Raw genomic sequence first — 101,336 nt, forward strand, 5'->3', positions numbered from 1 at the left:
ACTCTCTTGTTGGTGTCAATATAAGTGCTTGAGGTTTGTTTTCTAACCAATCTACTTTTTCACAGAGAGGAATGGAAAAAGCAGCAGTCTTTCCACTACCAGTTTTGGATTGAACAATTAAATCATTGTCTTTTAAAAAAAGAGGAATAACTTCTTGTTGAACATCCGTAGGGGTTGAATATTCTAGTTTATCTAATGCATCTAAGATGTTAGCGTCTAATTGAAATGCACCAAAATCTCTTCGCATACCATCACTCCATTTCTAGTCGTTAAGAGAGAAAGCTCTTCCCTTATCACACTGACAATTTAAAAAATGGGACATGGTATCTAACCCTTGTCCCATTTTATTTTATACGATTTGAAAACTAACCCATGTTTCTAATGAGTCTTTTGGTTCTACCATAAGTAACTCATCTTTACGACACATTTCTCCATTCTTAGCTGTCCATGGTTCAATACAAATAAAATCTTTTTCTTCTTCTGTCCAAATAACTGTATAACGAAAATCAGTCGCACTTTCAATACGTAAATCAACATCTCCATCATATTGTGCTTCTAATTTTTCATGATCTGTTTCTAATACAATTGCTTCTTTTAATCCTTCCATATCGACCTTGCCATCAAAAGGCTTCTCTTGATTATCATTATAGTCGAAGTAGGTTGTTGCATCTGTATTTAAAGAAACTACTTTAGACTCGGTTTTGAAGTATGGATGTAAACCAGGATAAATTGGCATTTGTTTCGTATCTAAATTTCGATAAGATTGATGAACAAACATTTGATTTTGCTTTAATGTGTAAGTGAATACAACTTCAAAATCAAACGGAAAAATTCCTTTTGTTCCAATGCTACTTTCAAATAAAATAGATATAGAAGCTTTTTCTTCATCACACGATGTATCAATTACTTCCCAAGGGTGAATACGAGCAAGACCGTGATTAGGTATTTGATAAGTTTCTCCATTCCAATCGTATTGCTTGTCTTTTAACTGACCTGATATTGGGAATAGAATTGGAATACCACCTCGAATATTCTGTTTACGATCATAGAGTGTTTCTTCATTTAAGTATAAGTATTCTTTTCCATTTACGCCATAGCCGATAATAATACCGCCACGCTCCGGACAAACTTTGATCCAAGATGAATCATCTTCATTGCTCAAATGATACATAACAAACGACTGCTCTTCATATGTTTCAATTTTGTACATAAATAGATAGCCCCTTACTAAATATAATGATTGACAATCTCTCTATAAAAAACAATACATTTTACATTATACAAGAAAATTCGCCACAATCCTATGAGAAATGTTACATTATTAAAATAATCTTGACATGAAATAAGCTTAATAATCTTCAAAGACCTTGTCTACCATAGGATTAAGCTTAATAGAACCGGCAAGAAACAAATAAAAAAGAATCCATTTCTGTTAGAATTAAATTATGACAAAATAATCTACAGAAAGGATTCTTATAATGGATACTAACAGTGAATTTCAACTATCGCATTAAAGGATAAGTTCCCTTTTATCTATTACAGGTAAATTGTTTTTTTAGAGCATTTGATAAAGACATCCAAACCTATGAGGCCATATTTCCACTATTTATTAGCCCTACTCCTAAAGGATGTAACCATGGCTCTAATTTTCAAAATATATTAAGATATAACTGGTTTATATTTGTTAATCGATCGTGTCGAATAAATCATTTCATATGAGCTGTCTTTCCATTTAAATCACAATATGTCTGACCAAAATTTCTCCCATTGATAAACAGTATTTATGGTTCAATATTGACCATAATTTCATCAATGTTTGGACTTTTCTCTATTAAACTGTTTTCTTCAAGCCATTTAGCCGTTTCTTCCCATGATGACCTTTCTTGTGTTGCAAAGCCTGCTTCACTTCTCATTTTTGGCAGTAAAATATTCATGCTTTCTGTTTCAACAGCTTTATTTAGCGGGAAGTTCGCTTCATCTTGTTGATCGAGCAAAATCTGTAACGCCTCTTTACTATTTTGCTCCATAAAATCAAATCCCTTTCGAGCAGCACGCCAAAATGCTTCAATTTCCTCTTTTTCTTCTTTCCATGTATCATCACTTGTTACAGCAACTAATTCATAATAATTTGGCACACCATGATCCACCGGGTTAATATAATCTACATCGTGTCCTTCACTTTTCAACTGTGGCACTTCATGATTAACATACGCGCCACTAACTGCATCTACTTGTTTAGTAACTAAAGAAGAGCCTAATTCAAACTCAACATTTACCATGTCTACTTTCTCATAATTTCCACCATTATTTTCAACAATTGTTTTAACGATCGTTTCATTTAATGGAATTCCAGGATAGCCAACTTTTTTTCCTTCCAATTCTTTTGGGTTATTGATCGGATCGTCTGAACGAAATACAATATGATTTAATGGTGAACGAACGACTGCTGCAACAGATTTTACCGGAATTCCTTCATTTGCGACTGCTTGAATAACATCAGGTTGATAGTACATCCCCATCGTTACCTTTCCGGCAGCAGCAAGTGTTAAAGGATCTGTTGGGTTTGCTGGAAATTGAAATGTTACATCTAAACCTTCTTCTTCAAAATACCCTTTTTCTTTTGCAACGTATAAATACGTATGTACAGCATTCGGATACCAATCTAACATCATTGTCATTTTATGCAATTTCTCTTCTTCTTTTACATCACGTTCATTATTACAAGCTACTAGTACAACTATTAGCAACAAACTTACAAGCAGACGTAAAGTTTTTTTCATTATTATATATTCCTCCATTTCAAAAAAAATTTTTCAATTATTAATACAATCATAAATAGTGCAATGCCAATAAGTGATAATAATACAATAGGTGCAAAGACTCCAGCTCCATCAAATTGTGTCATCATTCGTCTACTAAAATAGCCGAGCCCAGATTGCGCACCAAGCCATTCACCAATAGCTGCTCCAATGACGCTCATCGGAACAGCAACTTTCAATCCCGAAAAAAATGATGGTAGCGCCGAAGGTACTTCTAATTTAAGAAAAATTTGGTGGTTTGTTAAACCAAAAGTTTGAAATAATTCTTTAAAATCTTTATCTGTTGAACGTAAACCATCGAATGTGCCAATTGCGATCGGGAAAAAAGTGATAAGAATGGTAACGACAACTTTACTCCAAATCGTATACCCAAACCACAGTACAAAAATTGGTGCTAAAGCAATGATCGGAATCGTTTGTGAAGTAATCAATAAAGGATATATCGCTTGCTCAATCAGCTTTGAACCATGCATCATCATCGCAACCGCAATTCCTAATAGCAATGATATTGTTAAACCAATACCAATCACTGTTAACGTAACTGGTAAATGTTCTTTTAATAATGGACCTTTTAAAACAAATAATTTTTCGATAATTTGAATTGGTGATGGGAGAATAAACGATACAGCGACAATGCGTGCGACAACTTCCCATACAACCAACATAAGGCAAATAAGCATCGTAGAATAAAAATATTTCTTCATCGTATTACCTGCATATTAAATAGATTCATAAGCTCATTTTTTAATTCAATTAATTGAGGAGTATCTAATTGTTGTCGCTGACGTGGTCGCTTCAATGGAACTTCAATTTCTTCTACCATTTGAATTGGTGCTTCTCGAATCACAAATATTTTATCAGATAAAAACAATGCTTCTGCAATATCATGTGTGATAAAAACAATCGATGTTTCTGTTTGATTCCATTGAGTTAATAACCACTCCTGCATATGCAATTTCGTCATCGCATCAAGAGCTGAAAATGGCTCATCCAATAATAATAAATCTGATGCAGCCTGTGATGCACGCAAAAATGATACACGTTGTCGCATACCACCTGACAATTCATTCGGGTATTTATCATGAACACGCCCTAAACCAACTGCTTCTAATTGTTGTAAAACAGCACCTTTATCATATTTTCTATTTTCCGTTTCAAGTGGTAATGCAACATTTTCTAACACATTTCTCCAAGGTAAGAGTAGGTCTTTTTGTGGCATATAGCCCAATTTGCCTAAACGATTTGTTTCTTCTACACCATTTAAATAAATCGAGCCTTTTGTAGGTTGTTCAAGCCCAACAATTAATCTAAAGATCGTTGATTTACCTGTACCGCTAGCTCCGATAATACTGACAAACTCACCAGGTTTTATTCGGAAAGCCAATTTATCTAAAATATGTTGCGATTGAGGATAACTGAACGATACATTGTTGAACTCTAATACAGCATCATTGATTTTCATCGTTAGCTATCCTTTCTTCTTTTTTTGTATTCGTCCACGCATGAATAAAATAAATCATCGTTTTCGTAAATTGAACTAGCTGTTTAATTGAACAAGATTCGTTGACAGCATGTGCATTTTGGAAATCTCCCGGACCATAAATAGCAGCAGGGATGCCTACTTGCCCAAACCAGCCGCCATCTGTAACAGATGGCGATACATCAATCGTAGCTTTTTGATGATGAATTGCTTCATGACTCTTAGATAATAATTGTACAGCTGGATTGTCTGCTTTCACTTCTAAAGCAGGGAAAATCTCTCCTTTATCTTCAATCATTGAACGTCCACCCCATTCAAATGTTGGAGGATGATGTTTTAACCATGGATCTGATTTTGCAACTGCGCATAGATGGTCTTCAATTTCTTGGCATACTTCCTCGTATGTTTCATTCGGATAATAGTGGACAGTTATCCATAATTTGCATTCATCAGCAATAAATGCAGGATGTCTTCCCCCTTCAATAAAAGCAGGGTTTATCGTGTTTGTACCAGGTAAAAAACCTTCATACTGTTTTGTAATTGCCCAATGTTGCTCTAATGCTTGCAATCCTTCAATTAGGATCATCATTTTTTCAATGGCACTTGCACCGAACAATCGTCCACCCGCATGAATCATATTTCTCCTCATTGCATCATGGTAGGTGGCTGGACTTTTTACAGTAATCCAACCAGTAATGACACCACCTTGCCCTTGAATATGTAAATCACTTGTATCTACAACAAGTGCAAAGTCAGAAGAATATCCTCGTTCATAACATTGAAGTGTTCCTGCTTCCCCCACTTCTTCTCCAATAACAGATTGAAAAATGAGATCTCCTTTGAGTTCTACACCCGCTTCGTGCATTAGTTTTAACGCAAATAATACGCCAGAAAGCCCGCCTTTCATATCGGCAGCTCCCCTTCCGATAATCTTTTCATCTGAAACAATCGGATCAAACGGGTTCGTCAGCCAATTTTCATCTTCTCGAATTTCAGCAACATCAACATGCCCGTTTACAATCAAACTATTATATAGGTTCGATTCTTTTCCTTTTTTTACACCAACTACATTTGGATCATTTGGATAAACATCCCACATATCAATATTGAAATCGAGATTTTTTAAATACTTTGCGATAAATCGTTGGTTGTCCACAGTATTTCTTGCTGGAGGAGCAGGCGTTTCAAACTTGATAAGTGTCATCGCTAACTCGATTAACTCTTGTTGACGTTCGTCTACTTGAAGCGCTAGTTTTGCTAACGTATCTTTCAACATATCCATCCTCTCACAATAAAAAACCACTTAGTCAGAAAGAAATGGTTAGCAAAATAGATACAAAACAACTACATATCTTTTAAACTACCTCTTCTTTCAAATCGTATCTACTAGATTAAATGAAAGAGCGAAGGATAACACCTTTCTCAACTTTACATATGAATGAAGCAAATACAGCCCTAATGGTTAATTTCTATTTATTTTTTCTACCTTATACAATTGCTAATTCTTTTACTGGCCACATGGATTTGTTTTCAGCCATATCCCAAAACATATATTCAAAATAATTTGTTTTAATAAATATATCTTCAAGTTTTTTCAATTCATGCTCAGGCTTATTTTTTGCAATTTCGTTGATTAGGCTAATACAGTCTTCAGCAATTTTAGTAAATTCATCTGACGCATACGTTTCCACCCAATTTCCATACAACTCATGCTCCAATGCGCCCGGCCAAGTTGCTAGCTGTTTTCCAATCCAATTATAGCTCCAAGCGCATGCTAAAACTGCTGCTGCTGCATTTTCTACGCCACCTAGTTGCGCTTGACTAAGCATATAACTCGTGTAAGCTGTCATCGTCGCTGATGGCTCTGTATTTTCTAAATCTTCATTTGAAATGCCAAATTTCGCTGCATATTCACGATGTAAGTCCATTTCAAAATTCATTGTGCCATACAATAAATTCGCAAAGAGTGTCATCGTTTTCAAATCATTTGCCTTTGCACTACCAATTGCAAAAACGCGTGAATACTCAACTAAATAGATATAATCTTGTTTCATATAGTGGATAAATTTCTCTTTATCGAGAGTTCCTTCTCCGATACCCTTTACGAAAGGGTGTTCCAAATAACTGTCCCACACCGGTTTAACTTTTTCTAACAAACGATCAGAAAACAACATCTTATCTACCCCTTTTCAATTTTTGAATACAAAAAAACCACTCCACTAATATAGGGAATGGTTAAATATAAACACATATAAATGTAGGCTATTTCACCATCACTTCCCTACGCTAGTATGACCTAGATCAGGTTCAAAGGGTCAAGACATGTCTCTCTCAGCTAACTACTGCTCCCCTAGTGATTTTCATATTCAATTGTGTATAGCTAATCATATTTACAATTTATTGTCAAGGTAGTGTCACCGCTTAACAAAAGAAACAGCTTTTTAACCCCTACAATGAGATAGCCTATCATTTATTTTTCGTTAATCGTTACATATACTTTCTCGATGCGTTTATCAGATACTTCTTCCACTTTAAATGTAACATTTTTATAAATAATGGCTGGATTTTCTTCGGCATTTGGAATATAGCCAATTTTACCAACTAAAAATCCATTTAATGTTTCATAGTCATCAACAGGTAAATCTAAACTCAATTGATATTCAATGTCATATAAATGCGTATTCCCTGCAATGCGATATTCATATGGAGATATTTTAATGATTTCATTATTCTCATCGTCCAATTCACCATGCTCGCTTGATATTTCACCAACAATCTCTTCAATTAGGTCTTCAATTGTGATTAAGCCATCTGTACCACCATACTCATCAACAATAATGGCAATATGCACATTATTCTTTTGCATTTCTTTAAAGATGGCATCGATTCGCTGTGTTTCCATCACGAAATACGGCTTTCTTAAATAATCTCTTAAAACAAATGACTTATCTTCTTTTTGAATGAAGGGAATGAGATCTTTTGTGTGCAAGACACCGATAATATGGTCTACATCATCCTCATATATTGGAAATCTTGTATATCTTTTTTCATTTACGACTTTCACTACTTCAGACAATGGTTTGTTAATTTCTATCGCACACATATCTGTTCGGTGTGTCATGATATCCGATACTTCTTTATCATTAAATTCAAAAATATTATTAATCATTAATTTTTCATCTGTATGGATGGTTCCTTTTTCCCCACCAATATCAACCATCATACGAATTTCTTCCTCAGTTGCTTCTTCGTTTTCGGCATGTGGATCAACACCAAATAATCGTACCAGCGTATTGGTAGACAAATTCAAAAATGACACCACTGGCAAACTTATTTTGAATAATATGGTTAAAGGTTTCACGGCAATGTTAGCAATTTTTTCAGCCTTTTGTAGTGCTAATTGCTTTGGAACAAGTTCCCCGACTACTAATGTAAAATATGATAATAAAATCGTAATCAAAATGACTGACATAGTGTTTAGGATGCCTAGAGAAATCGGTATGCCCATAGCATATAGAGCTTCAGCTATAGGTGTTGCAAAGGTATCAGCTGCGAATGCACTCGCAAGAAAACCAGCCAACGTAATTCCAATTTGAATGGTTGCTAAGAAACGTCCCGGTTCCTTAAGCAGTTTATCGAGCATAATTGCCTTTTTATCTCCACGTTCAGCTTCTCGTTTCACTTTGTTATCATTTAATGATACTAAAGCAATTTCTGATGCTGCAAAAAAAGCATTTAACAAAATCAAAACAATTAAAATAAGAATAGACATCGTCACACAGAACAACTCCTGTTTAAATAATATATAAAGTCTATACCCTATTATCATACCGTTTTAATCCTTCATACTCAATTATTTCAAAATTTTTCTGAACTTTTTTTATACATCTAAAGTTTTACGTCATAAAAAAGAGCGAAACAAATAAAATCATCGCCTCGCTATCTTCGTGTGTTTCATTTATTCTATATTTGTTTTACTACCTCTTCAATAAAATTCACTTTACTATTTACAACCGATTGAAACATTGTTTTAAATCATATATAAGATCTGCTATGTCCTCAATTCCTACCGAAAAACGTAGCAGCCTTTCATCTATTCCTCGAGAAATGCGTTCATTCTCTGGGATATCGGCATGTGTCTGTGTCATCGGATAAGTAACAAAACTTTCCACCCCACCTAAACTTTCGGCGAATGTAATAAGCTTAAGATTTTTAAGAAAGTCTTTCACCCACTCCCTTTTCTTTAATCGAAATGCAAGCATGCCACCTTTCCCTGGATAAAGCACCTGTTCAATATGAGTATCTTTCATTAAAAACCGGGCTATTTCTTGCGCATTTTTCTGTTGCTGCTTTACTCTTAAAGATAATGTTTTTAATCCCCGTATTAACAGCCAGGAATCTATCGGTGACAGAACAGCTCCTGAGGCATTATGGAACGTCGCAATTTTTTCACTCAGTTGTTCGCCTTTTGTAACGACCAATCCTGCTAGTACATCGTTATGCCCTCCAATATATTTGGTGGCACTATGAATAACGATATCGGCTCCTAATGTAATTGGTTGCTGTAGAATTGGTGTTAAAAATGTACTGTCGACAATAAATAACAATTGATGTTTTTTCGCCAACGCCACATACGTTGCAATATCTATTTCTTGCATTAATGGGTTGGTTGGTGTCTCAATAAAAATTGCTTTCGTATGTGACGAAATACATCGTTCCACCTCCTCTACACTATTAAAACCACAGTATTTTATTCTAAGTGAATAGGCTTCTTGGTAGTGCTTAAATAATCGATAAGTACCTCCATAAACATCTTCTGGTGCAATGATTTCATCACCGCTTGAAAACAAAGAAAGAACTAGTTGTATTGCTGCCATACCTGAACTACAAGCAAATCCGTAGTCACCTTGCTCTAAATCAGCGATACCTTTTTCTAAAATCGTTCGCGTTGGATTTTTCGTTCTCGTATAATCATATCCAGTAGAGTTTCCTAATGCTGTATGTTGGTATGCAGTAGACATATAAATCGGCGGATTAACAGCACCCGTTTTCAAATCACTATGGTTTCCTAACTGTGCTAACTTTGTATTTAGATAATATTGCAATTCCTTCTCCCTCCTTTCATAAAAAACAAAAAGACCTCCTAAGAAGAAGGTCTTTAATAATAAAAGTCATTCTTCTTATCTACTAAACACAGCATGATGTGTTTATTGGAATTAGCACCGTGCCTAATCATTAGGCTGGTTGCTGAGACATCTTCGGGCCAGTCCCTCCGTCTCTCTGGATAAGAAATATAAGTATAAAATTTTTAGATTTTTTCAATTTGTTAACAGTCTAATATATCATGTAACATTGTGCAACACTTTTTTGAATGTTTTTAAAAAATGTAAGCTATCGAAACATTTTTTTAATTAGCTTAAATAAATCAAAGCTAGTTTTATTATAAACTTTGTTATAAGTAGCCCTCTTCGGGTTACGTATCCATCCTTTTCCATTCGGCATTTTTAGTCCAGAACGATGAATAAGTTGTCTTTTTAGACTTGTTTTAGCAGAGATTCTTTTTTTAATACTTGGCTTTCTAATACCAAACTTCATTTAGCGAACCTCCTATTTCAAAACAGAACAGCATTACTAATCCTTGACCTACTAAATTGCTTTTTCAGCAGCTAGTAGTAAGCTTCCTTTGATGCCTGCATTATCGACAAGTGCTGGTGGGACAATGTAGGAATCCAAATCTGGTATTGTAAGATAGTTATTTAGTAATACGTTGAAATGTGAACGGATTAGCTGGAATAAATGCTCCTGTTTCATCACACCACCACCTAAAATAATCACTTCGGGACGTAATATCATTGTGTAGTTCACTAAAGCTTGCGCAATATAGTAAGCTTCCTTATCCCAATACGGATCATCTTTAGCAACCTCTATTCCCTTTTTGTTTAGGCGTTTTTCAATTGCTGGGCCTGCTGCAATGCCTTCTAAACAATCACCGTGATATGGACATATTCCTTCGAAGGAGTCTTCTGGATGTTTTCTAACTGATATATGTCCCATCTCCGGATGCCCAAAACCTTCCATCACAGCGCCATTTAAAACGGCGCCACCACCAATCCCGGTACCAAAGGTTAAATAAATACATGATTTCGCCTGTTGTGCACCGCCTAACCGATACTCACCATAAGCAGCTGCGTTCACATCTGTTGTCCAGGCAACTGGGATGCCATACTTCTCCTTAATAGCTCCAACAAAATTATAATTGTTCCATCCTTTTTTTGGCGTAGAAGTCACATATCCATATGTAGGAGAGTCGATATTAACATCAATTGGACCAAATGAACCAATGCCTATTGCTTTTAATTTATATTGATCAAAGAATTCAAACACATGTTTCAACGTTTCGTCTGGTACGGTAGTCGGTATACTAATACGTTCGATGATTTCAAATTTTTCATCGCTAACAGCACAAACAAATTTCGTTCCGCCAGCTTCTATCCCTCCAAAATACACGTCAATTCCTCCTCCATTTGCCTTTTCATAAAATATCATGCTTTCACTTCTACTTTACCATTTTTCATTTAGGATTTGAAAGCAATTTCAATCGAAGTGACTAGTGCTATTAATCCTAAACAAAAACTTTTATCACAAAAAAACGGATCATTTAGTGATATTGACCTTGGATAACAGATAAATGATTAGTCGTTTATTTGAACATAGTTGCAACTGTATCCTTTATTCTCCAGTTTCAACAAATTTTTTGATTCTTGCACCAATTTCATCTCTTACACGCTGAAAGACTTTCCACTTCTCTTCATCTGTTCCTTCCGCTTTTGCAGGATCGTCAAATCCCCAATGTTCCCTTTTTACTTGTGGAGGTGTGAGCGGACATTTATCTGCAGCATCTCCACATAAGGTTACCGCTAGTGTCGACTGATTTAAAAAATCATTGTCAATGATCTCAGATTGTTGGTTGGATATATCTATACCGATATCTCTCATTGCTTTTACAGCATTTGGATTTAAACCATGTGCTTCAATTCCTGCACTACGAACTTCCCATTCCTTACTAAGATATGCTTTTGCCCATCCTTCCGCCATTTGACTTCGACATGAATTACCCGTACATAAGAAATAGATTGTTTTTTTCGTCATTGTATTGCACCCCTTTATAGTAATAATAATGTTAAGTATAAGCCTATCAATGTGATCACTAGGATTGGAATCGTTAAAACAATCCCTGTTTTAAAATAAGTTCCCCATGATATTTTAATCCCTTTTTGATTTAACACATGCAACCATAATAATGTAGCTAATGAACCGATTGGTGTGATTTTTGGCCCTAAGTCAGAACCAATTACATTCGCATAAATTAATGCTTCGCGAATGATACCAGTAGTACTTGTTTCTGCAATGGCTAATGCATCAATCATCACCGTAGGCATATTGTTCATCACAGATGAAAGAAATGCTGCAATAAAACCCATTGCAATTGTCGCAATAAATAGTCCCTGTTCTGCGCTTTGTTGAATTAATTGAGCTAGTAAATCCGTTAACCCTGCATTACGCAACCCATATACGACAACATACATACCTACTGAAAAAAATACAATATCCCATGGCGCGCCTTTGATTACGGTAGATGTACTAACCGCTTCACTTCTTCTCGCCAACAGTAAAAATACAATCGCAATCGTACCAGCAATCAAGGAAATTGGTATAGCAATAAACTCACTTACAAAATACCCAATTAATAAAATAGTTAACACATACCAAGATAAACGAAATAATTTATGATCTTTAATAACTGCTTTTGGCTCCTTTAGATGCGCTAAATCATAGGTTCTCGGAATATTTTTTTTGAAATATAAATATAATACCGTAATTGTAGCTACTAAAGAAAACAGATTAGGAATAAACATTCGAGATGCATATTCGATAAATCCGATGGAAAAGAAGTCTGCCGAAACAATGTTGACTAAATTGCTTACAACTAATGGCAAAGAAGTCGTGTCAGCAATAAAACCACTTGCTATAATAAATGGAAAGATAATTTTTTCACTGAATTTCAAATTACGTACCATTGCTAATACAATCGGCGTTAAGATTAATGCTGCACCATCATTCGCGAAGAATGCCGCAACGATCGCACCTAGGATACTAACATAAACAAACATTTTGACTCCATTACCTTTTGCAGCTTTTGCCATATGTAAAGAAGCCCATTCAAAAAAGCCAATTTCATCTAAAATAAGTGAAATTAAAATAATAGCAACAAATGCTAACGTGGCATTCCAAACGATTTGTGTCACTTCGATCACATCACCAAAGTCAACTACCCCTAGAATTAAAGCTAAGATTGCGCCACCACAAGCAGAGTACCCGATTGACAGTCCCTTTGGTTGCCAAATGACAAATACAAGGGTAAGAATAAAAATTAAAATGGCTAAAACAACTGATAAAGACACAATACTAATCCTCCCACTACTAACAACAATTAATTTTCTTTCCACTTCTTTCTAATTCAATTAACTTTTCCTTTTGATTCGGAATTTGAGATAATACTTGTTTGATAAAAGGAAAGTTATTATTTTCAGTACAAATGGAGTAAAAGATCCACTGTCCTCGTCTTTCTTCTTTAACAATTCCTGCATCGCGTAATTTACGTAAATGCTGACTAATTGACGGTTGGCTCACTTGAAAAATTTCAACCAGTTCACATACACAGCAATCCTGATGTTCCAATAACTTCACAATGGTTAACCTTGTTTTATCTGATAACAATTTCAATAACGAAGCTGCTTGTTCAATTGATATTTGCTGTTGACTCAAAAAACACACCTCCTCCCCCCGCTTCCGTATTATCATATAATAATATACTTATATATTCAATGATATTTTTGATTGAGCGCCGATCATCTGCATAACCCAAAGATGATCGCTTATTGTTAACAATAAGTAAAAGGATTGCTATTCTGCTTTATTCGATTCATAATATTTAATATATACTAATCTTGAAAGGATTATTCGATATGGCTGATACACATCGCTTCTCAAAAGGTGAGGAAATTGCCAATTCAATTACACATGGAATTGGGGCACTAATTAGTATTGCAGCATTAGTATTATTAGTTGTTTTCTCATCATTACATGGAAATACTTGGCACATCGTCAGTTTCACGTTATTCGGAACGACAATGGTACTACTTTATACTTCATCCACACTTCTACATAGTTTACCAGAAGGAAAGGCGAAAGATATATTTGAGATTTTAGATCACTCATCTATTTACTTTTTTATTGCGGGAACATATACACCATTTCTTTTTGTAGTGGTACAAGGCGCTGCTGGTTGGACTTTATTTGGAATTGTATGGGGATTAGCAATCGGTGGTACAATTTTTAAAATTTTCTTTGTGAAAAAATTCATCTTTGTTTCTACCTTTCTTTACATTGTAATGGGATGGCTGATCATTTTCACTTGGGGATCACTATCAGAAAAACTACCGACCGCAGGAATAGCCCTTCTTGTGACTGGAGGAATTTTGTATACAATTGGTGCAATTTTTTATATGTGGCGTTGGTTTAAATTTCACCATGCGCTTTGGCATCTATTCGTACTTGCAGGAACGATTTTACATTTTTTCTGTGTGCTCCTCTATGTGCTACCGATTAAATAGACGAAAAAATCCAACTAAATACCGACGATATAGTTTGCTCCCTTATCTAGTAAAAAAGAATTTTTATTCATTCTTCATTCACTATAGCAGGGAGCAGTTCAATCAACGACGCTTAGTTGGATCTTTTTTTATCAGCTTTCCTTTTCGTAACATAGTTTCTACCAAGTTGATTTCCAATTTCTTTGCTGTCTGATTTAACTGACGAACTTCTGAATTAGTCACCAATGATAAGACAATACCACCGTCTGACCCAACTCGCCCTGTTCTTCCAGCTCTATGAAGATAATGATTCGGATCTCTTGGTACATCAACTTGAACCACATATGCCAAATCTTTCACATCTAACCCTCTGGCTGCCACATCAGTAGCTAATAATAACTGTGTTTCACCTTTGACGAATTGACGAATTGCTTTTTCCCTTTTTTGTTTAGATAACTCCCCATGTAAAGCCTCAACCGCAATACCTTGATATGCTAATTTATCTGCAATGACTGCTAAATTACCACTATCTCTAAAAAACACAAGTAGTTGCTCATCTAAATGACGTGCCAAACTTCGCAGAATATCAATTTTTTCACGTTCTTCACTCACAATATATTGATAAGAAACCTTCGGGGTGCCGGCTTCTTCATTATTCACACGGATAACCTCAGGTGTTACCATATATCTGTTCGCTTCTTCTGCTAACCCTTCTGAAATTGTAGCTGAAAACAGTAATAATTGGCGTTCTTTTGGCGCTGATTTTATAATACCAAACAAGTTATTTCGATGCTCTGGAACCAATAATTGATCTGCTTCATCTAAAACGATCGATTTTAACACATGTACTTTTAATTTTTTTTGTTTGATTAGTTCAAGTACCCGACCTGGCGTGCCAACAATGATTTGTGGCTTTTTCTTTAACTTCTCAATTTGTCGTTTGATATTTGCTCCGCCAATCACCATCATACTTGACATCTCTGCGTATGTCGTCCATTCCTGAATTAACCGATGGATTTGAGCTACCAATTCATGCGACGAGGCAAGAATTAATACTTGCGCCTGTTTTTGTTCAACATCTATTTTTTCTAATAATGGTAGTAGATAAGCGAGCGTTTTCCCACTCCCAGTCGGAGAAATCCCAATAACGTCCTTGCCGTCTTTTATCATTGTATAGGTTCTTTCTTGAATAGGTAAAGGGGTGGAAAATCCTGATTTTTTCCAAGCTTGTTGTAAAAATGGTTGTAATGTATCGACGAACATAATGATCTCCTTCAGTAAGAACTGTATTTTTAATAGTTTATCCAACTATATCACAAAAACGAAAGAGAAATAAGTGCACTATAATATTGAAAAATAAGTCAAGCATATAAAGTAGCAATAATGAGAAGAAATGCATCGCAAAGCTGTAAATAGATAATTGAAATAGAGCAAGGGGGGATAACGCTAATATCTCTTTTTTGTCTGAATATATACACATTTCTTTATTTTTGCCGAAGATAGTATAAAGAAGCGTTTTATTTCCTTCTATAAAGAGAAAGGGTGAACAAACATAATATAGAAATAAGTTTAAAAATAAATTTTTCCAAGGAAACGAAGGGGGTTGCTTATGAACATTTTATCAAAACTAAAATTCAAATTACCACTTATCGTGCTTTTATTATTAATTATACCTTTAACAGTTGTCGGAATTATTTCCTTTAACAAAACAGCAATATTAGAGAAAGCCATTATTGAAAAAGAAAATATCGAAGCCTTCTCATCCAAATATGAAGACATTTTTCAAGAATACGAAGCAAAATTAAAACAAATGGTGGAAATGGAAGAATTTCAAGTCAATCAAATTAATCCACCTGAATCAGAAGAAGAATATACAAATATGCCTCGAGCGAACAATCCTGCGCTGACTAGTTATTATGAATCTTTTTTATCCGAACTAGCTATCAAGGATAACTTCATAATGAATCTATATGTCGGTACACCAGAAGGCGCATTGTATTTGCACCAAGTTGATGATTCTGCTAATTTATCAGGTTATGATTCAACAACAACAGATTGGTACCAGCTTGCTGTCAATGCTCAAGATGAAGTAGCTTGGACAGATCCGTACATCGATACTGGCAGCGGAAAGTCTACCATTACACTCGCTAAAACCGTAAAAAATGAGGATGGCGACATTGTTGCAGTAACTGCAATCGATTTTGAAATGTCACGACTGGCAACGATGATTCGTAAAGATATTCTGATAACAACTTTTATCACATTGGGGGTTTCAGTCGTTATTGCCATGGTTATCTTCATTTTCCTTATACGCTCGTTATTGTTCAACATTTCAACTCTTAAGTCCGAAATGAACCGATTAGCTGAGGGCGATTTAACAGGAGAAAAGGTAGTTACGAAATCTAAAGACGAATTTGTAGATTTAGCTGAATCAGTCAATACAATGAAAGACAACTTATATGAAATGATTAACCATTTAAGTAATGTGACAACAAATGTACACAAACAAAGTGATCATTTATCTCACTCATCAAATCAAGTAAGAGAAAGTAGTGAACAAGTCGCAGCAACAATGGAAGAACTTTCATCAGGTGCAGAGTCGCAGTCTAATCATGCGGTTGATTTAGCAACAGCAATGCAACAATACAATCAAACCGTCACACAGGCCACGAAAAATAGCACTAGTGTGGCAAAAAACTCGGATCAAGTGATTCAATTAAGTGATGAAGGAGCTAAACAATTAGATCTATCAGTTGAACAAATGAAAGAAATCTATCAATTAGTTCAAGACTCATTTAATAAAGTTAAAGGATTAGATCAACAATCTATTGAAATAGAAAAAATTGTTTCTGTTATTCAAGATATTGCAGAACAGACGAATCTATTAGCACTTAATGCTGCAATTGAAGCCGCTCGAGCAGGTGAAGAAGGTAAGGGATTCGCAGTAGTCGCTGATGAAGTTCGGAAGTTAGCAGAGCAAGTTAGCAAATCTATTACTGACATTACAACCATTGTTCAATCGATTCAGATAGAGTCGAATCAAGTTGCACATTCCTTAGAAGCGGGGTATTCTGCCGTTGAAAAAGGATCGAATCAAATCCAAAAAACTGGACAAGCATTCCAAGGAATTAACCAATCCATTACTGACATGGTTGGAAAAGTACACACTATCGCCAATGATTTACAAACAATCGCTTCAAATAGTCAAAAAATGTATACGTCAGTGGATGAAATTGCTGCTATCTCCCAAGAATCTGCAGCAGGTATTGAGGAAACAGCAGCATCTACGGAAGAGACCAATACTTCTATGGAAGAAGTAGCTAAAAGTGCTGACGAATTAGCCCAACTAGCTAAAAGTTTACAAACACAAGTCGACCAATTTAAATTATAAAAAACAAATGCTCAAACATTCGCTTAGTGATATACGGACTAAACCGAAACGTAGGAGATAACGAAAACACAGCGACACAACAATCGATTTTAACTTACCGTACGTAGGTTTAGCTAGACATAGATAATCTTAATATCTATCAAGAAACAGCATGTTTTATCATTTACTAATGAACGAAACATACTGGGACAAGGGGCTTACCTCATGTCCCAGTTTTTCTTTTACTGTTAACGAATCGTTTCGCTTTGTCCCATTTATCTCCTGCCTTAATATCATTCGCTTCACTTCTATAATATGATACATAATCGATGAAACGTTCACTATTTTTTGATGTATAAGGAGAGTCTAACTGTATGATTCCGAATAACAATAAGCGAACCATCAAACAATTCAAGTTATTCACCTGTTTCTTGGTACATTCTCTTGTGATATACCGTAATAAAATAGGTGTGTCATTTCAACCCTATCTGCCACCTTCAATTAATCACTAGTTTTCAAGAAGATAACAGAGATAAAATGAGCTAACAATCATTCTAATAGATGTTTTCCTTATCTATTTATATCAATCGTCCAAATAAATAACCCGAACGTTGATTCATTAGTAATTACAACTACACACACTCCCTTACTGGAAAAAATAATGCGCTCATTTTGTTTTATCCCCTATTCGCATGCATACCTATATCATGAAATTCAACAAATACTACTCAATCAATTGAACATTGCCATACTTAGCGCTATGCAATTAAGGTATTGGGTTGCTTAGTTAATATTAAAAAAATTCAGAATAACTTGACAATATTAATGAATACCGATATGATTAGTAGAAATTTAATTATTCTTATCCCGAGTGGTGAAGGAAACTGGTCCTATGATCCCACAGCAACCATTTGTCTCGAGCAAATAAGGTGCTAAATCCAGCAGCTAATCAGCTGAAAGATAAGAAGGAATTTTTCCTGTTTGGAAATAACCAAAAAGAAAACCTTCTTCTTAAGCATTAGCTAAGAAAGAAGGTTTTTTCGTTTGTAAATAGTCTGCTTATAAAATAAAGGAGTGATTATGTGACAGAATATGGTGCTTGGATGATTGGTTTTGCTCTAATTTATACTTTGCTTTTAATTATTGCTGGTAATGTAGCTCGAGTAAAAGCATCCAGTGGAAGTAATTTTTTTGTTGGCGGTCGAAATTTTCGATGGTGGACAGTTGCATTTTGTATTACTGGCTTATTCTCAGGGTCAACTTATATTTCGATTGTGGAATTATCTTATCTTACAGGTATTTCTGCTATTTGGTATGGCATTGCTGAAACGGTTCAAGTTTTAATTATTGCATTGTTAATGATTAAGTCATTTCGCAAACGTATGATGGTTACCGTATCTGGATTAATTGGTGATCAATTTGGTCGAGCTGCCAAAGGAATTGCTGGATTAATTACTGCTTTTGCTTTTCCAATGTGGTCGGTTGCAACTGCTATCGCCTTTGCTTCTGCACTAAATGTGTTTACAAATATTTCTCTTAGTGTCTCGATTGCATTTACAGCTATTTTATTGTTTATCTATTTACAAGCTGGGGGAATGTGGTCGGTTGCTTTCACACAAACAATGAACAGTACTGTATTTTTGAGCATGTTTATTATTGGCACGATCGCTTTTTTTATTAACCCAGGTATAGAGGGTTTAGTGCAACTTGCTCAAACTAATCCATCCATGTTTCATTTCGATGCAGTAGGGATTCAAGTAATTGTTGCATGGTTTGGCACTTTTTTAGTAAATGTCATTTTAGCACAAGCTGCATTTCAAATGGCTTTATCCTGCAGAACACCTGAAGAGGGGCAAAAAGGGGTAATCGGAGCTGTTTTTCTAGGTATTCCTTTTATTATATGTGGTATTCTATTTGGTTTAGCAGCGGCAATCGTTATTCCAGGAGAAACACTTGGATTAGTTGCCTTACCAAAATATTTAATGGAAGTTTTACCTGCCCCCTTAGTTGGATTGTTTTTCTTGGGAATTTGGGCTTGTGCATTGAGTTGGGGAGCACCATGTCAATTTTCTGGTGCTACTAGTTTGGGAAAAGACGTAGGGAGTGCCATTTTCCCAAATACAACAAGTATACAGTTAGTTCACTATACAAAGCTTTCTCTGCTGTTACTTACAGGGTTAATGATAATATTTGGGTTGCTACGAACAGAACAATCTGCTTGGTGGAATGTACTTGCATGGACAACAAGAAATGCTGCTACATTTGCTCCAGTAGTTGCAGCATTATTTTGGCCTGTTGTTACAAAACATGCGGTCGTTAGTTCTTTACTCACAGGTTTTGTTACTGGACTACTATGGTATCATTTAGGGGGATGGCAACCTACTGTTTTCTTTTTAGATATTCATCCTGTATGGATCGGTATGTCTACCAATGTTTTAACAATTATTAGCGTCACCCTTTTAACGAATTATCGGAATATACAGGTATCTTTAAAAAATCATTCAATAAAAGATTATCTTGCTGTCTACTTTAGTGTAGTGCTGGCTATTTCTACTGTTGTTTTTTTCAAACTATTGCATGAGCTAGGTTTACTAGGCTTATTAGGTTTTTCAACGATCGTCACCTTATTCCTAACGATCATTTTATTTGTGCGTGAAAAGAGAGAAGTGCAATATTATTCCCAAACAGCAAATGTGCCTATTGATCAAATGCAATAAACCAAAGCATAAATATTCGGTTAGCGATGGATGGACTGAATCGATAAATGTTAATTTATCGTATAAAAAGGTGATAGAAATCTTAATAATAATTGGATGTAGCTAACTTTAGCATTTGTCGACGTACAACGTCATTGGTAATTTACGCTAAGCAACTAAAAAGAGATTAAACCTAGTTAACTAGATTTAATCTCTTTTTTTATATTCGATCTCTTATAATTAATCTTGGTGATGTGCTGATTAGCAAAACAAGTAAAATAGAACAAAAAACAAATGCACCTAACATCGTAACACCATTTGTTAAAAATGAGAATAGTACAACATTCATATCTTCTGGCGCATATTCTCCCCAAAAGATAAACCCAGCAACAAAGTGCCAGAAATAGCGAGCCAAGCTTCCAACAAACGTAGCTACAATAATCCAAACTGCTGTTTTCGTTTTATTAGATGAGCGAAGACTTTTCTGAATAACTGGATAAAATAAACCTGCAAATCCTATAAATGCAAATGCAATAAAATATTCAATAAATGCCTGAACAGGAGTTAATATATATGCATCGCCTAACACAATTTGCAATAGCCCCCACAGAAATCCCGCCAGTAAACTTACTTTTATTCCCCAACGAAATGCTAGAATAAATATTGGAATCATAGCAAACGAAATGGAGATAGACGAAGACAACTTTATAGATGGGATAAGATCAAACAGAAAAGCTAATGCCCCAAAAATAGATATTTCAATTAAAGCTAGTAATCCTAATTTTTTCATAAAAAATCCCCCTTGTTATACAAATCGAAAACCTCAAGGGAGAACTAATATATACACACATCGTATTGCATATATGCCATTCCACATTCCTGCGCTAGTACTAACTAACAGGTTCAAAGGGTCAGAACAATGTTCAATCTCAGCTTTTAGCTCCCCTTGTGGTTTCTTAATATAGTTTGGTACCAATTGTATCACATTGAAGAAAATAGTAAAGTGAAACACCTATTATTTTAACTTACTGCTCAAGAAATTGACTTAGCCGTTCGATTGGCAAAGGTTTTGAAAAAAAGTACCCTTGCCCATAATCACATTTTAAATTAGCTAATGTTCGTGCTTGATAAGCGGTCTCTATTCCTTCTGCTATCACTTCCATGTTAAGATTTAACCCTATATCAATAATTGTTTTTATTACAGATATATTTTCCTTCTCCTCTAACTGCGATACAAAAGATTGGTCAATTTTAATTGTATCAAACGGTAATGATTGTAATATATGAAGAGAGGAATAACCTATACCAAAATTATCGATTGCGATACGTACACCAATCGCATGAAGTTCATTTAATGTGTCAATTGTTTGCCCTATATTACCCATTTCACTTTCTGTTATTTCCAATTCTAAATATTTTGGTTCTATCCCTGTTTGTTCTAAAATCTTTTTAATTTTTTTACCAAAATATGTTTGTTCTAGTTGTTTTGCAGAAACATTTACAGATACAGTCAAATTATCACGTCCTGCATCCAATTGCTGTTTGAACTGCTCACAAGCACGTAAAAGAACCCATTCATCAATTGCAAAAATGTATCCAGTCTCTTCTGCTATCGGGATAAATTCACGTGGGGAAACCAATCCTAATCTTGGATGATCCCAGCGTATAAATGCTTCAAACCCTATTACACTTTCATTTGTAAGATTAATTTTAGGCTGAAAATATAATGAAAATTGCTCGAATTCAATTGCTTGTTTTAACTCTACTTCTATATTTCGTTTTCTTAAAATAGTTTGATAAAGTTGTTGATTAAAATAACAATATTGTGCTTTTCCTTTTTGTTTTGATAAATACATCGCTGCATCAGTATGATGAAGCAAAGTATCCTGTTCTTGTCCATCATCTGGATAAACACTAATACCAATACTAGGTGAAATAGTAATCGTATGATTTTTTATTATAAAAGGACTGGAAAATAAATGTAATATTGTTTTAGCATATAGCGTGCCAAATACTCTTCTTACATTTGGCACAATAATTACAAATTCATCTCCACCGATACGATAAACGGTGCCGACGGGCTCAAAAGCATGCTTTAAACGCTTTGCCGCTTCGGATAAGAGCCTATCACCTACATTATGACCCATTGTATCATTTATACTTTTAAATTGGTCTAAATCCATCAAAAACATTAAAAAAGGCTGTGATGTTCTCTCGGATTCTTCCATGATAGTTTCTAAATCTTTCGTAAATTTCGTTCGATTTTTTAACTCTGTTAACGTGTCGTGAAATGCTAGATAGCTATATTCTTGCATTAACTCTTTGTTCCGTTGCATGACATACCACTGCCTACCGATAATCATTAGCAGCATAATAATCATACCAATCATCAATACATTTATTTTCCAATGGTAGCTTTCCATTAGCATAATCAATAAAATGAGAATAATAATATACGGTAATATAGACTCTTTACTTTCTACATATTTCACCATCTTCCATTCCGAAACTTCCGTATACTCTTTTACTAATTTTGCTGAAAGGAGAAAAAATAATAAACCTAGTGTCCAAAGAGAGTAGGCAATGACAACACTCATATTATTAACGGAAAAGTAAAAATATAGAATAACCCCTATCATATGAAAGAACATGCCTGATACAAGAAATAAAATCGAGTCTTTTTCCATACTTTTTCGAGATATATAAAACAAGAAAACATTCGCAAACAGGATACTCAGTGTACATATTTGAAAAACTAAAATAAAAAATGTCATGCCTTTAGAATAATCCACAAGTGACATAATCGGTTGAACAAAGTAGTAAATATGAACTACAATAATAAATGTCACAAATACACTAATAGTAAAGAAAAAAGATTGTACTGATTCCTTCATTTCAATTGTCTTTATTTTATAAAGCAGTGCAACTAAAAAAGAAACATATGCGATGACTAGTACTGGTAGAGAAGCGATCGGGAATGTTGTTGCTTGAAAAAAAACTAACATATATAACCAAATAAAATTAGCAACGCAAAAAAAGAACAAACCTATTGCAATAATTAGCCAAAAACGACGTCTTCTTTCTTTTGTTATCAAGCTAGCTTGACACACCCATTTAAATCCAACTAGACTAACCACAATAGATACACAAATATTTACAAACGTATGTATCCCTTCCATATCTTGAATAAATAATAGAAAGACAAAATATAAAACAGTTAGAATTAATATTGACGTAATTATTTTTGGTTTTGAAAATAACATAAGCATCCCGACCTTTAATATAAATACTATAACTAGCAAAAAGGTTATTTCTTATAGAAATAACCTTTTTGCTAGTTATCTCATTGGTAGCTCAGCCGCCATTTTTATTTAGGCCTGTAACTTTGCGTCCTTATCTTTCAATAAGTTTGCCTTTGTTCAGTAAGATAGTATTGTTCTCCTTTATCATTATAGTTCTATTTCATCACAAAATCCAACAATATATGTTACTTTTTCACTATTTTATTTAAAAATGGGACAGAGGCTCTGAAAGATCCCCTGTCCCATTTCTCCTATTTGTTCTTTTCTGTTTCAGCTATAATAACGGCACATGCTGCATCGCCGGTTATATTAACTGCTGTTCTCGTCATATCTAATATACGGTCAATTCCAATTATTAATGCAATACCTTCCACTGGCAACGATACTTGATTCAATACCATTGCTAACATAACTAGTCCAACACCAGGGACTCCTGCTGTACCAATACTAGCAAGGACAGCGGTTAAAACAACCATAGCTAATTGAGCAAAAGACAAGTCTGTTTGATAAACTTGAGCAATAAATATCGTTGCTACCCCTTGCATAATCGCAGTCCCATCCATATTAATTGTTGCACCTAAAGGTTGAACAAAACTACTAATTGATTTTGGAACATTTAATTCTTCTTGTGCAACCTTCATAGAAATTGGTAATGTTGAACTACTGCTTGATGTACTAAACCCAACTGTCATAGCTGGAATGAATGCTTTAAAGAAATGGATCGGGTTACGTTTAGCAATCAGAGCTACAGCCGATCCGTACGTGAACACAGCGTGAATGATTAATACTGAAAAAACTGTAATCATATATAATAACATTGCTTTTGCACCACTTAATCCTAAAGATCCCATCGCTGAAGCCAATAATCCAAACGCCCCATATGGTGCAAATGTCATGACAACATTAACTAGAAACATCATAATTTCGTTACCTTGTTCTAGTAGTCGGTAGATAGCTTCTGTTTTTTTTCCTAACATAGCTAATGCAAAACCAACAAAAATCGCAAAAGTGATAATTTGCAACATATTTCCTTCTACCATTGCTTGAATCGGATTGGTAGGAATAATACTAGTAAATGTTTCTATAACTGTTGGTGCTTCTTTTGTTTCATACGAAGCCTGAGCTGTCTCAATCCCAACACTGCCTGGCTGAAGTATCATAGCCATTCCCATCGCAATCGTAATCGCAATCGTTGTTGTTACGAGGAAAAACAATAGTGCTTTTCCCCCAATACGTCCTAACTTTTTTGGGTCTCCGATAGAAGCGGTTCCTAAAGTGATCGAAAGAAAAACAATAGGTACAACTAGCATTTTAATTAAATTTAGAAATATCGTTCCTAATGGACTAAAAAAATAGGAATCTAGTGGATCAAATATAGCTGGCGCATAAAAATGCAATGCTAAACCTACCACCGCACCTAAAATGAGCCCTATAACTATTTTTAATGTTAGTTTCATTTTCGTTCCTCCCTACATCGCATACACTGATGCCTATAACTGTTAAATTGTTGCGTCATTGTTGAAAATTTTAAAAAGGAAAGAGTATATTATAGAGTAGAATGGAATATTTGAGAAAAACAGAAGCAAAATTAATAGCAATGCATTATTAATTAAAATACAAAAGCCACACTTTTGTCAATCAATAAATCATATAAGGAGCTTTCCTTGTCACTATGAGCGTTCTATTCAAGGCGTAGCCGAGAGGACCAAGTAGAGAAAAAGAAAGCGGGACAGAGGGCGGTTCAAACCCTTGTCCCGTCTATTGATATAAATAGTGGTATACTGCACCGATTAAGTTGGCGTCTGAAGAGAATTGACACCTGTCTACTTCAGGAGTAACAGTTGCTATCTTTATCTGTTTTACAACTTTAGCTAACTTTTCATCTATCCCTTTTAAAATATCTTCTCTATTACTTATGCCACCACCAATTAAGATCAACTCTGGGTCATAAGCATATTGAATATTATACAAACCAATTGCAAGCATGTGATAAAATTCATCTATTGCTCGAATACATGCTTCATCTCCCGCTTCTGCAAGCTGAAATACCTTTTCACCTGTTAATGTCGATCGATCAACATTTTTATAGGCTGCTGCCCGTCGAATAATGGACGATGTGGAGGCCAACTCACTAAACGTATTCTGACCTGATCCTAAATTAGCAGGATTTAAAATCATATAGCCAAATTCACCAGCATGTAAGTGAATGCCTTTATGAATAGAACCATCTTTAATCAACGCTCCACCTACTCCAGTTCCAATTACAACAACCGCAACATTCTTCTTACCTTCTGCTTCACCTTTCCAAAGTTCCGCAAGAGCAGAACAATTCGCATCATTCTCTATTTGAACAGGTAAACTTATTTCTTTTTCAAAATGTTCTTTGATATTCGGTCCATGTATATAAGGAATTGCGCTTGCTCCTAGAATAACACCAGCTTCAGTCACAGCACCTGGTGAACTAATTGCAATTCCCTCTATTTCATATGCTGCATAGCGCCTAACCTTTTCACGTATATAACTTGTCAAGTCCTCTAAACTATCCGGTGTTTTCGTTTTATCTTTCTCGTACAACTGACATTGCTTATCGATAATCGCAGATTTAACATGTGTTCCACCTAAATCAACAGCAAAAATAACAGCCATTATGATCACGACCTTTTTCTAAAAATTCGGGTGTGAAAATGGGACAAGGGGGCTGATCCCCTGTCCCATTTTATAAACCATTTCTTTCAACAACTTCTTTAAACCAATAACCACTTTTTTTCAAATATCGTTTTTGATTATTGATATCAACACGATAAAAACCGTATCTATTTTTGTAAGCATTTAACCAAGACCAGTTGTCCATAAATGTCCATACATGATAACCAAAACAATTTGATCCTTCTTCTATTCCTTTATGGAGCCATTTCAAATGCTCTTGATAAAACTCAATCCGATAATCATCTTGTATCATATTAGAATCGTCCATGAAACGTTCCTCATCAGATACACCCATGCCATTTTCAGCTACATACCATGGAATATTGTTATAGTTATCTCTAATATTTATCGCAATATCATATACACCTTTTTCATAAATTTCCCAACCTCGATGTGGATTCATTCTTCGCTCAGGCCAAATATACGAGTCAAAGAAATGCGTTGGTAGTATGCCATGACTATCATCCACTGGGGTTTCTTTCTTTTTGACTCTTCTTGGTTGATAATAATTAACTCCTAGAAAGTCAACAATATTTTCTTTAATAAGCGCATGATCACCATCGAACGTTTGTGGCAACAGATCATGTTCCTTCAATAATTGTATTAATTCAACAGGATATTCACCTAAAACAGATGGGTCTAGGAAGCTTCGATTAAAAAACAAATCAGCAATTTCTGCCGCCTTTAAATCTGCTTCGTCTTGACTGCGCGGATACGAAGGCGTGAGATTTAAAATAATTCCTATCTCTCCATCTTGATTCATGTTACGATATTCACCAATTGCCATTGCACTAGCTAACATGGTATGGTACGCAACAGTTACTGCACGCTTCATATCAACGACACAGGGATAATGGAAATCATTCAAATAACCCATTTCCACAGGGACAATCGGTTCATTAAACGTTGTCCAACGTTTAACTCTGTCACCGAACAAATGAAAAGCAGTTTTTGCATAATAAGCAAATGATTCAACTACTTCTCTGTTCTCCCATCCTTCTATCTCCTGTAAATGAAAAGGCATATCAAAGTGATATAAATTAATAATTGGTGTCACGTCATTTTTTAAAAGCTCATCAATGACTTGATTGTAAAAATCAACAGCTTCTTGATTTATATTTACTCCATCTGGTAACAAACGAGACCAAGAAATGGATGTTCGGAAGGAATTCATATTGATATCCTTCATTCGCTTAATATCTTCCTTGTAATGGTGATAAAAATCAGATGTTTCGGATGGACCGACATCTTGATAAAAACGATCAGGTTCTATTTCATACCAATGATCCCATATATTTTTTCCTTTACCACCTTCATTAGCAGCACCTTCTGTCTGTGTAGCAGAGGCTGCAGCTCCCCATAAAAAACCTTCAGGAAAAACGTATTTTTGCAATCATGACACCTTCCTTTTCTATTTTAGCGGGACAGAGGGCTAGAACCCTTCGCCCCATTTCTATGAACGAGGGTACTGACCCTCTGTCCCATTTTTTGGCTTTCGATGTAAAAAGGCATATTCTGTGCCTATCCATTTATTTATGTTTTCACGGTACATATTAATATATTGGGAATAAATGAGGTCAATAATAACAAGTAAAGGAATCTGACCAGATAATTGTCCAATATTTCCTGCATTTTTCAAATCTGAAGTCAATAAACGATAATCAGCCAATGCTGCTATTTCTTCTGATTGGTTGGAAGTCACAACAACAACCTTTGTTCCCTTTTCTTTTACCTTTTTAATGACAGGAATAATGTTTTTGTTTTCTCCTCGTAATGTTAAATAAAATAATAAGTTATTTTTATTCATCAGAGAAGAAACCATTTCTATTGAATCATAATCACGAACGATTTCAACATATTTTCCCAAACGGGTAAAACGAAATTTTAAATCTTCTCCGGCTATTGCGCTTAAACCTAATCCATATACATGAATGATTTTATGATCATAAATATATTCACATACACTTTTAATACTATCATTATCGACTTTCTCATTAATTTTCTTAATTAATTCAAGATATTGAAATTGAAGGTTGTTTGTCACGTTGCTTTTATTATCTGTATACTCTTCAAGCGCTTGCTTGTACTGATAAATAAACTCTTTGTAATTTTCAAAACCAACCTTTTTACAAAACCTTGTGATTGATGCAGTAGATACATTAATTTGCTTCGCTAAGACTGACTGTTTTAATGGTGGATTTTTCTCAAGAAAAAAATTAGAAATTCGCTCATCCACGTGTGTAAACGCTATCTTTGATGTTTCTATTAAAAAAAACAAATTACTTTTCATTATCATCCCCCCCTCAAAATAGATAGTAAAGATACTATTTATTATAACTGATTGAGGGGAGAACTTAAACTTACTAAAATTGAATATGAACCGTCTTTATTTCTTTAGGTTTAAAAGCACCTAATGTAATAGCATTACTGTTTAATTCCACTTGCTGTATTTCTTTTTCTGCCATAGAAACCAATTTACATGCTTTTACTTCATCATGGAATGTCACTTTACCACTATCCTTTATAGCTGAGCTATTTGGATTGAAAAAACGAATAATATAACCGTTACCATCCATCGCTTTCTTAAAACTACTAAACACAACATGTAAATCACTAGCATCAAACCAAGACAATGCATTTGGTACATCAAAAGGTAAAGGATGTGTGACAAAATATTTTAATGTCGTTGTAAATTGATTAAGTGATTGTTGCTGATAATATGGTAAAGATATAGCATGTCTTTGCCACCTACTAAATGTATCAACTGGATCGAATGTACGTTCAAGTATAAACGAACATTTAAATGTTAATTTTTTCTGCAATTGACTATTTGGTGTTTCAATGTAACGAAATTGATTTCCAGATGCTACACCCGGTCGTCTCAATAAGTCTGGTTTTCCAAGATATCCAACGGATCGAAACAATGTTAATGCAATACTATTATGATTTAAAATTTGGTATTCCTTTACCCCTTTAGAGAAAGCAGTAAGGCTACTATTGTCATCATGAATATTAACAAAGTTAAGCATTGGATAGATCGTTGTCGGTTCTTCCTTCCAGCCTTTTTCTCTCCATTTATCCATATTTGGATCTACTGTTTTTCTTGCAATCGTACCGAATGGTGTATCTGCAACACTCTCTGATGTGTGTATACTACTATTAAGAATCAATCGCATCCGATGCTCCATCGTTTGATTATCAATGGTTAAATGCATATCTATCATTTGATTATCTTTATTTAATGATAGTCGACAAACATATGGAATATATTTGCTTCTTTCTCCTAATTCTCTCTCTTTTAAATTAGCTGCTGCTTTCCATTCACCTGTCAATTCAATGGAGCTAGTATACGTCCCTTGAATAGTAGTAAGCTTTGCATCAGAGAAGTCATATGTGACTACATCATCTTTCATTGGTGGTGAATAATCATAGTTATCCCCATCATCACCTGCATCTTCAATCATTAAGAAATTCTCATGATAGGTATCTTTCTTTTTATCATATACATTGATTTTTCCAGATTGATATGCGACTTTATAAAACACATTCTCTATTACATGCTCTGTTGTAATAGGATCATTTGCTTTGTTCGCTAGGCTATCAATTTCATGCTCTTTACCTTCCACAACCGTTATCACTTCATAGCCCATTGCTTTCATTTCTATAGGTAAAGCAATCGTTGTTTCAAAGTAATATGCTTCAGGATTTGGGTCTTTTACTTTTCTAATCGGATCGTTTGTTTTCTTTTCAACATGAATGATTTGATAAGCTATTTTCACACCATCATGGTAGATTACAAAATCTTGCTCGGCTGTTGTCACATTTAATTTCATTATCTGCTTCCGTTTCATCGGTAGCGTATTAAAAATTGTGATCTGATTATCTTTCAACTCTGCTCTCGACTCACTTATCTTACGTGTTAAATAATCTACAATAGAGTAAGAAAGTTCATCTGCTTCAATGAAACGATTTAAAATGGAACGGTTTGTTTTATCACTATTACAACCACCAGCACTATCATGCGCATGATTTCGTAATGTTAACTTCCATACTTTATCGAGTAATTCTTGTTTGTAGGAAATACCAATCTTATTTGCCAAGGCCATTAATGGCTCAACCTGATAGATCAATCTTCTTTCTATTTTGTCATTCAGATACTTGTGATCATATCTAGAAGAATATATCGAACGATGAATTTTAGAAACTTCACCAGCTAGTAATTCTCCTTGTACAGTGGGCAATGGAAGCCCTTCTTGTTTTATTTGATCAAATAACTGATCATAATTACTAACTACAAGGCTTTCATTATCTAATTGTTTATTATATTTTTCGATTCGATCTTTTAAGTTATAATCGACATACCGTTGGTCGCCACCTACAGGTAGTGCAATATGTGACGATACAGTATCTTTGCTAATTTGTTCCACTAAAGATTGTGCATCGTCGGATTCAATTAACTGCACTCCAACAAAATAGCCATCTTTAATATTATAAGCAATGACTTGACTTTGATCTTCTGATTTCCAATAAAATTCACGTTGATCTAACACATCACTGGAAAGTCCACGCCAAAAAACAGCCTTGTCTATACCCATTTCAGAAAAGATTTTCGGCATATCAATCGATTGACCAAAAGCATCTGGGATATAGCCGAGCATATCTGCTCCACCAAGCGAATGACCTAACTTGATTCCCAACTCAAGGTTACGAACGATGGATTCACCTCGGATTATAAGCTGATCAGTTTGTGTATACCACGGCCCTATCTTAAGCTTTCCATCTTCCACCAATTTCACTAATCGCTCTTTTTTATCTGGATTTGCTTCTAAATAATCTTCTACAATACTTAATTGTCCATCTAACATATAGCAATCGACAATCCCTTTTTCAAGAGCTTCTATTACTTCATCAACATGGTAACAGAGTTGAATGAACGACTCATTACTAGTGAAATACCATTCGTAGTCCCAATGTGTATGGGCAATAACATGAATTTTCTTCTCCATTTCGCAACCCTACCTAACACTGTTTGTTAATTGTCTTCCGTCATTAATTTATCTTTGATCAGCTTATACATTTCTTCTTTATCAGTCGTCTTTAAAATTGCCCTCGTGAACACATCATCAATCAATGCTCTAGAAATATTGCTTAACACTTTCAAATGTTGTTGATTCTCACCTTCTGGAATAGCTAATGAAAAAGCTAAGCTAACAGATTTGTCATCCATTGATTCCCATTCAATCGGATGATTAAACTTTATAACCATGATTGAAGGTTTGATAACCGTCTTATTTTTACAATGAGGTATAGCAATACCGTCCTTAAATCCAGTTGTTACTTCTTTTTCTCGCTTTTTCAATCCTTTATAAAAAGCTTTCTCCGATTTAACAATATTTTGTTCATGAGCAAATGTACCAATAAACTTTAATGCCTCGTCTTTCGTTGTCGCATTCGAATCGAACGTAATATTATCTAGACTAAACATATCATCCATCATTTTAATCCACCCTTTTTTTTGTAAACCCGATAATTAAAGCGGTTACTAAGACACCTGTCATTACACTAAATATCCAAGTGACAAATGGAATCGGTTGTTCAATATACCCGATAAATGTACCAAGTGGAGAACCAATACCACCGTAAAACTTAGCACCTAAACCGGTAGCTAAACCACCCGCAACCGCTGATCCTACAACAAAAGCTGGAATCATACGAACCGGATCTTGTGCGGCAAATGGTATTGCACCTTCTGTCACACCAACAATCCCCATACCAAAAGCACTATTGGCAGATACTTTTTCTGTCGTTGAGAATTTCTTTTTAAACAAAATCGAAGCTAGCCAAATACCAAGTGGTGCTACTGAAATAGCTGCTTGTGTCGCTGTTTGTGGAACAAAGTTTGCTCCTTCAATACCATATTTAGCAACGGTGTCTGTAAACACAGCTGTACCAAACACTAGTGCTGTCTTATTAACTGGCCCACCTAGGTCAAAACCAACCATTGCACCAATCACTACACCAATAATCACTGGTGCTGCTGCGTAATTTTCACTTAAAACAGTTAGCCCCTCATATAGTGAACTCATTAAACCTGCAATTGGATTTCCTAACACATACATAACAACAATAGCAATAACTAATGTACTAACAAATGGAATCAACATAATTGGAACAATTGGTTGAATCAATTTTGGATAAGGAATTTTTTTCAATAATTTAACAAGATAACCTGTTAGAAAGGCAACTAAGATAGCAGCTAAAAAGCCACCACCAGCTTCTGCTCCAAGCATTTCAGCATTGTTTGCAATATACGCACCAATCATCGCAGCTGCTATAGCCGGTTTACCAGCGATCGAGTTTGCTACAAAACCAGCAAACAGCGGAATCATTAGCATAAAACCGACTTGTCCAACACTAAATAAGTTTGACATTAATTCACCGAATATAGTTGATTGGTCAAATCCCCAATTTACAATTCTTCCTGCCTCGTCACGTTGGAAAGCAGCAACGTTTGCAATAGCTAAAATAAGTCCAGAAGCAATAACCATCGGAATCATATACGAGATACCAGCCATAATATGTTGGAAGAAACCGCCTTCTTCCGTTTTACCCATTTTAACTCCGCCAGCTTTTGTTCCTTTTTCACCATATGGTTCAGCTTTTTCTAAAGCTGTTTCAATCACTCCATGGGCATTTTTCATTGCTTCGCCTGCCCTAACTCGCAATACTCTTTTCCCAAAAAAGCGGGACATATCAATATTAATTTCTACTGCTAAGATAACTACATCTGCTTGTTCAATTTCTTCTTGTGTTAATGCGTTCTCAACACCTATTGAACCTTGTGTTTCAATTTTTATTTCATACCCTTTTTCTTTGCCAGCTTTTTCTAACGATTCAGCAGCCATATACGTATGTGCAATACCAGCTGAACACGCTGTCACACCGACTATTTTCTTCTTTGTCATTGTCTGTATCCTCCTTGGTGATCCATTTATTAAAACGCATACAAGAGAGCGCTCAAAACTTATATACGAGATTTAATACGTTCATTATAAAAGCAGTCTATTTAGTTTGTATATACTTTCATTAAAAAGTGTTAAAAGTATCAAACTCTATATTTTTATTGAAAATACTTTCATGAATCGAAGAATCATGCCCACCTCTTTTTTACAATCCACTAATCCCTTTATTCGCCAGGTCAGTAATCATTTGCGCCATTGCTTTTGGCGTTTTGTCCATTCCATTTTTCAACCATGTCTCTATAACTTGCATACTGCCGCTTACATAGAATAAGCTAATATATTCAGTTAGTTCCTTATCGACTTGATTTTCTTGAACTAGATTATGAACAGTATGCTCTAGCGCATGTTTTATTATTCGTTTTTTAAATGTAACATCTCCATGCGCACTAAGTAATGTTTCACACATTTCTTTATTTTCAACGACATATTCCAACAGTTTTGTTGTCATCTCAAGCCCTTCATCTTCTTTACTATAATTATAACTAGCTAACGTTTCATTCATATCTTTAATAATTTCTTCTTCAATCTGATGAAGTAAGTCATATTGACTAGCGTAATGTGTATAAAATGTAGAACGATTAATATCTGCCTTTTCACAAATTTCTTTAATTGTAATGGAATTGATTGGTTTTTGTTTCAATATCTCCATTAAACTTTGCCTTAAAACCATGCGTGTATATTTTTTTCGTCTATCCAACTTATGACTCATTTTCTATTCCCCTCTTTTTTTCCCAACATTTTATAGATTTGATGTTGGGAAATGTACGTTTTTAATTAAACTGTTTGTTGATTATCCAACACAGCGTTATTATAATAGTACAGTAATAACGTTGCAAGAGAGGGATGATTAAAATAAATTTTTCCACACTGCTAATTAAATATAAAAAACCGATTGTGATTCTATTTTTCACGATTGCACTTATCAGCGCTTTTATGCAATCTTTTGTAACTGTCAATTACGATATGGTGGATTATTTACCCGAAAATGCACCGTCTGTTGAGGCAATGAACGTGTTGGAGGATGAATTTTCTGAATCGGTAACAAACGCTCGTGTAATGGTGAAAGATGTTACCATACAAGAGGCACTTCAATACAAGCAAGATTTAACTACAATAAACGGTGTATCGAATGTCATGTGGTTAGATGATGCGATTGATATAAAAATGCCGATTGAAATAGCAGATAAAGACACGGTTAATAATTATTATAAAGACCAATCCGCCTTATTCTCTTTAACCATTGCTGAAGGTGATGAAGTTGAAGTAACTAATTCGATTTATGAATTAATAGGAGAGGAAAATGCCATGTCTGGTGAAGCAGTCGATATGGCGTTTGCACAAAAAATGACTGGCGCTGAATCACTTAATGCTACGCTATTACTTGTGCCAATTGTAATCATTATCTTAGTATTATCTACTAGTTCTTGGTTAGAGCCAATATTTTTCTTAACTGCAATTGGTATCTCTATTTTAATTAATTTAGGTACAAATCTTTTTCTTGGTGAAGTATCATTTGTTACACAATCTGTAAGTCCAATTCTTCAACTTGCTGTTTCACTTGATTATGCGATTTTCTTATTACACAGCTTTCAATATCATAGACAACAGACAATAGATATTGAAGAAGCAATGCGCAAAGCAATGAAACAATCTTTTCCAGCTATTGTGGCAAGTGCAGCTACAACCTTCTTTGGTTTTACAGCATTGACATTAATGGATTTTGAAATTGGTGCAGATTTAGGGCTTAACTTAGTAAAAGGTATCTTACTTAGCTTTATTAGTGTTGTCGTTTTCCTACCTGCATTGACATTATGGTTCTATAAATGGATTGACCGCACACAACACAAAAATCTATTGCCGCCAATTAAGCGCATTGGTCATGTCGTCATGAAATTCCGTATCCCAAGCCTTATCCTTGTTTTCATCATTCTAGTTCCTGGATTTCTCGCACAAAGTCAAACAAACTTTATCTATGGAACAGGGGAACTTCCCGATGATACAAGGTCTGGTAGAGATACGATTACCATTGAAGAATCGTTTGGAAAATCAACACCAATGGTCGTCCTTGTACCAAAAGGTGATGTTGGTAAAGAAACAGCACTTAGTAACCAATTAAAAGAGCTGGAGCATATCACAAGTATTATTTCTTATCCAAATACTGTAGGATCTGTCATTCCATCAGATTATTTATCTGACGATGTCACCGATCAATTTTACTCTAACAATTACGCTCGAATGATTTTGTATACAAATACAGATAAAGAAGGAGACGCTACCTTCTCCCTAATTGATTCCATTCATGAGACAATCGATCATTACTATAATGGAGAAACACATGTATTAGGAGAAAGTGTTACCTTATATGATATAAAAAATATTGTTACGAAAGATAATAAAATTGTAAATATTATGACAATAGTAGCTATTGCAATTGTACTACTGATCACATTTCGATCAATCACATTACCAATTATTTTACTAGTAACGATTCAGACTGCGGTTTGGGTAAACTTATCGATTCCTTATTTCACTGAAACGCCACTCGTTTACGTTGGCTATTTAATCGTAAGTACGGTCCAACTTGCTGCAACAGTAGACTATGCTATTTTACTCTCTGAAAATTACACAGAGAACCGAAAAGAAATGCCTGCATTCGAAGCAATAAAGCACACAATTAACCAGAAAATATTTTCTATATCTATTTCTGCTTCTATTTTATCTACTGTTGGCTTTATTTTAGCATGGACCTCTTCTAATCCAATTGTATCTTCTATTGGATTATTACTTGGCAGAGGAGCATTATTAGCATTTATTCTAGTTGTGTTTTTCTTGCCAGCTATGTTATATACGTTTGACAAAGTGATTCAAAAAACAACTTGGAAAGCAAACTTTTTAAAGGAGAAATAATAATGAGAAGAAGAAAACTATTTGTGTTAACGATGATCCTAATATTAGTCTTTCCTACCACATTGATCCATGCCAAAAACGATGATGGCGAAGTAAAATCTAAGGAAGAAGTGGTCTATGCTACACTCGGAGCAGAGGGGCTATTACAAGATATTTATGTTGTCAATATTTTAGATATAACAAAGCCAGGTCAGATAACCGATCATGGTAATTATACAAGTGTTAAAAATTTAACAACTGTCACACCAATTGACCAAAACAAACAGACAATAGCCATAAAAGCGTCCGAAGAAGGTGAATTTTATTACCAAGGAAATATGAAGGATCAAGCACTTCCTTGGCATGTTCAAATCGACTATCGGTTAGATGGTCAAAAAATAAACCCCAATCAATTAGCTGGTAAATCTGGTCATTTAAAAGTAAAAATTAAAACAAGCAAAAACGAAGCAATAAACAAGACTTTTTTTGAAAACTATTTATTACAAATTTCAATGACTGCAGGATCAGAAGTATTTAAACACGTGCAAGCAACAGAAGGGACAATTGCGAATGCTGGTGAAGATTTAGTAATAAATTGGACAGTTATGCCTGAAAAAAATAGTGATCTTACGCTTGAAGCAGATGTAACGAATTTTGAAATGAAAGGATTTGAGATTGCGGCATTACCTTCGTCAATGCCAATTGAAGCACCAGATACAAAAGCACTAACAAGCGATTTTCAAAGTTTGCATGATGCGATTAAAGAAATAAACAGTGGGGTAAGCGAATTAAGTAACGGTATTTCTGATTTAAGTAACGGTGCAAGTGACTTAAACAGTGGCTCTACTTCATTTCAACGTGCGGCTACTAAAGCAGCTAATTCATCTGAATCCTTAATCCAAGCATCGAATACGATTAGTCAATCATTGAATAAAATGAATCAATCAGTTGAAGATGGTGTAGCAACCCCTGATTTCAGCCAATTAGGAACATTACAGCAAGGATTAAACGAAATGGCTAATGGATTAGAAAATGCTGCCAACCAATTGACAGAGTTGAGTAACGGATATACTGAAGTAACTCAAGGGCTAGATCAAGTAATGCAATCTTTACCAAGTACTCCCGAGTCTGAAGAAGAACTGCAAAAAAAGATAGCGGAAATGCAAGCTGTAGTTAATTCTTTTTCTGATGATGATCTGAATAAAAAAGTTGCAAAAGAAATGATGACGACTTATCAAGCAGCGATTCAAGTAAAAGGAGCCTACATGCAAGATTTGAAGCCTAGCTTTGAACAAATCGGCTCAAGTTTAGAGCAAGCTGATAGTCCACTAACAGTATTGGGTGGCAATTTATCAAAGATTGCTAGCGAATTAGGAACAACACTTGAATCCATCGATATTGGTGATTCCTTTACGGAGCTTGAACAGGGATTAAACCAATTAACATCGAGCTATGATGATTTCCATACTGGTTTGGTTGAATATACGGATGGAATCGATCAAATAGCCACGTCATACAATAATGTTGATAAAGGTATTGACGAAGTAGCGAATGGAACAGATGAGTTAGCTACAGGTGCTAATAAGCTTGATGACGGAACAGAAGCATTAGAAACATCTACAGCTCAATTACCTAACGAAATAAAAAATGAAATAAATGCTATGTTAGAGCAATATGATAAATCTGACTATGACCCAGTATCTTTCGTTTCAACAAAAAACACAAATGTTGAACGGGTGCAATTTGTTATCCGAACAGAAAGCATTGAACAACAAAAAATGGGAAAAGAGACGGAAAAAACCGAGCAGAAAGAAGAACAAAAAAGCTTTTGGGACAAACTAGTAGATTTATTTAAATAATAGGGTATTAGGGGCAGACTCCACTGCCCCATTTTTGTGTTTATAAAATTACATTATGGGAAAAGTATCATTACAATATTTTTTAAGGAGCTGTTTGTTATGAGTCATGAAAATCACCAAAAATTGTTGGCACTACTTCATGAATGTATCGTAGCGTGCAACCACTGTTTTGATGCTTGTTTACAAGAAGATAATGTAGAAATGATGGCGCCATGCATTCGACTAGACCGAGAATGTGCCGACATTTGTGGGTATTTGGAAGCAGCGATTACAAGAAACTCTCCATATATTAAAGAGCTAGCAGCAGTATGTGCGAAAATTTGCCATGATTGTGGTCTAGAATGCAATAAACACGAACATGATCACTGTAAAAAATGCGCAGATGCTTGCTTTAAATGTGAAGAGGCATGCAAATCTATCGCATAAAACGTCACTCTTTGTAAATTTACATTTAAAATGGGACAAGGGAGTTTGATTCCTTTGTCCCGTTTTGTACGACAGGTAGGTGACAAGTACTAAACATTCCACGTATAATGGAAGTAATAAATGTGCTTGGGGGATTAATTTATGCAAACAATCCTAGATAAGATCCAATTGAAATATCATACATTAAGTAAAACAGAAAAAAAAATTGCTAATTATGTCATCACACATAATCAAGAATTACTCAATATACATATTAAAGAATTAGCCAAACAAATCGAAGTATCAGACGCTGCTGTAACGCGTTTTTGCAAAAAAATTGGTGCAGCTAATTTTGTAGAGTTCAAAATACTTCTGAGAGATGCGGTAAAAGAGACAACTACAACGCATAATGCAATTAGTAGCGTCAATTCAATTTACGAATCGGTTATTCAATCGACAAATTCGTTAACCAAAATGGAGACCTATCAAGAGGCATGTAACTGGATTCTTAAAGCGAATAAAATCCATGTATTTGGCCTCGGTAGTTCAGGGTTATCTGGAGAAGAACTAAAATTTCGTCTTAGTCGGATGGGATTACATATTAATGCTTATGGTGATTCTCATTCAATGATCATTGCATCATCGATTCTTACAGAAAAAGATGTCGTTATAGCCATTTCCAGCTCTGGACAAACAAAAGAAATCCTTGAAGCAATTGAATTAGCAAAGAGGAGGAAAGCGAACATCATTTCGATCACTAATTACTCCGAAACACCTTTAACAAAAAATTCTGACTTAGCACTTTATACTTCTAGCATTAATCGTTATCAAGCTTTAGGATTTTTGAATAGCCAACTATCGATTCTCTATTCCCTCGATATTCTTAGTATGCTATTAGCTGAAAACCAAACCTATATGAAAGCATATCAAGAAACATTACATGCTTTAGATGAATATAAAAAAATATAGAAATGAATACAGTGATTCATTTCTATATTTTTTTTGCTAATTATTGTATGGCATCAGAGAATTTTTTTGTAATTAATTGTGGTCGTGTAATCGCACTTCCAACTACAACAAATGTTGCTCCTAATTCCAATACTTTTTTTGATTTTTCGGGGGTGTCAATCTTCCCTTCTGCAACGACAGGAATAGACACGGCATCAATAAATGATCGAAAGATTTTATAATCATTATCTGCTATATTTTGCCCTTCTGTTTCCTTCGTATAACCAACTAAAGTAGTCGAAATACAATCAAAGCCTAAACGCTCCGCTTTCATTGCCTCTTCTACTGTTGAACAATCCGCCATTAATCCAATATGAGGAGCTTTTTCCTTTACAAATGCAACAATATCTTTTAATGTTTCATTATTTGGACGTTCTCTAAATGTTGCATCCATCGCAATCATATCCGCCTGCGCATCCAATAAAGCTTTGACTTCTTTTTGTGTAGCTGTAATAAAAATTTCACTGTCTGGATAATCTTGTTTGATTATTCCGATTATAGGAAGTTCTACTTGCTGTTTAATTTCTTTTATATCAGCAACGGAATTCGCTCTAATACCCGAAGCTCCACCTTGAAGTGCCGCAACAGCCATTCTTCCCATTATAAACGAGGAGTGCAATGGCTCATCCTCTAACGCTTGACAAGATACGACTAACTTCTTGTGTAATACTTTAAAAATATCCATGTCTAAATATCTCCTAACGCTTCTTCTACCTCATTTTTGATCACTGATACTTCAGGGCCATATATTACTTGTACGCCATTCCCACTTACAATGACACCCTTTGCAGCTGTTTTTTTCAATTTATCTTGGTCAACCTTTTCACCATTATGAACGGTCACACGTAGACGAGTCGCACAGTTATCTATATCTTTAATATTTTTCTTGTTACCAAGTGCTTCAATGATTAGACCTGCTCTTTCCGTTTTAGTAAAGGAGTAGTCTTCCATTGCTTCGTCTTCACGGCCAGGAGTTTTGAAATTAAATTTTTTAATAACAAATTTAAAGGTAAAGTAATAAAGGAAAAACCAAGGAACACCAATAAGTGGAACAATGAACCAGTTTGTTTTATCTGCACCTTGTAACACCCCAAACAGCATGAAATCAATAAAACCACCAGAGAATGTTTGACCAATTGTAATTTCAAAAATGTGTGCAAGCATAAATGCAATACCATCATAAAATGCGTGAATAACGTATAAAACCGGCGCAATGAACAAGAAAGAGAACTCAATTGGCTCTGTAATGCCTGTTAAGAATGAAGTAATACCAGCTGATAATAATAAGCCAGCCACTTTCTTTTTATTTTCAGGCTTTGCCGTATGATACATTGCAAGACAAGCACCTAACAAACCAAACATCATCGTGATATGTCGACCTGACATAAATCTTGCCGTACCAATAAAAAATTGACCAATTGTTTCAGCACTAGCTAGTTGAGCAAAAAAGATACGTTGCGTTCCTTCTATTAATGAACCATCAACAATCATGGATCCGCCAAGACTTGTTGTCCAAAACGGTAAATAGAAAATGTGATGTAAGCCGAATGGTCCGAGTAATCTTAAAACAAATCCATAAATAAATGTTCCAACGTAACCAGTTGCATCTACAAGACCACCTAAAGAATAAATTCCTGATTGTACAATTGGCCAAAAATAAAATAGTATGATACCCAAGAATATGGAAGTGAATGCGGATATAATCGGGATAAATCGAGACCCACCAAAAAAGCCTAAAAACTTTGGTAGCTCAATTTTGTTATATCGATTATGCAAAATATATGCTAAAAGACCAGCTAAAACACCACCAAATACACCAGTTTCTAATGACTGAATGCCTAACACCATACCTTGTCCAACTTCAGCAATATTTGTATCTGCAAGCTGTCCAGTAATTATAAGCATTGCATTAATTGTCGCGTGCATCACTAAGAATCCTAATAATGCAGCAAGACCAGCAGTTCCTTTATCTGAACGTGCTAATCCAATAGCAATACCGATCGCAAAAATAACCGGTAAGTTACCAAAAATGATGCTACCAGCAGAACTCATAATTGTGAAAATAGCTTGTAAAAATGCAACATCAAGAAAAGGATATGCCTCAATTGTAGCAGTATTACTAAAAGCTCCCCCAATACCTAGCAGTAAGCCTGCAGCAGGTAGCACTGCAATCGGTAACATAAATGATTTCCCAAATCGTTGTGCTTGTTCAAAAAATACATTGTTTTTCTTTTTTTCACTCAATGTTTTCACCTCTTTTTATTTTTTGTAAATCATTTTCAAAAATATTATACAACTGAAAACTGTTTTTTTCAAGATAAATTTGATCTGTTATATCAAACAATGTGACAGTAGTCTCCCCTACTCCATCACTTTATAATAATCTTCTTCCATCTTTCTTTAGAAGTGATGGCGTGAAAGGACTGATCCTACGTCTCGAACTATTTTATTTTGAAGTAATAAATGTACGGAAGTTTTCGTGTTGCCTTGTACTCCTATGTAAAAGAATATGTCATAAACAAAATGAAATATCATTCCCTGTGTTTCAACGAAATATCTCCTCAATTCTTCAACAAGCACTTCAACGAAGACACAGATTTAAACTGAAGTGAACACCCTAACTTATTACTTCGCAACTAAAAAAACATTACCAGGATGCTAGTCTGGACAAAATTAGCTATTTCCTATTGTCAAAACGATATAAATTACTCCACATTGTATTTACAATCATTCATCATACAAAAAATTTCTTTCTTCTCTTAAATCTGCTATTATATATATTCTGTAGTTATCTCCTGAGATCTATATATGGAATTAACAACGATAAAAAAACACTATATATTGATTTAATTTCCACTTAAAGTTATCATATAAAATAGTATGTTAATTCAAATCATATTTCAGTGATTCGTTCAACTATAGAAAAAGAGAAAAAGGGGAAATAATATGCTAATCGAATACATTACCGACGATTTTGTCGAAAAAACAGTAAATCATACAAAAAATCCATTAACTGAAATCGGTAATTTCGTCTATACGAGAACCTACTCTAGATGGAAAACAAGTAAAAACAGGAGAGAATACTGGCATGAAACGGTTCAACGTGCAGTGAATTACAATATGACTTTAGCGAGTGATCATCTAAAGAAAATCGGACTAGCACCTGACTATCGAGCACTTCAAAAAGAAGCTGAACGTATATTTGTAAACATTTATCAAACGAAACAATTCCCTTCAGGTCGTACCCTATGGCTTGGTGGTGGAAACGATGTTATAAATGAAAAATTCACACTCGGTAACTTTAATTGCTCCTTTACTAACATAAAGAACTGGAAAGACTTATCTGAAGTATTTTATCTATTATTAGTTGGAACTGGAATCGGTATTAAATCGACATTAAACATGGCTAAATCAATGCCAAAAATTAAAACAAATGTAAAAGTGCTTCATTCTGAGTATAAGCCTGTTCCTAAAGAAGAGCGACTTGAACATTCCAAGCTTGTTGAAATTGGGAATGGCTTTGTTAAAATTTATATTGGTGATTCTAAAGAAGGTTGGGTGGAATCACTTGAATTATATTTACAGGTCCTAACAAAGAAAGAATATAAGCATATTCACACAGTTAAGTTCAGCTATAACTCTGTTAGACCAAACGGAGAAAGACTAAAAACATTTGGAGGAACAGCATCTGGTCATGAACCATTAAAATCGATGTACAAAGGATTTGCTAATGTACTTAGCAATAAGATTGATGAAAGTTTAGCCCCAATTGAAATTGATGAAGATGGCTATGGTCAAGTGAGACCAATACATATTCTTGATATGGCAAACTTAATTGGTGCTAACGTTGTTGTTGGCGGGGTACGACGTACTGCGGAAATTTTCTTATCTGATGCGGATGACATCGAAGTTCTCCTTGCTAAATACGGTATCAATGGCTTTTGGTCACAAGATCATTTTGATCAACATGAAGTGGTTAAACATGCTTTACTTAAGAATGGTGTGCAGCTACCAAAATGGTTTGAAGAAATGTCACTAAAACAACATGCTGTATCCTATGATGACGGCAAGGATTTGAAATATTTCAATGATAAAGATACTGCACTCGCATTCGCAAATCAAGTAGGTGGCTATCACATGTATCCAGTTCATGAGCCAAGAAAAAATATTGATCATCGAAGAATGAGCAATAACTCTATTGCCTTTACAAGTAAACCAACCGACGAAAGATTAAGTTTACAATTTGAATTACTAAAAGGGGAAGGAGAGCCTGCATTCGTCAACCTTGAAGAAGGTGCTAGACGTGTACTGAAACAATTAGGAGATGAAAACCCAACAAGAAGTAGACTTGAATATATCATGGAAGAGATTGGACTAAACCCATGTGTTGAAATTCTTTTATTTAGTAAAAACGTTTGTAATTTAACAACGGTTAACTTAACTGCCTTTGTTAATGAAGATCGAACACTTGATGAAGAAGGGTTGTTACAAGCACAAAGAGATTCTGCTCGAATAGGACTAAGAATGACTTTAGCGGAGCTTGAACTTGATGCATGGAACAAAGTACAAAAGCGTGATCGATTGTTAGGTACGTCATTAACTGGCTGGAAAGATGCTATGGCTTTATTAGGCTATACTGACACCCAAGAAGAAGAGTTACAAAGAAAATTACATCATGCATCAAGAAGCGAAGCTGAAAAATATGCAAAAGAACTTCGAATAAACGCACCATTACTTGTAACAGCAGTTAAGCCTGAAGGCACCTTGAGTCAAGTCGCACGAAACCCAATTACAGACTCTCCTGTTTCAAGTGGGTTACACTGGTCTCACTCTCCTTACTACATTAGACGGATTAGAGTAAGTGAAGCGGATCCTCTTGCAAAAGTTGCTTTAGATCTAGGATGGACAGTAAATCCAGAAGTTGGAACAGAAGGCGACTCTCATGAAGAACGAATCGCCAATGCCAAAACGCTTGTTATTGATTTCCCAGTTGCTTCTGGTGCAGATAAAACAAAAGATGATATTTCAGTTGATGAACAGTTCGATAACTACTTTAGTTTCCAAAATAACTATACTGAACATAACACATCAAATACTATTACTGTTAAACCTAACGAATGGAAAAGAGCTGAAGAAAGGGTTAAACAAGGATGGGATAACTTTGTTGGCGTTTCTTTCTTAGCATTAGATGGAGGAACTTATCAACTTACCCCATATGAAGCAATTACAAAAGAAGCATTTGAAGAGAAAAAAGCAAAAATGACACCATTTACTGCTGAATTGCTACAACAATATGAAGTCACTGACAACCTTGAAGATGCAGACCTTGGGAATGATGGTTGCACAACAGGCGCTTGTCCAATTCGATAATAGACTGTGAGTGGCGTCATTGTATAGAGACGCCCTCATTTTTAAAATTTATCCTATAGGAGATACAATAGCATGAGATTTTTAAATTTAGTTCTATCTTTTATGTTAGTATCAAGTATTTTATTAGGCTGTGAATCAACTAATTCTGATAATAACAACAAACAGACGGAACAAAGTGAAGTTCAACAGTTACAAATAGAAATCGTAATCTCACAAGGACACGGTCAAGAAATTCTTGCTCAAAAAGAATTGAAAGTTAAAGATGGGTTGACCTTAATGGACGTTATGAAAGATAATTTTGAGATTAAGGATGATGATGGCTTTATATCGGCCATCAATGGCATCCAAGCAGAAGATGGTGAAGCCTATGCTTGGATATATATGATTAACGGTAAGGACGCTACTGTTGGGGCTGCTGATTATGAAATAAAAAATGGAGATGTGATAGAATTTGACTTCCAAAGCTGGAAGTAAATGTTGACTGTTAGAAAATTAGCAACACTATCAATGTTAATCGGCATTGATAGTGTTGGAATAATATTTTTGATATTCATTTTAAATGTTAAACTTCTTACCATAACCATTATGATCACCGCTATTCTTATGGGAAGAACAATTGCCATACTTATAACGACAATCAGCATTGTTGTCAGTAATTTATTTTATGAATTGGTATTTGGATCTTTCAAAAATTATTTCCTTTTCATTTATTACAATCATTAGTGGAACATTTTATCTTTTTGAAGAGAAGAAATGCTTCGTTCATTTTCTAGCTTTAATAGGCGGTTTTGGACATAATACCTTATTGGAATTCCTTTTGATATTATCAGTAATGATATTCATCCTATATAAACCAACCAAAAGCACATTTGTAATCATAAAAAATATAGAAGGTAGTGCTCTCACGCTTTTTTTTATTTTGCACAAGGAAATTTATAACTTTATAAAAAATAATTAGCAAAAACATTGTATGAACAAGTCATGCTTCCATACAACATTTTTGCCTTTCTTTTAAATAATTATGTCTGAATTTTTCAAGAACCTTATTTTAAGCAATTCCTTTTTAAAAGTATCTGCTTTCTAGACGCCCTTTTACAGAAATCTCAGCGCATTATTCTGTAATCATCTTATTTACGTTCGTAATTTCTTCTTGTGGTACGATGTAGTAATAAATGCTATCAATTGTTGTTCCGCTCCCTTTCATTTGATAGCTTTCAATGTTTTTCACTGTGTTTCGGTAGCCTTTAAATAATGTTTTCATATTATCAAAAGTCATACTTGTTGTCATATTTTTTCCTAATATATTAAGTAAAGGATTTATTTTTGTCACACTATCTAACGACGCACCTTCTTTTACAATTGCTTCAATTACTTTACGTTGTCTCGTTGTTCGCCCAAAGTCACCAGCAGGGTCATCTTTTCGCATGCGCACATAATGTAACGTCTTTTCACCATTCATCTTCACTGGACCAATGGTAAAGTCGTACTTCCCATCATTCCAAGCAATATCGTTTTGAACGGTAATCGTCCCTAGTGCATCAACTAATTCTTGTAAACCTTCCATATTGATACGAACAAAATAATCCAATTCAATATCCAAGAATTGTTTCACTGTATTTACCGACATATCTGCGCCACCAAAGGCATAAGCATGATTAATTTTATCTTGATATCCTTTACCAACAATCATTGTTCGTGTATCACGCGGTATACTAACTAACTGTATTTTATCTTCTTTTGGTTTTAAGGTCATTACTATTAACGCATCCGAACGGCCACTATCATTTGCTCGTTCGTCTACACCTAGTAATAACACATTGATTTGTTCAGATGATTTCATCTTTTTCTCTGTTAGATTCGTATTAATAGATGGCACTGGTTCATGCATTTCCTCATTTACCGTTTGCTTCACACTGTCATAAACAGACCATGCATAGACACCTGCTCCTAACGCTAATACAACAACAATAATTATCGGTGTTAAAATCCAAGCTTTTTTACTAAAACGACGCTGCTTTGAATGCTTCATTCATTAATCTTCCTATCTTTATAATTATACAAAAATTACAATTCTTTTTTCATTATACCAGATATTTCATAGTAAACAAGATTTTGTATTATTTATTTTTTCTATTATAAAAGAGTGATTTTATTCTCGCAGGCGTTCAAGGTGAATGGCAATATACCCTAACTCTGATTCTGGAAAGTCAATATGATACATTGCAGAAATCGCTTTACTAACCGATACAGCACACTGGTAGGATTGTGAGAATTTGTGTTTAATCATTGTTAGCATGTCTAGATCCATAGAATATTGATCGCTATGCTTCACACGATGCAAGACAAAACGCAAATGTGTAATCAAACGTTGATACGAGATGTCATCCTCTTTTATTTCTAACCCTAAATAATCAACAATGCGCTGGATCATCTCACTTACAATCGTCGTTTGCCTTAACGTTTCTTTATAATTACCACCTGAAAGCTTCATTGTATGAATATGTAACGCAATAAAGGCGGCTTCATCAATTGGCATTTCAATGTTAAGCTTTTCTTTCATCATATTTATCGCCCACAAACCAATTTCAAACTCTTGCTTGTACAAAATTTTGATTTCATTTAACAGCTTATTTTTTAAATGCATACCGTTTTGAATTCGTTCGATCGAGAAAGAAACGTGGTCTGTTAATGTAATATGAATATGCTCACTTAATTTCATTCCAATTGTCTTTTCTGCATAAGAGATGATTTCTTCCGAGATAATAAAATGCTCTTCAGAAATTCTACTAAGGAGCTGTTGTAACTTCTCATTCTCTTTCATAATAAATAATTTTTCTATTTTTTGTTTGTTGATCACATCATTTTTCTTTTTTCCATAAGCAATCCCTGCTCCAACTGCAACTTTTTCTTCGTTTCCGTCTATTACTAAAACCGCATTATTATTTAAAATTTTCTTTAATTTCATGGAAGCAACCTCCCTACAATTTGCTAGAAAATATCTTTCCTTCATGAATGAGAGCCTTGAAACAAAATATTTTCTTTCAATAAAAATGATAAAAGAGGAATCGATATTTTTTCGCAAGTAATGTAAAGCCTAATTCAATCAGGTCAAATATATGTTGAAAAATTTTATCACTATGACTTGATTTTAATACATTTATGCCAAAATAGCCAAGATATTCTATTGTTGTTTATTCATTTTCACCAACTAAAAACTACCTATCGTTAGATCAAATAAAACGTATTATTGCACGACTCCTTACCAAAAAGGCTAATGATTCATTACTGTTATTTAAAGAAAGAGCCAGCTATACGAACTGACTCTTTTGCATCACACTAATTTGTTACCGCTAACAATATAAAAAATGTGATATGTAATAACAAAAAAAACAAATGAATGCAAACATATGCTACAGAAAAAAGTTCAGACACCTTATCACTCGGAACAATTGATATTCCATTTTGACAAGGTGTCCTACACTTACTATTTTTTATTAACCATGTAAACCATTTTATTAATAACTACTCTCTAGGTGTCATTTATCTATTTTTAAGTTAGTTTACCTCATACTATGCAATTTTTTCACAAATGAATGTTGTATAAAGGTATTCGCTCTATAGATTTCACACCTTGAAAAAACTCATTCATTTATGCACGACGAATTTTGTTAATTTCATCTGCAACGAATTGAACGTTTGTACCAACAATTACTTGAATACTGTTTTTACCAACTACATTAATGCCAGCTACACCAGTACGTTTAATTCGCTGTTGGTCCACTATATCCATATCTTTTACTTCTAATCGAAGTCTAGTAATACAGTTGTCAATAGAAGTTACGTTTTCATCCCCACCTAGTCCAGCATAGATTTCTTTTGCCATTGTAGCAATTTCGTCTCCGCTTGCAGAGCTAGCAGTGTTTGTATCTGTTTGTTCTAGTTCGTCATCTTCTCTACCTGGAGTTTTCAAGTTAAACTTCGTAATTAAGATTCGGAAAAGCACATAATAAATAACTGCAACAACTAAACCTTGGACGAGTAACATTAACGGAAGATTTGCTATTGGTATACGCAAACTTAATACAAAGTCAACCATTCCTGCACTAAAGCCAAATCCTGCAGTCCACTCGAACGTTGCTGCTACAAATAATGATAGACCTGTTAACGCAGCGTGTACCACATAAAGAGCTGGTGCTAAGAACATGAATGAGAATTCTAGTGGCTCCGTTACCCCTGTAAAGAACGATGCAAATCCTGCTGCTAGTAATAATGATGCAGCTGTTTTCTTTTTATTTGTTTTTGCAGTGTGATACATAGCCAGTGCTGCCGCTGGAAGACCAAACATCATTACTGGGAAGTAACCAGCTTGGTACCTACCTGTAATACCTTTCTCACCAGTACTAGACCAGAAGTTCGCAATATCATCGATACCAGCAACATCAAACCAAAATACCGAGTTTAATGCGTGGTGTAAACCAGTTGGAATTAATAAACGGTTGAAGAAACCGTATATACCTGCACCGGTAGCACCTAAGTCAACAATGGATTTACCAAATGAAACTAATCCTGTATAAATAACCGGCCAAACAAAGAATAAAATTCCTGATACTGCCAACATAGAAACGGCAGTCATGATTGGAACGAGTCGCTTCCCACTAAAGAAAGCTAATGCATCAGGCAATTTCACATGACTAAATCGATTATACATAATAGAAGCGACGATACCTGATATAATACCAACAAATTGATTTTCAATTTTACCAAATGCTGCGTTAACCGATTCAGCATCTATACCTTGCAATAATGCGACAGTATCTGTAGATAATAAGGTCGTTACAACTAGAAAAGCAACTAAACCACTTAATGCTGCAGAACCATCCTTATCCTTTGACATCCCTAAAGCTACCCCGACAGCGAACAAGATGGACATGTTTTCACCATTAACAATAGCCCCACCTGCATTAATTAAAAATGCCGCTATTGCGTTGCCAGAGCCCCAACCTGTAGGGTCAAGCCAATAACCGATCCCCATTAAGATCGCTGCTGCCGGCAAGACAGAAACTGGAAGCATTAGTGATCGACCGAGTTTTTGAAGATATTTCATTACCATGCCTATTCCTCCCTAATTCTTTATAAAAGTATGTGTTTAAGCTTACAAAATAAAATGAATACAAACTTCTTTCGTTATAAAGCGCTACCAAAACAAAACTTGTTCCTTACAAATGCAGTTTTGATCCCTTTATTCTTAAAGTATAATCGAATAATAGTGTTAATCAGTCATCAGTTTTCTTTTGGGATGCAAGGGACAATACATTTTGAAAAATCGTGCCTTATAACTGTTTCACTAACGAACGTCTGTGACTTCAAACCATTATGACAACGTGCATTTTCCTTCTTTTGCTATTATCACCTCCTTAAAGGTGTCACCTGTTTGGTTTATATGAGCCAAACAGGTGCACTTCATCATTCAGCTACTTATTTTACCGATAATACAATTGTTTCGCCTTGCTTACATATTTTTTCTTCTGAAACATGATATGTTTTGTCACTACTGCTATTTGTAATTACAATTGGTGTAATAATACTTGGTACATTTTGCTTTACGTATTCCCAGTCGACTTCTAATAATTTTTGGCCAATGGTAACTTCATCGCCCTCATTGACAAATGCAGTAAATCCTTCTCCTTTTAATGAAACAGTCTCTAAACCGACATGAATTAAAATCTCTGTCCCATCAGTTGTTTGGATACCAATCGCATGTTTCGTCGGAGCGACTTGGACAATTTCCCCGTCAACAGGAGCAGTTATGGCTCCTCCATCCGGTAAAACAGCCACGCCTTCTCCCATCATTTTTTGACCAAATACTGGATCTGGAACCTCTTCCATTGCCACAATTTCTCCGTTAGATGGTGCATATATATCTAACCCTGATTTTTTAAATAAGCTCTTAAGCATGATGTTGTACTCCTTTTCAAATCAAGTGTAATGAACAAACACTTACAAACATTAAAAAAGGCATGGAGAAATAAAAGGATGTTTACACCCTATTTATTACTCCATGCCTGATCAAGTCAGTAACATGTGAGTCCATATGTAGTTAAAAAGTTCTAATCAAATGAGAACGCAGTCACATAGACCGAATGAATCATTTGTTACACTTATATTACAATAAAATATTATAGTTGTCTATACCTTTTTAAAAATTTTTAACAAGACAGTTTGTAATGCGAATGAGTATATGTTGCTAAAATCGCTAGTATTGGAGTCATAGTTCATCTTAATTATTTTTTGTAAATTCGACATTATCTGATAATCTCAAGCCAATGTATGCTGCGTCAATATTTTTTATTGCCGGTAAGTTACGCAAATTTTTGTTGAAAAACCAGTAAATCGGTACGACCGCAATGCCAAGTGCGATAAAGCCAAACACAATTTGACTGCCAATCCATTCAGTTAGCGTACCACCAATCAACGATCCAATTGGCATAGCAATCGTATTGATGCTCATTAAGACAGAAAACACACGACCTAACAAGTTTTCTGGAATTGTTGTTTGAAGTAAAGCGGCAAAAAGTACATTTGTCATTCCAATTGGAATCCAAGCCATACCGAATAAAGCAATACTTACAGCAGTCCACGGTGCAATCGATGAAAGAACCCATAAGACTGAAGCTATTACAAATGAAACAATAGAGAATATACCTAATCGATATCTTTCAGCCCAAGAAGCAAAAAGTGCACCGATTAAAGTCCCAGCAGATAATGCTGCTAAGTAATATCCGTAAATATTAGAACCACCTAATGTATCTGCTAGAACTGGTAAGACTGCAATCGTCATACCAACTGCAAAATTTGCTACTACGCTTCCAAGAATGATTTTCACAAGTAAGCTACTGCGTATGACGGATACACCCTCTTTTATCTCACTTATATAGGTGCGCATTACCTTTTTAAATGATTTTTTTGCTTTTTCGTTTCGCTTTTTCTCTTTTTCTGGAACATTCAACAATAGAAATAGGAATGCCGCAATAAGAAACGTAATGGAATCAATAATATATAAAGAAACAGCACCTACTGCTGCAACAAGAATTCCGGCGACAGCATTAAAAGTTAAATCGACACCTTGGTAAGCAAAGGAAAAAGCAGCATTCCCTTTAACTAGTTCTTCTTTTGTTAATATTTTTGGAAGGCTTGCGGATTGTGCAGGATACGCAACCTGATTGACAAGTGTGGCAAGGGGCATAATAGTAAGGACAACCGATACATTCAGTAAGCCTAAATAATAACAAATAGGAATAGTAATAATAAGAAGAAATTCAATAAGCTGAGAAATGACTAGTGTCCATTTTAATTGCCATCGATCAACAAGAGGACCAGCTAAAAATTGGAGTGATTGAGGTAATAATGTTAAGAATCCAGCTAGTCCCGTATAAAAAGCAGACCCTCCTAAATCATATACAAGCCACATAGCTGCTACAGCATAAAGACTATCTCCAGCATTGGAAACCAATCTCCCTAAAAATAACACTAAAAAATTTCTATTTTTAAATACATTAATCATCATTTGCACTCCTCGTTATTTACTATGATAATTAAAGTATAAATATGATTATTCGTTTATCAAACAATCTAGAACAGTAAATCTACTCAGCCTCTAGACGTAATAATGTGTACCTATTACTTCAAAGATTTTTGAATGCCAGTAACTGATGGATGAATACCGCTTCTAGTTCGTTTAATTGGCTAATGTTTAATTAATCTGTAGGAGGAGTATTGTCATCTGTTATTTGATCAAACCTATGTTTCCAATTATAAATCATATTTCCTTTACATAACCAAGCATCCATACTAAGACCACTTTCTTACCATTATTGTATGTTTTAAAACCGACTAACTATGCCAGAAGGTTTCAAAACATACAAGAGTCTCCGTTCAGAATTCCTCAATAGGAACGAGCAGCGACATTAGTTACCCAGTTAAAATATCAGGGGCAAGAACATAACTAGTCCCTGATATTTTATTTGGTTTCCAAGGTAATGATTAAACTTTCAGATTCATAAAATAAAAATTTATTAACCTCTAAAATCTCATTTTCTTTAAGAGTAATTTCATAGGCTTTTTTGTTTGTAAAATCATATGTCTTAATAATATTTCTCTTAGAAGACAAAACCTGAACAAATGGTTTTTCCTTTTCGACATTTCCACTGTAACTTAAAATAAAATTCCCCGCAGGTATCTGTAAACCGACATTATAAAAACCTGAATGATTTATCTCATACTTATCCGATTTCAAATTAATTTTATTAAAACTAGCAGGAGACATATTTACTTTACCTTCTCCCACAATCATGACCTTTTCTCCTGTATTAAGTTTAATTCCAAGAATTTTACTTCTGTCGGATAATTGCCTTTGCATAAATCTAACTTCTTCACCTATTACTTCAATATCATATAACCCTTGATTAATATCTTTTCCAACAACGTACTCACCTTTTGTTACATTTATTTTTTTTGCCATATTACTGTCTTTACTAATAAAGTTATTAAGGTAAGGGTATCCGATAACAGATAAAAAGATAACTACGATTAGAATGAAAACAATTGTTTTTATTCTATTCATGAATTAACTTCCCATCCCTCATTTGTAAAATAACATCACATAAAGGTTCAATCTCTTCTTTATGATGACTAGCTATTATTATGGTAGCTCCTCGTTTCTTTTCTTCTAGAAGAATATCGTGTACTAACTCTACTCCTTTATCATCAATAGCGTTTGTTGGTTCATCTAAAAGTATGATATCAGGTTTTTCGAATATAGCTTGGGCGATATTCAGTCTTTGCCTCATGCCTAAAGAATATTTTTTCACTTTTAACTTAGATTCTAGATCTAGCCCAACCCTTCTAATTGCCTCTTCAATGTCCTTGCTTGTGGCTACTTTCTTTATTTTTGATAATATATATAAATTTGTATAAGCGTCATATTGAGGCAATAACTCCATACTTTCTATAATGATTCCAACACTAGGTGGAAAGGAGATGTCTTTATGTAATACTTGATTATCAATACTAACTTCTCCTTCAGTAGGAACAATTAATCCCGCTAGCGTACGAAGTAACATCGTTTTGCCAGAACCATTTTTACCAAACAAGCCATAAATATGACCTTTTTCGAACAAAAAAGAATTATCTTTTAAAACGTAATTATGTTTGATTTTTTTATTAACATTAGATATTTGAATCATTATTCTCCCTCACTTTACATTAAGTCCATATTTTTGATTCTTCTTACAGAAAGACCTATTACAATAAGCTCAATAACAACTAGAATTATCATGGCATTAAAATAATTAACACTATATATTTTGAATTCAGGTACTTGACTTAGTCCGTTTTTAAAACTCATACCATAATTAGGAAGTAAGAAATAGCTAAAAAAAGTTGAATTTTGATAGATTTCCCCTGCAAACAAAACAGATAGTACAATGTATATATTTATCGTCAAGTGGGCAATTTCAGGTTTGATATATAACTCTAATAATTGTTGCATGCTGAAGAGTGTTACTAATGTGAGAAAATATATCAAAAAAGATTTCGATAGATTTCCAAAAGAAAATACTAAATTATCGGGAGTTGTCAATGCAAAAAGTAGAGACTGAAAAACAATAAACGTAAAAAGAAAAAGAACCATAGATAGAAATTGTTTAATAATCCATTGAGATTTACTATAGTTTCTAATAAAAAAAACAATACTCTGAGCTTCAACTAATTTACTTAAATATCCTGAAAAATAAAAGCTGATACTTACAATTGGTAAATACCAATTTAATAAATATTTATATTCTAATTGAAATGCCGATGTAATAGGAACACCATCTAAAAAAGGAAATTGCGTATTTATAAGATTAAATTTACTAGTGAAAACAACCTGTATTATTATTGTTAGTAGCACAAAAAGAAAAAACTTTTTACTTTTCATTACATAAAATCCTTTCTTTTATAGATAGAAGATCCTATTAAACAAAAGAAAATAACAATTAGAAGTTGTCTTAAATACAAAAATAATAAATCTTTAGCCATCCACACTTCTTCCAATAATTTGTTGTAAATGACCAGATCCTTTAACGGCCCCCATGATTGATCTAAGTACAATTTCTCAAAGAAGAATAAACCGCCTAATAATGCAAAAGTAAGAAAAAACGAGATACCAACAGAGTTAGTTAAATCTTTCATCATTTCAAACAGCAGTCCTATACTAGTATAAAACAAAAACAAACCGAAAATATTAAAGAAACTAGCTGATGTAAAATCCATTTCTCTAAGTAGATTTTGATCAAAAAAAAGGTTAGTTAAAAGTAAGTTTACTCCAGAATGAATTGAAGAAAACAACATTGCCGATATTGTAATTTTAATTATTTTTTTAAAATAAAGTTTATCCCTTTTAGATTCTCGTATTACATTCAGCATATTTTCTGGTAAAAAGAAATGGCTTAAGAAGATAATGAATGGAATAGTATAAAATAAACTATAAGCCTGAATAGAACTGTATCCAAATGCACTGTTATTCATAATGACTATTACATCGTATATCGTTATGTTTACAGATTTAAGAATTTCAAGACCAAAATGGTTATATCCTTGTATAAACCATACGATAACAAAAAAAGTAATTGTTATAATAAAGAGAATCAATCTTCTAATCTTCATTGTATTTTACCTCATAAACAAATACTGCTATAGTAATTGTAATAACAACACTTGTTACTAAAATAAAAATTGGTAATAAAACATCAAATCCATATTCAGTAAAAGGTTGGAATAGATAGACTAATGATTGCTTATTCAACACCAATAAAAACCATATAAAAAAAGCAGCAGCATAAGCATATTTCATATCAAGGAAAAACAAACTTGTACTTGCTCCCAAGGTTCCAGCTAGTCCAGCTAGGAAGGAACTTATTATAGTAAATAAAAAGATCGCGATATATGGATGGGCGATACTAAATGAAAAAAGATGATTCCCACTCGACTCCATTTCCATTAGACTTTTTGAAAAAGTTCCATTAGCAAAGATAATTGATACTAATACAAAATTAACAAATAACGATATAAACATAGTTAAAGAAGAGATAATAAAAGAGGTCAATATTTTTTCCTTGAAATAAGTTTTTCTTCCAACTTTACTAATTAAAATATTTCGATAGCCTGTTTTATAATCTTGAATTGCATCGTCAGCACCCATCAATAATAAATATATAGGTAAAAACCACATTAATAATATTTGAGGGGCATGACCTATGCTGGAACTTGATAGAAAGAAAGCAAAAGCAGGATGAAAAACCTCTTCTGAATTACTTTGATAAATTAATAATTGTACTATCTCAAACATTGGAATAATTAACAAAACAACAAAAGAAGTAATATTTATTTTATTTCTTATCATGCGGTGTATGTGACTATTAAACAATTTATATCACGCCATTCTATGATTTAAATTAGCTAATTAGGTAAATATAAAGTAAAAGGTTCTAATGTCTTAATGTCTATAAAACCAGTAAAGTCAAATTCTAAAATTGTTTTTTGTAAGGAGAAGTTCTCTACTTGATTGTTTTCCAAGACAAAAATAGATTGAAAATCATTGGTGTCCTTATCCAATATCTTCACTTTACTTCTTGATACAAGAGAGTTACTAATATCATTATCAATTAATTTAAAGCTATAAGATAAATTATTGAGTAAAATATTAAAGTGATGATCTTCTCTCCATTTTTTCGATAAACCTTGGAATTGAAAATCTATAATCACTTTATTTTCTTCCTTTATTATATTTTTAACTTTTATACTTAAAGCTGTACGCTTACTTTTCATTTCAAACGTTGAAACGTTGAGGAGCTTTTGAACAGGTAATTCAGTAATTTCCATATAAGGGTATAGTGTAATTGACTCTGCCCCCTTATCTATACTCTCCATATTTTTACGTAATGTAAGGTGATATCCATCTCCACTTTTAGAACTGGAAATTCTCGTACTATTTTCATAATTAAATAATTCATTCCCTTTATTGTCTATAGCTTTATAAAAATCTATATGATCATCTTTATAAGCGGATACAGTTTCAAACACAATAGTAGAAGAAGCTTGAGCTTGATTAATTTCATGTATATTTATTTTTATTTGATCATTCGGAAACTCCTTCAATTGGTTAATCGCTAAAACTTGATTTACTTCTTGGGTAATCGGTATGTTAAAATTCCAACTTCCTTTAATATTATTAATAGCATGAATTGTAATAGGTAATGTAAAGCTTTCTTTGATTACTTTGTGCGGGTATTCCAATCGCCATTGAAAATCGTATCCATCCCCTGATTGTTCAATATCCATAGATTTCCCATTTAACCATGGATCATTATCTCCTTTATTATTTTCAAAATTCACATCAAAGCTTATTTCTTCTGTTTTCAAATCCCCATTTACCTGTCCTATAATCGAGACAATATTTCCATCGAAATACACATCATTCAATTCAACGGTTACACCATTTTTAGTTATATCTTGATTTAACTCTGTTACTAAATTTTTTTCAGCTAACTTAACTCCCAATTCATCGTCAAATTTTTCATATATTTCTCCGATAAAAGGTACTTTAGCTAATACTTGATTGACCTTTGGATTGATTACCCAACCCATTAAAAAGATAATTCCGAACATTAAAACAGTAGTCATACAACATACAAGTATTTTCTTCTGTTTAGAATATCTTTTTTTAGTATATCTACCCTTTTTTATCCCTTTAGTAATGGCATTCAAGACATCTTCTTTTGGCACATCTATTTGATCAATATATCTTCTAACTTTTTCTTTATCCATGGCTACTCCCCCTTTTAAGAGTTTTTTTCAGCTCTTCTTTACCTCTACTTAAATAAGTCTTTACAGTTCCCTCTGGAATTTGCATTATTTCACTAATTGTTTTGATAGAGTAATCATAATAATAAAAAAGTATAATTGTTGTTTGGTAGTTTTCTTTCAAATTTCTTATAGATTCTATTAGAGTTAATGAATCTATATTTACATCATCATTAGACTTTACACTAGCTAAAATATCCGGTGTTAAATGAACAATATTTTTTCTTCTTGAAACTAATTGTGCAGCACAACGAATAATAATTTTGGTAAACCATGTCATAAAATATTCTGGATTCCTCAGTGTATGGACAGATATTAATGCTTGATACGTTGATTCTTGAACTATATCTAATGCATCTTCGCGACTATGCACATATAAAAAGGCTGTTCGATAAATTTGTTGATAATATTGCTTCATTAATTTTTCAAACGCTTTTTTATTTCCTTTAATCGACTTCTTAACTAATTTATACTCAGTATCATTCATTTCAAATCTCCCTTCTACAATATTAGTGAGAAAACACATTAAAAAAGTTTCAAACAATTTTTGAATTTTTATTGATTGATTCTAATTGACTATATAAGATTATAGTGTATACAGTAGATTTAATTGTAAATATTGTAAATAATAAATTGAATCTATTTAAAAATTAACGTGACTTTATTCCTAACACACATTTTTTAACAATAATTATTTATACCCTTTACATTTATAATCACTTCAATTAAAATAACATTAAATAACATTATAATGTTATAATGAAATTAGATGGGAGGGAAACTATCAACTAGAATCACAAAAAATGTATATAATAAATAAAAGGAAAGGATGATTAAGTTGGAACTACAGACAGTGAAGTTTAAACCTATTTATCTATTCTTTAGTATTTTGGCAGTAATGATAGCGCTTTCCTTTGGGTTTAGTATGAAAGTATCTGCACATGGCTATGTAAATAGTCCAGAAAGTAGATCTGTTTTATGTCAAAAAGGAATTAACAATGATTGTGGCGGAGTTACTTATGAACCACAAAGTGTTGAAGGACCTGGGAATTTCCCAGAAGCCGGTGTAGCAGATGGAGAAATTGCTAGTGGTGGAGGCGTTTTTCCAAAACTAGATGAACAAAGCGAAAATCGTTGGGCAAAAGTTCCAATGTCAAGTGGTGCTTACACATTTAATTGGAAATTGACAGCAGCACACGCTACTGAAAATTGGGATTATTATATTACGAAAGAAAATTGGGATCCTAATCAGCCATTAAAGAGATCTGATCTTGAACTATTTTGTTCTGTTAATGACGGTGGAAAACGACCTGATTTTAACGTATCACACGATTGTGTTGTCCCTCAACGTACTGGGTATCACGTTATCCTAGCTTATTGGGAAGTTGCTGATACTCCTAACGCTTTTTACCAAGTCATCGATGCAAATTTTGATGGTGGATTTGTTGAGCCAGGAGAACCAGGAAATCCAAGTGAGCCAGGTAATCCAGGTGAACAAGCACCAGCTTGGGATGCAACAAAAGCCTATCTAGGAAAAGATAAAGTAACATACAGCGGTAAAACATATCAAGCAAAATGGTGGACAAGGGGAGATGTTCCAGGAGAATCTAATGTTTGGGGTCTTATTTCAAAAGGAACGAATGCAAACAATCTTCTTTAATGGTTCATAAATTGTTGTTGTAATCCGTTTTGTGAGAAGGTCTCTTTCTATATGTATTGCCTTGAATAGCATACATTTTGTGATAGAGTCCCTTCTCTTTTTAGAATAATAAACTAGCAATTCACACAAAATTACTCGTCATTAACCTTTCTATCAATTTACTAATTCAAAAGTTAGGCTCTACATTTCACCCTATTACTACTCAATTTTCGCTCTGTTACCTTCCCAATAAAATTATAATAAAAAAAGGTTTCAACCATCATCATAGAAAGATAGTTGAAAACCTTTTTTACTAGAATGTTTCATACTATGAAAAATGGAGGAATATTTAGATTCATTTTGTTATCTATGCGTCATTATTCTCCGACAATCATTATGTTACATTTTCTATCACGCACTCTATTTTGATCCCAATCAATAAAGTAAATATACCCAACCGAACCGATTAATAATTCGCTTTCTTTTAAAACAAAGCTTTCACTTGCCCCAAACAGGGTCGCACGCATATGCGCATCCGCATTCAAGATTGTTGCTTCATCCGTTGGATAATCTGGGTCGTCTAAGGAATGAAGAAATTCTACATGCTCTTTACCTGGATATAGATAGTCTGATTCTGTTAATTGGCGTGGAATGAGTTTATTTAAAATCCTATTCAAATCAACTTGGATATACTCATCTCCATTAAAATCTGTGTCATGGACATATTCTTCAAATACGACAGAACACGTTGTATGAGGTGAAGACACAACACATATACCATTCTTCATGTTACTTTTTTCAACGATTTCTTTGATTTGCTTTGTAATATTATGATAGGTAACACGAGTACCATTTGATGTAAGAATGAGTTGATCATAATAAGTGGACATATTATACCTACTTCCTTTAGTTATTGTATGCTTCTTTTACTGCTTTCAACATATTTTCGATCATGTCAATTGGGTCATTAGCTAAAACAATCCCGCTAGTGCAACCTGTTCCATCTGCACCTGCAGCGATGGTGCGATAAACGTCCTCAGGTGTTGAAATTCCTGCAGCTTGCATGACTAAAACATCTGTTGAAATGGCTCGTATTTCTTGGTTTGTTTTCTGAATATAATGATCATCACTTGTTTGTCCAGTTCCGATTAATTCTGTTGGTTCACATAAGATAATATCAGGATTTAGCATAGCCAAAGCTTTTGCTTCTTTAACAGAATCCGCACAAACAATAGATGTTATGCCTTTTTCTTTTGCTTTTTCAACTGATTGTACGATCTCATTTAAAGGAAGTGAATGCTCGGCATGGTTAATCATTGTTGCTGCGACACCAGCTTCTTTTAATGCATCTCCTGTCACATATCCCATCCCACGTCCTAAATCTATACCATCCATATGTTGTGCGGTTATAATAAGGTTCTCTGTTTGATCAGCCAATAGTCTTAAATCTACATATTGTGCCGTAAAATAAACATCAAAATCGACTTGACTTGCTAATTTATCTGCCGCAACAGCTAGCTTTAAGATCTCTTTACCTGTTAAATAGGATTTAGGGTTAATCATAAAAAACGGTTGACTTTTCGTTGATCGTTTCATCGTATCATCCTTTCACTTGAACTGGCTGCGTCTCGAAGACCTCATAGTAGTGTACCAACACTTGTTTAAGACCTTCCTCCAAATTGTGTCTTAATTCAAAATAATCTTGCGTTTTTTCTTGAGCTTTCTTATGTGCTGAGACGATAAAATCAGTAAAGATATTAATCTTACTCATACCCTCCGTTGCACAACGGTTAAGCTTTTGATCACCTGAAGAACTTCCACCATGTAAAACCAACGGTACAGTCACATCACTTGAAATTTCATGTAACCTATCAAAATTAATCCGTGGTTCGCCTGTATATTTACCATGGGCAGTTCCAATCGATATAGCTAGAGAATCTACATTGGTTTCTTTGACAAAATTAACGGCATCAGCCAATGTCGTATCGTATGAACGGTCATTACTCTTTCCTTCATAAGACACATCATTTGATCCTACATGTCCAATTTCTCCTTCGACAACAACGCCCATAGCATGTGCATAATCAACAACTTCTCTAGTCATTTGCGCATTCTCTTTAAATGGTAATGAAGAACCATCAAACATCACCGAACTAAAGCCTAAATCAATCGCTCGTTTAATAAACTGAAAATCACTACCATGATCCAAGTGTAGAACGATCGGTACATTTACTTTTTCTGCGTAGTGCTTTCCCATCCATGCGGCCTCTTCTAAGCTTAAATATGCTTCATGTGATTGCGCATATGCTAAAATAAGCGGTAATCCACACGATTCAGCTGTTTCTGTATAAACTTTAGCAGTTAATGCATCAACAAAATTCGTTGCTGGAATGGCAAAGCCTTTTTTTTGAGCTGTTTGAAATAATTCTTTTGAACTTACTAACATATCCTTTCCCTCCGACTATAAAATAGAATCGAAATAAAGTAACCACGACTTTATCTCGATTCAATCTTTATTAACTTAATTGACGCTCTAATTCTTCATAAACTTGATCGGCACCTATCCCAGTCAATAGTGGCACACCGTTAATCACTCTATCTTTAATTTTATCTGGCACTACTGTTGTTGTAACAATCGCATCGTAATCATCGATTTTATTCATTTCATCTGCGACTTTTGATTGATAAAGAGCCACGTCTTTATCTAACCCTTTTTCTTTCAACCAATCTTTAATTTTACCTGTAACCACTGTAGATGTTGCAACACCCGTACCACACATAATCAATAATTTTTTCATATTTAAGCATCTCCTTCCATATTTGAACGTTTTGGTTTAACTTTATTAACATAATATAAGCCAGCTATCGTCACAATACCGATGATCCCGATACCAATCCAACTTAAATAGTCTGACGCAAGGACATACATAAGTGTTGTCCATAAGCCACCTTCAGCCATAGCAGTAATACTAGTATTACCTGCCATATCAAAATTAGCTGCAATGGCTGACTTAGTTACTAATGGAGCTACCCATGATGTAACATACAGAATAGTTGCCATATAAATGCCTCCACCAACTACCGTTCGAATAATATTTCCACCAAATACTGCAGCCATTAAAGCAACGACAAACGGAATAGTTGCTAAGTCACCGAATGGTAGTGTGCTATTACCTGGAAGTAAAATCGCTAACGCAATCGTAATTGGCACAAGAAGTAGTGATGACGATAAAACAGCCGGATGTCCAACGGATAAAGCAGAGTCCATACCAATATAAAGTTCTCTACCAGGAAATCTTTTTCTAACAAATTCTGTTGCCGACTCAGATATAGGCGTAAGCCCTTCCATTAATAAAGATACCATTCTAGGCATTAAGATCATGACAGCTGCAGTTGATACTCCCAGTTCACCTATACCGCCAACATCATAACCTGCCAACACACCAATTACTAGACCGATAATAAGTCCCATTACGGTAGTATCTCCAAAAATACCAAATTTCTTTTGGATGGTTTCTGGATCTGCTTCTAATTTATTAAATCCAGGAATCCGATCAAAGATCCAATTCATAGGTACAGCAAAAATAAATCCAGGTGCGGATGTACCATGTGGAAATGTAATATTAGGGAAACCATAAAACTTGTTAATAATTGGCCCAATGATATCACCTAACAAAATTATCATTGCAAAATACACAGCCGTCGTGAATAATCCTAATGCAAAGTTACCAGTTACCACATATACGAGTGAAGCGATAAAAGCGGCATGCCAAAAGTTCCATATGTCCACGTTTAATGTTTTTGTTAACCCAAAAACTAGCAAAAGAATATTGATAACGATTCCAACAGGGATTGACAAGCTACCTAAGATGGTGCCATATGAGATAGCTGCTGCCGCTGGCCAACCGACATCAATGGTTGTTAAACTTAAACCAAACCTTTCTACCATCGTTTGAGCGGCTGGTCCTAAAGAACTTCCGAGTAAACCAATGACTAAGTTAAGTCCGACAAAGCCAATCCCAACTTTCAAGCCCGATATAAATGCCTTTCCTGGTTTTGCTCCTAACGCTATACCAAATACAAATATAAGAATAGGTAAGACCACTGTCGCCCCTAAATCTACAAACCACTGTAATGCATTTAACATAAACAATTCCTCCTTCTATATTAGTTCTTCGCTTTTAATAATGTTTAAATAGTCCGCTTTATTAGAACAATCAAGCAATTCATCTAGAACCGATTTTTTCTGTATTAATCCCATCAGCTTTTGTAGAATATCTAGTTGCTCATGCGCTTCTTTTAAACCAAGCATAAAAATTAACTGCACCGGAATGATTTCCTCTGAGCCATCCATTGCTTGAAAATCAACAGGATGTTTTAATGACATAAAGCCGATTTGAGACGATCGTACTTTATCACTGTCCGTATGAGGAATTGCTACACCCACATCATTCACATACAAACCAGTAGGGAACTCTTTCTCTCGATTTAACACACCTGAAATGAATTCATCCGTAACTAACCCTTCATTTTTAAAACATTGCGCCAATTCTTCAAGCGCCTCTTCTTTGTCATACACTTTCTCTTTTTGTAATAAAATAATTTCTTTATCAAATAACATGTCGTTTTACTCCAATCTATATACACGTTTTTTCGTTTATGAATGCAAGCAATTTACTGGCATCAGTCATTTCAACCAATTGTGCGACATTTTCTTTCTTCTCAACTAAGGCGTATAATTCTGCAAAGACATCTTTAATTTCTGTTATATCCTTTTCAGTGACCGCAATAAAAATGATTACATTTACTTTATTGCTTCCCCATTGAATTTTTTGATTCAATGAAATCATTGAAATAAATGAAGCTTTCAAAGTATGTGATGATGCGTGCGGTATAGCGACACCAGTATATAAACTTGTTTCTCCCATTGCTTCTCTTTCGTATAAAGATTGTCTAAAATCCTTTGTTACTAATCCGCGTGTATATGCTTCTCTTGCAAAGAAGTCAAGAACCTGATCTTTATTTTTGAAATTTTTGTGTAAAAAGATAAAGTCTGGTGTTAAGAATTTGGAAAATTGTTTTTCTTTGAGTATCATGTTAGCTTTTAAGACTGACTTACTTTGACTCATTTCCTCATACTTCTTCTTAATTTGTCTCATCTCAACTTCTGTCACTAAGGGAGACACATAAATCACCGATTTACCGTAATCCTCAATCCGTACTGAAGAGATAATTAGATCAACTTCATCTAAATTATTTGCATAAAACTCAGATAAAGAAATGGTTTCAATCATACTTGTTGCAGGCAACGCATGTTTGATTTTGTTAAAAATCAATTCAGATGTTGCTAAAGCTTTTTCACACACAATCAAAATCTTATTTGTCGGAATTTGTTTTTCAATAGCTACCTGAAAATGAATCGTGAGAAAAGATATATCATGATCATTTAATTGAATCTCATAAGTCTCCTCCACATCATTCATCAGATACCAAACGATATTAAAAAGAATGCTGTATTGTCTTTTCACACTGTCTAATAGTGGGTTAGTTAATGTGATCCCTAATTTCAACCTGTAAATCATTGTGGTCACATGAGCAGTAAGCACATCAAATAAATGTGTGTCTGTTGACAAATCAATCTGTAACATTTGACTCATTTTTCTAATGAGTTTCTCAATTGTTTCTATGTTTTCAGTACTCACTTTTCTTATGTCAGGAACAGGTTTTATGTCATGTGCAAACAATAAACCACTCAAGAACTCAATATCATTTTTTTCTAAAATCAAACCGAGTTGTTGATTAATCAGATCTGCTATCTCAACAGCAATAAAGTAAGATTCCATATACATCATATTTTTCATAAATATTTCTTTTTTCTTTGTTACGTAACGACCTATATATATCCTTTGTACGTAAATAAGGAGGCTTATATAAATAGATTCTTTATAATAGTCGCTTAATGGTCTTCCTGATTTGGCTAAAATATCTCCATATACGTCATGAACAAATGTTGTAATTTCTGAAAGGAAAAATTGATTAGCTAATTGCTCTAGAACAGTCATGCGATTTGATGAATCAACCATAGGCGCGCGCTCTAATAACGAAAAAATATATTGTTTTAACACATGTTGAATCGCCTTTTCTTCTCCTTCGATTCTTGTGCCAAAATGATCAGATACTAAATGAACATGTTTCCCTCGAAAAAACGCTTGTATTTCTTCCATATCTTTTCTTATTGAACTTACACTTACAACATATTCATCCGATAATTGTTCATAGGTCATGTGTTCTTTCTTTAAAAAAAGTCGCTTAACAATCTCTCTTTGTCTTTCTTCAGGTGAGAAAGATAAATGAGATGGAGAAATGAGTTGCATGATCTTTTTCTCTGCATCCCTAATCGCAACTTCAGTTCCTTTTAGAATCAAGCCTTTTCTCGGTACTTTATCAATATAAGTCGAATCATCCATTAGTTCATTTAAGTACTTTACATCATCGTATATCGTTTTTGTAGAAACGGATAATCTAGTACTAAAAAAATTAGCCGGCCGGTAATCTAATTCTTCCATCAATAACTTATAAAGATTAAAGCGCCTAGAATCAGTTTTATTCATGATCAACTTCTCCTTTATCTTCCTACAACTTAATTATAGTAAACGCTTTCTCGCAAAGCCATGACATCTTTCTTCCACATTAATACGGAAGAAAGCGCTTAAATATATTTTCAAAATAACATTATCACCTACTTAAAAATATGGTTGTTAAGGTAGTCATTTAAAATGTATACTTCCACACAAGCCATCATTCTATTCAAGCACCTTCATTCATTTGTAAAACACGTAAAGTTATAAATCGAAATCAAAGATTGAACAATGTCATAATCGGCCAATGACAGTGCCCTAGAAAATCCCTATATAATATTTTTAAAATAACAAACCCACTCAAAAAAATTGGCCTGTACACTGACGGATAACGCTCAACCAATCTGTAGGTGGATGGTTGCCATTTGTTAACTTAACCAACTACGTTTCCAGTCATACATTGGATATATGGTAATATTCCCCTTATACGATCAAGCAGCTATAGTAAGACCAATTTGCTTACCACTATTGTTTATTCGATATGAACAGCCTATTTGAGAATCAATCTTTAACGATTATCTTATCAATAGCTGAATGCGATCTGCTTAATACTGGATGCTTCCATAATAAAGTAACAAATGAGCACCTTTATCAGCTAACTGGATAAAGGTGCTCATCTATTACTTTTTATAAGAATACCAATCAGCAAGTTGTAGCGCTGATTCAACTTCTAATTCTTTCAATATGATATGTCTACCTGCTAATTTACTCAATATTGCTGTATCTATGCTTGCTAAATTATGTCGGTGATGAATAAAATGTTGCTTGACAGCAAAGGATTGCAATCGCCGATGCTTTAATAGAAGGATATCATTATTAACGACTCTCGTTTGAATCATCAATTGATTATCCGATAATTGATAACGAGTTGAACGATATTGAAAATAACCAAGTACAATGGCTAATGCAAAGAAAACCAGAGCGACAACTATCCAATCCATTGCAAGGAATGCTACTACAATCAACCCGATTAGTGGGATAATCGCCGTTCGAATCAAGTAATAAGGAAGCGCCCTTTTCGGTAGCTTAACGTTCTTTTCTGTCGGCAAATGATATTCTGGTAAAATTTCAGCTAAAAAAGCATTTATTTCTTTTCTTTTCATTAGCGGGAAAAGTAGAGTTTTCATATCGCCATTTGTATTTAGTTCCCCACTAGCAATTTCAACATAAACAGTTGAAAATCCAAATAGTTGCCTTACAACTGTTTCTTTTATCCCGACTGCCTGAATTCTTTTTAATGGGATTGTCATTTGCTTTTTTTCTAATAATCCACGTGTAATAAATAGTTCCTTTTCATAACGGGTAATAGTAAAATCCCAATATTGAAGTAAGGTCACTAAAATACCTAGACCCCATACTATAATAAAGAAAATTAATGCCATTACAATGATTGCTTCCATTGTTAAATTTACTACCCAAGCAGAAGCTTGATTATAAAACGAGTCTGGAATAATTACTTCTAACTCAGAGAACCCCAAGGCAATCAAACCAATGATAAAACCAAAACTAGCTGATGTTGATCCAGCAATTAATAGTTCTGTTATTTTCACTTGCCTGGATGGATCGTTCACTTTTTCAACTATATCGCCCGTATGTTGTATTTCTACTTCTTTTTTATATTTTAATTGATCATGTAGTTGTTTACCTTCTTGTATCGTGACTGCATGAAGTGCTGCATCTATTTCTTGATCGCTTCCCGCAGTTTCTATTTGCACTTTTGTTAAACCAAATAGTCGATGAATGATATTTTGCGATAAGTCAATCGACTGAATCCTATGCTTTGATATAGTTCTTTTCTTCCGTATGAATACGCCGTGTTCGATTCGTAACTGATCTTCCTCTACTTGATACGTGTACCTCATCCAAGTTAACACACTGAATCCAATTATAAGTAAAAAAAGCACAGCTATTCCTAATACTAAGTAAAAAAACATTCCATCACCGATAGCTAAAATAGCTATTGGCAAGAGTCCTAAAATGTTTTTCCTAAATGTTTGAACCGTGGTAAAAATGACAGATATAGGATGAAGACGTTTTGGCTTAGACATCATCTTGTTCCACCCTTGCTAATTCAGAAATCTGGTCACGAAGCTGAGCTGCTTCTTCTTCTAAAAGCGCTGGGATCTCATGCGTAGTCGCTGCCGTTGATATCGTTAAATTAGCAAGCTTGTAATTTTTTAAAATTGGCCCTTGATCCGTGTCTACATGCTGGATTCTAATCATAGGAATAATCGTTCTTGTAACTACTAAAATACCATGTTGAATATAGATTTCTTGATCATAAATTTGATAACGCCAGCGATTCCACCTTACTTTCGGGATAAACACAATGGTTACAATAGCTTCTATTATAGTGAATACAGTTACACCAATAGCAAACCAATAACTAAATTCAAAATAATAAGCAAGGACAAATAAAGCGGTTGCTACTAATAATAGAATGATCGATAACATAATAGCGAAAACTCGCCACGCTTTGATTGCATCTGTTGCAATTCTTTCGCTTGGTGCTTTTCTCATATTAACCCTCTTTTCTTTTTTCTCTTATCATATACGACAAAGTTAGCAAATAAGTTTCACTTCTACCTTTTCAAGGGATAGGATTTAACTATCACAGTCAGTCTCCTTAATAGGAATGTATTTCGATTTGATTATGCTTCCAAGTTTAATTGGGATAAACCCTATCATTCCACCAAGTGTATTTAAAATTAAATCATCGACATCAAAACTTCCAAGCATAAAAATCATTTGAACCAGTTCGAATATCAAACTCAAACAAAAAGTTGCAATGATAACCTTTTTCAAGTTAAAAAATTTACTTGATAGTAGTGGAAAAATAAAACCAAACGGTATGAACCCAATAACGTTTCCAGCTAGATTATCAACCCTTATACTAAAATTTATATCATTTGCTAAAAACAAATAATATGTGATTGTCTTAAAAGGAATAAAGTTATGAGAATTCCAGTAATACTCGCTATAACTAAATGTAAAATCGTTGATTAGATAGGAAACAGAAGAATATTTGAATAAAATTAGCTTTGAAAGAACGGCCAAATACAAAAATAAAGCAATAATTAATCCTACTTGTATTACTATTTTCATAGAATACACTCCTTTTTTTGTAATTCTTCTACGCAATTTCATATCAAACGCTTCTATTGCCCGAACATTTAACTGCTTCTAATTATAATCTTTTACGCTTACTATATGTAGCATACCATAAAATAACTGAGCGAAACATTTGCAATCTTCGAGTTTGTATTTTCTAATAATTATCTAGAGCTACTTCTGTAAATACATGATAGTATGCTAAATAAAAAGAGGCAGAGACAAAAAAACTTGTCCCTGCTCCATGATATCTTGCTATTATTTCAATATAGTTAATAAAATAAGCTCCCTTGCCTACTTCAAATGATACAAAAATGTTAGATCTTCAAGATAAAACATTCATAGTAGTTGCTATCAGATGAAAAAACAAAAAAACGAAAACGAGCACTTCAAAATTAAATTCCGTAAGAACCCATTTTCACTTACAAAACACAGATAGGAGGATACGAGAATGCTCGGTTAACTATAATTTGTGAGGACCTATATCCCGCAGCGGTGTTTGTTCTACTACATAATAATAGATCTTAATATTTTCCGTTGAGAAATGTTTCTTTATCCTGGTCCCTTCACTATCACAAGCTATTTCTGTAGATAGATAACAAAACCTTACGTCAATCGATTAGTTTAAACCCTGATTGCAATTACTATACGCGTAGGAGGTTGGTTTCTGCTTTTACCTATTGCTCTGTTTCATGTTTAAACACACTAATTAAATAATTCGTCTTTGTATCATCAAGATGAAAGGATTTATATACTTGACCATTTTTTAGATGCAAAATATGATCACAGGTTTTTAGAATTAGTTCCAAGTCATGAGTAATAATTAAAATTGTTTTTCCTAACTTTTTAAGTTTATCGATATTTTCCGCTACTTGTATCATATGTCGAAAATCTAAACCACTTGTTGGTTCATCAAAAATAATGATATCTCTTTCTGATGCTATGGCGCTTGCTATTGCAACACGTTGTTTTTGTCCTCCTGAAAGTGACATTGGATGAGAATCTTTCATGTGTAGTAAATTTAGACTTTCAAGAATCGCTTCTGTCTTTTCTATATTATCTTCATTCATGCTTAAGATTACTTCATCTAATACTGTTTCCGTGAAAAGTTGATGATTTACATCTTGCATAACCATATAGGCATTTTCTAGACATTGTTTCATATTAAACGTATTTTTATCCACTATTACATTGCCTTTAAACTTCCTATTAAGTCCACAAAGACATCTAGCAAAAGTAGATTTACCTGCTCCATTATGACCAATGATACCAATAATTTGACCTTTAGGGAGATTAAAAGCATCTATATTTAGAGCTTTTTTATCTTTCGTATAAGCATAATTAAAATTTGATAATTGTATCTCCTGAGTTGATCTATCTCTATGTCTATCTTCTAAAGACAATGTCTCCGTGTTTAAAGCCCTGAGTCCCATGCTAGATAAGTCTTGAGGCTTCAGTCGTTTTGCTTCTGCCATTGAAAGTTCTTTTGCTATTTTTCCGTCACGCATAAAAATCATACGATCAGCTATATCAGACAAAAAATGAAGTCTATGCTCCGCAACAACTATTGTTTTCCCTTCATTTTTCCAATGTGCAATAACCTGCCCTAAAAGACTTGTTTCATATGAATCGAGGTTAGAAGAAGGTTCATCAAGGACAATAATATCCGGTGAAGCTGTATGCACACATCCATAAGCAATCTTTTGCTTTTCACCTCCAGATAGATTAAATATATTTCGATTTATTAAATGTTGTATATTTAAATGTGATATTGTGCCTTCAATACGACTAAGGATATCATCAATTGGTAATCCTTGATTTTCACAGCTAAAAGCAAGCTCTGAGTTTGTATCTAAACAGTAAAATTGTGTGCGGGGGTTTTGAAACACACTACCAACATATTTTGATATCTCAGCTAATGGAGTTTTTCTTATACTTTTCTCGTTAATTTCAATTTCACCTGAAAGGTTTCCAGAAAAATAATGCGGAATTAGTCCATTGATTAAACGTGTTAAAGTCGTTTTTCCGCATCCTGATTCGCCACAAAGTAAAACGACTTCCCCTTTTTTTACATGTAAGCTAACATCTGAAAGTCCATTGTTTTGTATCCCATTTTCATGTTTAAAAAAAACGTGATTTAGCTTGATCATCGTATTATACTCCTTTGGTTCTAAGTAAAAGTAAAAATGTTATCGTTGCAAAAACTGTATAACATATATCAGTAAAACCAAATCCTATTTTACAAATATTTGTTCTTTTTATAGAAGACCCAAGTCCTCGTGTAAGTGCTGAACAAGAAAGTTCTTCACCTATTTTTACGCATGATATAAATAGAGGAATAAGTCTGTACTCAATTAAGGCAAGCGATCCACCTCTTGATTTTCCAAAACTGATGCCGCGCATTCTCATAGCATCAGTAATGGCTGACGATTCTTCTTTAATTGTCGGAAAGAATCGAAATATTACAGAAAGAGGGATAATCATTTGTCTTGGAAGATGTATTCTTTCCATAGCTGCAATGAATTCACTTACAGTTGTTGTAGTAAGTAAATAATAGCCCATTAAGAGCCCTGGCCCCATTCTGCAAATCAAACTTGTTAACATAGCGATAATAATACTTAAAACACCAGATGTTTCATTGATTAAAAAGACATACAACAACAATGAAGAAACATAAATTATCGATAAAACAGTAGCGAAGTAATACCGTTTACTTAAAATAAATAAAGATAATGGTATTATTGCTGCTAGAGCCATTACATACCAAGCATTGGCTGTGAATGTAGAAAGATTAATTAATAATAAAACGACTATTTTTGTACGTGGATCTAGCTTAACACGTTTTTTTTCTGTAACAGCTTGTATATAAGTATCTTGCATCATTTAACTCCTTTGTTAGGCAATTCCTGCTTTTTTGAAATGTTTTTTTAGCATCGATAATCCAACAAATGCACCAATTAAACCACCCAAAATTATCATGATTGGAAATGCCCAAGAAATTTTCTCAAAAATACCCATAACAGTTTGTGCGTACTTCATTCCCATGCTATCCATCATTTGTTTTTCATAAGCATCTCTCATAACCCAAAATGGTACTAGCATCCCTAGTATCCAAAGACTAAAAATACTATAACCTACAATAGATAGTTTTTTGCTTTGATATTTTCCTGCCATAAAAAGTAGATCAGCTAATAGCCCGAAAATCAAACCTGTTATTAGCGGAATATACGTATGACCTGTTAAAACCATGAGCATACCAAGGATGGTTCCCATAATGGTAACCATCCCAAAACACTTAACTTTTGTAAGAAATAGCATAAACGGTATTCCACCAACAACAGGCAATATAAAGGGTATTAACACGAATAACGCCGGAATATATCCAATCATGCCAGACACAAAGAATAGTACGAAATATATTGCAGTGAAAATACCTGTAGTAATAAGATCTTTCGTTTCCATTTTTTTCTTTCTCATAATAAACACTCCAATTATTTATATACTCCAATCAAGACTTTGTTGTTGAATTGTCCACATTTTTGCATATGTTCCTTTTTGCGCAAGTAACTGTTCGTGCGCCCCTTCTTCTGTAACGGTTCCTCCTTCAAGCACAACAATTTTATCTGCTTTTGCTACCGTACGCATGCGATGGGCAATAATTAACACTGTCTTATTACGAACTAATTCCGATATAGCTTTTTGGATTTTCGTTTCATTTTCTACATCCAAAGAAGCAGTTGCTTCATCTAATAAGACAATCGGCGCATCTTTAAGCAAGGCTCTAGCAATCGAAATACGTTGACGCTCCCCACCAGATAAAGTATCTCCGTTTTCACCAATAATCGTTTGATATCCGTTAGGCATCTTACAGACAAATGCATCACACTGTGCTAATTTCGCTACTCGCATTACTTCTTCATCAGTAGCATTGCGTTTTCCGATTCTAATATTATCCATTATTGACGTGTTAAACAGAACAACATCTTGAAAGACAACTGAATAATTTTTTAGCAACGTTTCAGCTTCTATCTCATTAATATCATGAGCCCCTAATAAAATGCTTCCTTTGTTAACATCCCAAAAGCGAGCTGCGAGTTTTGCCGTTGTACTTTTCCCTCCACCCGACGGACCTACTAAAGCAGTTATTTCTCCTTGTTTTGCTGTAAAAGAAACATTTTCTATAACAGGTTTTCCTTCTTCATAAGAAAAGGAAACATTGTTAAAAACAATATCATGATTGATAGGCTTGAACGTTGTTTTCCCTTCTTGAATAGGCATTGCTTCCATTTCGTTCATTCTATTTATCCTCACATCCAGATAAAATAGTGCAGCTATATTGCTAAATACTTCACTTATCGGATTGTAAATTCGTGAGGCAATGATTAAAAAAGCAAGATAAGTAATTAGAGTAATACTTCCTGATGATATTAAATTTGCTCCTACTAAAATAACACTGACCAATCCTAATTTTAAAAACCCTTGAGCAGAATTTACAAGTATTCCAGTTGAAATTTCACTTTTAATCAGCTGGTTTTCATACTTATCCACTGCTTTATTTAAATGATAAAGGTAGTTGTCTTCTTGATTATATGATTTTATTTCTTGTACAGTTTCCAAGCCTTCTTGTATTTGATCGCTAACTTTACGTTTTATATTATAAGTTGATATATTCTCTTTGCGTTGCATTTTTTTAGATAAAATAATAATTCCTGCTGCAATAGGAACAACCCAAAATAAAGCTAGAGCAAGTTGCCAGTTATAAACAAACATGCCGATAGCCATTAAAAAGATGCTAATAATAGAAGCAAAAAGTTGTGGAACAGCATGTGAAAAAGTATGCTCTAGTTCCGTGCTATCGTCCATAATCGTTGATGTAAGATCAGAAATATTTTTCTCGCCAAAAAACGCAAGCGGCAATCTTCTAAGTTTTTCAGCCAATGAAATTCTACGATTAGCACTTTCCTCATAAATAAGCGTATACGTACTTCGATATTGAATGACGGCAATAATAAACATAAGCAACATAAAGCCTACTCCAAGCAAAACATAGTGCCATAATCCACTGTTTACTCCAGATGCGTTGCTACCTACAATATTGATATTTTCATTAATGAATGAAAACATATAAATCGCAGGTAGCATTAAAGCAATATCAAGTATCGTAGTAAAAAATGTGCCTTTCACAAAATCTCTAGCACCTTTTTGTGAGAGCGCAAATCGTTTTTGAATGATACTAAGCATAATGCTCTTCCTCCTTTCCAATCTTCCAATCTATCGACTTACTAAATTCCTTCCACATACTAGCATAGACGGCTTCTTTTTGTAACAATGCTGCATGAGTACCTTGTTCAATAATTTCCCCTTCACTAATAACTAAAATATTATCAGCAGATGTTACACTTGTTAAACGATGAGCAATCATAAGTACTGTTTTACCTATCGTAAGTTTTTTAAATGCTTCTTGAATTAAATGTTCATTTTCTGGATCGGCAAAAGCAGTTGCTTCATCAAGAATAACAATTGGAGCATCCTTAAGAATTGCTCTTGCTAATACGATACGCTGTTGCTCACCACCAGAAAGGTAGGTTCCTTCCGTTCCAATTTTAGTATTTAAGCCATCTGGTAGCTTGTTAATGATTTCTCGACATTGTGCCTTGTCAATAGCATTCTCAACCGCTTCATCCGTTGCTGAAGGGTTACCATACTTGATATTTTCGAGCAATGTCGTTTTAAACAACCGTGTATTTTGGAACACAAAAGAAATGTGGTTCATCAATTCTTTTGGATCAATATCCTTTATATTGGTTTCTCCAATGAAAATTTCTCCTTCATCAACATCCCAAAACCGAGGTAATAATCTTGCAATCGTTGTTTTACCACTGCCAGATGCTCCTACTAACGCTATCGTTTTACCCTCAGGTATTGTAAAACTAACCTGATTTACTGCTTTGTTGTTAGTATCTGGATAACTAAATGATACATTTTTAAATTGAATATGATGACTTTTAATTGGTTTAGAAGCTGGTAGTGACGATAACGGCATTATTTCAGCAAGATTATCAATCCTAGTAACTGCTTCATTTGCTTGACCAATAGCTTGATTTAAATGCATACTTCTCATAATACACTGAGAAAAAACAGGAGTAATCAGAACATATAAAAATAAGTTAAGCATCGTTAACGTGTAATCACTTGTAGCATTCATGATTAATATAGCTACAGGAACGAGAATAAACACAAAGCTGTTGATTACAACCGTATATGCTGACATTGATTTTTCCCACATTTTTGTGTGGGCAAACACCATATTCTTATATTGGATAATGCTATTGTAAAAGTTTTTAAATGAAAAGACGGTTTGCTGAAAAACCTTTACAACAGGTATACCTCTAACATATTCAACAGCCTCTGTATTCATATGTTCAAGTGCAGTCATATAGTTTTTTAGAAAATGCTTGCCTTTTTTACTCATCAAAGACCCCATGATAAAGAAGGAAAAAATGATTGGGACGAGACAAGCTAACCCTAACCGCCAATCAAAGATAAAGATTAAGATTAAAATCGTTAAAGGCATTAAGATAGTTGCAGCAAGGTCAGGCATTTGGTGTGCTACAAAACCATGAGTAACACTTGCATTATCATCAATGATTTTCCGAATACGACCAGTCGTATTTTTATTAAAAAAGCCAAGAGGCATATGAATTACTTTTTCCATAGCAACTCTTCGCATGTTTGTTTCCACTCGAAAAGCCGCAAGATGAGAAAAAGTTAATGCGATAAAATACAGAACAATACTTGCTACAGCAGTTGCTAATGCCCACCATCCATAAATAGTAACAAGTCTAGAAGAAAAGTTAGAACCAGCAGTAAACAATTCTCGAATAATAAACCAAATAAGAATATATGGTATCATTCCAGCAATTGCACTCAGTCCTGATAAAATTAACGATCCTGGTAGAAGTATTTTCCTTCCTACCATATAGGTTTGTAGTTTTTTTAACGTGCTCATAAATGTACCTCCTCCTATCATCTTATATCCTTTTAAAAAACATCGACTAAAGTGTATAATTAGCCATCTATATCCCCGCTTTATTTGGCAATATGACACAGTAATTATTGATATTGATAATCATTATCAATGGGTGTTTTTAAAAAAAACACTGTTCTTTGAACTAGTGTTACTTTTCTTCAAACTTATAATATTGAATATTTGAACATACACTTATATATTACTTCACCTCCCTTATAGAATAGTTAATCCTAACTAACTTTGAGGGAATAAAAATATATCTCTTTGTTATTCAATGATTGCTAATAACTTTATGCGTTAACATGCCTATAAGAGACAGTTAAATGGCTAATTTCTACCTAATACATAACATCATCATATAACATCGTTAATCTATCACTTTTTCTCCCTCTTGTCAATAAAATAAGGAAAATTCTAGTTTCTCAACTGGATACATAGTAACAATTATTTCTAGCTTTGATTAGCTTGAACATTCCAAAAAACTAGTAATCTATACAGGATTACATACGACAAACATTTTACACCACAAGTTTATTTATATGTATCACTAAAATATGCTATTTCGCTTCATTTGACAAATCGAATGATAAAAACTCCGTCCGTTGTCGTTCATGCTTGTCGAGCATAATTTGCCCCGCCTTAATCCCATGCTCACGCAATACTTCAATGTTCTGTACAAGAAATTCGTCACTACCGACAACATAAAATATCCCCTCTTTATCAGCGGCAAGGTTCTTCATTTCTTCATAGTACTCTTTACGGTTATCGACAAACTGTGCTTTGAATTTTTTTCAGGTACAGATTCAAAAATATCAGAAAATAAGAACGCTTTTGATGAATCAATGTTTAAAGAATGCACTCGATTAACGCCTTCTGAACGGTTGAAATAATCAAGTACAATCGGTCTGAACGTTGCCAATCCAACACCTGATGATAACAGATAGATATTTCTCGCTTCTCTTTTTAACGGTACATTGGAATGCGTTTTAAATATTGCAACTTCATTGCCGACTTCAAATTTTTTTAAGATCGTCTTGAACTTAGAACATTTATCTCTAATGCGTGTGGTAATTCCAATCACACCTTCATGTGGTAAGGTGGAAATTGACATATGGCGAACCAAGCTGCGATCTGGTTTATCTCCAATATTAAAACCTTCAAGGGCAAAGTGAGTGTGAGAGCCCTCTTTCCATGTGAAATCTTCCGGGCAGTCAAGAAGATACGTTACGACCTCAGGCGATTCTTTAATAATTTTATTTATTTTAGTCCAATATATTTGCATGTTACATCCTCCTCCATTTAATACGCTATCATTGCTAACAATGGTTCAATTGATGTTTTATTGACACAAAAAAATAGTTGTTAAACAAATGACCTAGTCTACTAATTATTACAAGCAAAATAACCGTTAGATTACAGTAAAGCATGTAATTTTCGATTAGGTTTTTCATCACACTCATTTTTGATCCTTTTCACTAATAAATCGCTATTGGCCCATAAGGACCATCGATAATTTCTATTTTCGTTTCAAAAATATCTGTCAACACTTTTTCGGTCATAATCTCTTCTACTGTTCCAAAACCGGCAATTTGTCCATCTTTCATAGCACAAATTCGATCAGAATATTTTGCTGCAAAGTTTATATCATGCATAACAGTCAGTATTGTTCTTCCAAACTCATTAGCAACATGCCTCAAATACTCCATCATTTGAACAGAACGAGCAATATCAAGGTTGTTCAGCGGCTCATCTAAAAGTACATATTCCGTCTCTTGGCACAAAACCATCGCAACATATGCTCTTTGCCTTTGACCACCTGAAAGCTCATCTAAATATCTGTTTTCTAAATCAGTCAAATCTAAAAAATCAATATACTTAGAAATAATAGCCTCGTCCTCTTTCGTTAATCTTCCTTTTGAATAAGGGAAACGACCAAATCCAGCTAATTGCCTAACAGTCAGCCTCGTTATAAAATGATTTTCTTGTCGCAAAATAGTTAAGATTTTTGCTAAGTCTTTAGATTTAGAATCGGCAACATCCATATTCGCCACCATAATTTGACCTTCATCCATATCTAAAAGTCTCCCAATCATCAACAGTGTCGTAGATTTCCCCGCACCATTAGGTCCGATCAAAGAAGTAAAGCCAGCTTTCGGTATTTCTAAATCCAAAGGTCCTATTTTCACTTGATCAGTATAAACTTTTCCCGCATTATCAATTTTTATCATAAAATCCTCTTCCTTAAAATCACAATCAAAAAGATTAATCCACCAAATAATTCAATGATAACTGAAACTACACCTTGAGCATTAAACACATGATACATAAAAAAGTAAGCACTTGTTAGTATTAAAAATCCTATAGCTAGAGCCATTGGAAAAATGTATTTGTGATCATACGTAGGTGCCGCTTGATAGCTCAAAGTTGCAACTAAAAATCCATAGAAAGTAAGTGGTCCAACTAAAGCCGTGGAAATAGACATCAAAACAGAAACTAATATAAGCGTATAAATTACACTAGAGCGATGTTTAACTCCAAAAGAAGTAGCGACATCTTTCCCAAGTGACACGATATTTAATTTTTTAGAATAGGCGAGCAGTAATACTGCTACAAGCATCACCATTGGAATTACAATTGGAAAATATGCAGCATCCGCATTGTTAACGGAACCAAACAATCTTGCCTGTAAAATGTCGAACTCTGACGGAGCAAGCACTCTTCTCATAAAAGTGGACACAGAGCTTAGACCAGTCCCAATAATAATTCCGACCAAAAGCATCAGTTGTAAATTTCCATACTTTCCAGATAGTAACCACCCATAAAGAATTAAACTCATCAAAACCATAGCGATAACTTGAAATAGAAATGAGCCAATACCACTAAAATTTATTAATGCACCCGCACCAAAGAAAAATACTGTACTAGTATGAATGGTTGAGTAAAGTGATTCGAAACCCAAAAGGGAAGGGGTTATAATTCTATTATTCGTAATCGATTGGAAAGCAACAGTCGACAAGCTCTGACAAATTGAAGCAATAATCATTGCGACAAGCGCTACTATCCTTCTCATAACAACTGGGATAAATGAAGGGGAGCTTACTGGCACCGGATTGTTATACACTAAAAGCCCATACGAAGAAAGAACACCCAAAACAATCAATGTTAGTAGCAAAATCCAATAACGTTTTTCATCTTTTTTAGAACGAAAAGCGCTAGCTGATCTATTTTCATTATGAAGGCTAGAGTCGGTTTCGCAATTTTCTTTTTTTCTAAATTCTAATGCGTTCATCTCAGCCTCCTTGGTTTTCTTTGTCTTAATAAAATGGCGATAAAGACGACTGAGCCCACTGTTCCAAGTATTAAAGAAACAGGAACTTCAAAAGGCATGATAATTGTTCGAGAAATGATATCACAAACTGTTATAGTCCCCATCCCTATTACACATACCCATGGCAGATTACTTCTAAGATCATCTCCTCTAAACATTGACACAATATTCGGGACAATCAAACCTAAAAAAGGTAAGTTTCCAATAACAGCTGCGACAATTCCAACTGCAAAAGAAATAAGACCAGTAGAAAAAAGAATAAGCCTATTATAGTTTACTCCAAGACTTGTTGCAACATCTTCCCCTAGTCCAGCTAAAGTCAATCTATTAGCATAAATAAAGACTAAAATAGTAACGATAACAATGAGCCATAAATATTCATATCTTCCAATTTGCATAGGTGCAAAGGAACCTACAAACCAGCTTTCAATATTTTGCGTCATTTGAAAAACGAGTCCAATAAAAGTGGAAACTGCAGAAATGACTGCTCCAAGCATCAAGCCAATGATTGGGACAATTAGAGACGAACGAAGTCTAACTCTTCTTAAAAATAAAAAGAAAATCATCGTTCCTATAAAAGAAAAGATGATTGCACCAGTCATTCTTAGCATTAAAGACGGTGCAGGGAATAATAAATAAACAGTAAGTAGTCCCAACCCTGACCATTCAATCGTTCCTGTTGTAGTAGGTTCAACTAAACGATTCTGTGTAATAAGTTGCATGACGAGTCCTGCCATTGACATTGCAGCTCCAGTAAGCATTAGTGCTGCTGTCCTTGGAACACGAGTGATGAAAAACATATCGATTCCATCTTCTTGTCCACGTAGGTCATACACGCCAGTAAACAGGGAGACAATCGCTAAAATAATTATAACTATAATCGCTAGTATAAAAGATTTTGTCCATATTTTATTGTGTTTATAAAACTGGGATCGAGAATTATTCTCAATCCCGCCAATAAGCTTTTTTTGCACTATGTTATACTCTCCTACACTACTTAGATAAAGTGTTTGTAAAGTTTTCAAATAACTCCAAATACGTTTGGATCGATTCATTTAAGTAAGTATCCTCTGGAGCATAAATAATATTTGCTTCTGAAACAGCCGTTGTGTTTTGGAGCGCAGGTGCTTCATCAATAACATCCTGAGCAGGAACTTTATCCGTCACACCCGATATTGGAGCATCACGATCTAGTACGAAAATCCAATCCGGGTTACTTTGTGCAATTGCTTCAACAGAAATTTCATCACCTTGATGATCTGTAGTTGAATCATCAACTTCTAATGCTGGAGTCCACCCGAAAATGTCATACATTGGTCCCCAAACTCGTCCAGAGTGAGGCGCTGAAAAACCAATATCTCCACCAGAGACGATCACACTCATCACTTTATCTGCTTCATTATAGGCAGACTTAGCGTCTTCAATAGCTTGATCAAAATCAGCTGTCAATTGTTCAGCCTCTTTATTTTTATCAAAAATTTGTCCTAAAGTAATGGTAGTATCTTTCAACCCATTCACCAAGTTCTCACCAGGTTTATCAGCTTCTTCAGAAACATCCACATTAAGATCAATAACAGCTGCGTTAGGTACTAATTTTTTTATATCTTCATAATAGCCAGAAAATCGTTGACCAACAATTACAAGTTCAGGGTCTACAGCCGCTATAGTTTCAAGATTTGGCTCACGGTGATTTCCTATATTTTGAACGGATTCATCCGTTACATATGGTGAATCAGCAGTCATTACATCCTTAGGAACTGCCGATAATTCAACTTCCCAATTAGCTAACGTTTCAAACGTTCTATTATCTAAAGCAACTACATTTTTAGGATTTACAGGAACAGTAACAGTTCCATGAGCATCCGTGACTTCTACCGTTGTAGATTCAGTAGAATCGTTTGCTTTCTCATTCGCGTCAGTCTTACCGGTTTCTTCACTTGCATTTGAGCAAGCTGCCAGTACAAAAACAAACATTGCTATAAAGATGGTTAATGTAAACTTTCTCATTTTGATACCTCTCCCCTTATATATAAACTTTATGGATAAACAGATTATTGAATTGATTAAATTAATATCTTTATTATATTTTTATGTTTTCTTCAATCATAATTGCCTCTATCTCACATAGTGCAAAGCAACAACACAAATATATGATAATGATTATCAATTTCAATTCTATGAACTAGTATAACAAATCAAAAAAATTTAGCAACCCTATTTATTAACTTCCAAATATAAAACTACCAAAATTTTTTCAACTTCTTTTTATAAATTCCCTCTCAAGTAATACTCGCTTTTATAGCAGTAAATTTTACTATATTACATAAAGAACGGTTCGTCAGCGATACATCCCATGAAGAAATTGACACTTTACCTCCAATAAATATCACATATTTCCACAGCTAAATGATTCAGGCGATATAAAAAGCGAATGATAATTCTTTACCTCAAAATAATAGTTAGTTTCTTACTGTGTGTATAGTTATGTTCCAGACACTATCTTACACCTACTAGCTGTAATGACTTTTTTAACCATACAATCATTCATTTCCGCTTCTTATACACTCTTTATGATAAATCCAGAAAAATATTGACAATAAATAAATTCACTTATATAGTTATATACATAAGTATATAACTATATAACAACGGAAGTGAAAGGAGGACTGTTATGAAGAACCTTTTTAAAGAAAATAAGCCTATCTACGTACAAGTTCGTGAACAAATTGAAGATCAAATAATTAACAAACAGTTACTACCTAACGATCAGGCACCTTCTACAAACCAATTAGTAAATTTTTATAAAATCAACCATGTGACCGTTTCAAAAGGGGTCAATCAACTTGTTGAAGAAGAAGTACTATATAAGAAAAGGGGGGTTGGCATGTTTGTCACTGAGGGAGCAAGAAAAAAATTGCTTCATAGACGACGTAAATCCTTTATAAAAGATTATGTTGTTACACTCGTTCAAGAAGCCAATAAATTAGAAATTACAAATGAAGAAATTCTAACCTATATTAATCAAGTGAAAGGAAGTGAACAATAATGCATATCGAAGCGAAAAACCTCAATCTTGCATATGGACGTGATCAAGTCTTGCATAACCTAAACTTTAAAATTATTGAACCAAAAATCTACGGTTTACTTGGTAGAAATGGTGCAGGAAAAACCTCCCTTCTATCCATCTTTGGCTCATTTCGTCAACCTACATCTGGTAAATTACTAATTGATGGTGAAGAACCCTTTGAAAATGCTAAAGTCATGCAACAAATAACTTTTATGTATAACAAGGACTTCACTGGAGAAACTAGCCGACCATCTGCTTTAATCAAGGACATCAATCGATACCGTCCAAATTTTGATGTGAACTATGCAGAAGAACTGTTAAAAAAATTCAAGCTTGAGAATGAAAAGCCATTACACAAGTTGTCTACAGGGAAACAATCAGCTTTTAATGTCATTGTAGGATTAGCAAGCAGATCACCAATTACAATTTTTGATGAAGTATACCTTGGTATGGATGCACCTGCACGAGATTTATTTTATAAAGAACTATTAAAAGAACAAGAATTGCATCCAAGAATCATGATTGTATCCACCCACCTCGTATCCGAAATGGATTATTTATTCGATGAGGTTATTATGATTAACAATGGGGAGTTACTTTTGCACGAACCCTACGATAAATTAATAGCTCATGGTGTAACTCTGGTTGGAGATAAACAATCAGTAGAGGCATTTGCTGAAGATAAAGATGTATTAAATGAAGAACAACTTGGTAACACGAAGTCGATCACATTATATGGCGAGTTGAACGAGGCTGAGAAAGCCTTCGCAAAAGAATTAGGACTTAGGGTTGGGCCTGTCTCACTACAAGATTTATTCATTCAACTAACAAAGGAGGCTGAATAATGAAACCAGTAACTTTTACGAAATCCGGATTAGATTTGTTAGCCATACAAATGAAATGGACACTTTTTAGTCTAGGAATTTTCACGCTAATCAATGTAATCCAAAAGTTCTTCAGTTCAAATGTAGATTCATTTTATTATGCTGGCTACATTTCAAGTAACATCTATATGTTTGTTATAGGAATTATTGCAATCAGTTTTCTAACCCACTACGTGGAAAATGGAATTACGAGGAAAAATTATTTTTATGGCAATGTGATTGCAAGTATTGGTCTATCGATTATTATTCCTATTATACTTTATGTTGTTAATCTTGTAGAATTGTTTATTATTAATCGTTTTACAGCCTTTACCTCAGATAACATTAGTATAAATAGTATTATGGTAGATGTTGTGAATGACGTTGACGGAAATATCATTGCAGAGATTGTTCTGTCGATGATTCTATCACCGTTTATCAGTCTAGAGACAAATGTCATACTCTCGCTCTCTTTATTTAGCATTAATATATTTGTTTTTTACATCATTGGGTGGTTGATTGGAGCCGCTTTTCAACGTTTAGGCGTTATTGGTGGGCTATTGTTTATTATCATTGGGGTAACCCTTATCGGAGTAAAAGATTCAATGCTTCGATTAGCATTAGACACACCTCTATTTAAAAGCTTTTCGTTTTTAGAGGTTGTTCCAGAAGCACTTGCTTTACCAGTGATTTTCCTTGTCATTGTCGCAACACTCATTATGATACGCCTATTAACAAAACGGACATCAATAAGTATGTAAACACGAAAGCCATTGCAACTCATCATAGTACCGAAACTACCATTGCGCATAGCTACTACTAATAAAAAAAGAGCAGCACTTAATGTAATGATCATTTAATTGATAAGATTTAAAAATTAAGAACTTGGTTATATCTATGTTCTTCTTAACATTAATCGGTTCAGAATACGCCTGTACGATAATGATTGAAGCGAAAGAATCAAGTTCTAATACAGTGTCGCATTTAAAAAGATCAAGCGTCCTCGTATAAAGGAACGCTTGACCTTTCTCTCATGCAAAAAAAGTTATAAACAAAGCTCGATTACTTGTCCACTTTAAATTTTGCAATGCTAGTAGAAACCACTTCACTTAAGGCATGCAGTTGTTCAGCTGATGTATATAATGACTGTAATGCATCCAGTTGATCGGAAGAAGAAGAACCGATCGTTTCTGTTGTCGATGCAGCTTCGGCTGCAACATTAGATATTTCTTTGATCGCTTTTACTACATGATTTCGTAACTGTTCCATTTGTTGCATATCACTGCCGACCGTATGAATAGAAGTGATAATTTGATCAAATGTCGTAAACATAGATTCAAAAACCGTACCAGCTTCGGTAACGACCTGACTTTGCTTGCTGGCAATTCCTTCCGTTTCCTTCATAATAGCTAAGGTGTTTCGGAACTCATAATTGATATTAGATATTGTATTTTTAATCTGCCCCGTTGCTTCAGATGACTGTGTAGCAAGGTTGCGAATTTCAGTCGCTACTACAGCAAAACCTTGTCCAGCTTCACCTGCACGAGCAGCCTCAATACTTGCATTCAAGGCAAGCAACTTTGTTTTTTCAGTAATATCATTAATCGTTTGAACGACTGAACTAATGTTTTCCATTGTACTAGATAAGCGCGAGATCTCTTCCGCCACCTTACGTTGCATTCCATCCGATTGTACAGTATGTTCCTGAAGCACACGAACTTTATCCACACCACCGCTTAAAACTTGCTCAGCTTGAGAGGACAGACCGTTAATTTCCTTAGTCTTCTCGCTGACTCTTTGAATATTGTCAGATAACTCTAATGTTTGTTTGTGAGCAGCCTCCGTCAGTGAAGCTTGCTGAGAAGCACCGTCTGCAATATTTACAATAGCGCTTTGAATATTTTTACTAGTCACAGTTGTTTCTTCTGAGATAGCAGTTAGTTCTTCCGCAGATGCACTAACATCCTGAATTGAATCTCCGACGGTTGTGATTAACGATTGTGTTTCATCAACCATTGTTCTAAAATCTTTAGAAAGTACTCCCAGTTCATCATTTGCTATCGATTGAATTTGTACCGTTAAGTCTCCTTGAGCTACTTGTTTCACACGGTCACGCAAATGATCAATTGGGTGCTTGATGGCACGAATAATAACCCATCCTAATATTGAACTAAGTAGTACACATAAAATAATAATACCTACTGTAGACCAAAGTAAAAATTGATAATCGGACGCTACTTCCTCTCTCATCCGTTCATTTTCTTCATTGTACAGTTCACCAATTACATCCAAGTTCTCTTCCATAACATTGAACTTATCATATCCTTCTCCATAAGAAAGAAGCATCCCCTGTTCACGAACAACAGGATCTGTAGAAGAGATATTTTCAAGAATACGATCTGATATAGCTTCATATTCAGCTTCCGCTTCTTTATACGCTTCTATAAATTCCAGTTCTTTCGGCAGATTCATATTTTGTGCTACATACTCATTAAATCTGGAATCTGCTTGTTCTTTTTGTTTTTCATAGTCTTCTAGATGACTTTTAAACTCATCCGTACCAGGTTCATACATATGTAGTGCTCTTTCAGCGGTTATTCTTTGAAAAAGATCCAGCCCTACCGCTCGTATTAGCTCGGTATTTTTTGCATGGTGATGTAAACTTATTTCCAACGAACGTTGAACTTTATGCAAATTGTATAAGCCTGTCCCTCCAATAAATAGGTTCGTTAAAATAGCAACTGCAATGGTAATTAATATTTTGGAGCGAATTGAAATTTTATTCAATGCTTTTCCCATGAGACCTAAACGCCTCTGTCCTTTCATCTTTCCTTCTCCTCCTCGAAAATAATTATGTAAATCTTGACAAGGAGTTCTCATTTTCAAAAAAAAAATTGAAGTAGAAAACACATGTATATTTTACCACAATAGGATAAGATTATCTAGTTCAAAAGAATGAGCAAACAGTTCTATCAGATAATCATTCTTGTTCTTATACTTGCAGTTGTGTTATACGAGATAACTGTTGCCATAACTTTCCGTTATTCTAATAGATTTAAAAAGATTAATCCAAGCATTGTAACAATTATTTCTTCTTCCTTTCTCTTGGCTATTAGTCTTCTATACTGATTAAATATCGGTATTGGTTAGGCTATATAGGCAGACGTTTGAGAGAAGAAACTATGGATTCGTAATATAGTCCAATTTAATCATTTTCCTTAAAGGTGCTTTTCGTCTGTCATTATATCTTTATAAATTAAAAAACAATTGTCTAGTATACGCCACCTTTCAAGGGGTTAAGCTACTAGTTCATTGTCAAACCACCATCTACTGTGAAATTCTGACCTGTAATACCGTTTGCATATTCCGAAGATAGATAGACGACCAGATTTGCCACATCTTGAGGTGTAGTTACCTTCTTTAATGGTGTTGATTGAGCAATCAAATCGAATACTTCTGGTGTTGTAACAGCACTAGCATTTGTTGTTTTTAATAATCCACCTGAAACAACATTTGCTTTTATACCATATCCCCCTAATTCAGAAGCAATATTACGAGTAAAGCCGATTAATCCAGCTTTTGCTGTTGTATATTCATGATAAGGTACAACAGGGTTTTGATATAAATTAGTACCTATACTAATAATACTTCCATTGTGTCGCTCAATAAATTGAGGTGCGACACTTTGAACTACATTAAATGCTGCTTTTAATGTCCCATCTATTTGTTTTTGGTAATCATCCCAAGTGAGTTCTGTAAAAGGTTTCTGTTTGTTTGGATCAAATTTAAAATTTACTAATGCATTGTTGACGACAACATCTATTTGACCAAAATAGTCGGTTGCCTTTTTTATCAATTCATCTACTTCTTTACGATTTGTCACATCAGCTCGAATTGCAATAGCATTCTCTTCACCAATCTCTGAAACGAGCTTCTCAGCAGCATCTTTACTTTTATAGTAATTGATAACCACTTGAAATCCTTGTTGTGCCAAAGTTTTTACAATAGTTGCCCCTAAACCTCTACTACTACCGGTTACTAATACTGTTCTAGTCATCATACCCACCTCTATATTTTTATTTTGATAAAACAAAAAAATACGCAACCTTTTCATAGGAAAATTGCGTAAAACAAATAACTACATGTATATATAGAGTTCGCTCTTTAAGTATGTAATTAGGTTCTACACTTTCCTACGCTAGTGTTAGCTAGTTCAGGTTCAAAGGGTTTGAGGTAATACTCATCTCAGTTAAATAACACCCCTAGTGCGTACTATTAAATTATATTACATGTTATCGTTTTTAGAAATTTAAGTCAACGAATTATGTTTTATTAGCATAATTCGTTGACTTAGTTAGTTTAAAATTAACATGCGTTTTAACATAATTTACTTATTGATCCTGCTCAAAATCACATGACAAATACTGCTTCTACTCTTACCCTTAGACCACTTTGGATCCCTAATGTCCTATTTTTTAGACAAAAGTGATATGCATGTCCAGACACATTTATTTTGTGATAAGTGATTTTATTTGTATTGTTTTTCCGGATTCTCTAACAAATATTTGAGCGATATGTTCGCCTTTTTTCAATTCATCTGTGATTAACAGGTGGATTGCTCCTTTTGGTAGATTATTCAAATCATATTGTTGCACATATTCGCCATCTAAATAAACCTCCATTACACCACCCGTATTATTTAGATGTAATGCTAGTAAATCACCAGTAAATTCATAGCGAATCGAATGATTTATTGTACTAGATGAGTAATAATCATCCACTAAAACAAATCCATCTGATTCCTTTGGTGTATTAATAGAACGAAAATCATCATGCTTGGTCAACTGATGTAATGGATCGATACGTGCATAAGTGATTGTTTTATTGTTGATAACATTTTCATTAATCGTGTTAAAAATCGATTCAGCATATAAATTATATCCTTCTTCGTTAGGGATTCCCTCTTCAGTTGTTATTTGCGCAATAGACTTCCCAGTAGTATCAAACACTTCCTCACCATCAATGGAAAAAACGCCATAATAATCAGATGTTTTTTCAATAGCATTTACATACTTCTCATTATTCTTTAAGCCATTTTCAATAAATGTAAAGACTTCTGCTCGAGGTTGATCAGCAATTACTCGATTAAGTAGGGTTTCATAATTTTTTTCGAATTGCTCTAGCGTTAAACGATCGATATCATGTTTGCCAAAAACGATCATTACTAAATCCTGTTCTATTTCTTTCTTTCCCTTCTCGTACATAAATAACCCATCGAACACATCTGCCCCTTGTTTCGTAATTTGATGTTGATACACTTTATTATTGTATTTCTTTTCTATTCGACTACTTATTTGCTGTTGCAATGTTTCTTCCTCATCTAAACCATTCCCAATGACCATGAAATGAATTTTCTTCTCATTGATTAGTTTCGTATAAAAATCTCTATTTTCTTGCTCTGATTGGTGCACTCTTTGCTCCATCTTCTTCTGCGCTTGCTTACTTATTGTTTTCAATTTTTGATTGTATTGTAAACTACCATAAACTATTAGGCCAACAAAAATAACACTTGCAAATAAAATGAAAATTACTTTCTTGGACATAACCATTTCCCCAGTCTTTATTATATTTACATCAATTAAAATATATCTATGTCCCTTTTAAGAAAAGACTTTATTTATTGTGCTTTTTGAAAAAGCGATCTCTAAAAGTCTACTTACACTCGTAGTAAGCCACGGAATCCTCTTGCAGCGTAGTAAGATTCCGCTCCATTGTGGTATACAAAAACTCTTTCATAACGACGATCACAGAAAAGTGCCCCGCCAAGCTTTCTAATACTCGCAGGTGTTTGTATCCAACTCGATGTTTTTCTATCAACTTTTTCAAGCTCCTGAAGCTTTCGATACTGTTCTTCTGTTAAAAGTTCAATCCCCATCGTAGTTACCAGCTCTATTGCATTATTTTTCGGTTTATATTTCTTTCTTGATTCCAGTGCTTCACGATCATAACAAAAACTTCTACGACCTTTAGGGCTTTCCTCTGAGCAATCATAGAAATTATATTCATCCTTCTTCTTATTATACTCTAACACATCGGGCTCACCACCCGTTATTTCCATTTGATGTAATGACCACATTTTTTCCTCATTCATCTTGAGTTTTGCATCTACGCTACTCCATTTTAAATTTTTATGTCGGTCCATGTTATTTTCAAAACGTGTTTTCAAAATAGTCAATAATTCTTCACGCTGTACTAACGACAATTGTTTATGATTCATATGCATTACTCTCCTCTTTTTCCATTAAAGATGATAAGATTTTATCCATTTTTAAAACTTTATATAGAGATGATCGAATGTGACAAAAGGCTGCCCCATTTTGGGCAAATTTATAAAAACATAGTTCAAGTTTCAATTTTACATTTGTATCCTCTATTTTTAATGCAACTTCCTCTTATTTTAAGATCTATTTTCTTACTTACCGATTCTGTTCGTTTTGCAATATTTAACTATGCTTGCTTTACCGGCGGAATAACAAAACCAAGGTACCTTTGGAAGGAATGGGCGAATAGATGCGAAATAAGGAAATGTCATTTGAGCAATTACTGTCTGATTTTGAACCGATGATTTTTCACCTTCTCTATAAATATGGCATACGTGATGCAGAAAAGGAATTTTATCAAGAGGGAATCATCGCACTATGGCGAGCTTGGCAAACATATGATCAAGAAAAAGGGAAATTTTCTAGTTATGCATACTTTTCCATTCAAAAATCATTTTTCACATTACTGAGAAAAGAAAAATCCGTTCAAAAAAGAAAAGAGAAATATGCTGCGCTCACAGATATAAACAGTCTTGTGTACTACAACCAGTTACCCTTTGACCCATATTTATTAGCAGCAATTCAGCAAAAATTAACAGCCAATCAAATGAAATGGTTTAACGGGTATATCATTCATCGACAAACGATAAAACAAATCGCACACCAAGAAAACGTAACCGAGAATGCAGTGAAAAATTGGGCTCGCTTAGCCAAGCCAAAAATAAAACAAATACTAGAGGAAAAGACAGATAGCAACTTTCCAAAAATAGAAAAATAGTTTTGATCCTAATTCCATACTAGCACTAAAGTTCCTAGCTTTTCCACATGAAGTATTGGAAAATTAAGTGAAGTAATACAGATTCTGTCCATTCACATGATCAAACAAAATTGTAAAGGACGTGTGACCATGCTAATTGAAGATCAGTATATCATTTCGAAAAAAACGTTGGCAATTATACCTGCATCAGCTATCGATTATCATGCTATGGCACTCGAAACAAGTAAAACTACTTATGTTAAACAAACACCATTAGAAATTATTCAACATAATTGTATAAATAGAGGTGCAACCTTTCACGGAAGGCGAGTTGCCTCACAACAATTACTAGGAAAGAAACAAAAAGTACCTATTTTAATGAGTGAACGACCTGTTAGATATGTGTTTCCAACTCAATCGCCAAATAACTTTCACTGTAGTTGGATTATTGCTAATCACGTATTTACTATTGAATCGTATAAAAGTGAACATGCAACGATATTACAAACAACAATATACTTCAAATCCAAACAAACACTTCATTTAATGGAATCAACTTATCAAATAAAACAACAATACCAGCAAGTATTAGCATTACATCAAGCACTTAAAAATAATCTATTTCATTGATGCACTATTAAAAAATACATGTTATGCACAAAACATGTATATGGATAATATGATTTACTTTTGTCCAAATTATCCATAAAAAACGCTTTTTATCATGCAATCTAAACCAATTTGTTTAGTTTCAGATCAAACTATTGTAGCCAAAATATATTTTGATGACATGCTAAATTAAGGAATAGCTGTGTAGAAAAAGTGATCTTGACCTTGCGTCTATTCCTTAGGAGCGTTTATCTCACAGAACCAAACTACGTATCACTTATTCACATCAGCGCTCTTTTTAGTGTCATCCCCTCCACGAACTGGAGAACATAAAGAAAACGAGACAAGAGGGCTAAGCTCCCCTTGTCTCGTTATACAATGGCTTTAAATCCTTTACGAATAACTTCTTGAACTTGATGAACAGTAACATATGCCGTACTGTCAATATCTCGAATCCGTTTTTTTAATTTGGCAAGCTCTTGTCTGTTAATCACAAGATAGAGTACTTTTTTGTTGTCTCCTGTATAGCCACCATATCCATCTAAAACTGTAAATCCACGAGACATTTTGTGAATTATCGTATCGGCAATTTCGTCCGCTTGGTCAGACATAATAAATACAGCAACCCTTTCATCTAATCCCTCGATAAAGTAATCAATCACTTTCGCTCCAATATATACAGATATTAGTGTGTACATCCCTTTATCAACCCCTATGACAAACAAGGAGCCAGCCACTACAACAATATCAATCAAAAGCATCGCATTTCCAATAGTCATTCCTAGATATTCATTTGCTATTCTGGCAAGCACAGTCGATCCACCATTCGTACCGCCTGAGCGAAAAATTAACCCCAGGCCAATCCCTACTAATAAACCTGCAAAGATAGCGGATAATAACGTATCATCTGTTAGCATGCGCCCGTAATCTTCGGTAACATATAAAAAAATTGATGAGGTAATGATAGAAAATATCGTATAATACAATGCTCTTTTTTCAAAAAAACGATAGCCTATCCCTACAAGAATGACATTTAACACGAAATTCACTACCCCGGTTGACCAGCCGAACAAATAATGCATAACTGCAGTTACCCCAATAACACCACCTTCAGATAGCATATTTGGAATCATGTAAAAATTAACAGCAATAGCAAAGATTATTCCTCCAGCAATAATTAATAATAGATCTGTTATTGTTTTTTTCATAAAAGCATCCCTTGTCTTTCTGTTTTTAATAATTTTGCATATCCATTAAAAAGGAGTCATAATCTTTATGATTAATTAATCGACTAACTTTTTCTTTATCTTGTGTCCATTTTGAAAACATATCACATAGAATAGGCAGATGATGATCACCGTCTCGCTTCGTCTTAATAAGAAATAATACTTTAATAATATCTTTGTCCCAAATAATTGGTTTTTTTAGTACAGCAATATAACAAATCGGTTTTCTACAGATCTTATAAAGATCTTGCAAATGAACGATATTGTTTCCTATTTCATGAGAGATAAAGGGCGTATTTATTTTGGTTTTTTTCTCAATAATACCTAACCCTTGTAATTCTTGCATTATATTTTTTAAAATACTTCGTTTGTCCGTACCTTCTAATTGAAAGTTTGCATAAGCAGGTTTAAAATATCTTTCCATATCTAGTTGAAAAAGGTCAAGTCTATTTACTAATTGCTTAATTTTTTCAATATAATTCCCTTTTTCAATCGCAACTTGTGGAATAGCCCTTGATAGTCTGTGCTTGTAAGAAGACACCAGCACATCGATATCATTCATTTGCTCCATTGCTTCATCTAAGGAGTCATAGTTGATTAACTCATAATTATTTTCCGAGAAGTTCTCCTTTAATTCATTAATATACATAATCGTCTCTGCACGACCACGACCACTAATCAAACAAATAGTTATCTTTTTTTCTTTTCTCAAATTACGTAACGCAACATTAAAATAGAGGGCAAGATAGCCGAATTCCTCTAAACTTATCTCGATTTGATAATGATCTTCAATCACCTTCACTGCAGAGATAGTAACTTTAGTAGCAAAAAGATACTTTTGCAGATTTTCATGAACGACCGGATTTCTTAACACAATTCGATGGTTCACTCTTTTAATCATTTGAAGAATGTGTAAGGGAAGATATTCATTAAGTACAGGATCGTTTGAAATATCGATATCAAAATTACTTTTAATTTCTGCATATACATCTTGCAATACACGATGCACTTCTGCTAACATCATTGGTTCTGTATCCGTTGATTGAAGCAATTGCTTGCTTTCTAAATGCATGGCAATATAATAAATATCGCTTTTAGCTAGATTTGTTTTAAATACTTGGTTAATGGTGTCACAGAGCTTTTTACTCGCAAGATAAATCGTTGGATATGTCTCATTAATTTCCTTTTCATATTCTGATGAAATTTCTATAGTATGACCAGCATTGCTTCTAAAAATTGAAATTAATGCATGGATCGCTATATTTTTTAATGAAAAATCAGACAAAGATATACTATATTGATCACAAATCGTTCGCAATAGTTCTTCAACAAACGGAATCATCGTATGTTTGAGATCATACAATTTCTCCTCTAATTCGTTACTATTTTCAAACGTCGTTTTGTTGTGAAAGAAATATTCAGCAAAACAAATACGCTTATCCAATTCATCGCCCTTTATCGTAATCCCATAGTTTGCTTTAGAAACACAATGCAAGTGATATTTGGATAAAATTCGTTTTACTTCAGGCATATCCTGATTTAAGGTAGAACGGCTAATAAACATCTTTTCTGCTAGATGATCTAATTTGATATAGCCTTTACTTAGTAACAACGCTCGAATAATATAAAATATTCTTTCATAATTATTTCGTTTAAATAAGTTCAATCGTTTAATATCTATTGAAGCTAAACCTTTTGTTAAGAATTCTTTGGAATAATCATCTTTATACCATAAATGATAACCTTTATTAGGACTTGACTTTATTTCTATTCCTTCATTTTTTAGTTTCTTTTTCAACATTGAAATATCATTTTTAACCGTACGAACGGAAGCTTCCACCACTAATGCTAGACTTGAAGCAGTAGTCATTTCTTGTTCCTGTAACTCATTTAAAATAAGTAATTGCCTTCTATTGAAATCTAACATGAGGATAGCCTCCTAAAAAAAATAACTGTAATCATCTGATTATAGTCATTTTATCGTAGGTTTACAGACAGTCAAGTCTTAACCCTAGTAATTGTGCAATTTGTCTTTATTATCATTCGTTTCTTAACTAATCCGTGCATGCAATCGAGTGAACATTAATGGGAGGGGGAAAATCCCCCCACCGATTAAATTAGACCTAGTAATGAGCCACCAATACCTATTGCGATCGTGATTAACAAAATAGTTGTTGGCTTCTTCCCTTTCTTCAATAAATAGAACATGAAGAGCGTATAAAGTAATGGTAATAATAATGGGAAAATTTGATCGATATAATCCTGCATCGGGAGCTTTTCTTCTCCGACCGTAAACACAAGAGCCGATTGTAATTTTACCATTGAGGCGGTCATTGCTCCAATTACCATCAATCCGACAATAGTTGCAGCCTTAGAAATTTTTTGCATAATTCCCGAGCTACTTGCTTTCCCCATAAGTGATGTACCGAATTTATATCCAAACACACCACCATAATAACGGACGAGCATATGGGGTACATTAAATAGTAATAAGAATAGAATAGGACCTAAAATACTCCCTTGTTGTGCTAACGATAATCCAATACCAACTGAAATGACTCTTAACGTTCCCCAAAATAATGAGTCACCGATACCTGCAAATGGTCCCATCAACCCAACTTTTACATTGTTGATAATACTTTTATCGAATTTAGGATTTTCACTTGCTTCTTTTTCAAGCGCTGTTGCTACACCAGTAATAGTTGTTACAACATGTGGTGTCGTATTAAAAATAGCCATGTGACGTTCTAATGCTTCCGCTTGATCTTTCTTATTTTTATAGTAACGCTTAATCGCCGGCCACATACCGATAGAGAAACCCAGTGCCTGTTGTCTTTCGTAATTGTAGGAAGCTTCAAGCATGAAAGAACTCCAGAATATTTCACGCATTAATTTCTTTTCATCTTTGGTCAATTTCTTTTTCTCAGACATCGAATAACTCCTCCTCATCTGTTGTACTCGCTTCTGTCGTTTCCCCTTGCTTTCCCTTCATCTCAAATACAATAACGAATGCAAGAACTACTCCGAATAAAGTAATACCTAGAACTGGTAGGTTCAAATAAGCAAATAAAGCGAAGCCAAGTAAGAAATAAAGCACATTGTTTTTGTTCATCATCGGCAATAGTAGCAATGCAAACCCAACAGCTGGTAATAACCCTCCAGCTACTTCTAATCCATTCTTAATCGCCTCAGGTATATTGTTAATAAATGCTTCTACTGCATTTGAACCAAATAAGATAGCAACAAAAGCGACTACAAAGTACATAGCTGATTGTAGTAAAAGCCCAGCTATATTCAGAGTAATAAGACCTTTAATGTTTGCTTCTTTAGCAAGTCTCATTGCAAAGTCCATAAACCAACTTCTTACGATAAATACAATAACTTTTAATGATTGCGCTAATAAAGCGATTGGTAAAGCGAGTGCTAAAGCTACGTCAGCACCATTTCCACTCATAATTGCAAACGTCGTACCTAGACCTGCTCCGACAAGAACATCTGGTGGAACAGCGCCCCCTACTTGAATAAATCCCATAAATACAAGTTCTAATGTTGCCCCTACTAAAATACCTGTTTGTAAATCTCCCAATGCTGCCCCGACAATCGTTGATACAACAATTGGTCGAATAACCATCGGTGTTCCGAGCATTTTTTCAACAAACCATAGAATGGCTAAAATTAAACCAACAATAATTGCTGTTTGCATAGGTGTTTCCCCTCCGCTTCAAATTTAGAAAGATAATTTCTTTTTTAAATCGTTATAGTTTTTAGCATTTTCATTAGGAACCTGACGAACCTCAATTTCAATTCCTTTTTCTTGAATTTTATCTAGATATGCAATATCTTCTTTTGATACATACACGGCAGGAGATAATAACACCTTATCGTCATACTTTTGCATACCTCCTACGTTTAAAACAGGCTCTTCCTTAATTTGTTCCAATAACTCATATGCTGATTTTGGATTAGAACAAATTACAAATACTTTCATCGATTGCAGTTTTGGATTCTCTACTAATTTTGCTGCCTCATCAACGGAACGAATAGCTAATCTAACTCCATCAGGATTGCTTGTTTTCAAAGCCATTTTTCGTATGTCGTCATTTGCTGCATTATCATCTGCGATTACAATCGCTTCATAAGATAGTGCAGATCTCCAACTATAGGCAACTTGTCCATGTAGTAAGCGATCATCAATTCTTAGTTTTACTATCATTGTCTATCTCCTCCTTGTTTTCATTTATAGATCAAAATCATCATCCGCGTTTTCCTTCATTTTATTGATTTCACCATTCGCGAAAATAATTTGTTCTCTTGACGTATTTACAATTTCTTTAAGTTTTTCCTCATTAATCTGATCTTCACCTAACATAACCACTTCCAATAACACTGGAAGATTTACCCCTGAAATAAGATATACATTTTCTCTATTTAAATAACCAAGTGTTGTTTGGTTGACACTCCCACCGAAGATATCGGTAAAAACAATTAATGTATCTTGCTCATCTAGCTTCGTTATAAATGCTTCTAATTTTTCATTAAAGGGCGTTTCATCTGTGTATGCATTGATGAAATGTAAATTTTCTTGTTCACCTAGAATTAAATTAGTGGAAGAAACAATTCCTTCTGCAAACCTCGCATGCGTTGCTACTAAAATTTTCTTCATATCAATACCCCCCCTCGTTTACAATGTTTTATTAATATAATCTGTTACTTGTGGGTAAATCCCTTTCGTTAAATCTCTTCCCTTGTCTGTCGCTAACTGATAAGCCAGCACTTGGAAGAAAGTAATGTATTCTAATGCATGGAACGATTTACTCACAGATTGTATACGAAAATCAGCTTTACTTGTATCACCTATCACATAACAAGGTGCAATCTCTTCAGATATGAAAGTTGCTATTTTACTTGCCTTTTCATCATCCTCACCTGCTCTGCTAAGAATGAAATAACCAATCGTACTATCAAAGGCGTTTTGTGGGCCATGAATCAGTTCTTCTAATTCAAAACTATTTGTGAAAACAGGTAGCATCTCCATGAATTTGATATCTGCTTCCTGTGCTACTGGCCATAAATCATTTGTTCCGGCAAATAAAAAATTCGCTTTTCGCATCAGTTGATATTTATGCTTGTCATACCATGCCAAAGTATGTTGCGTAATAGCCGATAAATTATTCGCCGTCGCTAAAAAATCATCTGCATATTTCTCTACATCATAATCTGAAATATTTTTATTTAAACGAGCAAGACAAATGAACAGCCAATACAGTGTTGCACATGTTGCAGAATACCCTAGTGTTCTATAGATATACTCCTCATTCTCTGATCCAATTTCAATGGGAATGTTTGCCTCACTAGCTATTGGTGTGTCTAATGTTTCCGTTAGTGAGATTGCTGTCAAGCCTTTTGATTTCACCAACTTTAATGCGTCATAGACGAGCTTTGTTTTTCCTCCTTGTGAAATGAAAATGTATAAGCTATCATTCCGCAATAAATCGTGATTGTAGTAATGAACAAATATATTCGGATAAACAATCTCAATCGGGAAACCGATTACATTTTCCGCAAAGAGCTTTGTTGTGAACGCTGCATTATAAGAAGTGCCAGATGCAATAATCACAATTTTTTTATAAGTAGTATCCGCTTTCAAATTATCTTGAAGTTTACTTTCTAGCATGTCTTTATTACTTATGATTTTCTTTAACTGAACAGGAATTCGTTCAATTGTATCCATCATACTCATTAAATCACTCCTTTGCTGTTTATGTTTTTATAATAAAGGCATCGAAGGTTTTTATCCATATTTGATTTTGCACGAATAATCATGCAAAAAAATACGTAATGCAAGCATGTGGCATTGATGATTGGGAGAACAGGAGGAAGGTACTCGATGGATTCTTGATCTTCCTAATATAAAAATAAGAAGATTAGTTACCTGTATAACAAACAGCCCCATCTCTCACCAACCTTGTTTCTCCAAAACATTTTTCTACCATATTGACAACTAAGGCATGCCACTACTTTTCTCATAAAAAAACGCTTATCCAACTCGCCGATAAATACACACATGGCAAGAGATTAAGTCGATTGGAATTGTTCGATATAGTACTATAGTTCGTGGTATTCCCTCCTTGCACCTTAGAAAATCAGTAAGAGGGAAAAAATGAAAAATACTGCATTCAAGCAATTTTATGGAAAATATATAATAAAAAAAAAAGGAAAGCTATGGGGATGTCTTTTGATAGGCAACTACATCATTTGCATCACTTGCAACCGCATATTCCACTAATTCCTTCATTTCTAAAAATATGTATCAAGTTTAAGTCTTGTTCTTAACAGTATACTTTAATTTCATCTTCTTAATAATTCAAGCTGTATTCAATTCTTGCTTGACCTTGAGTTGAGACTCGTATATACCTAACAACGTTCAAATTTCTCACCCTCTCGTTACGAAAATTAAAATTTATGTAACGCTTTTTAAACGAATAGCGAGTATTATACGACCATCTCTAATAAAAATACAACCCGATTTTATCTGCCCTGACGCTAAACTAGTTACCTTATTATGTAACCTACCTTTTATCGCCACAAGCTTTGTCATTCTCATTAGTTTTTTAGCCATTCCCTGTCATAACTACCCCTGCCATGTAAAGTGTCATCTCGCCTGTTTATCTTATTATTTTCACAAACAAAGTACTAAAACAGAATGCCTTGACGGTACTACCTTCATGAGCTATGAATTTCAGTAAAGTATCATTCATTTTATCAAATGCATAAATATCTCATAAAAAACACCTGTTACCTAGATAGGCAATCAAGTACTTTATTTTAATTCTATAAAGTAATTCATTACTAATTCTATCTGTAAACTCACGAGCCTGCTTAATTTCGTAAGATTTTGGTTTGTTCCCTGCAACAATAAATCGTATGTTTAAAATGTCGTCTCGACTAATTATCATTCGTATTTATATTATTATGAAAAGTTCAGCCCTTTAAATGTAGCTTTCTATAAGTATCCATTATTCTGATTCATATAAGTTCTTAAAGAACCCAGTAAAACTATCTGCAAGGATAAACATATTGTCCATTTCGTCTTCGGGTTCTATATCATGAATCCAAAAATATACTTTTCCCTGATACTCTCCACTAACTCCTAATAAAATCTCATTTCCTCCAGGGTCATTACCAATTGAAATAAAATTTTCTGGTATTTCTCCTTCTAATACCTCAAAAACTTTACCTAAATTACTTTTCATATCACCAATCCCATAAAACTTATTGACTAAACTCTCTCCTTCATTATCAGAGATTTTAAAGTTAGATTCTTGAGGAAATCCTCCATTGTATTCTAGTAGAAAATCAACATATTGCTTAGGTAGCGTAACTTCATACTCTTGTTCAAATTGTTTTATATGCTGTAAAGAAACTTTTGGATTTACACTAAGCATTTTTGTCATACTCTCACTCCTATATCATTACTTATTTTTCCCATTAACCTTTGATTGACCACCAATGTGCCTAAACTCTCTGTGGATATCTTCATCTACTAGCATCATTGTTTTTCCATCTTCATGATGATGCCACGTATAACCGTCTGGCGGCCTTCTAATATCTATTATTCGTGGATCGGTATCTTTTGTAAGTCTAGCTGCTTTGTTTGCATTTTCAAAATCTTTCGGATTATTTTTAGGAGAATGAACTCCTATTTTTACAGGCTTAACATTTGGATGCATAAAAGGTGTAAAATTTGGATAACCATTCGGGTAGCTTACTGATGCTCCAGACTTGTTAGTATAAGTCCAAGTACCATTATTTTCGATGGAGATACTTCCACCTTTTTCATACCACTTTTCAGGTATTGGAGAGTTCATTGGTTTAATCTCCAATATCTCTTTAGTGAAATCTTCTATTTTTAACTTATTACCATTACCCGTACCCTTAGTAACTTTCGCAAAGCTCGTGTGTATCTCTTGTTGTACGTGAGTATCACGCATCGCGTTGATGGGTAAGCGTGGGCCTCCTGCCGTCGCAACATCCGTTTGTAAAACAAGTCCGTTAAACCAACGATCGACGAAGGATCTTGCCGATTGCGTGTTTCGAACGACGCGTTCATGTGCTTTTTTAGTGATATCTTTGGTAACAGCCTTAGATGCAGGTGTCAGTTCTATCGCCGTAGGAAGGATCCCTGCTAAACCGAGTGATAAGCTTGCTTGCCGTTGACTCGTAGTGAGCTCATTGCCTAACATATCTTTTCCAGTTAAATACTCAGAAAAACCATTAGCGGAAATTAATCCATATATACCATATTCGGTGTTTTTTATGACTTGTAAGCTTTTTGTTGTTTTATACATATCGAATGCCGTAAGACTAGCAACCGCATATTCCACTAATTCCTTCATTACTAAAAATACGGATCAAATTCGAGTCTTGTTCTATACGGTATACTTTAATTTCATCTTCTTAATATTTCAAGCTGTATTCATCTCTTGTTTGTTCTTAAGTGGTGACTTGTATATACCCAACAACGTTCAAATTTTCACCCTCCCGTTACAAAATTAAAATTTATGTAACGCTTTTTAAACGAATAGCGAGTATTATACGACCATCTCTAATAAAATACAACCCAATTTTATCTGCCCTGACGCTAAACTAGTTACCTTCTTACGCAACCTACCTTTTATCGCTACGAGCTTTGTCATTCTCATTAGTTTTTTAGCCATTCCCTGTCATAACTACCCCTGCCATGTAAAATGTCATTTCGCCTGTCTATCTTATTATTTTCACAAACAAAGTATTAAACAGAATGCCTTGAAGGTACTACCTTCATGAGCTATGAATTTCAGTAAAGTATCATTCATTTTATCAAATGCATAAATATCTCATAAAAAACACCTGTTACCTAGATAGGCAATCTGAACTAACCTAAATTAGTGAAACAATATAAAACACCTCCAAAATGGTAATACTTTAAACAAGTATATTTATCGGAGGTGTTTTTGCGTGGGTAAAAACGTATATACAAGTGAAATTAAATGGGCAGTTGTAAGAGAAAAACTTGAAGGTAATTTAACTACAAGAGAAATTATGAGTAAGTATGGAATTAAAAACAAATCACAAGTGGACACATGGATGAGATGGTATAAGAAGGGAGAAATCTACCGGTTTGATCAACCAATTGGTAAACAATATACATTTGGACACGGTCCTGCGTTTTCAAGTGAGGATGAACGAATTAATAATCAAATTACTCATCTAACAATGGAGAATGAGATATT

The 101,336-nt window shown here is 34.2% G+C and carries 88 protein-coding genes, 2 pseudogenes and 6 riboswitches (1 of these 96 only partly in view); of the genes and pseudogenes, 16 read left to right on the forward strand and 74 right to left on the reverse strand.

The window, feature by feature from the left end; translation table 11 throughout:
• The 14 genes from ACH6CY_RS03220 to ACH6CY_RS03285 all read right to left on the reverse strand — a co-directional run.
• A protein-coding gene (locus ACH6CY_RS03220) for a DEAD/DEAH box helicase (RefSeq protein WP_374065814.1) crosses the window boundary here: on the reverse strand, positions 1-247 show its 5' end (the start). 1,196 nt of this gene lie to the left of the window's left edge; the window shows 247 of its 1,443 coding nt (coding positions 1-247); its start codon is at positions 245-247; the stop codon falls past the left edge of the window.
• Between the two features lie 102 nt (positions 248-349).
• On the reverse strand, positions 350-1,210 hold the full coding sequence (locus ACH6CY_RS03225; protein WP_374065815.1) for an aldose epimerase family protein: 861 nt from the start codon (positions 1,208-1,210) through the stop codon (positions 350-352).
• Between the two features lie 571 nt (positions 1,211-1,781).
• Entirely contained in the window at positions 1,782-2,780 is a 999-nt protein-coding gene (locus ACH6CY_RS03230) for an ABC transporter substrate-binding protein (protein WP_374065816.1), read from the reverse strand.
• Between the two features lie 2 nt (positions 2,781-2,782).
• Positions 2,783-3,523 carry an ABC transporter permease gene (locus tag ACH6CY_RS03235; RefSeq protein ID WP_374065817.1) on the reverse strand — a complete coding sequence of 247 codons (741 nt, stop codon included), beginning with the start codon at positions 3,521-3,523 and terminating at the stop codon, positions 2,783-2,785.
• On the reverse strand, positions 3,520-4,281 hold the full coding sequence (locus ACH6CY_RS03240; RefSeq protein ID WP_374065818.1) for an ABC transporter ATP-binding protein: 762 nt from the start codon (positions 4,279-4,281) through the stop codon (positions 3,520-3,522). The genes ACH6CY_RS03235 and ACH6CY_RS03240 overlap by 4 nt, the downstream gene beginning before the upstream one ends.
• Positions 4,268-5,572 (reverse strand): acetylornithine deacetylase, encoded by a 1,305-nt coding sequence (locus ACH6CY_RS03245; protein ID WP_374065903.1) that lies wholly within the window; start codon positions 5,570-5,572, stop codon positions 4,268-4,270. Before ACH6CY_RS03245 ends, ACH6CY_RS03240 begins: the two co-directional genes overlap by 14 nt.
• Positions 5,573-5,786: 214 nt before the next feature.
• On the reverse strand, positions 5,787-6,473 hold the full coding sequence (tenA, locus tag ACH6CY_RS03250) for a thiaminase II (RefSeq protein ID WP_374065819.1): 687 nt from the start codon (positions 6,471-6,473) through the stop codon (positions 5,787-5,789).
• Between the two features lie 87 nt (positions 6,474-6,560).
• A riboswitch (TPP riboswitch) is annotated at positions 6,561-6,661 on the reverse strand.
• A gap of 108 nt (positions 6,662-6,769) precedes the next feature.
• Positions 6,770-8,071 carry a hemolysin family protein gene (locus tag ACH6CY_RS03255; protein WP_374065904.1) on the reverse strand — a complete coding sequence of 434 codons (1,302 nt, stop codon included), beginning with the start codon at positions 8,069-8,071 and terminating at the stop codon, positions 6,770-6,772.
• A 235-nt stretch (positions 8,072-8,306) separates the two neighbouring features.
• Complete coding sequence (locus ACH6CY_RS03260; protein WP_374065820.1) at positions 8,307-9,404, reverse strand: methionine biosynthesis PLP-dependent protein; 1,098 nt, start codon at positions 9,402-9,404, stop codon at positions 8,307-8,309.
• Positions 9,405-9,476: 72 nt separating this feature from the next.
• Positions 9,477-9,590: riboswitch (SAM riboswitch) on the reverse strand.
• A gap of 100 nt (positions 9,591-9,690) precedes the next feature.
• Positions 9,691-9,894 (reverse strand): hypothetical protein, encoded by a 204-nt coding sequence (locus ACH6CY_RS03265; RefSeq protein WP_374065821.1) that lies wholly within the window; start codon positions 9,892-9,894, stop codon positions 9,691-9,693.
• Between the two features lie 51 nt (positions 9,895-9,945).
• On the reverse strand, positions 9,946-10,806 hold the full coding sequence (locus tag ACH6CY_RS03270; protein ID WP_374065905.1) for an ROK family protein: 861 nt from the start codon (positions 10,804-10,806) through the stop codon (positions 9,946-9,948).
• A 222-nt stretch (positions 10,807-11,028) separates the two neighbouring features.
• Positions 11,029-11,448, reverse strand: a complete 420-nt coding sequence (arsC, locus tag ACH6CY_RS03275; protein WP_374065822.1) for an arsenate reductase (thioredoxin) — start codon at positions 11,446-11,448, stop codon at positions 11,029-11,031.
• A 14-nt stretch (positions 11,449-11,462) separates the two neighbouring features.
• Positions 11,463-12,761, reverse strand: coding sequence for an arsenic transporter (locus tag ACH6CY_RS03280; protein WP_374065824.1), 1,299 nt, complete (start codon positions 12,759-12,761; stop codon positions 11,463-11,465).
• 19 nt (positions 12,762-12,780) lie between these two features.
• Positions 12,781-13,125, reverse strand: coding sequence for an ArsR/SmtB family transcription factor (locus tag ACH6CY_RS03285; RefSeq protein WP_374065825.1), 345 nt, complete (start codon positions 13,123-13,125; stop codon positions 12,781-12,783).
• A gap of 200 nt (positions 13,126-13,325) precedes the next feature.
• On the opposite strand from ACH6CY_RS03285, the gene trhA reads away from it, so the two are divergent.
• The gene (trhA, locus tag ACH6CY_RS03290; protein ID WP_374065826.1) at positions 13,326-13,973 is read left to right on the forward strand and encodes a PAQR family membrane homeostasis protein TrhA; all 648 of its coding nucleotides are present in this window, start codon (positions 13,326-13,328) and stop codon (positions 13,971-13,973) included.
• 102 nt (positions 13,974-14,075) lie between these two features.
• Here trhA and ACH6CY_RS03295 read toward each other — a convergent pair whose 3' ends face one another.
• Positions 14,076-15,230: a DEAD/DEAH box helicase gene (locus ACH6CY_RS03295; protein WP_374065906.1), complete on the reverse strand. Its 1,155-nt coding sequence runs from the start codon at positions 15,228-15,230 to the stop codon at positions 14,076-14,078.
• Positions 15,231-15,561: 331 nt separating this feature from the next.
• Between ACH6CY_RS03295 and ACH6CY_RS03300 the strand changes: the two genes are divergently transcribed.
• Positions 15,562-17,343 carry a methyl-accepting chemotaxis protein gene (locus tag ACH6CY_RS03300; RefSeq protein ID WP_374065827.1) on the forward strand — a complete coding sequence of 594 codons (1,782 nt, stop codon included), beginning with the start codon at positions 15,562-15,564 and terminating at the stop codon, positions 17,341-17,343.
• 202 nt (positions 17,344-17,545) lie between these two features.
• On the opposite strand, the gene ACH6CY_RS03305 is transcribed toward ACH6CY_RS03300, so the two are convergent.
• Positions 17,546-17,725: a hypothetical protein gene (locus ACH6CY_RS03305; protein ID WP_374065828.1), complete on the reverse strand. Its 180-nt coding sequence runs from the start codon at positions 17,723-17,725 to the stop codon at positions 17,546-17,548.
• Between the two features lie 456 nt (positions 17,726-18,181).
• Positions 18,182-18,289, forward strand: a riboswitch (SAM riboswitch).
• Positions 18,290-18,404: 115 nt separating this feature from the next.
• Here ACH6CY_RS03305 and ACH6CY_RS03310 point away from each other — a divergent pair.
• On the forward strand, positions 18,405-20,039 hold the full coding sequence (locus ACH6CY_RS03310) for a sodium:solute symporter family protein (protein WP_374065829.1): 1,635 nt from the start codon (positions 18,405-18,407) through the stop codon (positions 20,037-20,039).
• A gap of 199 nt (positions 20,040-20,238) precedes the next feature.
• Here ACH6CY_RS03310 and thiT read toward each other — a convergent pair whose 3' ends face one another.
• From thiT to ACH6CY_RS03360, 10 genes are all read right to left on the reverse strand, one after another.
• Positions 20,239-20,808 carry an energy-coupled thiamine transporter ThiT gene (gene thiT, locus ACH6CY_RS03315; RefSeq protein WP_374065830.1) on the reverse strand — a complete coding sequence of 190 codons (570 nt, stop codon included), beginning with the start codon at positions 20,806-20,808 and terminating at the stop codon, positions 20,239-20,241.
• A gap of 69 nt (positions 20,809-20,877) precedes the next feature.
• Positions 20,878-20,975: riboswitch (TPP riboswitch) on the reverse strand.
• Positions 20,976-21,043: 68 nt separating this feature from the next.
• Positions 21,044-23,281: an EAL domain-containing protein gene (locus ACH6CY_RS03320; protein ID WP_374065831.1), complete on the reverse strand. Its 2,238-nt coding sequence runs from the start codon at positions 23,279-23,281 to the stop codon at positions 21,044-21,046.
• Between the two features lie 82 nt (positions 23,282-23,363).
• A riboswitch (cyclic di-GMP riboswitch) is annotated at positions 23,364-23,442 on the reverse strand.
• A 129-nt stretch (positions 23,443-23,571) separates the two neighbouring features.
• Positions 23,572-24,777, reverse strand: coding sequence for a dicarboxylate/amino acid:cation symporter (locus tag ACH6CY_RS03325; protein ID WP_374065832.1), 1,206 nt, complete (start codon positions 24,775-24,777; stop codon positions 23,572-23,574).
• A gap of 301 nt (positions 24,778-25,078) precedes the next feature.
• Positions 25,079-25,966, reverse strand: a complete 888-nt coding sequence (locus ACH6CY_RS03330; RefSeq protein WP_374065833.1) for an ROK family protein — start codon at positions 25,964-25,966, stop codon at positions 25,079-25,081.
• Between the two features lie 70 nt (positions 25,967-26,036).
• The gene (locus tag ACH6CY_RS03335) at positions 26,037-27,419 is read right to left on the reverse strand and encodes a glycoside hydrolase family 1 protein (RefSeq protein ID WP_374065834.1); all 1,383 of its coding nucleotides are present in this window, start codon (positions 27,417-27,419) and stop codon (positions 26,037-26,039) included.
• A gap of 60 nt (positions 27,420-27,479) precedes the next feature.
• Positions 27,480-28,316: a MurR/RpiR family transcriptional regulator gene (locus ACH6CY_RS03340; protein ID WP_374065835.1), complete on the reverse strand. Its 837-nt coding sequence runs from the start codon at positions 28,314-28,316 to the stop codon at positions 27,480-27,482.
• A 73-nt stretch (positions 28,317-28,389) separates the two neighbouring features.
• The gene (locus ACH6CY_RS03345) at positions 28,390-31,032 is read right to left on the reverse strand and encodes a glycoside hydrolase family 38 N-terminal domain-containing protein (protein ID WP_374065836.1); all 2,643 of its coding nucleotides are present in this window, start codon (positions 31,030-31,032) and stop codon (positions 28,390-28,392) included.
• Positions 31,033-31,058: 26 nt separating this feature from the next.
• Positions 31,059-31,523: a PTS sugar transporter subunit IIA gene (locus ACH6CY_RS03350; protein WP_374065837.1), complete on the reverse strand. Its 465-nt coding sequence runs from the start codon at positions 31,521-31,523 to the stop codon at positions 31,059-31,061.
• A 1-nt stretch (position 31,524) separates the two neighbouring features.
• On the reverse strand, positions 31,525-32,991 hold the full coding sequence (locus tag ACH6CY_RS03355) for a PTS fructose transporter subunit IIC (protein ID WP_374065838.1): 1,467 nt from the start codon (positions 32,989-32,991) through the stop codon (positions 31,525-31,527).
• Positions 32,992-33,193: 202 nt separating this feature from the next.
• A complete protein-coding gene (locus tag ACH6CY_RS03360) occupies positions 33,194-33,757 on the reverse strand; it encodes a TetR/AcrR family transcriptional regulator (RefSeq protein ID WP_374065840.1) in 564 nt (187 codons plus the stop codon).
• 134 nt (positions 33,758-33,891) lie between these two features.
• Here ACH6CY_RS03360 and ACH6CY_RS03365 point away from each other — a divergent pair, with 134 nt between their 5' ends.
• From ACH6CY_RS03365 to ACH6CY_RS03380, 4 genes are all read left to right on the forward strand, one after another.
• Positions 33,892-35,955: an efflux RND transporter permease subunit gene (locus ACH6CY_RS03365; RefSeq protein WP_374065841.1), complete on the forward strand. Its 2,064-nt coding sequence runs from the start codon at positions 33,892-33,894 to the stop codon at positions 35,953-35,955.
• Positions 35,956-35,957: 2 nt separating this feature from the next.
• Complete coding sequence (locus ACH6CY_RS03370) at positions 35,958-37,793, forward strand: YhgE/Pip domain-containing protein (protein ID WP_374065842.1); 1,836 nt, start codon at positions 35,958-35,960, stop codon at positions 37,791-37,793.
• Between the two features lie 99 nt (positions 37,794-37,892).
• The gene (locus ACH6CY_RS03375; RefSeq protein ID WP_374065843.1) at positions 37,893-38,219 is read left to right on the forward strand and encodes a four-helix bundle copper-binding protein; all 327 of its coding nucleotides are present in this window, start codon (positions 37,893-37,895) and stop codon (positions 38,217-38,219) included.
• A gap of 141 nt (positions 38,220-38,360) precedes the next feature.
• Positions 38,361-39,167 carry a MurR/RpiR family transcriptional regulator gene (locus ACH6CY_RS03380; RefSeq protein ID WP_374065844.1) on the forward strand — a complete coding sequence of 269 codons (807 nt, stop codon included), beginning with the start codon at positions 38,361-38,363 and terminating at the stop codon, positions 39,165-39,167.
• Positions 39,168-39,207: 40 nt separating this feature from the next.
• Here the strand turns inward: ACH6CY_RS03380 and ACH6CY_RS03385 are convergent, their stop codons facing one another.
• Positions 39,208-39,891: an N-acetylmannosamine-6-phosphate 2-epimerase gene (locus tag ACH6CY_RS03385; RefSeq protein ID WP_374065845.1), complete on the reverse strand. Its 684-nt coding sequence runs from the start codon at positions 39,889-39,891 to the stop codon at positions 39,208-39,210.
• Positions 39,892-39,893: 2 nt separating this feature from the next.
• Complete coding sequence (locus ACH6CY_RS03390; RefSeq protein ID WP_374065907.1) at positions 39,894-41,387, reverse strand: PTS transporter subunit EIIC; 1,494 nt, start codon at positions 41,385-41,387, stop codon at positions 39,894-39,896.
• Between the two features lie 765 nt (positions 41,388-42,152).
• Here ACH6CY_RS03390 and nrdJ point away from each other — a divergent pair.
• Positions 42,153-44,576: a ribonucleoside-triphosphate reductase, adenosylcobalamin-dependent gene (gene nrdJ / locus ACH6CY_RS03395; protein ID WP_374065847.1), complete on the forward strand. Its 2,424-nt coding sequence runs from the start codon at positions 42,153-42,155 to the stop codon at positions 44,574-44,576.
• 72 nt (positions 44,577-44,648) lie between these two features.
• Positions 44,649-45,050, forward strand: coding sequence for a DUF4430 domain-containing protein (locus ACH6CY_RS03400; RefSeq protein WP_374065848.1), 402 nt, complete (start codon positions 44,649-44,651; stop codon positions 45,048-45,050).
• A 637-nt stretch (positions 45,051-45,687) separates the two neighbouring features.
• Here the strand turns inward: ACH6CY_RS03400 and ACH6CY_RS03405 are convergent.
• From ACH6CY_RS03405 to ACH6CY_RS03460, 12 genes are all read right to left on the reverse strand, one after another.
• Positions 45,688-46,605, reverse strand: coding sequence for an LCP family glycopolymer transferase (locus tag ACH6CY_RS03405; protein WP_374065850.1), 918 nt, complete (start codon positions 46,603-46,605; stop codon positions 45,688-45,690).
• A gap of 120 nt (positions 46,606-46,725) precedes the next feature.
• Positions 46,726-47,541: a PRD domain-containing protein gene (locus ACH6CY_RS03410; RefSeq protein WP_374065851.1), complete on the reverse strand. Its 816-nt coding sequence runs from the start codon at positions 47,539-47,541 to the stop codon at positions 46,726-46,728.
• 684 nt (positions 47,542-48,225) lie between these two features.
• Positions 48,226-49,686: an N-acetylglucosamine-specific PTS transporter subunit IIBC gene (nagE, locus tag ACH6CY_RS03415; RefSeq protein ID WP_374065852.1), complete on the reverse strand. Its 1,461-nt coding sequence runs from the start codon at positions 49,684-49,686 to the stop codon at positions 48,226-48,228.
• Between the two features lie 365 nt (positions 49,687-50,051).
• Positions 50,052-50,531 (reverse strand): PTS sugar transporter subunit IIA, encoded by a 480-nt coding sequence (locus tag ACH6CY_RS03420; RefSeq protein WP_374065853.1) that lies wholly within the window; start codon positions 50,529-50,531, stop codon positions 50,052-50,054.
• Positions 50,532-50,853: 322 nt separating this feature from the next.
• Positions 50,854-52,134: an MFS transporter gene (locus tag ACH6CY_RS03425; protein ID WP_374065908.1), complete on the reverse strand. Its 1,281-nt coding sequence runs from the start codon at positions 52,132-52,134 to the stop codon at positions 50,854-50,856.
• Positions 52,135-52,593: 459 nt separating this feature from the next.
• Positions 52,594-53,196 carry a hypothetical protein gene (locus ACH6CY_RS03430; RefSeq protein ID WP_374065854.1) on the reverse strand — a complete coding sequence of 201 codons (603 nt, stop codon included), beginning with the start codon at positions 53,194-53,196 and terminating at the stop codon, positions 52,594-52,596.
• Positions 53,189-53,818, reverse strand: a complete 630-nt coding sequence (locus ACH6CY_RS03435) for an ATP-binding cassette domain-containing protein (protein WP_374065855.1) — start codon at positions 53,816-53,818, stop codon at positions 53,189-53,191. Before ACH6CY_RS03435 ends, ACH6CY_RS03430 begins: the two co-directional genes overlap by 8 nt.
• 14 nt (positions 53,819-53,832) lie before the next feature.
• Positions 53,833-54,552: a DUF2705 family protein gene (locus tag ACH6CY_RS03440; RefSeq protein ID WP_374065856.1), complete on the reverse strand. Its 720-nt coding sequence runs from the start codon at positions 54,550-54,552 to the stop codon at positions 53,833-53,835.
• Positions 54,552-55,280 (reverse strand): WxPxxD family membrane protein, encoded by a 729-nt coding sequence (locus tag ACH6CY_RS03445; RefSeq protein ID WP_374065857.1) that lies wholly within the window; start codon positions 55,278-55,280, stop codon positions 54,552-54,554. Before ACH6CY_RS03445 ends, ACH6CY_RS03440 begins: the two co-directional genes overlap by 1 nt.
• The gene (locus tag ACH6CY_RS03450) at positions 55,270-56,016 is read right to left on the reverse strand and encodes a DUF2705 family protein (protein WP_374065909.1); all 747 of its coding nucleotides are present in this window, start codon (positions 56,014-56,016) and stop codon (positions 55,270-55,272) included. The genes ACH6CY_RS03445 and ACH6CY_RS03450 overlap by 11 nt, the downstream gene beginning before the upstream one ends.
• Before the next feature lie 56 nt (positions 56,017-56,072).
• Complete coding sequence (locus ACH6CY_RS03455) at positions 56,073-57,440, reverse strand: DUF4179 domain-containing protein (protein WP_374065858.1); 1,368 nt, start codon at positions 57,438-57,440, stop codon at positions 56,073-56,075.
• Entirely contained in the window at positions 57,433-57,963 is a 531-nt protein-coding gene (locus ACH6CY_RS03460) for a sigma-70 family RNA polymerase sigma factor (protein WP_374065859.1), read from the reverse strand. The genes ACH6CY_RS03455 and ACH6CY_RS03460 overlap by 8 nt, the downstream gene beginning before the upstream one ends.
• A gap of 351 nt (positions 57,964-58,314) precedes the next feature.
• Between ACH6CY_RS03460 and ACH6CY_RS03465 the strand changes: the two genes are divergently transcribed.
• Entirely contained in the window at positions 58,315-59,136 is an 822-nt protein-coding gene (locus ACH6CY_RS03465) for a lytic polysaccharide monooxygenase (RefSeq protein ID WP_374065860.1), read from the forward strand.
• 356 nt (positions 59,137-59,492) lie between these two features.
• On the opposite strand, the gene ACH6CY_RS03470 is transcribed toward ACH6CY_RS03465, so the two are convergent.
• The 20 genes and pseudogenes from ACH6CY_RS03470 to ACH6CY_RS03565 form a co-directional block, all read right to left on the reverse strand.
• Positions 59,493-60,005, reverse strand: coding sequence for a YjbQ family protein (locus ACH6CY_RS03470; protein ID WP_374065861.1), 513 nt, complete (start codon positions 60,003-60,005; stop codon positions 59,493-59,495).
• Positions 60,006-60,021: 16 nt separating this feature from the next.
• The gene (locus ACH6CY_RS03475; RefSeq protein ID WP_374065862.1) at positions 60,022-60,711 is read right to left on the reverse strand and encodes a triose-phosphate isomerase; all 690 of its coding nucleotides are present in this window, start codon (positions 60,709-60,711) and stop codon (positions 60,022-60,024) included.
• Positions 60,712-60,715: 4 nt separating this feature from the next.
• Entirely contained in the window at positions 60,716-61,561 is an 846-nt protein-coding gene (locus ACH6CY_RS03480; protein WP_374065863.1) for a class II fructose-bisphosphate aldolase, read from the reverse strand.
• A gap of 70 nt (positions 61,562-61,631) precedes the next feature.
• Positions 61,632-61,913: a PTS sugar transporter subunit IIB gene (locus ACH6CY_RS03485; RefSeq protein WP_374065864.1), complete on the reverse strand. Its 282-nt coding sequence runs from the start codon at positions 61,911-61,913 to the stop codon at positions 61,632-61,634.
• A 2-nt stretch (positions 61,914-61,915) separates the two neighbouring features.
• Positions 61,916-63,262: a PTS galactitol transporter subunit IIC gene (locus tag ACH6CY_RS03490; protein WP_374065865.1), complete on the reverse strand. Its 1,347-nt coding sequence runs from the start codon at positions 63,260-63,262 to the stop codon at positions 61,916-61,918.
• Positions 63,263-63,277: 15 nt separating this feature from the next.
• A complete protein-coding gene (locus tag ACH6CY_RS03495) occupies positions 63,278-63,736 on the reverse strand; it encodes a PTS sugar transporter subunit IIA (RefSeq protein WP_374065867.1) in 459 nt (152 codons plus the stop codon).
• Positions 63,737-63,752: 16 nt separating this feature from the next.
• A complete protein-coding gene (locus ACH6CY_RS03500; protein WP_374065868.1) occupies positions 63,753-65,726 on the reverse strand; it encodes a BglG family transcription antiterminator in 1,974 nt (657 codons plus the stop codon).
• Positions 65,727-66,373: 647 nt separating this feature from the next.
• Positions 66,374-67,801: a PH domain-containing protein gene (locus tag ACH6CY_RS03505; protein WP_374065869.1), complete on the reverse strand. Its 1,428-nt coding sequence runs from the start codon at positions 67,799-67,801 to the stop codon at positions 66,374-66,376.
• Positions 67,794-68,273: a PH domain-containing protein gene (locus ACH6CY_RS03510; RefSeq protein WP_374065870.1), complete on the reverse strand. Its 480-nt coding sequence runs from the start codon at positions 68,271-68,273 to the stop codon at positions 67,794-67,796. The genes ACH6CY_RS03505 and ACH6CY_RS03510 overlap by 8 nt, the downstream gene beginning before the upstream one ends.
• An 84-nt stretch (positions 68,274-68,357) precedes the next feature.
• Positions 68,358-68,858 (reverse strand): VanZ family protein, encoded by a 501-nt coding sequence (locus ACH6CY_RS03515; RefSeq protein WP_374065871.1) that lies wholly within the window; start codon positions 68,856-68,858, stop codon positions 68,358-68,360.
• Positions 68,859-69,541: 683 nt separating this feature from the next.
• Positions 69,542-71,014 carry an ABC transporter ATP-binding protein gene (locus ACH6CY_RS03520; RefSeq protein ID WP_374065873.1) on the reverse strand — a complete coding sequence of 491 codons (1,473 nt, stop codon included), beginning with the start codon at positions 71,012-71,014 and terminating at the stop codon, positions 69,542-69,544.
• A 4-nt stretch (positions 71,015-71,018) separates the two neighbouring features.
• Complete coding sequence (locus ACH6CY_RS03525; RefSeq protein WP_374065874.1) at positions 71,019-71,744, reverse strand: energy-coupling factor transporter transmembrane component T; 726 nt, start codon at positions 71,742-71,744, stop codon at positions 71,019-71,021.
• 15 nt (positions 71,745-71,759) lie between these two features.
• Complete coding sequence (locus ACH6CY_RS03530) at positions 71,760-72,341, reverse strand: MptD family putative ECF transporter S component (RefSeq protein ID WP_374065875.1); 582 nt, start codon at positions 72,339-72,341, stop codon at positions 71,760-71,762.
• Positions 72,342-72,359: 18 nt separating this feature from the next.
• Complete coding sequence (locus tag ACH6CY_RS03535) at positions 72,360-74,105, reverse strand: ABC transporter ATP-binding protein (RefSeq protein ID WP_374065876.1); 1,746 nt, start codon at positions 74,103-74,105, stop codon at positions 72,360-72,362.
• Positions 74,098-75,873 carry an ABC transporter ATP-binding protein gene (locus tag ACH6CY_RS03540; protein WP_374065877.1) on the reverse strand — a complete coding sequence of 592 codons (1,776 nt, stop codon included), beginning with the start codon at positions 75,871-75,873 and terminating at the stop codon, positions 74,098-74,100. Before ACH6CY_RS03540 ends, ACH6CY_RS03535 begins: the two co-directional genes overlap by 8 nt.
• Positions 75,874-76,451: 578 nt before the next feature.
• Positions 76,452-77,176: pseudogene (locus ACH6CY_RS03545) on the reverse strand (dihydropteridine reductase).
• A 193-nt stretch (positions 77,177-77,369) separates the two neighbouring features.
• Positions 77,370-78,122, reverse strand: coding sequence for an iron ABC transporter ATP-binding protein (locus tag ACH6CY_RS03550; protein WP_374065878.1), 753 nt, complete (start codon positions 78,120-78,122; stop codon positions 77,370-77,372).
• Positions 78,119-79,183 carry an iron chelate uptake ABC transporter family permease subunit gene (locus ACH6CY_RS03555; RefSeq protein WP_374065879.1) on the reverse strand — a complete coding sequence of 355 codons (1,065 nt, stop codon included), beginning with the start codon at positions 79,181-79,183 and terminating at the stop codon, positions 78,119-78,121. The genes ACH6CY_RS03550 and ACH6CY_RS03555 overlap by 4 nt, the downstream gene beginning before the upstream one ends.
• A complete protein-coding gene (locus ACH6CY_RS03560) occupies positions 79,180-80,196 on the reverse strand; it encodes an ABC transporter permease (protein WP_374065880.1) in 1,017 nt (338 codons plus the stop codon). Before ACH6CY_RS03560 ends, ACH6CY_RS03555 begins: the two co-directional genes overlap by 4 nt.
• A 19-nt stretch (positions 80,197-80,215) precedes the next feature.
• Positions 80,216-81,229, reverse strand: coding sequence for a siderophore ABC transporter substrate-binding protein (locus ACH6CY_RS03565; RefSeq protein ID WP_374065881.1), 1,014 nt, complete (start codon positions 81,227-81,229; stop codon positions 80,216-80,218).
• Positions 81,230-81,893: 664 nt separating this feature from the next.
• On the opposite strand from ACH6CY_RS03565, the gene ACH6CY_RS03570 reads away from it, so the two are divergent.
• Genes ACH6CY_RS03570 through ACH6CY_RS03580 form a run of 3 tightly spaced genes read left to right on the forward strand, consistent with a single transcriptional unit; the run spans position 81,894 to position 83,913 of the window.
• Positions 81,894-82,268, forward strand: coding sequence for a GntR family transcriptional regulator (locus ACH6CY_RS03570; RefSeq protein ID WP_374065882.1), 375 nt, complete (start codon positions 81,894-81,896; stop codon positions 82,266-82,268).
• On the forward strand, positions 82,268-83,134 hold the full coding sequence (locus tag ACH6CY_RS03575) for an ATP-binding cassette domain-containing protein (RefSeq protein ID WP_374065883.1): 867 nt from the start codon (positions 82,268-82,270) through the stop codon (positions 83,132-83,134). The genes ACH6CY_RS03570 and ACH6CY_RS03575 overlap by 1 nt, the downstream gene beginning before the upstream one ends.
• Positions 83,134-83,913 carry a hypothetical protein gene (locus ACH6CY_RS03580; protein WP_374065884.1) on the forward strand — a complete coding sequence of 260 codons (780 nt, stop codon included), beginning with the start codon at positions 83,134-83,136 and terminating at the stop codon, positions 83,911-83,913. Before ACH6CY_RS03575 ends, ACH6CY_RS03580 begins: the two co-directional genes overlap by 1 nt.
• A 301-nt stretch (positions 83,914-84,214) precedes the next feature.
• On the opposite strand, the gene ACH6CY_RS03585 is transcribed toward ACH6CY_RS03580, so the two are convergent.
• From ACH6CY_RS03585 to ACH6CY_RS03600, 4 genes are all read right to left on the reverse strand, one after another.
• Positions 84,215-85,978: a methyl-accepting chemotaxis protein gene (locus ACH6CY_RS03585; RefSeq protein ID WP_374065885.1), complete on the reverse strand. Its 1,764-nt coding sequence runs from the start codon at positions 85,976-85,978 to the stop codon at positions 84,215-84,217.
• 478 nt (positions 85,979-86,456) lie between these two features.
• Positions 86,457-87,209, reverse strand: coding sequence for a 3-oxoacyl-ACP reductase (locus ACH6CY_RS03590; RefSeq protein ID WP_374065886.1), 753 nt, complete (start codon positions 87,207-87,209; stop codon positions 86,457-86,459).
• A 116-nt stretch (positions 87,210-87,325) separates the two neighbouring features.
• Positions 87,326-87,426, reverse strand: a riboswitch (TPP riboswitch).
• Positions 87,427-87,660: 234 nt separating this feature from the next.
• Entirely contained in the window at positions 87,661-88,755 is a 1,095-nt protein-coding gene (locus tag ACH6CY_RS03595) for an SGNH/GDSL hydrolase family protein (protein WP_374065888.1), read from the reverse strand.
• Between the two features lie 113 nt (positions 88,756-88,868).
• Positions 88,869-89,435 (reverse strand): DUF4256 domain-containing protein, encoded by a 567-nt coding sequence (locus ACH6CY_RS03600; RefSeq protein ID WP_374065889.1) that lies wholly within the window; start codon positions 89,433-89,435, stop codon positions 88,869-88,871.
• A gap of 287 nt (positions 89,436-89,722) precedes the next feature.
• On the opposite strand from ACH6CY_RS03600, the gene ACH6CY_RS03605 reads away from it, so the two are divergent.
• Positions 89,723-90,250: a sigma-70 family RNA polymerase sigma factor gene (locus ACH6CY_RS03605; RefSeq protein ID WP_374065890.1), complete on the forward strand. Its 528-nt coding sequence runs from the start codon at positions 89,723-89,725 to the stop codon at positions 90,248-90,250.
• 96 nt (positions 90,251-90,346) lie between these two features.
• The gene (locus ACH6CY_RS03610) at positions 90,347-90,859 is read left to right on the forward strand and encodes a competence protein ComK (protein WP_374065891.1); all 513 of its coding nucleotides are present in this window, start codon (positions 90,347-90,349) and stop codon (positions 90,857-90,859) included.
• 350 nt (positions 90,860-91,209) lie between these two features.
• Here the strand turns inward: ACH6CY_RS03610 and ACH6CY_RS03615 are convergent, their stop codons facing one another.
• The 10 genes from ACH6CY_RS03615 to ACH6CY_RS03660 all read right to left on the reverse strand — a co-directional run bounded on the left by ACH6CY_RS03615 (position 91,210) and on the right by ACH6CY_RS03660 (position 100,781).
• Positions 91,210-92,046 (reverse strand): YitT family protein, encoded by an 837-nt coding sequence (locus ACH6CY_RS03615; RefSeq protein WP_374065892.1) that lies wholly within the window; start codon positions 92,044-92,046, stop codon positions 91,210-91,212.
• Positions 92,047-92,071: 25 nt separating this feature from the next.
• Positions 92,072-93,991, reverse strand: coding sequence for a BglG family transcription antiterminator (locus ACH6CY_RS03620; RefSeq protein WP_374065893.1), 1,920 nt, complete (start codon positions 93,989-93,991; stop codon positions 92,072-92,074).
• 185 nt (positions 93,992-94,176) lie between these two features.
• Positions 94,177-94,995: a PTS system mannose/fructose/sorbose family transporter subunit IID gene (locus ACH6CY_RS03625; protein WP_374065894.1), complete on the reverse strand. Its 819-nt coding sequence runs from the start codon at positions 94,993-94,995 to the stop codon at positions 94,177-94,179.
• Entirely contained in the window at positions 94,988-95,767 is a 780-nt protein-coding gene (locus ACH6CY_RS03630; protein WP_374065895.1) for a PTS mannose/fructose/sorbose/N-acetylgalactosamine transporter subunit IIC, read from the reverse strand. The genes ACH6CY_RS03625 and ACH6CY_RS03630 overlap by 8 nt, the downstream gene beginning before the upstream one ends.
• 24 nt (positions 95,768-95,791) lie before the next feature.
• Positions 95,792-96,277, reverse strand: a complete 486-nt coding sequence (locus ACH6CY_RS03635) for a PTS sugar transporter subunit IIB (protein ID WP_374065896.1) — start codon at positions 96,275-96,277, stop codon at positions 95,792-95,794.
• A gap of 24 nt (positions 96,278-96,301) precedes the next feature.
• Positions 96,302-96,727: a PTS sugar transporter subunit IIA gene (locus ACH6CY_RS03640; protein WP_374065897.1), complete on the reverse strand. Its 426-nt coding sequence runs from the start codon at positions 96,725-96,727 to the stop codon at positions 96,302-96,304.
• An 18-nt stretch (positions 96,728-96,745) separates the two neighbouring features.
• Entirely contained in the window at positions 96,746-97,804 is a 1,059-nt protein-coding gene (locus ACH6CY_RS03645; RefSeq protein WP_374065898.1) for an SIS domain-containing protein, read from the reverse strand.
• Positions 97,805-99,080: 1,276 nt separating this feature from the next.
• The gene (locus tag ACH6CY_RS03650; RefSeq protein WP_374065899.1) at positions 99,081-99,518 is read right to left on the reverse strand and encodes an SMI1/KNR4 family protein; all 438 of its coding nucleotides are present in this window, start codon (positions 99,516-99,518) and stop codon (positions 99,081-99,083) included.
• Positions 99,519-99,536: 18 nt separating this feature from the next.
• A complete protein-coding gene (locus ACH6CY_RS03655; protein ID WP_374065900.1) occupies positions 99,537-100,460 on the reverse strand; it encodes an HNH endonuclease in 924 nt (307 codons plus the stop codon).
• A 195-nt stretch (positions 100,461-100,655) separates the two neighbouring features.
• Entirely contained in the window at positions 100,656-100,781 is a 126-nt protein-coding gene (locus ACH6CY_RS03660; RefSeq protein WP_374065901.1) for a hypothetical protein, read from the reverse strand.
• A gap of 364 nt (positions 100,782-101,145) precedes the next feature.
• Between ACH6CY_RS03660 and ACH6CY_RS03665 the strand changes: the two are divergent.
• Positions 101,146-101,336 (forward strand): annotated as a pseudogene (locus tag ACH6CY_RS03665) (IS3 family transposase); the annotation flags it as partial.

This window comes from Paraliobacillus sp. JSM ZJ581, assembly GCF_044383835.1.
Classification (GTDB): domain Bacteria; phylum Bacillota; class Bacilli; order Bacillales; family Amphibacillaceae; genus Paraliobacillus.

Coding starts and splice junctions, on each gene's coding strand:
- ACH6CY_RS03225 (WP_374065815.1), bottom strand. CDS start 1,210: ATGTACAAAATTGAAACATATGAAGAGCAGTCGTTTGTTATGTATCAT.
- ACH6CY_RS03230 (WP_374065816.1), bottom strand. CDS start 2,780: ATGAAAAAAACTTTACGTCTGCTTGTAAGTTTGTTGCTAATAGTTGTA.
- ACH6CY_RS03235 (WP_374065817.1), bottom strand. CDS start 3,523: ATGAAGAAATATTTTTATTCTACGATGCTTATTTGCCTTATGTTGGTT.
- ACH6CY_RS03240 (WP_374065818.1), bottom strand. CDS start 4,281: ATGAAAATCAATGATGCTGTATTAGAGTTCAACAATGTATCGTTCAGT.
- tenA (WP_374065819.1), bottom strand. CDS start 6,473: ATGTTGTTTTCTGATCGTTTGTTAGAAAAAGTTAAACCGGTGTGGGAC.
- ACH6CY_RS03255 (WP_374065904.1), bottom strand. CDS start 8,071: ATGTCTATTCTTATTTTAATTGTTTTGATTTTGTTAAATGCTTTTTTT.
- ACH6CY_RS03265 (WP_374065821.1), bottom strand. CDS start 9,894: ATGAAGTTTGGTATTAGAAAGCCAAGTATTAAAAAAAGAATCTCTGCT.
- arsC (WP_374065822.1), bottom strand. CDS start 11,448: ATGACGAAAAAAACAATCTATTTCTTATGTACGGGTAATTCATGTCGA.
- trhA (WP_374065826.1), top strand. CDS start 13,326: ATGGCTGATACACATCGCTTCTCAAAAGGTGAGGAAATTGCCAATTCA.
- ACH6CY_RS03300 (WP_374065827.1), top strand. CDS start 15,562: ATGAACATTTTATCAAAACTAAAATTCAAATTACCACTTATCGTGCTT.
- ACH6CY_RS03305 (WP_374065828.1), bottom strand. CDS start 17,725: ATGGTTCGCTTATTGTTATTCGGAATCATACAGTTAGACTCTCCTTAT.
- thiT (WP_374065830.1), bottom strand. CDS start 20,808: ATGAAAAAATTAGGATTACTAGCTTTAATTGAAATATCTATTTTTGGG.
- ACH6CY_RS03320 (WP_374065831.1), bottom strand. CDS start 23,281: ATGTTATTTTCAAAACCAAAAATAATTACGTCAATATTAATTCTAACT.
- ACH6CY_RS03325 (WP_374065832.1), bottom strand. CDS start 24,777: ATGAAACTAACATTAAAAATAGTTATAGGGCTCATTTTAGGTGCGGTG.
- ACH6CY_RS03330 (WP_374065833.1), bottom strand. CDS start 25,966: ATGGCTGTTATTTTTGCTGTTGATTTAGGTGGAACACATGTTAAATCT.
- ACH6CY_RS03340 (WP_374065835.1), bottom strand. CDS start 28,316: ATGAAAAGTAATTTGTTTTTTTTAATAGAAACATCAAAGATAGCGTTT.
- ACH6CY_RS03345 (WP_374065836.1), bottom strand. CDS start 31,032: ATGGAGAAGAAAATTCATGTTATTGCCCATACACATTGGGACTACGAA.
- ACH6CY_RS03350 (WP_374065837.1), bottom strand. CDS start 31,523: ATGATGGATGATATGTTTAGTCTAGATAATATTACGTTCGATTCGAAT.
- ACH6CY_RS03355 (WP_374065838.1), bottom strand. CDS start 32,991: ATGACAAAGAAGAAAATAGTCGGTGTGACAGCGTGTTCAGCTGGTATT.
- ACH6CY_RS03360 (WP_374065840.1), bottom strand. CDS start 33,757: ATGAGTCATAAGTTGGATAGACGAAAAAAATATACACGCATGGTTTTA.
- ACH6CY_RS03365 (WP_374065841.1), top strand. CDS start 33,892: ATGATTAAAATAAATTTTTCCACACTGCTAATTAAATATAAAAAACCG.
- ACH6CY_RS03370 (WP_374065842.1), top strand. CDS start 35,958: ATGAGAAGAAGAAAACTATTTGTGTTAACGATGATCCTAATATTAGTC.
- ACH6CY_RS03375 (WP_374065843.1), top strand. CDS start 37,893: ATGAGTCATGAAAATCACCAAAAATTGTTGGCACTACTTCATGAATGT.
- ACH6CY_RS03380 (WP_374065844.1), top strand. CDS start 38,361: ATGCAAACAATCCTAGATAAGATCCAATTGAAATATCATACATTAAGT.
- ACH6CY_RS03385 (WP_374065845.1), bottom strand. CDS start 39,891: ATGGATATTTTTAAAGTATTACACAAGAAGTTAGTCGTATCTTGTCAA.
- ACH6CY_RS03390 (WP_374065907.1), bottom strand. CDS start 41,387: ATGTTACCGATTGCAGTGCTACCTGCTGCAGGCTTACTGCTAGGTATT.
- nrdJ (WP_374065847.1), top strand. CDS start 42,153: ATGCTAATCGAATACATTACCGACGATTTTGTCGAAAAAACAGTAAAT.
- ACH6CY_RS03400 (WP_374065848.1), top strand. CDS start 44,649: ATGAGATTTTTAAATTTAGTTCTATCTTTTATGTTAGTATCAAGTATT.
- ACH6CY_RS03405 (WP_374065850.1), bottom strand. CDS start 46,605: ATGAAGCATTCAAAGCAGCGTCGTTTTAGTAAAAAAGCTTGGATTTTA.
- ACH6CY_RS03410 (WP_374065851.1), bottom strand. CDS start 47,541: ATGAAATTAAAGAAAATTTTAAATAATAATGCGGTTTTAGTAATAGAC.
- nagE (WP_374065852.1), bottom strand. CDS start 49,686: ATGGTAATGAAATATCTTCAAAAACTCGGTCGATCACTAATGCTTCCA.
- ACH6CY_RS03420 (WP_374065853.1), bottom strand. CDS start 50,531: ATGCTTAAGAGCTTATTTAAAAAATCAGGGTTAGATATATATGCACCA.
- ACH6CY_RS03430 (WP_374065854.1), bottom strand. CDS start 53,196: ATGAATAGAATAAAAACAATTGTTTTCATTCTAATCGTAGTTATCTTT.
- ACH6CY_RS03435 (WP_374065855.1), bottom strand. CDS start 53,818: ATGATTCAAATATCTAATGTTAATAAAAAAATCAAACATAATTACGTT.
- ACH6CY_RS03440 (WP_374065856.1), bottom strand. CDS start 54,552: ATGAAAAGTAAAAAGTTTTTTCTTTTTGTGCTACTAACAATAATAATA.
- ACH6CY_RS03445 (WP_374065857.1), bottom strand. CDS start 55,280: ATGAAGATTAGAAGATTGATTCTCTTTATTATAACAATTACTTTTTTT.
- ACH6CY_RS03450 (WP_374065909.1), bottom strand. CDS start 56,016: ATGATAAGAAATAAAATAAATATTACTTCTTTTGTTGTTTTGTTAATT.
- ACH6CY_RS03455 (WP_374065858.1), bottom strand. CDS start 57,440: ATGGATAAAGAAAAAGTTAGAAGATATATTGATCAAATAGATGTGCCA.
- ACH6CY_RS03460 (WP_374065859.1), bottom strand. CDS start 57,963: ATGAATGATACTGAGTATAAATTAGTTAAGAAGTCGATTAAAGGAAAT.
- ACH6CY_RS03470 (WP_374065861.1), bottom strand. CDS start 60,005: ATGTCCACTTATTATGATCAACTCATTCTTACATCAAATGGTACTCGT.
- ACH6CY_RS03475 (WP_374065862.1), bottom strand. CDS start 60,711: ATGAAACGATCAACGAAAAGTCAACCGTTTTTTATGATTAACCCTAAA.
- ACH6CY_RS03480 (WP_374065863.1), bottom strand. CDS start 61,561: ATGTTAGTAAGTTCAAAAGAATTATTTCAAACAGCTCAAAAAAAAGGC.
- ACH6CY_RS03485 (WP_374065864.1), bottom strand. CDS start 61,913: ATGAAAAAATTATTGATTATGTGTGGTACGGGTGTTGCAACATCTACA.
- ACH6CY_RS03490 (WP_374065865.1), bottom strand. CDS start 63,262: ATGTTAAATGCATTACAGTGGTTTGTAGATTTAGGGGCGACAGTGGTC.
- ACH6CY_RS03495 (WP_374065867.1), bottom strand. CDS start 63,736: ATGTTATTTGATAAAGAAATTATTTTATTACAAAAAGAGAAAGTGTAT.
- ACH6CY_RS03500 (WP_374065868.1), bottom strand. CDS start 65,726: ATGAATAAAACTGATTCTAGGCGCTTTAATCTTTATAAGTTATTGATG.
- ACH6CY_RS03505 (WP_374065869.1), bottom strand. CDS start 67,801: ATGTCTAAGCCAAAACGTCTTCATCCTATATCTGTCATTTTTACCACG.
- ACH6CY_RS03510 (WP_374065870.1), bottom strand. CDS start 68,273: ATGAGAAAAGCACCAAGCGAAAGAATTGCAACAGATGCAATCAAAGCG.
- ACH6CY_RS03515 (WP_374065871.1), bottom strand. CDS start 68,858: ATGAAAATAGTAATACAAGTAGGATTAATTATTGCTTTATTTTTGTAT.
- ACH6CY_RS03520 (WP_374065873.1), bottom strand. CDS start 71,014: ATGATCAAGCTAAATCACGTTTTTTTTAAACATGAAAATGGGATACAA.
- ACH6CY_RS03525 (WP_374065874.1), bottom strand. CDS start 71,744: ATGCAAGATACTTATATACAAGCTGTTACAGAAAAAAAACGTGTTAAG.
- ACH6CY_RS03530 (WP_374065875.1), bottom strand. CDS start 72,341: ATGAGAAAGAAAAAAATGGAAACGAAAGATCTTATTACTACAGGTATT.
- ACH6CY_RS03535 (WP_374065876.1), bottom strand. CDS start 74,105: ATGCTTAGTATCATTCAAAAACGATTTGCGCTCTCACAAAAAGGTGCT.
- ACH6CY_RS03540 (WP_374065877.1), bottom strand. CDS start 75,873: ATGAGCACGTTAAAAAAACTACAAACCTATATGGTAGGAAGGAAAATA.
- ACH6CY_RS03550 (WP_374065878.1), bottom strand. CDS start 78,122: ATGATAAAAATTGATAATGCGGGAAAAGTTTATACTGATCAAGTGAAA.
- ACH6CY_RS03555 (WP_374065879.1), bottom strand. CDS start 79,183: ATGAACGCATTAGAATTTAGAAAAAAAGAAAATTGCGAAACCGACTCT.
- ACH6CY_RS03565 (WP_374065881.1), bottom strand. CDS start 81,229: ATGAGAAAGTTTACATTAACCATCTTTATAGCAATGTTTGTTTTTGTA.
- ACH6CY_RS03570 (WP_374065882.1), top strand. CDS start 81,894: ATGAAGAACCTTTTTAAAGAAAATAAGCCTATCTACGTACAAGTTCGT.
- ACH6CY_RS03575 (WP_374065883.1), top strand. CDS start 82,268: ATGCATATCGAAGCGAAAAACCTCAATCTTGCATATGGACGTGATCAA.
- ACH6CY_RS03580 (WP_374065884.1), top strand. CDS start 83,134: ATGAAACCAGTAACTTTTACGAAATCCGGATTAGATTTGTTAGCCATA.
- ACH6CY_RS03585 (WP_374065885.1), bottom strand. CDS start 85,978: ATGAAAGGACAGAGGCGTTTAGGTCTCATGGGAAAAGCATTGAATAAA.
- ACH6CY_RS03590 (WP_374065886.1), bottom strand. CDS start 87,209: ATGACTAGAACAGTATTAGTAACCGGTAGTAGTAGAGGTTTAGGGGCA.
- ACH6CY_RS03595 (WP_374065888.1), bottom strand. CDS start 88,755: ATGTCCAAGAAAGTAATTTTCATTTTATTTGCAAGTGTTATTTTTGTT.
- ACH6CY_RS03600 (WP_374065889.1), bottom strand. CDS start 89,435: ATGCATATGAATCATAAACAATTGTCGTTAGTACAGCGTGAAGAATTA.
- ACH6CY_RS03605 (WP_374065890.1), top strand. CDS start 89,723: ATGCGAAATAAGGAAATGTCATTTGAGCAATTACTGTCTGATTTTGAA.
- ACH6CY_RS03610 (WP_374065891.1), top strand. CDS start 90,347: ATGATCAAACAAAATTGTAAAGGACGTGTGACCATGCTAATTGAAGAT.
- ACH6CY_RS03615 (WP_374065892.1), bottom strand. CDS start 92,046: ATGAAAAAAACAATAACAGATCTATTATTAATTATTGCTGGAGGAATA.
- ACH6CY_RS03620 (WP_374065893.1), bottom strand. CDS start 93,991: ATGTTAGATTTCAATAGAAGGCAATTACTTATTTTAAATGAGTTACAG.
- ACH6CY_RS03625 (WP_374065894.1), bottom strand. CDS start 94,995: ATGTCTGAGAAAAAGAAATTGACCAAAGATGAAAAGAAATTAATGCGT.
- ACH6CY_RS03630 (WP_374065895.1), bottom strand. CDS start 95,767: ATGCAAACAGCAATTATTGTTGGTTTAATTTTAGCCATTCTATGGTTT.
- ACH6CY_RS03635 (WP_374065896.1), bottom strand. CDS start 96,277: ATGATAGTAAAACTAAGAATTGATGATCGCTTACTACATGGACAAGTT.
- ACH6CY_RS03640 (WP_374065897.1), bottom strand. CDS start 96,727: ATGAAGAAAATTTTAGTAGCAACGCATGCGAGGTTTGCAGAAGGAATT.
- ACH6CY_RS03645 (WP_374065898.1), bottom strand. CDS start 97,804: ATGAGTATGATGGATACAATTGAACGAATTCCTGTTCAGTTAAAGAAA.
- ACH6CY_RS03650 (WP_374065899.1), bottom strand. CDS start 99,518: ATGACAAAAATGCTTAGTGTAAATCCAAAAGTTTCTTTACAGCATATA.
- ACH6CY_RS03655 (WP_374065900.1), bottom strand. CDS start 100,460: ATGAAGGAATTAGTGGAATATGCGGTTGCTAGTCTTACGGCATTCGAT.
- ACH6CY_RS03660 (WP_374065901.1), bottom strand. CDS start 100,781: ATGGCTAAAAAACTAATGAGAATGACAAAGCTCGTAGCGATAAAAGGT.